At 49.1% G+C, this 115343-nt stretch carries 115 protein-coding genes, 2 tRNA genes and 1 pseudogene (2 of these 118 cut by a window edge); 57 read left to right on the top strand and 61 right to left on the bottom strand.

Translation table 11 applies throughout. From position 1 onward, the window contains the following. On the top strand, positions 1–452 hold the 3' portion of the coding sequence (locus tag AQULUS_RS01050) for an outer membrane beta-barrel protein (RefSeq protein ID WP_148337785.1). The gene continues 208 nt to the left of window position 1, outside the view; the window shows 452 of its 660 coding nt (coding positions 209–660); the start codon falls outside the window, past its left edge; the stop codon is at positions 450–452. A 62-nt stretch (positions 453–514) separates the two neighbouring features. Here AQULUS_RS01050 and AQULUS_RS01045 read toward each other — a convergent pair whose 3' ends face one another. Beyond that, complete coding sequence (locus AQULUS_RS01045; RefSeq protein WP_148337783.1) at positions 515–1144, bottom strand: BON domain-containing protein; 630 nt, start codon at positions 1142–1144, stop codon at positions 515–517. A gap of 16 nt (positions 1145–1160) precedes the next feature. Further along, positions 1161–1706: an outer membrane protein gene (locus AQULUS_RS01040; protein ID WP_148337780.1), complete on the bottom strand. Its 546-nt coding sequence runs from the start codon at positions 1704–1706 to the stop codon at positions 1161–1163. A 299-nt stretch (positions 1707–2005) separates the two neighbouring features. Here AQULUS_RS01040 and AQULUS_RS01035 point away from each other — a divergent pair, with 299 nt between their 5' ends. From AQULUS_RS01035 to AQULUS_RS13085, 5 genes are all read left to right on the top strand, one after another. Next, positions 2006–3328, top strand: a complete 1323-nt coding sequence (locus tag AQULUS_RS01035; protein ID WP_148337778.1) for a class I SAM-dependent methyltransferase — start codon at positions 2006–2008, stop codon at positions 3326–3328. A gap of 102 nt (positions 3329–3430) precedes the next feature. Then, positions 3431–5119, top strand: a complete 1689-nt coding sequence (ggt, locus tag AQULUS_RS01030) for a gamma-glutamyltransferase (protein WP_148337776.1) — start codon at positions 3431–3433, stop codon at positions 5117–5119. Between the two features lie 115 nt (positions 5120–5234). Beyond that, the gene (locus AQULUS_RS01025) at positions 5235–5621 is read left to right on the top strand and encodes a BlaI/MecI/CopY family transcriptional regulator (RefSeq protein WP_148337775.1); all 387 of its coding nucleotides are present in this window, start codon (positions 5235–5237) and stop codon (positions 5619–5621) included. Further along, positions 5618–7231: a M56 family metallopeptidase gene (locus tag AQULUS_RS01020; RefSeq protein WP_148337773.1), complete on the top strand. Its 1614-nt coding sequence runs from the start codon at positions 5618–5620 to the stop codon at positions 7229–7231. The genes AQULUS_RS01025 and AQULUS_RS01020 overlap by 4 nt, the downstream gene beginning before the upstream one ends. Before the next feature lie 490 nt (positions 7232–7721). Then, positions 7722–8204: a septal ring lytic transglycosylase RlpA family protein gene (locus AQULUS_RS13085; RefSeq protein WP_148337770.1), complete on the top strand. Its 483-nt coding sequence runs from the start codon at positions 7722–7724 to the stop codon at positions 8202–8204. 15 nt (positions 8205–8219) lie between these two features. On the opposite strand, the gene AQULUS_RS01010 is transcribed toward AQULUS_RS13085, so the two are convergent. The 3 genes from AQULUS_RS01010 to AQULUS_RS01000 form a co-directional block, all read right to left on the bottom strand. Then, positions 8220–8984, bottom strand: a complete 765-nt coding sequence (locus AQULUS_RS01010) for a hypothetical protein (protein WP_148337768.1) — start codon at positions 8982–8984, stop codon at positions 8220–8222. Positions 8985–9146: 162 nt separating this feature from the next. Then, positions 9147–9623, bottom strand: coding sequence for a DUF4442 domain-containing protein (locus AQULUS_RS01005; RefSeq protein ID WP_148337766.1), 477 nt, complete (start codon positions 9621–9623; stop codon positions 9147–9149). A gap of 182 nt (positions 9624–9805) precedes the next feature. Continuing rightward, the gene (locus tag AQULUS_RS01000; protein ID WP_148337764.1) at positions 9806–10495 is read right to left on the bottom strand and encodes a hypothetical protein; all 690 of its coding nucleotides are present in this window, start codon (positions 10493–10495) and stop codon (positions 9806–9808) included. Between the two features lie 387 nt (positions 10496–10882). On the opposite strand from AQULUS_RS01000, the gene AQULUS_RS00995 reads away from it, so the two are divergent. Further along, positions 10883–11689, top strand: a complete 807-nt coding sequence (locus tag AQULUS_RS00995; RefSeq protein ID WP_148337762.1) for a biliverdin-producing heme oxygenase — start codon at positions 10883–10885, stop codon at positions 11687–11689. A gap of 87 nt (positions 11690–11776) precedes the next feature. Here the strand turns inward: AQULUS_RS00995 and fabV are convergent, their stop codons facing one another. Next, a complete protein-coding gene (fabV, locus tag AQULUS_RS00990) occupies positions 11777–13006 on the bottom strand; it encodes an enoyl-ACP reductase FabV (RefSeq protein WP_148337760.1) in 1230 nt (409 codons plus the stop codon). 557 nt (positions 13007–13563) lie between these two features. On the opposite strand from fabV, the gene AQULUS_RS00985 reads away from it, so the two are divergent. The 3 genes from AQULUS_RS00985 to kdsB all read left to right on the top strand — a co-directional run bounded on the left by AQULUS_RS00985 (position 13564) and on the right by kdsB (position 15714). After that, a complete protein-coding gene (locus AQULUS_RS00985; RefSeq protein ID WP_197737266.1) occupies positions 13564–13743 on the top strand; it encodes a hypothetical protein in 180 nt (59 codons plus the stop codon). Positions 13744–13914: 171 nt separating this feature from the next. Beyond that, entirely contained in the window at positions 13915–14916 is a 1002-nt protein-coding gene (locus AQULUS_RS00980; RefSeq protein ID WP_148337758.1) for an SAM-dependent methyltransferase, read from the top strand. A gap of 69 nt (positions 14917–14985) precedes the next feature. Beyond that, positions 14986–15714 (top strand): 3-deoxy-manno-octulosonate cytidylyltransferase, encoded by a 729-nt coding sequence (gene kdsB, locus AQULUS_RS00975; RefSeq protein WP_148337756.1) that lies wholly within the window; start codon positions 14986–14988, stop codon positions 15712–15714. 103 nt (positions 15715–15817) lie between these two features. Here kdsB and AQULUS_RS00970 read toward each other — a convergent pair whose 3' ends face one another. Beyond that, positions 15818–16180 (bottom strand): cupin domain-containing protein, encoded by a 363-nt coding sequence (locus tag AQULUS_RS00970; protein WP_148337754.1) that lies wholly within the window; start codon positions 16178–16180, stop codon positions 15818–15820. A gap of 97 nt (positions 16181–16277) precedes the next feature. On the opposite strand from AQULUS_RS00970, the gene AQULUS_RS00965 reads away from it, so the two are divergent. After that, positions 16278–17777, top strand: a complete 1500-nt coding sequence (locus AQULUS_RS00965) for a peptide MFS transporter (RefSeq protein WP_148337752.1) — start codon at positions 16278–16280, stop codon at positions 17775–17777. A 192-nt stretch (positions 17778–17969) separates the two neighbouring features. Continuing rightward, positions 17970–19775, top strand: coding sequence for a translational GTPase TypA (typA, locus tag AQULUS_RS00960; RefSeq protein WP_148337750.1), 1806 nt, complete (start codon positions 17970–17972; stop codon positions 19773–19775). A gap of 103 nt (positions 19776–19878) precedes the next feature. On the opposite strand, the gene AQULUS_RS00955 is transcribed toward typA, so the two are convergent. Further along, positions 19879–20988, bottom strand: coding sequence for a type III polyketide synthase (locus tag AQULUS_RS00955; protein WP_148337748.1), 1110 nt, complete (start codon positions 20986–20988; stop codon positions 19879–19881). Positions 20989–21005: 17 nt separating this feature from the next. Further along, positions 21006–22661 carry a cation:proton antiporter gene (locus AQULUS_RS00950; RefSeq protein WP_148337746.1) on the bottom strand — a complete coding sequence of 552 codons (1656 nt, stop codon included), beginning with the start codon at positions 22659–22661 and terminating at the stop codon, positions 21006–21008. A 215-nt stretch (positions 22662–22876) separates the two neighbouring features. Between AQULUS_RS00950 and gloB the strand changes: the two genes are divergently transcribed. Next, positions 22877–23665, top strand: a complete 789-nt coding sequence (gloB, locus tag AQULUS_RS00945) for a hydroxyacylglutathione hydrolase (protein WP_148337743.1) — start codon at positions 22877–22879, stop codon at positions 23663–23665. Here the strand turns inward: gloB and AQULUS_RS00940 are convergent. From AQULUS_RS00940 to gcvT, 5 genes are all read right to left on the bottom strand, one after another. Next, entirely contained in the window at positions 23637–24245 is a 609-nt protein-coding gene (locus tag AQULUS_RS00940) for a hypothetical protein (protein ID WP_148337741.1), read from the bottom strand. The two genes, gloB and AQULUS_RS00940, sit on opposite strands and share 29 nt — an antisense overlap. A 160-nt stretch (positions 24246–24405) precedes the next feature. Continuing rightward, the gene (gene gcvPB, locus AQULUS_RS00935; RefSeq protein ID WP_148337739.1) at positions 24406–25860 is read right to left on the bottom strand and encodes an aminomethyl-transferring glycine dehydrogenase subunit GcvPB; all 1455 of its coding nucleotides are present in this window, start codon (positions 25858–25860) and stop codon (positions 24406–24408) included. After that, positions 25848–27230, bottom strand: a complete 1383-nt coding sequence (gene gcvPA / locus AQULUS_RS00930; protein ID WP_148337737.1) for an aminomethyl-transferring glycine dehydrogenase subunit GcvPA — start codon at positions 27228–27230, stop codon at positions 25848–25850. Before gcvPA ends, gcvPB begins: the two co-directional genes overlap by 13 nt. A gap of 31 nt (positions 27231–27261) precedes the next feature. Further along, positions 27262–27651, bottom strand: coding sequence for a glycine cleavage system protein GcvH (gcvH, locus tag AQULUS_RS00925; RefSeq protein WP_148337735.1), 390 nt, complete (start codon positions 27649–27651; stop codon positions 27262–27264). A gap of 11 nt (positions 27652–27662) precedes the next feature. Continuing rightward, a complete protein-coding gene (gene gcvT / locus AQULUS_RS00920) occupies positions 27663–28745 on the bottom strand; it encodes a glycine cleavage system aminomethyltransferase GcvT (RefSeq protein ID WP_148337733.1) in 1083 nt (360 codons plus the stop codon). Positions 28746–28977: 232 nt separating this feature from the next. On the opposite strand from gcvT, the gene AQULUS_RS00915 reads away from it, so the two are divergent. Next, positions 28978–31164 carry a hypothetical protein gene (locus tag AQULUS_RS00915; RefSeq protein WP_148337731.1) on the top strand — a complete coding sequence of 729 codons (2187 nt, stop codon included), beginning with the start codon at positions 28978–28980 and terminating at the stop codon, positions 31162–31164. 30 nt (positions 31165–31194) lie between these two features. Next, on the top strand, positions 31195–33069 hold the full coding sequence (locus AQULUS_RS00910) for a hypothetical protein (protein ID WP_148337729.1): 1875 nt from the start codon (positions 31195–31197) through the stop codon (positions 33067–33069). 129 nt (positions 33070–33198) lie between these two features. On the opposite strand, the gene AQULUS_RS00905 is transcribed toward AQULUS_RS00910, so the two are convergent. The 4 genes from AQULUS_RS00905 to coaBC are packed head-to-tail and all read right to left on the bottom strand — an operon-like array spanning position 33199 to position 37623. Then, positions 33199–34425, bottom strand: a complete 1227-nt coding sequence (locus tag AQULUS_RS00905) for a UbiH/UbiF/VisC/COQ6 family ubiquinone biosynthesis hydroxylase (protein WP_148337727.1) — start codon at positions 34423–34425, stop codon at positions 33199–33201. A 32-nt stretch (positions 34426–34457) separates the two neighbouring features. Next, positions 34458–35849, bottom strand: coding sequence for a phosphomannomutase/phosphoglucomutase (locus tag AQULUS_RS00900; protein ID WP_408608947.1), 1392 nt, complete (start codon positions 35847–35849; stop codon positions 34458–34460). A 2-nt stretch (positions 35850–35851) separates the two neighbouring features. Then, positions 35852–36370, bottom strand: coding sequence for a dUTP diphosphatase (dut, locus tag AQULUS_RS00895; protein ID WP_148337722.1), 519 nt, complete (start codon positions 36368–36370; stop codon positions 35852–35854). Between the two features lie 14 nt (positions 36371–36384). Next, positions 36385–37623, bottom strand: a complete 1239-nt coding sequence (gene coaBC, locus AQULUS_RS00890; protein ID WP_408608914.1) for a bifunctional phosphopantothenoylcysteine decarboxylase/phosphopantothenate--cysteine ligase CoaBC — start codon at positions 37621–37623, stop codon at positions 36385–36387. Between the two features lie 109 nt (positions 37624–37732). Between coaBC and radC the strand changes: the two genes are divergently transcribed. The 6 genes from radC (at position 37733) to AQULUS_RS13170 (ending at position 40836) form a co-directional block, all read left to right on the top strand. Next, positions 37733–38413, top strand: coding sequence for a RadC family protein (gene radC / locus AQULUS_RS00885; protein WP_148337720.1), 681 nt, complete (start codon positions 37733–37735; stop codon positions 38411–38413). Between the two features lie 152 nt (positions 38414–38565). Continuing rightward, positions 38566–38814 carry a 50S ribosomal protein L28 gene (gene rpmB, locus AQULUS_RS00880; RefSeq protein ID WP_148337718.1) on the top strand — a complete coding sequence of 83 codons (249 nt, stop codon included), beginning with the start codon at positions 38566–38568 and terminating at the stop codon, positions 38812–38814. Positions 38815–38824: 10 nt separating this feature from the next. Then, positions 38825–39019 (top strand): 50S ribosomal protein L33, encoded by a 195-nt coding sequence (gene rpmG / locus AQULUS_RS00875; RefSeq protein ID WP_148337716.1) that lies wholly within the window; start codon positions 38825–38827, stop codon positions 39017–39019. Between the two features lie 260 nt (positions 39020–39279). Beyond that, positions 39280–40167, top strand: a complete 888-nt coding sequence (locus tag AQULUS_RS00870) for a HipA domain-containing protein (protein WP_332066320.1) — start codon at positions 39280–39282, stop codon at positions 40165–40167. Next, positions 40151–40474 carry a HipA N-terminal domain-containing protein gene (locus tag AQULUS_RS00865; protein ID WP_148337712.1) on the top strand — a complete coding sequence of 108 codons (324 nt, stop codon included), beginning with the start codon at positions 40151–40153 and terminating at the stop codon, positions 40472–40474. Before AQULUS_RS00870 ends, AQULUS_RS00865 begins: the two co-directional genes overlap by 17 nt. Next, entirely contained in the window at positions 40462–40836 is a 375-nt protein-coding gene (locus AQULUS_RS13170; RefSeq protein ID WP_148340235.1) for a helix-turn-helix domain-containing protein, read from the top strand. The genes AQULUS_RS00865 and AQULUS_RS13170 overlap by 13 nt, the downstream gene beginning before the upstream one ends. Positions 40837–40883: 47 nt before the next feature. On the opposite strand, the gene AQULUS_RS00855 is transcribed toward AQULUS_RS13170, so the two are convergent. Continuing rightward, positions 40884–41564 carry a hypothetical protein gene (locus AQULUS_RS00855; protein ID WP_148337710.1) on the bottom strand — a complete coding sequence of 227 codons (681 nt, stop codon included), beginning with the start codon at positions 41562–41564 and terminating at the stop codon, positions 40884–40886. Between the two features lie 78 nt (positions 41565–41642). After that, complete coding sequence (locus AQULUS_RS00850; protein ID WP_148337708.1) at positions 41643–42818, bottom strand: DesA family fatty acid desaturase; 1176 nt, start codon at positions 42816–42818, stop codon at positions 41643–41645. A gap of 155 nt (positions 42819–42973) precedes the next feature. On the opposite strand from AQULUS_RS00850, the gene mutM reads away from it, so the two are divergent. Then, positions 42974–43789, top strand: coding sequence for a bifunctional DNA-formamidopyrimidine glycosylase/DNA-(apurinic or apyrimidinic site) lyase (gene mutM / locus AQULUS_RS00845; RefSeq protein ID WP_148337706.1), 816 nt, complete (start codon positions 42974–42976; stop codon positions 43787–43789). Positions 43790–43822: 33 nt separating this feature from the next. On the opposite strand, the gene AQULUS_RS00840 is transcribed toward mutM, so the two are convergent. Then, on the bottom strand, positions 43823–45574 hold the full coding sequence (locus AQULUS_RS00840) for an ABC transporter ATP-binding protein/permease (RefSeq protein ID WP_172622681.1): 1752 nt from the start codon (positions 45572–45574) through the stop codon (positions 43823–43825). Positions 45575–45795: 221 nt separating this feature from the next. On the opposite strand from AQULUS_RS00840, the gene AQULUS_RS00835 reads away from it, so the two are divergent. After that, a complete protein-coding gene (locus AQULUS_RS00835) occupies positions 45796–46596 on the top strand; it encodes an OmpA family protein (RefSeq protein WP_172622680.1) in 801 nt (266 codons plus the stop codon). 79 nt (positions 46597–46675) lie between these two features. Here the strand turns inward: AQULUS_RS00835 and waaC are convergent, their stop codons facing one another. The 6 genes from waaC to nhaA all read right to left on the bottom strand — a co-directional run bounded on the left by waaC (position 46676) and on the right by nhaA (position 51932). Then, the gene (gene waaC, locus AQULUS_RS00830) at positions 46676–47704 is read right to left on the bottom strand and encodes a lipopolysaccharide heptosyltransferase I (RefSeq protein ID WP_148337700.1); all 1029 of its coding nucleotides are present in this window, start codon (positions 47702–47704) and stop codon (positions 46676–46678) included. A 2-nt stretch (positions 47705–47706) separates the two neighbouring features. Next, positions 47707–48723: a lipopolysaccharide heptosyltransferase II gene (gene waaF / locus AQULUS_RS00825; RefSeq protein ID WP_148337698.1), complete on the bottom strand. Its 1017-nt coding sequence runs from the start codon at positions 48721–48723 to the stop codon at positions 47707–47709. Positions 48724–48788: 65 nt separating this feature from the next. Then, on the bottom strand, positions 48789–49001 hold the full coding sequence (locus tag AQULUS_RS00820) for a zinc-finger domain-containing protein (RefSeq protein WP_148337696.1): 213 nt from the start codon (positions 48999–49001) through the stop codon (positions 48789–48791). A 73-nt stretch (positions 49002–49074) separates the two neighbouring features. Continuing rightward, on the bottom strand, positions 49075–50025 hold the full coding sequence (locus tag AQULUS_RS00815) for an NAD-dependent epimerase/dehydratase family protein (protein ID WP_148337694.1): 951 nt from the start codon (positions 50023–50025) through the stop codon (positions 49075–49077). Further along, positions 50022–50774: a CDP-alcohol phosphatidyltransferase family protein gene (locus AQULUS_RS00810; protein WP_148340234.1), complete on the bottom strand. Its 753-nt coding sequence runs from the start codon at positions 50772–50774 to the stop codon at positions 50022–50024. The genes AQULUS_RS00815 and AQULUS_RS00810 overlap by 4 nt, the downstream gene beginning before the upstream one ends. 9 nt (positions 50775–50783) lie before the next feature. Next, positions 50784–51932, bottom strand: a complete 1149-nt coding sequence (nhaA, locus tag AQULUS_RS00805) for a Na+/H+ antiporter NhaA (protein WP_148337692.1) — start codon at positions 51930–51932, stop codon at positions 50784–50786. Between the two features lie 260 nt (positions 51933–52192). Here nhaA and AQULUS_RS00800 point away from each other — a divergent pair, with 260 nt between their 5' ends. The 7 genes from AQULUS_RS00800 (at position 52193) to AQULUS_RS00770 (ending at position 60921) form a co-directional block, all read left to right on the top strand. Then, positions 52193–53386, top strand: coding sequence for a phosphoglycerate kinase (locus AQULUS_RS00800; RefSeq protein WP_148337690.1), 1194 nt, complete (start codon positions 52193–52195; stop codon positions 53384–53386). Continuing rightward, positions 53383–54816 carry a pyruvate kinase gene (pyk, locus tag AQULUS_RS00795; RefSeq protein ID WP_148337688.1) on the top strand — a complete coding sequence of 478 codons (1434 nt, stop codon included), beginning with the start codon at positions 53383–53385 and terminating at the stop codon, positions 54814–54816. The genes AQULUS_RS00800 and pyk overlap by 4 nt, the downstream gene beginning before the upstream one ends. 172 nt (positions 54817–54988) lie before the next feature. After that, complete coding sequence (locus AQULUS_RS00790; RefSeq protein WP_148337686.1) at positions 54989–56848, top strand: metallophosphoesterase; 1860 nt, start codon at positions 54989–54991, stop codon at positions 56846–56848. Positions 56849–57279: 431 nt separating this feature from the next. Next, on the top strand, positions 57280–58260 hold the full coding sequence (locus AQULUS_RS00785) for an ABC transporter substrate-binding protein (RefSeq protein WP_148337684.1): 981 nt from the start codon (positions 57280–57282) through the stop codon (positions 58258–58260). A 4-nt stretch (positions 58261–58264) separates the two neighbouring features. Then, a complete protein-coding gene (locus tag AQULUS_RS00780) occupies positions 58265–59146 on the top strand; it encodes an ABC transporter permease subunit (RefSeq protein WP_148337682.1) in 882 nt (293 codons plus the stop codon). After that, positions 59143–59877 (top strand): ATP-binding cassette domain-containing protein, encoded by a 735-nt coding sequence (locus AQULUS_RS00775; protein ID WP_148337681.1) that lies wholly within the window; start codon positions 59143–59145, stop codon positions 59875–59877. The genes AQULUS_RS00780 and AQULUS_RS00775 overlap by 4 nt, the downstream gene beginning before the upstream one ends. Positions 59878–60057: 180 nt before the next feature. Beyond that, the gene (locus AQULUS_RS00770) at positions 60058–60921 is read left to right on the top strand and encodes a hypothetical protein (RefSeq protein WP_148337680.1); all 864 of its coding nucleotides are present in this window, start codon (positions 60058–60060) and stop codon (positions 60919–60921) included. 49 nt (positions 60922–60970) lie between these two features. Here the strand turns inward: AQULUS_RS00770 and AQULUS_RS00765 are convergent, their stop codons facing one another. Beyond that, positions 60971–62170 (bottom strand): ABC transporter permease, encoded by a 1200-nt coding sequence (locus AQULUS_RS00765; protein WP_148337678.1) that lies wholly within the window; start codon positions 62168–62170, stop codon positions 60971–60973. Positions 62171–62429: 259 nt separating this feature from the next. Here AQULUS_RS00765 and AQULUS_RS00760 point away from each other — a divergent pair, with 259 nt between their 5' ends. The 7 genes from AQULUS_RS00760 to AQULUS_RS00730 all read left to right on the top strand — a co-directional run bounded on the left by AQULUS_RS00760 (position 62430) and on the right by AQULUS_RS00730 (position 67761). Continuing rightward, positions 62430–63368, top strand: a complete 939-nt coding sequence (locus AQULUS_RS00760; RefSeq protein ID WP_148337676.1) for a hypothetical protein — start codon at positions 62430–62432, stop codon at positions 63366–63368. Between the two features lie 89 nt (positions 63369–63457). After that, positions 63458–64189, top strand: a complete 732-nt coding sequence (gene ccmC, locus AQULUS_RS00755) for a heme ABC transporter permease CcmC (RefSeq protein WP_148337674.1) — start codon at positions 63458–63460, stop codon at positions 64187–64189. Next, a complete protein-coding gene (gene ccmD, locus AQULUS_RS00750; RefSeq protein ID WP_148337672.1) occupies positions 64186–64338 on the top strand; it encodes a heme exporter protein CcmD in 153 nt (50 codons plus the stop codon). Before ccmC ends, ccmD begins: the two co-directional genes overlap by 4 nt. Continuing rightward, complete coding sequence (gene ccmE, locus AQULUS_RS00745) at positions 64335–64808, top strand: cytochrome c maturation protein CcmE (RefSeq protein ID WP_148337670.1); 474 nt, start codon at positions 64335–64337, stop codon at positions 64806–64808. Before ccmD ends, ccmE begins: the two co-directional genes overlap by 4 nt. Further along, positions 64805–66763, top strand: coding sequence for a heme lyase CcmF/NrfE family subunit (locus AQULUS_RS00740; protein WP_148337668.1), 1959 nt, complete (start codon positions 64805–64807; stop codon positions 66761–66763). The genes ccmE and AQULUS_RS00740 overlap by 4 nt, the downstream gene beginning before the upstream one ends. Beyond that, entirely contained in the window at positions 66760–67302 is a 543-nt protein-coding gene (locus AQULUS_RS00735) for a DsbE family thiol:disulfide interchange protein (protein WP_148337666.1), read from the top strand. Before AQULUS_RS00740 ends, AQULUS_RS00735 begins: the two co-directional genes overlap by 4 nt. Positions 67303–67305: 3 nt before the next feature. Beyond that, positions 67306–67761: a cytochrome c-type biogenesis protein gene (locus AQULUS_RS00730; RefSeq protein WP_148337664.1), complete on the top strand. Its 456-nt coding sequence runs from the start codon at positions 67306–67308 to the stop codon at positions 67759–67761. 47 nt (positions 67762–67808) lie between these two features. Here AQULUS_RS00730 and AQULUS_RS00725 read toward each other — a convergent pair whose 3' ends face one another. After that, positions 67809–68069 carry a hypothetical protein gene (locus AQULUS_RS00725; RefSeq protein ID WP_148337662.1) on the bottom strand — a complete coding sequence of 87 codons (261 nt, stop codon included), beginning with the start codon at positions 68067–68069 and terminating at the stop codon, positions 67809–67811. 119 nt (positions 68070–68188) lie between these two features. Between AQULUS_RS00725 and AQULUS_RS00720 the strand changes: the two genes are divergently transcribed. After that, a complete protein-coding gene (locus tag AQULUS_RS00720; RefSeq protein WP_148337660.1) occupies positions 68189–68665 on the top strand; it encodes an ATP-dependent zinc protease family protein in 477 nt (158 codons plus the stop codon). Next, positions 68662–69570: a 30S ribosomal protein S6--L-glutamate ligase gene (gene rimK / locus AQULUS_RS00715; RefSeq protein WP_148337658.1), complete on the top strand. Its 909-nt coding sequence runs from the start codon at positions 68662–68664 to the stop codon at positions 69568–69570. The genes AQULUS_RS00720 and rimK overlap by 4 nt, the downstream gene beginning before the upstream one ends. 18 nt (positions 69571–69588) lie before the next feature. Here the strand turns inward: rimK and AQULUS_RS00710 are convergent, their stop codons facing one another. The 4 genes from AQULUS_RS00710 to AQULUS_RS00695 all read right to left on the bottom strand — a co-directional run bounded on the left by AQULUS_RS00710 (position 69589) and on the right by AQULUS_RS00695 (position 72483). Further along, positions 69589–70887: a flavohemoglobin expression-modulating QEGLA motif protein gene (locus tag AQULUS_RS00710; RefSeq protein WP_148337656.1), complete on the bottom strand. Its 1299-nt coding sequence runs from the start codon at positions 70885–70887 to the stop codon at positions 69589–69591. Positions 70888–71014: 127 nt separating this feature from the next. After that, on the bottom strand, positions 71015–71236 hold the full coding sequence (locus AQULUS_RS00705; protein WP_148337654.1) for a TraR/DksA C4-type zinc finger protein: 222 nt from the start codon (positions 71234–71236) through the stop codon (positions 71015–71017). Between the two features lie 109 nt (positions 71237–71345). Further along, positions 71346–72116 (bottom strand): 16S rRNA (uracil(1498)-N(3))-methyltransferase, encoded by a 771-nt coding sequence (locus tag AQULUS_RS00700; protein ID WP_148337652.1) that lies wholly within the window; start codon positions 72114–72116, stop codon positions 71346–71348. After that, positions 72103–72483, bottom strand: a complete 381-nt coding sequence (locus AQULUS_RS00695) for a (2Fe-2S) ferredoxin domain-containing protein (RefSeq protein WP_148337650.1) — start codon at positions 72481–72483, stop codon at positions 72103–72105. Before AQULUS_RS00695 ends, AQULUS_RS00700 begins: the two co-directional genes overlap by 14 nt. A 177-nt stretch (positions 72484–72660) precedes the next feature. Between AQULUS_RS00695 and miaB the strand changes: the two genes are divergently transcribed. The 4 genes from miaB (at position 72661) to AQULUS_RS00675 (ending at position 76538) form a co-directional block, all read left to right on the top strand. After that, on the top strand, positions 72661–73998 hold the full coding sequence (miaB, locus tag AQULUS_RS00690) for a tRNA (N6-isopentenyl adenosine(37)-C2)-methylthiotransferase MiaB (protein WP_148337648.1): 1338 nt from the start codon (positions 72661–72663) through the stop codon (positions 73996–73998). A gap of 111 nt (positions 73999–74109) precedes the next feature. After that, positions 74110–75087, top strand: coding sequence for a PhoH family protein (locus tag AQULUS_RS00685; protein ID WP_148337646.1), 978 nt, complete (start codon positions 74110–74112; stop codon positions 75085–75087). A 114-nt stretch (positions 75088–75201) separates the two neighbouring features. Further along, complete coding sequence (gene ybeY / locus AQULUS_RS00680; RefSeq protein WP_148337644.1) at positions 75202–75675, top strand: rRNA maturation RNase YbeY; 474 nt, start codon at positions 75202–75204, stop codon at positions 75673–75675. Next, the gene (locus tag AQULUS_RS00675; RefSeq protein ID WP_148337642.1) at positions 75672–76538 is read left to right on the top strand and encodes an HlyC/CorC family transporter; all 867 of its coding nucleotides are present in this window, start codon (positions 75672–75674) and stop codon (positions 76536–76538) included. Before ybeY ends, AQULUS_RS00675 begins: the two co-directional genes overlap by 4 nt. Positions 76539–76566: 28 nt before the next feature. On the opposite strand, the gene AQULUS_RS00670 is transcribed toward AQULUS_RS00675, so the two are convergent. The 4 genes from AQULUS_RS00670 to AQULUS_RS00655 all read right to left on the bottom strand — a co-directional run bounded on the left by AQULUS_RS00670 (position 76567) and on the right by AQULUS_RS00655 (position 80347). After that, positions 76567–77577 carry an MFS transporter gene (locus tag AQULUS_RS00670; protein ID WP_232051892.1) on the bottom strand — a complete coding sequence of 337 codons (1011 nt, stop codon included), beginning with the start codon at positions 77575–77577 and terminating at the stop codon, positions 76567–76569. Beyond that, a complete protein-coding gene (locus tag AQULUS_RS00665) occupies positions 77550–77792 on the bottom strand; it encodes a hypothetical protein (protein ID WP_148337639.1) in 243 nt (80 codons plus the stop codon). Before AQULUS_RS00665 ends, AQULUS_RS00670 begins: the two co-directional genes overlap by 28 nt. A 618-nt stretch (positions 77793–78410) precedes the next feature. Beyond that, on the bottom strand, positions 78411–78896 hold the full coding sequence (locus AQULUS_RS00660; RefSeq protein ID WP_148337637.1) for a hypothetical protein: 486 nt from the start codon (positions 78894–78896) through the stop codon (positions 78411–78413). A gap of 296 nt (positions 78897–79192) precedes the next feature. Then, on the bottom strand, positions 79193–80347 hold the full coding sequence (locus tag AQULUS_RS00655) for a hypothetical protein (RefSeq protein WP_148337635.1): 1155 nt from the start codon (positions 80345–80347) through the stop codon (positions 79193–79195). A 307-nt stretch (positions 80348–80654) separates the two neighbouring features. On the opposite strand from AQULUS_RS00655, the gene AQULUS_RS00650 reads away from it, so the two are divergent. Continuing rightward, the gene (locus AQULUS_RS00650) at positions 80655–81128 is read left to right on the top strand and encodes a hypothetical protein (RefSeq protein WP_148337633.1); all 474 of its coding nucleotides are present in this window, start codon (positions 80655–80657) and stop codon (positions 81126–81128) included. A gap of 104 nt (positions 81129–81232) precedes the next feature. Here the strand turns inward: AQULUS_RS00650 and AQULUS_RS00645 are convergent, their stop codons facing one another. The 3 genes from AQULUS_RS00645 to AQULUS_RS00635 all read right to left on the bottom strand — a co-directional run bounded on the left by AQULUS_RS00645 (position 81233) and on the right by AQULUS_RS00635 (position 82979). Continuing rightward, on the bottom strand, positions 81233–81721 hold the full coding sequence (locus tag AQULUS_RS00645; RefSeq protein ID WP_148337631.1) for an ADP-ribosylation factor-like protein: 489 nt from the start codon (positions 81719–81721) through the stop codon (positions 81233–81235). Between the two features lie 144 nt (positions 81722–81865). After that, entirely contained in the window at positions 81866–82471 is a 606-nt protein-coding gene (locus AQULUS_RS00640) for a class I SAM-dependent DNA methyltransferase (protein WP_148337629.1), read from the bottom strand. A 4-nt stretch (positions 82472–82475) separates the two neighbouring features. Beyond that, complete coding sequence (locus AQULUS_RS00635) at positions 82476–82979, bottom strand: shikimate kinase (protein ID WP_148337627.1); 504 nt, start codon at positions 82977–82979, stop codon at positions 82476–82478. Between the two features lie 353 nt (positions 82980–83332). Here AQULUS_RS00635 and AQULUS_RS00630 point away from each other — a divergent pair, with 353 nt between their 5' ends. From AQULUS_RS00630 to AQULUS_RS00620, 3 genes are read left to right on the top strand one after another with little or no spacing between them, the layout of a single operon-like run. Beyond that, entirely contained in the window at positions 83333–83476 is a 144-nt protein-coding gene (locus tag AQULUS_RS00630; protein ID WP_148337625.1) for an Arm DNA-binding domain-containing protein, read from the top strand. After that, positions 83476–83691 (top strand): helix-turn-helix transcriptional regulator, encoded by a 216-nt coding sequence (locus AQULUS_RS00625; protein WP_148337622.1) that lies wholly within the window; start codon positions 83476–83478, stop codon positions 83689–83691. Before AQULUS_RS00630 ends, AQULUS_RS00625 begins: the two co-directional genes overlap by 1 nt. 10 nt (positions 83692–83701) lie before the next feature. Next, a complete protein-coding gene (locus tag AQULUS_RS00620) occupies positions 83702–84025 on the top strand; it encodes a hypothetical protein (protein ID WP_148337620.1) in 324 nt (107 codons plus the stop codon). Between the two features lie 13 nt (positions 84026–84038). Here AQULUS_RS00620 and AQULUS_RS00615 read toward each other — a convergent pair whose 3' ends face one another. The 3 genes from AQULUS_RS00615 to AQULUS_RS00605 all read right to left on the bottom strand — a co-directional run bounded on the left by AQULUS_RS00615 (position 84039) and on the right by AQULUS_RS00605 (position 85888). Continuing rightward, complete coding sequence (locus AQULUS_RS00615) at positions 84039–85163, bottom strand: M4 family metallopeptidase (protein WP_148337618.1); 1125 nt, start codon at positions 85161–85163, stop codon at positions 84039–84041. A gap of 478 nt (positions 85164–85641) precedes the next feature. Then, positions 85642–85714: transfer RNA gene (locus tag AQULUS_RS00610), tRNA-Arg, on the bottom strand. Positions 85715–85804: 90 nt separating this feature from the next. Next, a tRNA-Leu gene (locus AQULUS_RS00605) sits at positions 85805–85888 on the bottom strand. A gap of 186 nt (positions 85889–86074) precedes the next feature. On the opposite strand from AQULUS_RS00605, the gene AQULUS_RS00600 reads away from it, so the two are divergent. Together AQULUS_RS00600 and AQULUS_RS00595 are read left to right on the top strand one after the other, a co-directional pair. Beyond that, a complete protein-coding gene (locus AQULUS_RS00600; protein ID WP_148337616.1) occupies positions 86075–87391 on the top strand; it encodes an NfeD family protein in 1317 nt (438 codons plus the stop codon). Positions 87392–87524: 133 nt separating this feature from the next. Then, positions 87525–88265, top strand: a complete 741-nt coding sequence (locus AQULUS_RS00595) for a slipin family protein (RefSeq protein ID WP_148337614.1) — start codon at positions 87525–87527, stop codon at positions 88263–88265. 60 nt (positions 88266–88325) lie between these two features. On the opposite strand, the gene AQULUS_RS00590 is transcribed toward AQULUS_RS00595, so the two are convergent. Continuing rightward, positions 88326–90323, bottom strand: a complete 1998-nt coding sequence (locus AQULUS_RS00590) for a primosomal protein N' (RefSeq protein WP_148337612.1) — start codon at positions 90321–90323, stop codon at positions 88326–88328. A gap of 88 nt (positions 90324–90411) precedes the next feature. On the opposite strand from AQULUS_RS00590, the gene AQULUS_RS00585 reads away from it, so the two are divergent. The 4 genes from AQULUS_RS00585 (at position 90412) to amaB (ending at position 94449) form a co-directional block, all read left to right on the top strand. After that, entirely contained in the window at positions 90412–91152 is a 741-nt protein-coding gene (locus tag AQULUS_RS00585; protein WP_148337610.1) for a hypothetical protein, read from the top strand. Positions 91153–91155: 3 nt separating this feature from the next. Next, positions 91156–91623: a thioesterase family protein gene (locus AQULUS_RS00580; protein ID WP_148337608.1), complete on the top strand. Its 468-nt coding sequence runs from the start codon at positions 91156–91158 to the stop codon at positions 91621–91623. A 207-nt stretch (positions 91624–91830) separates the two neighbouring features. After that, positions 91831–92916, top strand: coding sequence for a saccharopine dehydrogenase family protein (locus AQULUS_RS00575; RefSeq protein ID WP_148337606.1), 1086 nt, complete (start codon positions 91831–91833; stop codon positions 92914–92916). A gap of 12 nt (positions 92917–92928) precedes the next feature. Next, positions 92929–94449 carry an L-piperidine-6-carboxylate dehydrogenase gene (amaB, locus tag AQULUS_RS00570; protein WP_148337604.1) on the top strand — a complete coding sequence of 507 codons (1521 nt, stop codon included), beginning with the start codon at positions 92929–92931 and terminating at the stop codon, positions 94447–94449. A 66-nt stretch (positions 94450–94515) separates the two neighbouring features. On the opposite strand, the gene AQULUS_RS00565 is transcribed toward amaB, so the two are convergent. After that, on the bottom strand, positions 94516–95274 hold the full coding sequence (locus AQULUS_RS00565) for a Mut7-C RNAse domain-containing protein (protein WP_148337602.1): 759 nt from the start codon (positions 95272–95274) through the stop codon (positions 94516–94518). A 74-nt stretch (positions 95275–95348) separates the two neighbouring features. On the opposite strand from AQULUS_RS00565, the gene AQULUS_RS00560 reads away from it, so the two are divergent. Then, on the top strand, positions 95349–96503 hold the full coding sequence (locus AQULUS_RS00560) for a YbdK family carboxylate-amine ligase (protein ID WP_232051808.1): 1155 nt from the start codon (positions 95349–95351) through the stop codon (positions 96501–96503). Between the two features lie 92 nt (positions 96504–96595). Further along, entirely contained in the window at positions 96596–97258 is a 663-nt protein-coding gene (locus AQULUS_RS00555) for a BUD32 family EKC/KEOPS complex subunit (protein ID WP_148337600.1), read from the top strand. Between the two features lie 81 nt (positions 97259–97339). Here AQULUS_RS00555 and AQULUS_RS00550 read toward each other — a convergent pair whose 3' ends face one another. Beyond that, a complete protein-coding gene (locus AQULUS_RS00550) occupies positions 97340–98797 on the bottom strand; it encodes an NAD-dependent succinate-semialdehyde dehydrogenase (protein WP_148337598.1) in 1458 nt (485 codons plus the stop codon). 127 nt (positions 98798–98924) lie between these two features. On the opposite strand from AQULUS_RS00550, the gene AQULUS_RS00545 reads away from it, so the two are divergent. Next, positions 98925–100718, top strand: coding sequence for a hypothetical protein (locus AQULUS_RS00545; protein WP_148337596.1), 1794 nt, complete (start codon positions 98925–98927; stop codon positions 100716–100718). Between the two features lie 11 nt (positions 100719–100729). Here the strand turns inward: AQULUS_RS00545 and AQULUS_RS00540 are convergent, their stop codons facing one another. From AQULUS_RS00540 to AQULUS_RS00530, 3 genes are read right to left on the bottom strand one after another with little or no spacing between them, the layout of a single operon-like run. Then, complete coding sequence (locus AQULUS_RS00540) at positions 100730–102223, bottom strand: lipopolysaccharide kinase InaA family protein (RefSeq protein ID WP_148337594.1); 1494 nt, start codon at positions 102221–102223, stop codon at positions 100730–100732. Next, complete coding sequence (gene rfaP, locus AQULUS_RS00535; RefSeq protein WP_197737265.1) at positions 102186–102992, bottom strand: lipopolysaccharide core heptose(I) kinase RfaP; 807 nt, start codon at positions 102990–102992, stop codon at positions 102186–102188. Before rfaP ends, AQULUS_RS00540 begins: the two co-directional genes overlap by 38 nt. Further along, a complete protein-coding gene (locus AQULUS_RS00530) occupies positions 102958–104091 on the bottom strand; it encodes a glycosyltransferase family 4 protein (RefSeq protein WP_148337590.1) in 1134 nt (377 codons plus the stop codon). The genes rfaP and AQULUS_RS00530 overlap by 35 nt, the downstream gene beginning before the upstream one ends. Before the next feature lie 301 nt (positions 104092–104392). Here AQULUS_RS00530 and AQULUS_RS00525 point away from each other — a divergent pair, with 301 nt between their 5' ends. Next, positions 104393–105295, top strand: coding sequence for an RsiV family protein (locus AQULUS_RS00525; protein ID WP_148337588.1), 903 nt, complete (start codon positions 104393–104395; stop codon positions 105293–105295). Here AQULUS_RS00525 and AQULUS_RS00520 read toward each other — a convergent pair. The 12 genes and pseudogenes from AQULUS_RS00520 to hemC all read right to left on the bottom strand — a co-directional run. Next, positions 105218–106006, bottom strand: coding sequence for a lysophospholipid acyltransferase family protein (locus AQULUS_RS00520; protein WP_148337586.1), 789 nt, complete (start codon positions 106004–106006; stop codon positions 105218–105220). The genes AQULUS_RS00525 and AQULUS_RS00520 overlap by 78 nt on opposite strands. After that, positions 105969–106526 carry a D-glycero-beta-D-manno-heptose 1,7-bisphosphate 7-phosphatase gene (gene gmhB / locus AQULUS_RS00515; RefSeq protein ID WP_148337584.1) on the bottom strand — a complete coding sequence of 186 codons (558 nt, stop codon included), beginning with the start codon at positions 106524–106526 and terminating at the stop codon, positions 105969–105971. Before gmhB ends, AQULUS_RS00520 begins: the two co-directional genes overlap by 38 nt. A 165-nt stretch (positions 106527–106691) precedes the next feature. Beyond that, positions 106692–107255, bottom strand: a complete 564-nt coding sequence (locus tag AQULUS_RS00510) for an outer membrane protein (RefSeq protein WP_148337582.1) — start codon at positions 107253–107255, stop codon at positions 106692–106694. 47 nt (positions 107256–107302) lie between these two features. Next, positions 107303–107476: a hypothetical protein gene (locus tag AQULUS_RS00505; RefSeq protein WP_172622679.1), complete on the bottom strand. Its 174-nt coding sequence runs from the start codon at positions 107474–107476 to the stop codon at positions 107303–107305. A gap of 43 nt (positions 107477–107519) precedes the next feature. Further along, positions 107520–108575: a GMP reductase gene (locus AQULUS_RS00500; protein WP_148337581.1), complete on the bottom strand. Its 1056-nt coding sequence runs from the start codon at positions 108573–108575 to the stop codon at positions 107520–107522. A 211-nt stretch (positions 108576–108786) separates the two neighbouring features. Further along, positions 108787–110097 (bottom strand): 16S rRNA (cytosine(967)-C(5))-methyltransferase RsmB, encoded by a 1311-nt coding sequence (gene rsmB, locus AQULUS_RS00495; RefSeq protein ID WP_197737264.1) that lies wholly within the window; start codon positions 110095–110097, stop codon positions 108787–108789. Continuing rightward, entirely contained in the window at positions 110094–111038 is a 945-nt protein-coding gene (gene fmt, locus AQULUS_RS00490) for a methionyl-tRNA formyltransferase (RefSeq protein ID WP_148340231.1), read from the bottom strand. The genes rsmB and fmt overlap by 4 nt, the downstream gene beginning before the upstream one ends. A gap of 9 nt (positions 111039–111047) precedes the next feature. Next, positions 111048–111551, bottom strand: a complete 504-nt coding sequence (def, locus tag AQULUS_RS00485) for a peptide deformylase (protein WP_148337579.1) — start codon at positions 111549–111551, stop codon at positions 111048–111050. A 217-nt stretch (positions 111552–111768) separates the two neighbouring features. After that, a pseudogene (locus AQULUS_RS12985) lies at positions 111769–112967 on the bottom strand (heme biosynthesis HemY N-terminal domain-containing protein). Positions 112968–112976: 9 nt separating this feature from the next. Next, on the bottom strand, positions 112977–114014 hold the full coding sequence (locus AQULUS_RS00470; RefSeq protein ID WP_148337573.1) for a uroporphyrinogen-III C-methyltransferase: 1038 nt from the start codon (positions 114012–114014) through the stop codon (positions 112977–112979). Positions 114015–114017: 3 nt separating this feature from the next. Then, a complete protein-coding gene (locus AQULUS_RS00465; protein ID WP_148337571.1) occupies positions 114018–114782 on the bottom strand; it encodes a uroporphyrinogen-III synthase in 765 nt (254 codons plus the stop codon). A gap of 7 nt (positions 114783–114789) precedes the next feature. Next, on the bottom strand, positions 114790–115343 hold the 3' portion of the coding sequence (gene hemC / locus AQULUS_RS00460) for a hydroxymethylbilane synthase (protein WP_148337569.1). Its footprint extends 370 nt past the window's final position; 554 of the gene's 924 nt are visible here — the last part of the coding sequence; its start codon lies beyond the right edge, outside the window; the stop codon is at positions 114790–114792.

Genomic DNA, 115343 nt, shown 5'->3' with positions numbered 1-115343 from the left:
AAACGCCGAACTCTGCCAACTCCGTGGATGAAAATGGCCCGGGATGGAGTGTCTACGGAGGTTACCGGTTTAACGCCCTCCTTGGTCTGGAGCTCGGCTATAACCAGTACTACAACTCCCGCGAAAGCATTGGTACGGGCGGACACGGAAGCAATATTATCGCCAAGACAACCCATTTCGCCGCTTATACCGCTCTCACCGGGCGTTATCCCTTATTCAACAAGATCAGCGTTATCGGCAAGCTGGGACCGGCTTACAGTTATGCTCTCAAGGAATTTACCGGCGGCGCATCAGCCAGCTCAGGGTCTGTCAGCGCTTTTGGCGGCATAGGATTTGCCTACAGCATGACCCGAAATGCGGATATCGTTGCTGACTGGTCAATGGTACAGGGCAATCATTATACTGGCAGCGCTGAATTGTACACGCTAGGCATGACATACGGTTTCATTTGATAACCTTTGATGCAGGATTTCGACGGCGGCGCGCCGCCGGCGAGCTGCTGCCCTGGTTTTGCTCAAGCCAGCTTCTTGCTGATCTTCATATAAGAAAATATTTTTACCACGCTCAAGACACCGTCAGTGTTACTGGCAATTTCCACCGCTGCATTCGCCTGATCTGGCGGTAAAATTCCCATTAGAAAAACAATTCCATTTTCTGTCACCACCTTGATTTGCGAGGCATCCAGGTCATTCGACGCAATCAGCTTCGTTTTGACTTTGGCAGTGATCCAGGTATCACTGATGCGGGTCAGAGTGGAAGAGGGGCTTTGAACCTCAATCAGATTATATACATTGCCTACATCCGGAATGGCTTTGACAATCTTTTCAGCCTCGTGTTTCTGCCAGGATTCCGGCACTTGCCCCGCCAGCAGCATTTCCTGATTGTAAGTAGAAATTGCGATATTGGTATTCTTGAATTTCTTGGTTTTGATGTATAAACCCTGGTACGCCTGCATGGTCAGATACTGGTCTTTCAAGTTTTTTTCGATACTGTGACGGTTATAAACAGCTTGCGCGCCGGTGGTCGCCATATTCATGCATCCTTGCAGACCAAACACCGCAGCAAGCAACACACAACAGCTTATCCATTTATTTCTCATGAGAATCGTACCGCCTTTTGCTCGCAGATTCTGATTAGAATTCATGATAAAGAATTGCCGCCTAGCCTAGCAAGGATTCGAACCGGTATATAAGAGAGGCCGTGACTTGATTCGAACGAACAGACCCTATAGAACCCACCGAAGTATAAGGGGTATAAACATATTCACCGCGTAAATACCAGCATTCCGTCAAGTTTCCTTCCAGGCCCGCGCCAATCTGGTATGCCCCTTTTGTTTCACTGACACTCTTGAATTTGGTCTGGATATAACCCAACCTGAGATAGCCAAATAACACATCATCCAGATTAATCATAGGAATGAAACTGATGCCGTAATTGTAATCTGTCTTCAGCGAGGCGTTATCTTTGTCATTCCCTATCGTGATGGATCCCGTGGTAGCAAACACTTCAGCCGCGAAATATAACCAGTCGCGCGCCCAACCGCCATAACCCGCCTGAATACCCGGATTCAGACCCACATAATGCAAGTCGTGTGATTGATAATCTGTATAGGTCAATGCGGGTCCCAGGTAAAACGAGCCCGATGCGAAAGCCGTGGACAAACTTCCTACGAAAATAGCAGTAGTGGTTAAAAATTTCTTAAACATGTCACTTCCTTATGTCCTAAGTAAAATCAATGCCTGCGGCCACAAGGCCGTCAAAATTAAAATGCGACAAGATAACAGAAGCAGCTGCAACAGCGCCATCCACTTTATATTTCTTCTCATTCCACTTCAACTGGCAATTCCGGTGTAATGATACCATGTTGCAGCCGCTGTAAGAGACCAACTGAAGTTTTACTGAAAAATCAGCCGATTGGAATTTGAGCCTCGGAAATTGTCAGCCGCCCACGGCCGGATTGTATTATAATAAAGTCATAAAATATAAAAAATAACGAGGATACAACATGCCGAATCCCTACAAAGACCTCAAAGATCATTACCTGAAACAAAAGCAAGTATTAAATGAACTGCGCGCGAGACAGATCACTATCGCTGAAAAAGCTGTTGTGAAGGCGGAAGCAAAAGCGGCGGGTCTTCAGACAAAAATTGATGTTCTCTCCCGAAACGAATCACACGATCCCGAAGAAATGCGCAAACTGGAAAAAGAATTGAAACAGGCCGCTGTTGAATTATCAGAAGCGAGGATCAATCTGGATGAAATCCGCAGCTTGGTCAATAGCGAATATACAAAGGATTTGGGTCAACTGATGGAATCCACTCGTCAACAGATGGCACATCCCGCTCCGCTAGCCAATGAAAAAGTGGAATTCATGGATTTATCCAATTACGACAACTTTGAAAAACTGGACACAGAAAATCACCATTGTATGGGTTATTACCGCATTAATGGACGGCATTTCTCTTTATGGAAATCCAATGAAGAAGACAGCATGTTTAAAGATACGACGCGCTCTCACCCTCTCTATGATGATAGAGCCTTACAAACCATGTATGGAGAACAATATTTTGGCGACAAAGCGACGCTGCAGGTCGGCATTCCGGATAGAGGCCCGCAAGAGGTGGAAAGACGCAAAAAAATCTCCAGTCTACAGGTTTCAGAATGGAAAGACTCCGGAATCGAAGTCGAAGGAAAAAAAATAGTCGAAATCGGCGGCGGCTCGGGATATCTCTCGGAAGAAGTAAAAAACCAGGGCGGCCATCCTATCAATGTCGAGCTGTGCAAGGAACGCTGTGAAAGCTGCGAGCAACGAGGGATTCCGACATATAATGGATTTTTGCAATCCGGCGTCGCCAATGAAGATGAATCGCTCTTGTTCAAATCGGCGGATATTGTCGCCTGCTACGACTTGCTGGAACATATCGTTAATCCGCATCAAGGCTTCATCCAGGCAGTGAACGCCGTTCTGAAAACCGGCGGCCACTTGTGCATACGCATTCCCGAAGGAAATGAACCGGAACTGCACCTGGTTGATCATGTGAATCACTTCAGTTTTTCCAGCCTGAAGAACTTTCTCAGTCATTTCGGTTTTGAATACGTGGAACGTCCGGAGGGCAAACGATATAGCGGAACCTTCCACGAACCTCAGTCTGAATTTCATACTGATATTCATCCCAACGATGTAACTGAAAAGGCAAAACATCCCCTGAATACACGCCGCATCGAAAACATGACTGTATATTTTCGCAAGACCAGGGACTGCGATTACAGCATTCTGGATAAATACAAGATCAGCCAGAGCGAAAAAATCAGCATGAAAAATGTTTGATGACATCTCCGTGATGCCCGTCAACAGTTTTCGCTAGTTGAATTCATTGATTGATAAAGCTATGGTGTGTCTAATTCATATCGAATTTCAACTGAGGAAGCAATGTTAGGAATAAGGAAAATTCCGCCGCTGCTACTCTTGTCTTTTCCGCTGCTGTGCATGGCAGGCGATGTCCATCAGCCTGTCTCCGCCAGTCAGGGCATGGTGGTCAGCGAACAGAAGATAGCCTCCCAAGCGGGCGTGACAATCTTGCGCGCAGGCGGAAACGCGATTGATGCCGCCGTCGCGGTCGGTTACGCCCTCGCGGTCGTGAACCCCTGCTGCGGAAATATCGGCGGAGGCGGATTCATGGTTATCCGCCTCGCGGATGGGCGCAATACTGTCATCAATTTTCGTGAAAAGGCGCCGCTGCGGGCGACGCAAAACATGTTTCTGGATAAATTCGGCAATGTCGTTCCCGGAAGCACAACGAATGGTTATCTTGCTGTCGCGGTTCCCGGCACCGTAGCGGGCCTTGAATTAGCCCTGACCCGGTACGGAACCATGACGCGCAGACAAGTCATGGAGCCTGCCATACTGCTCGCTGAAAACGGGTACCGCGTCACCGCCTTCGATGCCCGCTGGTTTCAGGCGTACGCATCAACCTTTCGCACCCAGCCTAATGTCGCCGCCATTTTTTTGAAGCAGGGCAAACCCTACCAGACCGGTGACTTGCTGATACAACAAGATCTTGCCCAGACACTCAAGCTGATTGCGGAAAATGGCGCGCATGAATTTTACAAAGGCAGTATCGCGCGTCACATTGTTGAATCCAGCAATCGTCACGGAGGAATCCTGACACTGGAAGACTTTTCAACGTACCAGGCTGAAGAACTCTCGCCCTTGACTTGCCGCTACCGCGGCTATGATGTTCTTTCTGTTCCACCGCCCAGCTCAGGCGGGGTTACATTATGTGAAATGCTGGGAATTTTGCAGCATTTTTCCCTCTCGAATGAAGGATTCCGTTCCGCGCAAAGCATGCAAAATATCATAGAAGCCATGCGTTACGGCTTCAATGACCGCAACACCTTTCTGGGAGATCCGGATTTTGTAAAAAACCCGCTTGAACAAATGCTATCACGCGCCCGCATGGAATCGCTGGCTGATAAAATCAAGGCCACTCGCCTGATACAACCCGAAAACATCATGATTGATTTTCATGAAAACACTGATACCACTCATTACTCCATTGTGGATCGGTTTGGCAACGCTGTCGCGGTAACATACACACTCAATGGTTTTTTTGGCGCGAAAGTCATCGCTGATCATACCGGTTTTTTTCTCAACGATGAAATGGATGATTTCACCGTCAAACCAGGCTTTGCGAACAAATTTGAACTGGTCCAGTCCAGCGCTAACGCTATCTCTCCGGGCAAGCGGCCGCTCAGCTCCATGACCCCTGTCATCGTCATGAAAAATGGACGGGTATTTCTGGTTTTGGGAAGTCCTGGCGGGCCGCGCATTATTACCGCTGTCCTGTTAACACTGATTAATGTGATCGATTACGGCATGAATATCAGGGCAGCGGTTGACGCACCCCGTTTTCATTACCAGGGCACCCCTGATATTGTCGATATCGAACCGCTCACCTTGTCATTTCTGACCAGCAAAGCGTTGGAATACCGCGGCTACCATATCACCACTCAATCCCCCTGGGCCGCCGTTGAAGCCGTACTCATTGATAAGGCAAACGGCATGCGCTATGGCGCCAATGATGACCGAAGACCGGACGGCGCTGCTCTGGGTTACTAGAAACAAAATGCGCTTGCACGGTAGAACAGACACGCGCTCAATCTACTAATTGTTTAGTTGACATCTACTAATGATTTAGTTAGATTCACTCTCATCTCTCTTAAAAAGGAAAACCATGATGGAAAAATATCAGCTGACGCCGGTCGAACACGAGTTAATGGAAATTATCTGGAAACTGGGACAGGGCACGGTCCGCGATGTCATTGCCTGTCTGCACCCAACCCGCCATCTCGCCTATACATCCGTTTCGACTATTTTAAGAATCTTGCAGCAGAAGAATATCTTGAAGGCCGTCAAAGCGGGAAAGCAACATATTTATCAACCGCTCCTCAGCAAGGAAACCTATGCTGCTCACTCTGTCAAAAATATGGTGAAACAGGTTTTTGCAGGCGACTCTGTCAACCTGGTCGCCTATCTTGTAAACAAGAATGATTTGTCACTTGATGACATTCAGGCCATCCAGACATTGCTGGAATCCAAGAAAAAGGAACTGGGAAAATGATGCGTGACATTTTAAGTTTACACACCTATTTTTTTATCAATTTCGCAGTCATGACGGGATACGTATTCGCGCGTTTAATAACGGCGGTTCCTGTGTTGAATGCCAGAATGCAGCAAATTCACAAATTGAAATTCGCGCGATCATGCCTGTTAGCGTCCCTGCTCATATTCCTGGTCATTTCTCCGCTGGCGCGCATGGCGCTATCGTCAGCGCCGGACAATGATTTCCAGCCAGTGTTTCATCACGCGGCCGCATTTTTCAGCAAGCCCCGGCAAGCTGTCGCCATTCAATTAGCCAACGCGGAATACATTCCATCCGCGCTGCCTGCCATGAATGCCGTATTGCTTGTCATTCTTGCGGGCATAGGCATGAGCATGATCATTTATTTCCGCAATATGCTGAGATTAATAAATATCCTGAAACACGCATATTGCCGCCACAAAATCCATCGCGTTCGGGTGTTGTTCTCAGCCTCCTGCAATACTGCATTCTGCTGGTCCATGCCGCGCCGTCATTACATTATACTACCCGAAAAAATCCTGGAACATTCCAGTGACAAATATCTGGCTGTGCGCCATGAATTGCAGCACATACGCCAGGGAGATACCGCCTGGATTCATCTCATGCAACTATTGAGATGGATATTTTTCTGTAATCCCTTTTTGTATTTATGGATACGCTGGCTTTCCGAATTACAGGAATTCGCGTGTGATGAGGAAATCATCCTGAAAAGAACAACCTCCCCTGCCGCCTACGCACAATGCCTGGTCAACGCGGCGCGGAACGCCATGGAGACGGAATTGCCCACATCTGGTGTGATCGCAATAAATGGTATTTCCAAATCGATACTTTACAGGAGAGTCAACATGTTATTCAGTTACAAAAAAAAGAGACACAAACTCGCGTTGATGACTGCGCACACAATTAGTCTGCTCGTCATTAGCACGGCCGCGCTGGCCGTAAACGGACTGTCACCGGCGGCGCCCGTATCAACGCATGAAATCGCCGCCATCGTCAAAAAATCATCCTGGTCGAAGGTGTTTCATATACAAGCGACATCCGAAGTGGTTGAAGAAATAAACCGTATTCGCACGCATGATCAGGCTAGCGCGCAAATGCGAGCCGCGCTGGATCGCATGGCGGAATACAAACCGTTTCTGCTGAAAGAATTCAGATCCAAATCAATGCCGGCAGATTTGCTCGCGCTGCCGCTGGTGGAATCAGGATACAGACCGCTGGATGAAAACGTCAATCCGGTGCGCGCGGCCGGAATCTGGCAAATCATTCCCAGCACAGGCAAAAGACTTGGACTGGTGATTGACGGTCAGCGTGACGATCGCATGAACATGAAACTTGCCACTGCTGCGGCATTATCTTACCTGAATTTATTGCATACGCAATTTCATGACTGGAAACTTGCTGTCATCGCATACGAGATCGGAGAAAATGAAACAGCAAGACTGATTCAGAAAACCGGTTCGCGCGATGCATGGGTGCTGGCCAGATCACCCGCTCTTGCCGAAAAGTATCAGACCGAATTGAAAAAATATCTGGCCATGTTTGATGCCGCAGTCATCATCATGAATCATCCTGAATTAATTCAAATGTAAATTGGCCGAACAAAGCCGTTTCGCACGATTTCATTACCGAAATGGCTTTGTTAGTTTGCTTGCGCAGTATCATTCTGTCATTGGCTGCAAAAAATCCAGGACAAAAATTAATCAGACATAAAATTTCCTTCCTGTTATATTTTGTGTTATAGTTCTTTCGAATTTAATTTACAGATAATTTCAGATTGATTATCAAGAAGTATTTAAAAAGCAAAATGCACTCACAGCGTACCTGGTAATATCATTAAGCGTGACCATCGCATCGAACTGAATACAAGCATGCTATCGATGCACTGAAATCTTGCTTTTATCGATGCTTCATGAACATCTGACAAGTGTTTTACAAGCAGAAACGGCCGGAACGCCGATTCTCTTCAGCATCAAAATTGATTATGGATGCTGGTTTGTTTTCATTCATGTTTGCAGCGATGTCTCGACTGTGGCATCACAGTGAGAGCTTTTCTTCGCGAGGTTATGAGGAGAATAAAAAATGTTAGCAATAATCAGAATGATCATGGCTGCCTGTGTATTTCTATTGTTAAGCGCGTGCGCGGACCAGAACAGTAATGGCTCCATTTCTTCATCCGGCGAACCAGGCGGTGCTTACTGTAAAAACAAAAGCTCCCTGTGCTACAAACAAGATGGAAAAAAATATCAAGTCATGAAGACGAGCAGGAATTATGAGGAAAAAGGCGTCGCGTCCTGGTATGGAAAAAAATTCAATAAAAAGCGCACCTCTAGCGGCGAACGTTACAACATGTACAAAATGACCGCCGCACACAAGACCCTGCCGTTATCCACTTACGTTCAAGTAACCAATCTGTCCAATGGGAAAAGAGTCATTGTAAAAGTCAATGACCGCGGCCCTTTCATAGGAAACCGCTTGATCGACTTGTCGTACGCCGCCGCCAAGAAACTGGGCATGGTCAATCAGGGCATAGCGCCCGTCTCTATCAAGGCGGTCAAAGTATAACTCTGCGCGCATGGCTCAACGAAAAGTCCGGAGAGTTCGCTTCTGCAGTATGTTGTCCTGCGTATAAGTCAACAAGGCGTCACATTTTAATTCCCACAGATAACCCGCCGCGCCACCCGGGAGATTCGCAAATGGCCGCACACCATCCAGGGTATATTCCCTGTAAACCTGCGATCCCAGCAAGAGACTTGCATTCTTCAGGTGATGCATGATGCCAAGCTCATTGTAAATGTTGGTCAATTCACTCACCATAAATGAAAAACCTTCGTCCGCGGCCAGCGACATGGCCCTGAAGTTTACCTGCTTTGACAAGCCATTTTTACGATAGTCCTCATCAACCGCGGTGATAAACAGATGGGCGACATGCTTTTTTTGAAATTGCTTTCCATGCAGAAAGCCGCTGGTCAATTGCTCGAGAAGGGCGAAGATATATTTGAATTTGGGACTGACATTAAAAGTCATGGGCAAGGGATCAACAATATCTTCGGTCAGCGCGCATGCAATAACCTTGCCGCCATCCAATGCCACGATGCTCAGACCATCATTCGCCGCTTTTTGCACCACAGCCCTGGCAAAGGGGGCAAACGAATCATAATCCATATTGACATAACGAGTCATGGGTTCGGAATCACAAAACGAACGTATAAACATGCTGGCCGTCCTGTCCACATGAACAGGCTGCAGGATTTCATAGGAATATCGATGATCAATATCGATTTGCTGTAAAATCTGCCGCGCTTGTAAATCGGTTATTTCCTTGCTTGAAATTACGCAATCCATATGTCTCTTCCATCAAAACCATTGTGTCAAATACCCGGGTCGCTGGCGACACAGCCAAACATTGTTACCATATTTAGACGGGTAATATTAATATCATACCACGCCTCTGAAAAACGCGTATTAACAACCCATGCGCTCGATTGGGCATTGAGGCGCCGCCATTCACGGCTTCCGTTTTAATGACAGGGTCAAACGGAATTTGCCAACCGGTTCATCGCCATATTTAGAGGGCACTGTTGCGATAACACTCAATGTGACATTCTGCCGTTCACCGGTTTGGCGCGCCAGGGCAACCGTGTCCGCAATAATCCGCCCCTCATCACAGGCAAAAAAAGTATCTCCTTCGCAGCGCTTCAAAAAATCGGCACCAAAGTCCTTGAATACGAATGTGAACTTCTCTTTTTGTCCATGGAATATATTCATCGCCAGCGTGCCGCCGGCCAGTTCTGCCCCTACACACAAAACGCCAAAATACATGGAATTAACATGATTCCGGGTACGCCTGTTGAACCGCATCATGATTACAGCCCGGTTCTCGCTTATTTCGACTATCCTCGGCTTGAGCCAGAACACCATAGGCAGCCTGATCAGGCTGAACATCCATAGTAATAGTGTTTCACGCCATAAAGTTTTATACATGCAAATTATTTCCCTAATTAGTTCATTAACAGGCCCGGTCTTATTCCGCAGCAAACCGCTTGATCACTCTATCCGCAAAATCCCGCGTGGATTGCCTAAGCAGGGCCTTGCAAAGCAAACTATACAGCTCTTCACAAAAAAAATGAAACCGGATAAGCATTAACGAGAATCTGGCACAGCTGTTACGATCGTTTGTGCATTGCGGATGTTTTTCCCGCCTCACTATCCATATTTTGGCGATAGAAGTCATTTATCATTTTCATGACCTGAATCACATCCTGCTTGGATTTAATCTCAGCCAGCCCATTGGAATCAATTCCGCATTTTATAAATGCCTGATTGATTGCATGATGCAGGGATGTCCTAGGCTGGATTTGATGGTTAGCGGGAGTAAATAAGTTGGCAAATGACAGTATTCGGCCCTGATAGGGCTGTACAAAATCTGCGATTTCCATCAATACATTTTCAATATTAATCGTCCTCGGGTGAGAAAGAACTTTGCCCGTTTGATTATCCATTTCAATATACTGATCTATCAGACTGCAGAGCGCGGGATCGCGCAACAGATATAACTCTGTTAGAAAATACTGTTTTGCAATGTATTGGACTGCCTGCTCAACGGGATGCAAGTGGGAATGAAATGCGTTCTCGGAAAATTGAAACGTGATCCATTCCGCTTGCTCTCTGTTTTCAAGCCTGACAACGCCTGTGTGCGTGTCATAGGTAATCTTCACCCCTGAGAAGGCATCGACAAACAATTCCCCTTTTTCATCCGGTCTGGTAATAAGAAAAACCTGCATGCTTTCGACGTCATTGAATACATGCCTTTCGTCCGGATTATCATCAATAATCATATAGTAGCGAACATGCATCCCCTACCCCGTTCACCGCCTTGATCACGGCGGTTCTTATTTAATTAAGTATAGCAATAAAAGAGTGACGAGGTTGCCATCCAGCCGGCGCAAATCAATTTAAACAATTATATTTCAATACGATACATGCTTGATTCCTTTCACGCGCACATCCGCGCCGTTTTCGCTCTGCGACGCCTCGCTGATGGGCAATGTTTACTTTGGTCATTCAAGCGATCCCGGACCTTCCCGTCCAATGTTTCGATTTGATCAGCCCGGGATCGCATAGAATGCCGCTTGAAAATCCACGGCAAGTCAATCAGTATATCAGTCCATTTTTGTCGGATCAGGGGTCAGAGCAATTTTGCCCCTACACTCTCAACGAATATTCAATCACAAGGAAGACATATGTCACTCATATCAAGACTCCATAGAAATCCCTTACATAACACCGCTCATTATCATCCCTACATGGCAAGATATCATGAAGAGGGATTCACCGTTCTGGACCATTACCGGCATCTTCGTCAAATCCTGTTCATCTATCAGGCATTGGAAATAAAACTCCAGGATCCGGCGTTCTCCCCCAAATTACCGGACGATTTAGATTTATCCTTCGCACTAAACCGTTCGGCCGCGATTCAAAATGACCTGGCATTCCTCAAGCCATTGATCCCTCTCGTCTATCAAAATGAAATCCTGCCCGCCACACGTGAGTATGCGGAACAAATTCGCAGCATCGATGTATCCACCAATGAAGGCCGAAACCAGCTTTTTTCACATTTCCTGATTCGAATCCTGGGCGATCTGTTCGGCGGCCAGGGACTGAAATCCTGTGCCATTACGGCATATCAAAAAGCGGGAATTTATCAGGATAAGGATCCTGTTCCGGGCACAGAGCAATATCATTTCAGACCGGGAGCGTTAAAGGATTTTTCATCCTGGCTGAACAGGCTTGAGTTAAATGACGAACAGGAAAATGACATCGTGAGACACGCGGACGATGCTTACCAAAAACACATCAATCTATTCTCGGATCTGGAATCAACACGTCCGGCCAGCGCGGTCCCGAAGCCCTTCACAGCCAAAACCAGTGTCGCGCAGAATACTTCCAGCTTTTTCAGCTGCAATACATTGACAAAAGCCGCGGCCGTCGGCGCCCTGGCTCTGTCCACGGGGCTGGTAATCACCGCCGCCATCACCCGCCTCACCTAATGATTGGCGGCAGCCCTTAAGCAAGAGAGGGCAGGCGAAATCAAATCCGTCTGCCCTGCTTTTAACTTCCCACCCTCCCTTCCGCTTTTATCCTTGCGCATCCTTTACCTGATTCATATTTTGTTCCACATCAAGCGACGGGATCCTGACAAACGGATCCGTGTCCTTTTCATAATTGATTCCCTGGACGTTGAAGCCGAACAACCGGTAAAACTCATCGCAGTACCCTTTCACGTCAGTCAATTCTTCCAGATTCTCGGTGGTGACAGCCGGCCAGACCGACATGATTTGCTGCTGCACATCCGCTTTCATTTCCAGGTCATCAATGCGGATATATCCCTCTCCATCCCGCGCGGGAGGCTGTGACGCATACAAATGATCATGGAACAATCGATATATCTGTTCGATGCAGCCTTCATGCGTGCCTTGTTCTTTCATGATCCTGAACAGGATGGAAATATAGAGCGGAACAACAGGGATTGCCGCACTGGCCTGTGTCACCACCGCCTTGTCTACCGATATCACGGCTTCACCCCGCAGTGACTGCAATTTACGATCCAGCTTGTCTGCTGTCGCCTTCAGATGTTCTTTGGCCTTGCCAATGGTTCCATCCTTATAAATGGCATGCGTCAACACAGGACCAAGGTAGGAATAGGCCACCGTCTTGATCCCCTCGGCAAGCAAGCCTTCCTCGGCAAGATAATCAATCCACATTTCCCAGTCTTCGCCGCCCATGACCGCGACAGTATTCGCTATCTCTTCTTCATTTGCGGGTTCAATGGTGACGTCCTTCACCTCGCCACGAAATGCGTCAATGGATTTGCCGCTGAAAGATTTTCCAATCGGTTTTAACACGGAAGAAAAAACCTGACCGGTCAGCGGGTGGGTACGGCGGGGCGAGGCGAGGCTGTAAATAATCAGATCGACTGTACCCAGATCATTTCGAATAAGCTGCGCTGTCTGTTCCTTTATTTCATGGGAGAATGCGTCGCCATTAATGCTTTTGGCATAATAACCTTCTTCCTGCGCAAACCTTTCAAACGCGGCGCTATTGTACCAGCCGGGCGAAGCGGTGCGCTTTTCATCCGCCTCCTTTTCAAAAAAGACCCCTATGGTTTTGGCGCCCGCCCCGAACGTTGCAGTAATGCGGCTGGCCAGCCCATATCCGGTCGACGCGCCTATCACCAGCACATTCCTGGGGCCGTTAATCGGACTTCTGGATTTCACGAATCGAATCTGTTCCTCAACGACCCGGCTGCATCCTTCGGGATGAGCGGTAGTGCAGATAAAACCTCTGATTTTTGGCTGTATGATCATGTTGGTTCCCATTTATAATGCGGTTATCAAAATGCAAGGCGCCTAGTTTACCAGCATAGGCTGTAGAGTTGTAGCATGGCCGGCTTGTCGCGGGGCTTGCCTGCCGCTGCACGATAGTAAAACTCGTCTCCGCACAGGTCCATTCGGGTTCAACGTCAAAGAACAGCATGCCATTGTTGTGCAGCGCCCGGCATTACACTCTGTTTAAAGATGAGGATTGTTTCAACTGATTGCGCATCCCAACCCCGTTTCGATCACCAAAACACACAAATGATCCTCTTCCATCCATGAGCGCGCCATTTATCTCAAGAAAATAACTATGTCTCGCGGCCAGAATGTCGCACATTCCAAATTTTAAAAAAACACCGGAAAAAATGCTGTGAAAATTTCATGATATACTCGTGTTAATCCCAATCTGTTTCATGAAAAATAAGAACACAGTGAATGACACTGATACACGATCTGATATTACTAAGTATAATCCCTAATAGTTCTATACTTTTTTGAACGCTAATGTTAAATTTATTCATTGTTAACAATTGAAAGGAAACTACGTCATGGCAAAAGCAAAAACCGCAGCAAAAAAGAAAGTAGCTAAACCACGGAAGAAAGCAGCAAGAAAAACCAAAGTTGTAAAAGCCAAAAAGGCAGTCAAAAAAACAACGGCAAAGAAACGCTCCGCCGGCCGCAAGAAAGCCCGCCCTGCTGCCAAGAAGAAGAAAGCTGCGAAGAAGTAGCTTTCAAAATTGGGCCCAGCCCGCTGGGCCCAATCTTCCACTCACGGTCATACCTTCCCACCCACCGCCTGTATACCGACATTCCAGACTTTATTGATTCTCTCAACACATTTGAATACTCATGTTAAGATATGAACAGTTATCCCGGCTTCGTAATAAAAAATATAGGTTATGATAATCAATAAACCCTTTTCAGCTGTCTACATTGCCAATCCTGAATTCATAAACGAACTTTGCCAAGAGCTTGGCAGCGTTTCAGCCATCATGGATACGCTGGTTTTTTCAGCAATCCAAAAACCGAATGTCTGTTTCGCTAGAGACGTATGGCTGGATCCGCATCTGGTAAATTTCCATTCCATTTCAGATGCCGTGAAAACGCTTCGTGCCGCCGGCAAATTCTGGCACATGCACCCGGTTACTCATATCAGACGCGCCCATCTTATTCAGGAACAATTACGCAAACTCCCAAATCTTGAGAGAGCTTTTCCTGTCGAAAATGACATTCCGGAGATTGGCTGCTACAGCCTGCTGGATAAAAACACCTTGGTTTACAGTGTAAAACGCTGGAAAAAATGGCCGATGGGGCATTGCCGATTTATTGAAGACAAGACCCATCCGCCAAACCGGGCTTACCTAAAATTGTGGGAAGCACTCACACTGCTCGATCACTACCCCTGCCCTGGAGAGATTGTTTATGATCTTGGCGCATCACCCGGTGGATGGACTTATGTGATGCAGACATTGGGCGCACATGTCACCGCTATTGATAAGGCGCCTCTGAATGACCGTATTGCGCACCTGCCTAATGTGCAGTTTGTTAGAGAAAGCGCATTCGCTCTGGATCCGGTTAAACTGCATAAAAAAATAGACTGGCTGTTATGCGATATCGCCTGCTATCCCCAACGATTATATCAGCTCGCCTCCAGCTGGCTTGCCAGCGGCCTCGCCAGACAAATGATTTTCACCATCAAACTGCAAGGCGCAACCGATTTGGATATGATAAAAAAATTTCAGGCTATCCCTGATTCCAGAACACTTCATTTATTTCATAACAAACATGAAGCCACATTCATTCATCCCGCGCCGGCTCATTTGTTTCCCCGTTTCCATGTAAACACACTGCCAACCCGGGAGTTGAGGCAAGAAAATGAAGACCCTGATCAAAACGTCTGAACCGACGCCCATTGATTATGCCTGTGTTATTTATTATCATGACCCCTTGATAAAGGTTGATAAATAATCATGAGAATACTCTGCGTCATACCAAGCCGTATCAATTCAACACGTCTTCCGCGCAAACCGCTTTTGCCTATTCAAGGCAAGCCCATGATCCAGTGGACTTATGAAAACGCATCACGCTGCAAAGTCCTCACCGACCTGATTGTCGCGACCGACAGCCATGAAATTGCCGATGTAATCACCCGAATCGGGGGTAAAACCATGATGACCGATCCGGATTTACCCACCGGTTCCGAACGGGTCGCCGCCGTGGCGGAACAACATCCGGATATGGATGTCATTATCAATCTTCAAGGCGACGAACCCTTTATCAAGCCTTCCATGCTCGAAAAGCTGATATCGCCCTATCTCGCGGGCGAAACACCCGAGATGACCACTCTCGCATTTCAACTGGACAGGAAAGTCAAATATCATGAGCCTGGCGCGGTGAAAGTAATCACTGATTTGCAGCAAAACGCCATTTATTTCTCACGCTCCCCCATTCCCTACTACCGCACACAGGAACAAGCTCCTGTTTATCATCACATGGGCTTATATGCATTCCGGCGCGACTTTCTGATGCTTTATAAAGACCTTCCACAAACCCCCCTGGAAAAAGTGGAAAGCCTGGAGCAATTACGCGTGATCGAACATGGCTACAAGATTCGTGTCTGCCTGACCGATGAAAAAACCCTGGAAATCAATACACCCGAAGAATACGAACAAGCGCAGCGATTTGAATACGCGAACTAGAATTTATCTCCCCCTTGGCGGCAAGCGCAGATTTACTCCGCGCACAGCCATCTAAATCGAGAGTGTTCATTGAACTGTGTCAGTCCTTTAACACCCGACCTCATCACTTCAGCTCAATGACTACTACCCTGACAGGATGACCGCTGATATTTTCGTCAGAGTGCAGCTCCCCTGGCACATCGCGCGGCAGATAATAGACCATATCTTTTTTCAGGCGCAATTCATGCGACTGATTTCTATCAGTGGTGACTTTCAGGATGCCTCCAGACAAGGCAACAAGAATCCGGTCGCGCTCATGACGATGCAGTTTCAGCGTTTGATTCCGCTCGGGATAAATAATGGTTTCCCAGACAGACACCTTGTCATTCGCCAGCCTAGGGATGCGGCGGGTCGCCGGTTCGGCTTGACAAGTTGTTGTTAAAAAATAACAAAACAAGGTTGACAGCGCTAGACATGTTTTACGCATAAGATTCTCCTAAGCTCATGGACATATAATTCGGATGTTAAACACGATTTTTTTTGGCATAGTACTTTGCCCCATCATAATTGGACAGGCGTAACACATGCTAGACGCACAAAGCACCACCCCTGAAATAGTCGGCGCACAAACCATTGCGCACTCCCCGGCCCATCCCCGTGGATTATATTTGCTGTTCTTTGTCGAGCTATGGGAACGCTTTGGGTTTTACACCCTCCAAGCCATTATCATCTTGTACATGACAAAAGCCTTGCTCATGCCGGATACGGAAGCCAACCTGCTCTATGCCGCTTTCAGCGCCCTGTTATACCTCACCCCCACCCTGGGCGGTTACCTGGCAGACCGCTATTTCGGATTTCAACGCGCGATTTCGATAGGCGGCGTCTTGTTCGTTATTGCTTACCTTTTATGCGCCGCGGACAACCGGCAAATATTCTTTCTGGGATTAAGCCTGCTTATTTGCGCAAATGGCTTCTTCAAACCCAATGTTTCCAGCATAGTGGGTGAATTATACAGTCAGGGGGATCCGCGGCGCGACAGCGGATTCACTCTCTTTTACATGGGCATCAATATCGGCGCGCTAATTCCGCCTCTTATCGCAGGCGCACTGGTGGTGCGTTACGGCTGGCATGCCGGATTTTTGCTGGCGGCAGCGGGGATGGCTATTGGGCAACTGATTTTCATGTGGGGCAAAAAACAGTTGGGCGCCGCCGGCGCCCGCCCCAATGGTAACCCGCAATTTAATATTTGCGGATACAAGTTATATGGCTTGCTGACGTCGGGCATCATCGTCACTGCCGGCTTGTGCCTGCTTGCCTTCCGGCACCCGCAGGCAACCACGTATATCATTTCATCCGCTGCCATCGGCATATTCCTCATTGTGACATTTTATCTGTTCAAACAGCCTGGCGAGCAGCGCGGCAAAATGCTGGCCGCCCTGATCCTGATCGCGATATCATTTGCCTTCTGGTCGCTCTACAATCAGGCATTCACTTCGCTCATGCTGTTTGCGGACCGCAACATGATACCGCGCTTTCTGGGATTGCCTTTTGATGCTGAAGCGACACAATTTTTTAATCCCTTTTTCATTCTCGCCCTAAGTCCGCTGCTGAGCCGTGTCTGGATACGCATGGACAAGGCGGGATGGAATCCCTCCACACAAATGAAATTTTTCCTGGGTGTATTCTTCATGAGCGCCGGTTTTTTTCTGCTGGCACTGGGAGCGCGCTATTTTGGGATGAACGGTTACCTCTCGCCCTGGTGGCTGGCTGCAAGTTATTTATTACAAACCATGGGTGAGTTACTGATCTCACCCATAGGCCTGGCAATGATCACGGTACTTTGTCCGCGTGAACTCACCGGCATGATGATGGGAGTCTGGTTCTTCGCCCAGTCCGCCTCATTTGCCCTGGGCGGTTATCTTGCGAACATCGCGGCGGTACCCGCCAATGCCGGCGCCGCAACCTCATTGTCTATTTATACTCATGCTTTTATCGTCTATGGATGGATTGCCCTCCTTATGGCGGTTGCCAGCTTCGCGTGTATCCCTCTGTTAAACCGCATGATCAGGGGCAAAACTGCCTGATCCGATCAGGCCGGCATAAACGCCGGCCTTTCGCCAGCCAGACGCCAGATTGTTCATCCATCGGGCAAATCCGGCGGATTTTACCTTCAAGGTCTAATTATTCCCGGGCAATTCAACCACGAAGTAGCCATTCACCCCCCGTATCATGTAAGATATGCCACCTTTTTAAACGCATCACATCAGGTGAGAACAGTGGCCGAACAATTACGTAATATTGCAATCATTGCTCATGTTGACCATGGCAAAACCACTCTAGTGGACAAGTTATTACAACAGACCTCCAGCATCAGCAAAAAACAGACAACTGAACGCGTCATGGACAGCAATGACCTTGAGCGTGAACGCGGCATCACCATTCTTGCCAAGAACACCGCGATTAAATGGCGCGATTACCGCATCAATATTGTGGACACCCCCGGGCACGCCGATTTTGGCGGCGAAGTGGAGCGCATTCTTTCAATGGTAGACTCTGTTTTATTACTGGTAGACGCGGTTGACGGCCCCATGCCGCAAACCCGCTTTGTCACCCAGAAAGCCTTTGCCCGCGGCCTGCATCCTATTGTCGTCATTAATAAAATTGACAGGCCGGGCGCGCGCCCTGACTGGGTCATGGATCAGGTGTTTGATCTTTTCGACAACCTGGGCGCCACCAATGAACAATTGGATTTTCCTGTGGTTTATACTTCCGCGCTGCTGGGCTTTGCGACGCTGGACCTGCACCAGAAAAGCGAGAATATGGATCCTCTGCTTGAGACCATCGTCAAATACGTTCCGGCGCCAAAAGTAGACCCGGACGGCCCCTTCCAGATGCAGATCAGCACCCTGGACTATTCCAGTTATGTGGGCATGATTGGCATTGGACGCATCACTCGCGGGCAGGTTAAAACAAACATGCCCGTGGCCGTCATAGACCGTGAAGGCAAGACTCGTTCCGGACGCATCCTGCAAGTGCTGGAATACCTGGGCCTGGACCGCAGTGAAGTTCCGGCCGCCTATGCCGGGGACATTATCGCCATCACAGGAATAGACGAGCTGAAGATTTCAGACACCTTATGCGACCCTTCGTGCGTGGAAGCCCTGGAGCCGCTGACCGTCGATGAACCTACGGTCAGCATGACCTTCCAGGTCAACACCTCACCTTTTGCCGGCAAGGAGGGCAAGTATGTCACCAGCCGCAAGCTGCGCGACCGTCTTTATCAGGAGTTGATGCATAATGTGGCCTTGCGCGTAGACGACACCGGCGATCCGGATAAATTCAAGGTATCCGGACGCGGTGAATTGCATTTATCCATCCTCATAGAAAACATGCGCCGTGAAGGTTATGAATTGGCCGTGTCCCGCCCTGAAGTCATCACCAAGATGGTCGACGGCGAATTACAGGAACCCTACGAAAACCTGACCATTGATGTCCCCACTGAATATCAGGGCGCCATCATGGAAAAACTGGGCAGCCGCCGCGGAGACCTGAAACACATGATGTCCGATGACAAAGGCCGAATCCGGCTCGATTATGTCATTCCCTCACGCGCTCTCATCGGCTTTCATATGGATTTTCTGACCCTGACATCGGGCACAGGCATCATGCACCATGTTTTCAGCCATTATGGTCCGGTCGCGAAAGGTGAAATCCCTCATCGCCAGAATGGTGTGCTGATTTCAAACCAGCAAGGCACCGCACTCGCTTATTCGCTTTTTAATCTTCAGGACCGCGGCCGCATGTTAATCAGTCCGCAAACGGAAGTCTATGAAGGCATGATCGTGGGAATTCATACGCGTGACAATGACCTGGTCGTCAACGTTTGCAAAGCCAAACAGTTGACCAACATTCGTGCGGCGGGCTCTGATGAAAACATCATATTAGTGCCGCCCATCCTCATGTCCCTGGAACAAGCTCTTGAATTCATCGAAGATGATGAGCTGGTTGAAGTGACCCCGGAAAATATTCGTGTGCGCAAGAAATTTCTGAAGGAACACGAACGTAAACGCGCCGCAAAATAACCGGAGCAGCGGAGAGTGTTCATTAAACTGCGTCAGCCCAATGAACACTCTCGATCAAGGCCGCTGCTCCAGCAGGAAGCGGCGGTATTATCGCATTATCTAACTATTGAGTCATTCGTATGGTCAGCAGCATGGATTCCAGGGTCAGACCGGGGCCAAACGCGCAGCTCCAGATGTTAGCTTGCGAACTCCCGGACCGGATATCTTCCCAGATTGCCTTCAAGACAAACAAAATGGTAGCCGAAGACATATTTCCATATTCGCGTAAAACCGAATACGCATAACGGTTATCGTGTTCGGAAATGGACAAGGCTTCTTCACATGCCTTAAGGATTTTTTTACCTCCGGGATGAATGGCGAAAATCTGAATATCACGCATGGACATGGCTTGCCGGCGCAGAAAGCGCTGTATGAAATCGGAAATGCCAGAGTGAATTGCCTGCGGCACATATGAAGACAGGACGATATCAAATCCGCTGTCAGCAATTTGCCAGGCCATTTCCTGGCTGTGCTGCGGCAGCAAGTCGCAGTGAAAGGCTTCCACCCGAAAGCATTTTTCCCGGGATGTCTCCGCCTCTATCCATACCGCCGCGGCACCATCCGCAAAAATGGCATTGGAAATCATGCTGTCCATGGAATCATTTCTCTGAAAATGCAGGGTGCATAGTTCCACGCTCACCACCAGCACTTTTGATTCCACATCCGCCCTGACAATGGCATCGGCGCATTTGATGGCATTAAACACGCCATAACAACCCATAAAATTAATGCAGGTGCGTTTGACATTCGCATCCAGATTCAGGGCATGCACCAGCTCAATATCCAGTCCGGGCGCATACATGCCAGTACAACTGACCGTGATAAGATGCGTCACATCCCGCGGCTGACGTCGCGCGTCGCATTCCAGACAGTTTCTCACCGCGTCCATGGCGAGCGCCAAGGCATGACGCCGGTAAGCCTGCATGCGCGCGGCGGTGGACGGAAACGGGAGACTCGTGTCATTGGGAAAAAATTCATATTCACCCGGCTGGCGGCAAAAATCACTGATGACGCTATGACGAAATTCTATCCCGGTCGCGCGATAAACTGATTTTAACAGCCGCGTCTCTGCCGGCGGCAGTTGCAGAGCTTTGGCAACAATCTCGGCAGCAGCCTGTTGTGATTGCTTGTACGCCGGCGCGGCTGTTCCTATGGCTGTAATTGCGGATTTCATCGAATTTCACTTCCATTTTAATGAGAAAAGCCGGCCGGGTTCATATCTTCAGCCAGTCGTTTGGCCGCGGACACGGCCGCGTCTTCGTAGGGAATAAACAGCAAGTCTGCTCCCAGATTTCTACTGATCTCGATTTCATTCTCATGATAAACACTCAATGCGATTTTTCCCTTATAGTGTGATTCCCGCAAGGAAGTAACCAATGTCTGGTTCGCATCTCGGTGAGGAATGGTGCTGACCACCCATTTAACCTGCTCCAGGGGGAGATGCTTGATAAATTCCACATCTTCTGCGTCGCCGTACTTCAATGAAATCGCTTGATTGTGCCAGCGAAAAATTTTTCTGGGATCGAAGTCAATCCCGAGAATCTTATAGCCATAATTTGCCAGTCTTTGCGCCATGTGTACGCCATGCCTCCCAAAGCCATATATGATGATGTCGACACTGGGAAGATGGTTGCTCGCATCCATATTTTCACGGTTGGCAGCCTGCCGCTGTAACACTCCCAGGAATGGAGACATCCAACGATAAAACGCGTTGGCATAAGTCATCATATAACTTGAAAATGCAATGGTCACAAGACCGATAAACGTCACCAGACTTTCCATGCCTGTATCAATATAGCCAAGATTTGCGCCCAGCGCGGAGAGTATCAGAGAAAATTCACTGATTTGTCCCATGGTCAATCCTGTCAAAAAGCTGGTGCGTTTCTTGAAGCGCAAGCTGCCCAGCATGATCATGACAATCAGAGGCTTCGCAAACAAGACAAATAGCGACAGAATGATGGCTGGCATGATCTCGGTTTCCAGCGCGTCAAAACGCAGGCTCGCTCCCAGGTTGAGAAAGAAAAACAAAAGCAGAAGATTGCGCACGGACTCCAGACGCGATGCCATGGCGTCACGATAATGCGAAGACGCGAGTGAAACCCCGGCCAAAAAACCGCCGACTTCCTTGCCAAATCCCAGGTATTCACCCGTCGCTGCAAGCATGACCGCCCATGAAAAGGCAAACAGAATAAGCAACTCCCTGGATTTCGCCAATTGCGCAAGCAATACTGGAAAAACCCAGCGCATGAGCACACCTAACATCAGGAGAAATCCCACACCTTTCAGCATCAAAATCAGCATGGCCAGGCCCAGTTGGCCATACGATGCCTCATGCAGGCGCAGGGCGGACAAAAAGATAATGGCCAATACCACCACCAAATCTTGCACAATCAGGATGCCAATGGAAATGCGGCCATAAAGTGAATCAATTTCTTCATTGTCTGAAAGAATCTTGATAATGATGATGGTGCTGGAAAATGTCAGTGTGAATGCTAGAAAAAAAGCAGGAACCGCATCGAACCCCAACGCCCAGCCAACCAGCCCGCCCAGGACCGTGGTCAAGACAATCTGGCTTGCGCCCGCAATCAGAGCGACACGCCCAAACGACCTGATTAAATTCAGATCGAGTTTCAGCCCGACAATAAATAGCAAGAGCGTGATTCCAAAGCTGGCCAGAACCTCAATCTCGCTTCGCGCCTTGATCCAGCTCAAAAAACTCGGCCCGGAAATGATGCCCACAATGATAAACGACAAAATGAGAGGCTGACGCAGATTCAGCGCGACAATGCCCACTACCACTGACAAAGCCATCAGGACAGCGAATTCATTAAATAACACGTTCACCATTAGACTCGTCCCTTAGCAGCGTCCTCTATCCCTGTGATCACGGCATTACACCAGAAAGATCTTGCCTGCCATTATCCACTTTCCAGGTTCACAATGGCAAATCTTCGTCTTTGGAGATATTCAAGCCGTTCGAAACAGAGAGATGTTTGACAATTTGCCGGCTCGCGCCGTAATGTCATTGAATCGGCTTATTACGAAACCACCAGGCGAACGCCATGACTGTCACCAAAAATATCGTCATCGAACCCGTGCGGACCCTCAAGGATAATTATGTATGGACCCTCATCAATCACAAACAGCTCACGGCAGTGATAGTGGATCCCGGAGAGGCACGTCCCGTGATTGATTTCCTGAATAACCGCCAGCTTTCCCTGCTCGCCATTCTGGTCACCCATCACCACTGGGATCATACAGGCGGCATTGCTGAAATATTGAATCACTTTGATGCGCCCGTTTATGGGCCCGCGGAAGAAAAAATTCCGCAAATAACCCATAGAGTGAGTGAAGGCACACAGATCAATATCACCGGCTTCCCGGTCAAGCTGCAAACACTGGAAATTCCCGGACATACTTCAGGGCATGTCGCCTATTACGGCGGTCAGATGCTGTTTTGCGGCGATACCTTGTTTGCGGCAGGCTGCGGCAGGATATTCGAAGGCACACCCGCGCAAATGTATTCCTCTCTGCAAAAGCTGGCCGCTCTTCCTGACGACACGCTGGTTTATTGCGCCCATGAATACACGCTCAATAATTTGCGTTTTGCAAAAACTGTAGAGCCCGGCAATCTCGCCATTGAGAAACGCATGGAAAAAGTCGAAAAACTGGTCAACAAAAACCTGCCTTCCCTGCCTGCTCTCCTCAACGAGGAAAAGGAAACCAACCCGTTTTTACGCTGCCATTTGCCTGAAATCAAGAGTGCGGTTGAAAGACGCCAATATCAGCACCTCAACGATCCGGTTGCTGTGTTCGCTGCGCTCAGGAAATGGAAAGATAATTTTCAGTGACATGAGTTTTCTCGCATCCAAATTGCCGGAGAAAATCTTCATCCTTGAACAGGGCGCTCAGGGAGCGGGCATCCGCCAGCCATTCCACGAATTGACGAGGAACAGAGGACGCGGCAACCGATGAAAGCTCCGCCAGGCTGATCTCGGCATACAAGCTCATTTCAGCAAACGACTCCGCCTGCCTGAGGGATTTCAATATATCTCTCTCCATACACTTGCTACGGATTTGGCCGGCCTTCAGATAGGAAAACAAGATGCCTGTCATATCGACGATCTCCGCATCCAGTCTTGCGATCAGGCCTGCTGCTATTTCCTTCAGCTCGTTCAGCGCCCTTTCTTCATCCAGGCCGCGCATCGCCTGTATTGCCTTTCTTTGTTCATGCCGTCTTGTGATGGGTTCTATTGCCCGGCGATAGCGCTCCCTCTCGTTCTGCCTACGCTGCTCCGTAGGTGTCACGACAAAACTGGAAAGATATTCGTATGCCTGAGAAACCAAGCGGTTTGCCTGTCGCAAGCGGTGATCAGCCGCATCGGCCACAGGCGCAAGCAAATATTCAAACAGAGCGCGGGTCGTACTCATAGGCTGCTCTCCTGTTTTAAAACACTATCCCGGAAACGGCCGTTTCTGGGATTATAGCCCTAAAACCAAGAACAGATGCAAGCACCCCGTAACCCTGCTGCGGCTGTGAAAGCGGTCATACGTTCCGTTCCGCCTGGAAATATATCCCGAAATTAGACCTCTATTCCTTATAAACCAGATCGAGTTCACGCGCAGCCCTCACATCATCCAGGCGTTTCACCGGAAGAGTGTGAGGCGCATTTTTCAATACGGACGGATCTTGTTTTGCTTCTTGCATGATTTGAATCATGGCGTCCGCGAAAGCGTCCAGGATTTCCCTGGTTTCGGTTTCTGTCGGCTCAATCAACAGACATTCAGGCACGAGCAGAGGGAAGTACATGGTGGGAGCGTGAAACCCGTAATCCAGCAGCCGTTTTGCCACATCCAAGGCAGTGATATGCATAGTCTTGGCTTCATTCTTCATGGTGATGATGAACTCATGGCTGGCGCGGCGGTCGGGATAAGCGGCAGTAAAACCCGCCGCGGTCAACCGGGCCATCAGGTAATTGGCATTCAAAGTTGCAAATTCGGACACTCGCTGCAACCCTTCCTTGCCTAATAATCGCGCGTAAAAATAAGCGCGCAGAAGTATGCCTGCATTTCCCATGAACGCCGACAATCGGCCGATGGTTTCAGGGCAGTCCTTTTCAGTAATCCAGCGATACTGGCTTCCTTCCCTGGCGACACGGGGAACAGGAAGATACGGCAACAGGCGTTCATTCGCCACCACCGGACCGCTGCCTGGTCCGCCTCCGCCGTGCGGAGTCGCGAAAGTCTTATGCAAATTCAGATGGACCACATCAAAACCCATGTCGCCAGGACGGGCCTTGCCCATAATCGCGTTAAAATTTGCGCCATCGTAATAAAGCAGGCCGCCTGCCTGATGGATGATTTTCGCGATTTCTTCAATTTTTTCTTCAAACACTCCCAGTGTGGAAGGATTGGTAAGCATGATTCCCGCGGTTTTGGGCCCGACCGCAGCTTTGAGAGCTTCGATATCCACGTTGCCGTCCGGCCCGGTGGGAATCTCGCGCACCTTGTAACCACACTGTACGGCGGAAGCGGGATTCGTTCCATGCGCCGCGTCTGGAACAAGAATTTCATCACGTTCCAGGTCATTGCGGGCACGGTGATAAGCATGAATCATGGCGACACCGGCGAACTCCCCCTGCGCACCCGCCATGGGCGACAACGCCGCGCCTTTCATGCCCGTCACTGCTTTCAGTATTTCCTGCAACTCATAAACGCATGCCATGAATCCCTGGCTGTTTTCTTCCAGCGACAAGGGATGATGATTTAAAAATCCATCCATAGATGCTATCCGGTGCACGCCGCGCGGATTATATTTCATGGTGCAAGAGCCAAGAGGATAAAAATGCGTGTCTATGGAAAAGTTTTTCTTGGACAAATTGGTGTAATGCCGCACTACTTGCAGTTCAGACGTTTCAGGCAAGGCCGGCGGATCCGCCCGCAGGATTGACGCGGGTATGTCATCACATGCAAGCTCTGAGTGCGTCGGCCATTGCGCCTTGGCGCCGCGGCCGCTTCGTGATTTTTCAAAAATTAGGCCGGACATGCGAGTTTTCTCCCCTCAAGGACATCGCGAAGATGTTTTGCAAATAGTTTGATATCATCAGTCGTTTTGGTTTCCGTCGCGCAAATCAGCAGACAATCGGACAGCTCGGGGTATTTCTGGCCGAGCGCATAGCCACCTTGTATTTTGCGGGCCGCCAGTTCTTTCAGCATCTGCTCGACCGGCTTGTTCAGCCTGACCACGATTTCATTGAAAAATGGCGCCCGGAACACAGCTTCCACACCGGGAATCGCTGTTAATTCCTGTTTCAATTCCCGCGTCCTCTCATGGCATAACGCTGCTGTTCGAAGCAAACCCTGAGGGCCCATGAGACTCATATAAATTGTGGAAGCGGTCACCATCAGCCCCTGATTGGTGCAAATATTAGAAGTCGCCTTGGCGCGCCGAATATGCTGTTCGCGAGCCTGCATGGTCAACACATAACCGCTTTTGCCCTCAACATCGACGGTGCGTCCCACGATTCGGCCGGGCATTTGCCGCACATGCGCTTTTTTGGCGCATAAAATTCCATAATAAGGGCCGCCGGATGCCATGGGAATACCCAGCGGCTGACCCTCGCCGCATGCGATATCCACGCCCTCCCTGCCCCATTGGCCAGGCGGTTTCAGCAAGGCCATGGCCATGGGATTGACCGCCGCGATGGAAAGAATTTCTTTTTCACGCGCCCAGTCTGTCAATTCGTCCACTTCTTCCAGCGCACCAAAAAAATTCGGTTGCGGTATCACGAAAGCCGCCACATCATCGTTCAATAATGTGTCCAGGGTGTTCATTTCTATTCTGCCGGTATCTTTGTGATAGGGAACTTCTATCAGCTTGATATTCTGCTGACCGACAATGGTCTGCGCGGCTTCACGATAATGAGGATGAATGGACCGCGGAAGCAAAATACTCGTCTTGTGTTTTTTGCTGCCCAGACGCACCGCCATCAGTATCGCTTCAGCAAGCGCCGAGGCGCCGTCATAGAGAGAAGCATTAGATACTTCCAGTGCCATCAGATTGGCCATCATGGTCTGGTATTCGTATATCAATTGCAGCGAACCCTGGCTGGCTTCCGCCTGATAAGGGGTGTATGCGGTATAAAACTCTCCCCGGGCGGCGACGTCCCATACAGCGGCAGGGATGTGATGTTCATAGGCGCCGGCGCCGATAAAGCAAGTCATTCCGCCATCCTGCTGCGCGCGTTCGCGCATGAGCCGTCCCAGTTCCATTTCAGAAATACCTGAAGGAATCCCTTCCAGTGAGGCTTTGCGCAATGAATCAGGAATTTCATCAAACAGGGTTTCCAGTTTCTGAATTCCTATCGTGTCCAGCATTTCCCTTACATCTTGCTCTGTGTGCGGTATGAACGGCATACAACTTCACCCCTCGGATCTCTTTTTGATATCAATGCGCTTCGGATGCCACGACCTTTGAATATTCATCCGCGCTCAATAATGCGGCCAAAACCTGATCATGCGGACGAACGCGGATCAGCCAGCCCTTTCCATACGGGTCTTCATTAATCAGCTGAGGGTTTTCAATCACAGCCTCGTTCACTTCCACCACTTCCCCGGAAATGGGACAATAGATATCAGCGGCGGCTTTAACGGATTCCACCACAGCGCATTCCTGCCCCCCGTCAAAACTGGACTCCACTTCGGGTAATTCCACATAAACCAGATCACCCAGCATGGTTTGCGCATGGTCAGTAATGCCTATCGTCAGATATTCTTCATCTTTTCTCACCCATTCATGGGTTTTTGTGTATTGCAGTTTTTGCGGTATGTTACTCATTATCGTTACTCCTAAAATACTTTTTTGCCATGGCGCACAAACGGCGGTTTGATGACTAGCGCCGGAACCTGCTTATTACGGATTTCAACAAAACACTGCGGGCCGGTTTCAACCGGAACCCGCGCCAGGGCAATGCTTTTTTCCAATGTGGGAGAATATCCCCCGCTGGTCACCTCACCCACACCATTTCCCGCGACTATCACTTTCTGATGATTGCGAATCACGCCCGGGCCATCCAGAACCAGTCCGACCAGCCGCTGCCTGAGTCCTTGTTCTGATTGTTTTTCCAGGGCTTGACGGCCGATAAATTCCCGGCTCTTCGGTTCCATCACCACTGTCCAGGCAAGATTGGATTCCAGGGGGGTCACCGATTCATCCATGTCCGAGCCATAAAGATTCAAGCCCGCCTCGAGGCGCAAGGTATCACGCGCACCCAAGCCGCAGGGAGCTATGCCGGCTGCGATACAAGCCTGCCACAAATCCGCAGCGGACACCGCCGGCAAAATCAATTCATAACCGTCTTCGCCGGTATAGCCCGTGCGAGCAACAAACCAGTCATTAAACACAACGAATGTAAAAGGCTTTAAGCTGCGTATCGCATCCAGCTGTTCGGGAGGAAATAACTGCGCAATCTTGTCTTTTACTTCAGGGCCCTGGATAGCAAGCATAGCAAGATCGGCGCGGTCCGTCAGGGCAACATCAAATGAGCCGGCTTGCATCCTCATCCAGGCAAGATCTTTCTCACGGGTACCGGCATTGATGACGACACGATATAAATCATGGCTGATTTTATAGACAATCAAATCATCAATCACACCGCCGCTTTCCTTCAGCATGCATGTGTACAGCGCCTTGCCTTCAACCAGTCTGTCTATATTATTTGCCAGCAGCTTGCGCAGGTAATCCTGGACGCCTGTCCCGCGCAAGTCCACCACACCCATGTGAGACACATCAAACATACCGGCATGCTGTCTGACCTGGTGGTGTTCCTGTATTTGCGAGCCATAGTGAAGAGGCATGTCCCAGCCTGCAAAATCAACCATTTTTGCATTGGCCTTGAGGTGTAAATCATAGAATGGTGTTCTTTTTGCCACAGATTTTTCCTTTATAGCTTAAGGTGTATCGACCCTGCCAGAGGGAGAGGAGTATAGCGTTTTAACATGGAAAACAGAAGAGGAAATGGGCATGCCGCCCCTGGCGCCGCTGCCGCCCTCTTCCTTTTTCTCCTGCGAACAAGAGGATATTCGCCTTGATTTCAGAATGTTAAGAATATCTTAAGTAATTATGCCTTATGATCACAGAAAGAAAGGCCAGGGAGGTGAACGAATGCCGTTAAATGATGAGCAAAAACGCACCATAGAAAAATCAATAGATCATTTACTAGATTTCCCGGCAGATCCCAGCGACTTCGTTAAGGATGAAAAATTACTCACCGATGCCTTCACCCAGCCCGAATCCCCGGATAATGAATTTTGCTGGCTAAAAAAATGCCTGGAAAATCCGGCCGTGTATTTTCAAAACATTTCCAAGATGGGCCCCGCCGTGACCCAGGGTGAAGTTCAGGAATACCTGATTGAATACATTACCCTATGCCTGAACCGCACCGGGAATCCCTGTCTTCTCTGGAATCCGGACACCCTGCTCGCCCCGCTGCGCGCAAGCCCTTCCTGGTCCAGCCACTTTGTCGCCGAAAAGTCTGTCGTGGATAATTTCGAGCACCCTTACGAGTTACAGGGACTGGATGGCAGAATTTATGACGGCATGATAGGAATGGATATTATTCTGGATTTCGAGATATCTGATGACGATAACAGTGGCGATGATGAAGATGACGATGCGGATGAAACGACAATAAGCGAATACCTGCGTTTTTATGTCACCGCCTCCATCAGGCTTGCTCCCGGCGAAACTCACACGGCGAAAATTTTTTTTGGCGATGCGATCCCTCGGCATGAATTCCAATCCGATGAAGACGAAACCCTCTATATCGAGACACTCAAACCTACCGCAAAAGCCGTCGCTGAAAACTATGCCGCGCGCTGTGCGCTGCAAAAATTAAGCGACTTGCGTCTGGTCACGAGGGATATAGCCGAACAGCAGGGCGCCGCGGAATTCAACAGGGGGTTTCAGGCGGATGACGAACAAGACAGCGATGATGCCGGCATCAACCATCACCTGGTCTTCCATGACATGGCTGTTTCTCAACCCGTCAGTGAAATCATCACGCATGTATATTATTTTGAAGAATTGTGTAAAGGTAATATTTCATTCACCGACGTGTTACAGGTATCCGGCAGCGCCGCGCATCATTTCACACAATCGCCTGTTATTGCATTGCTAAAGACCCGATTCGGAGGACTGCAATTTTCTGATTTACTGAAATTATCCAACCGCGCACTCCATAATCTTTCCCAGCCAGCCGTTTATGAATTGCTAAGCCGGAATCTTTGTTCACTGAATATTGCCTTCGGGTTGAACGATGCCGAATTAAGCATTGTCACTCATCCTGTCTATTATGCCATGCTGACGAACCAGCGAATCCACTTTCTGGATGTGTGCCGTGTCACCGATGAAAATTTCAAGCTTCTGATCTTGCCGCTGGTTGCCAATCTGATCCAGACCGGCGCGCTTCAATTTCTCGATGCGTGCAAGCTGCCCATCCACTTCAAGCCGGTCTTGATGTGCAGCATGTATGAACGATACTTCACAGCCAAATCCGTCCCCTGGCCTGCGTTTAGCCAAATCACTGAAGATCTGTCCCGCTGGATGCTAAACGGAAAAACCGCGAGAGGCGTCACTAACGGGTCACTTCCCATCACCGATATACTGAATTTTTCCAGCGAAACCATCCGGACTCTGGAAGCGCACCCCCGGTTTCTGGATTGGGTTGACTCAGGCCTGATAGAATGCCGGGAGCTGCATCCGCTGGATGGATATACATTTTATCGCCTTTATTGCAAGGCGTTCATCAAACGCCTATACCTGGCCGCCTGCGGCCACCCCGCACAAATCAACGGCCAGGCTGACAGTCTGCAAACCGTTCTCGACGATTTGTCCGGCGCAGCGGCGGATTGCTGTGTGACGGCAGAGACATTCAAGCAAAGCCTTTTGTTGCGATACGCAGTCTATATGAAATTTGAATTGAACCGGCTTCAACACGAATTGGAAGACCAGCCCTTATTGAATAAACCGCTTGATGCCTTGTTATCTCATCTGTCAGTGATAACAGATAATCCTCGCTTTGATGAAGATGACGACTGGACAGAGCACGTGGCCTGCGCCTTGAATCTGGCTGATCAAATACAGAAAACGCTTGCAACAGTCAAATTTCTTGATAACAAGGATGTTCCGGCTTCGCATTCCAACGTATTGTCTCTGTTTCACGTGAATGTTCCAGCCGATACTTCGCGCAATCACTGCCAGCTGTTAAATCAATGCTGTGAGCGGATACGGGTGATGGACATCCTGACAGTAAAAAAATCCTCACCAGTCCTGAAACAAATGAATTTTTAGCAGAAACACAAAAAGAAAGGAGCAGATAGCATGCCTCTTAACAGCGAACAAAAACGGACCCTGTCCAGCTCACTCATCCATCTCCTGGATTTCCCCGAGGATGAAACAGGATTTTTGCAAAAAGAAGCGGAAATCATTCAGGCTCTGGAAAATCCCGTTAATGCAGATCATGATTTTTACTGGATTCGCGAATGTTATTATCACCCTGCAGCACATTTTCAGGGACTTGACCGCCTGGGACCCGCTGTCAAAGTGGGGGAGATACAAGCATACATTCTTGATCTCATCACAGAACGTTTGCTGGCGTCCGGGCGGCAGCCATCGCGCTGGAACCGGGAATCCTTACGTCAGGCCATCCCCCAGGAAAATTGGACTGCGGATTTCAAGAGTGAAAGCGCTCCGGTTGACGGCGGTGACAATCCCTGGCAATTGCCGGTTCTGCGCGACAAAATCTACACCCAAGCCTTGCGGATTGCTGAAGACGTAGAAGTTCTGTCGGATGACCCGGACGATCCCTTGATCATTGTCAACCGCAGCGCCCATGTGGATGTGCAAATCAATCTGCCCGGATCCGGTACCATCACCCGCACAGCCCGCGTAGCTGACTTGCGTTCGAATTTTCTCGATGACCGCGAAGAAAATCTCTACATGCAAGACATTATCAAACGCGCCGAATCCTCCGCCCTGGATCTCGCCATGCGTTCAGCCATCCGGCATTTATCAGATAAGCTCCATCTTCATCATTATGCAAAGCGTCTTGGAACTTCCAATGGCGCGCGCAAAATTCTCACGCACCCTCATTGGCTGGCACAACTTGACAGCCGTGCCATCAACATCCAAACCGTCTTGTCCTTAAGTGAACGACAAGCGGACAACTTGCTCCATCCCACTGTCATCGCACTCGTTCAGCACGGCATCATGACGGTGGATATCGCGAAAGGAATGAATCAGGATGAAATGCTGGTTGTCACGCACCCGGTCTATTTTGAATTGTTAAAGACGCGGCAAATTGAATTGGCAGACATACAATCTCTCTCTTCAAGACGAGCGAGGTTATTGATCCATCCCGCCATAACCGCGCTCATTCAACGCGGAAAGATTTCCTGCCGTCAGATCATGACCATTCCGTATGAACTCAAGGACATACTGGTGAGCATGTTGTATGCGGACTTTTTCGCCCGCAAGAATGTTGACTGGAGTGAATTCAGCAAACTTCCCCATCCGCAATGCAGCATCCTGCTTGACAATGCGATCGCCAGCCTGATCATCAATGAAATTCTGCCCATCAATACGCTGGTCCTTTTGCTGAATCAGCATCCCGACACTCAGGAAGCCAAATTTCATTGTCAGGTCAGCGGATTTGCATCCCGTCTCTATTCGTTATGCATGAAAAATCCGCACTGGTTGAATTCCAGGGTTGACAACGTCAATGCTGTCAGCGAAGAAATAACGGGCATGGCGGCGAGCCTGCAAACCCAGCCAGAAGTCATGGCAGAATGGGTTTGCTATGAACTATGCGCCTCTCTTGAGCGAAACATGTCTAGGCGAATCAGTGAATTACTGGAGGGTGACAGCCGCATCGGGATTTATCAGCATTTTCTCGCGATCACACAAAAAACAACCCTGCCTGAATCGGCGAGCTGGATAGACGTTATGCATGAAATGATACAATATGCGCAAGCCATACAGTCCGGCTTGCGCTCGCCAAGGCTGGTCTCACTGGAAAGCGAAGATGCCGCCCCCGCGCGACATGATATGCGGCTGTTTGATCACGCCAGCAAAAAACGGCGCACGTCCACGCCGGATACAGACATTGCTGATTTCTGTACCTGCCTGCATGCATTGGATTCATTCATCAGTCCATATAAAACACCGCAAAGTAATTACTCGTTTTGCGCAATCTGAACATAGGCCCTGACAGAATAAGAATAATGTTATTTTTTGCCAGGGCTGATTCGCATGATGATACACCCTGTTAATCGGAAAGCGTTCACTGAACTGTGTCAGTGAACGCTCTCGTTAATCGTGTGTAGTCTACGATGATTTTTCCACCGCAAGATCAGGTAATCCCGCCCTGTCGCCCACCGCATGGCGTGTAAAAACATTTTTAATCCATTTTATGCGATTGGCCGCATTTAACCCGAGGGAGCGCGCACATTGTATGGATTTTCTTTCATTGGCAAACAGACGCTTCAGCATATCCACACCGGCCAGCATTACCAGGTTATCTGCCTTGCGCCAGCGCTCATAACGGCGCAAAGTTGTCAAATCGCCTATATCTCTGTGCTGGCTGACCGCATCAGCAATGATATCGGCGAGACTGGCCGCATCCAGCAGCCCCATGTTGACACCCTGGCCCGCCATGGGATGAATAGTATGCGCCGCGTCTCCCACCAGCGCGACACGCGGCTTTACATAATGCGCGGCATGTTGTCTATGCAGAGGAAAAGCATGAAGTTTGCTGGCAGCGGTCACTTCCCCCAGCCGGTAGTCGAACGCGCGCCCAAGAGCAGAGATGAAGTCGGGCTCATCCAGCGCCAGGAGGCGTTGCGCTTCGTCGTCACCCAGTGACCAGACGATGGAGGAGGATTTTTCTTCCCGCAAAGGCAAAAATGCCAGCGGCCCGCTCTCAAGAAAAACCTGCCGCGCGGTTTGCAGGTGCGGCAGCGCGGTTTCCACCGCCGCCACGATCGCCTGCTGATGATACGCCTCTTTCTCGATTTCAATGCCAGCCTGCCCACGCAGCCAGGAGTTCGCGCCATCCGCCGCAACAGCCAGTCTGGCAGAAAATTTGCGTCCGCCCCTGGAAATCAGCGTGATATGGTTTTCATGAAATGAAACCGTCTCCATATTGACAGGGGAAATGAAATCCACCCGGGGTGATTGTCTGGCCTTTTCTTCCAGTTCAGCCTGCACAAGAATATTTTCAATGATATAGCCTAACAAGGGTTCGGCGATTTCCTTGCTGTCAAAAGTGACTTCTCCCTTGCCCGCCGCATCCCAGACTTCGATCTTCCTGAACGGGCTTACGCGTTTTGAGTGGATTCCCTGCCATACATTTAATGCCTGGAAAATTCGCCGGGAAGACTGTGCGATAGCGCTGACACGGTGATGATAATGCGCCGCGCTCCAGCGCTGGCTGCGCGGCGCGGACTCCAGCACAGCCACTGACAAAGAGGTTTTTTGCGCCAACATGCAGGCCAGAGCGGATCCCACCATTCCGCCGCCCATGATGACTATGTCATGTGTTGTTTTTTGCATGCAGGATTAATCCCCGGCCAACAAAAAGACTTTTAAAAGGGCAACACCAGGTCCGGCCTGACTGACAAGATCCAGTTGCGGAAAATCTCTTGAATCTGTTTAAGTATCACTTCATTCAATGCCTCGAAACGCAGTATCAGATAAGGCGTGGTGTTTGAAGGCCTGACCAGTCCCCAGCCGTCCGCAAAACTGACGCGCAGGCCGTCTATGGTGTTCACTTCATCTGCGCCGGCAAAATCCGCACGCTCAATCAGCCGCTGCATCAGTTGAAATTTTTCTTCGTCAGCCACCTGCACTTTCAGTTCAGGCGTGATAAGACTGGTCGGAATATCAGAAAACAGCTGATCGCTGTCACTGACCTCGTCCGCGAGTATCTCAAGCAGCCGGGCACCCGCATATAACGCGTCGTCAAACCCGAACCAGCGATCTTTAAAAAAGAGATGTCCGCTCATTTCTCCGGCAAATTGTGCTTTTGTTTCCGCCATTTTTGCCTTGATCAGTGAATGCCCGGTTTTCCACATGATGGGCTCGCCGCCCAGCATGCGAATCATCGCAGCGAGGTTGTTCGTGCATTTCACGTCAAAAATGATTTTCGCACCCGGCTGTTCGGCTAACAGTGATTTTGCATATAACATCATGAGCCTGTCAGGCGAAATGATCTTGCCGCCGGCGGTCACAACACCCAGGCGATCGCCGTCCCCATCAAACGCGAGACCCAGATCCGCCTGCTGGTCGCGCACAGCCCGTATCAGATCCTGCAGGTTTTCTTCCTGGCTGGGATCAGGATGATGATGAGGAAAATCGCCGTCCACTTCGCAAAATAATTCATGCACTTCGCAGCCCAGTGCCCGAAACAGCCGCGGCGCCAGCATTCCCGTCACTCCGTTACCCGCGTCTATCACGATACGCAGCGGCCTTGCCAGATGAATATTTTTTTTCACCTCGGCAAGATAATCATCCTGTATATCCAGGTCCGATCTTGTTCCCGCTCCCTCGTACAGACGATTCTCGACTATGCGCCTGTAAAGTTCCTGTATGCCATTTTCCGCTAGCGTCGCGCCCTTGATGACCATTTTCACACCGTTATATTCGGATGGATTATGGCTTCCGGTCAGCATGACCCCGGAATGGAAATCAAAAATGTGTGTGGCGTAATAAAGAAGAGGCGTAGGCACCACACCAATGTTCACCACATCGCATCCGGCAGATTGCAGCCCTGCAGATAATGCCTCGGCCAGAACGGGACTGGAATGACGGCCGTCACGGGCCAACGTGATTTTCTGTTCATTGAGATCGTGTAACAACGAACCTATGGCTTTTCCAATCAGGAAGACACTTTCTTTCGTCAGCGCCTTGCCTACGATGCCGCGTATGTCATACGAACGAAACGCGGAAGGATGGATGCAAGAATGTTGTGTTTCCAGCATTAATTTTTTCCTGAATGGCCGAAACCGCCGATGCCGCGCTGGGTTTCTGCGAAACGATCCACGACATCGAACTGTGCGCGTATAATAGGCAGAAAAACAAGCTGGGCGATGCGGTCGCCGGGTTGAATAACATATGCGGCATTCCCGCGGTTCCAGCATGACACCATCAAGGGACCCTGATAATCTGCGTCGATCAAGCCTACCAGGTTACCCAGCACGATCCCGTGCTTGTGGCCCAGCCCTGACCGCGGAAGAATCACCGCCGCAATATGCGGATCGGCAATGTAAATAGACAGGCCTGTGGGAATCAATTGGGTTTGACCAGGTTCAAGCGTCAGCGCGACGTCAAGACACGCACGCAAATCGAGGCCTGCGGCGTCTGCCGTTTCATAGCGCGGCAGTGGAAATTCATTGCCAATGCGGGCATCCAGGATTTTCAGCTGAACCGGTGTATGCTGCGCGCGCCGCGCATCAGCGGCCGCCGTTTCATTTGTTTGGGATTGTAGCGTTTCTGTCATGGGCATCTCGATAATTACTGGTTATGATATTCCTTCGCGATCATCATGATTAACTGCCTCGCCAATGGACCTTTCGGCATGCTTGGCAAATGGATCCGGGATTTGCCTATTACTGTCACTTCATTCTCATCCGCGCCCATTCCCGCGCCACGGCCAACCTGGTTGGCAACAATCATATCCATGCCTTTACGCTCTCGCTTGGCCTGCGCCTGCTCTATGACGTGTTCGGTTTCCGCCGCGAACCCGACTATAAAAGGCCGTGGTGACAGCTGCCCGACGCTTGCGACAATATCCGGATTCCGCACGAGTTCCAGTGTCATGGCATCCTGATTTTTATGTATTTTCTGTTCATGCACTTTCTTGCAGCGATAATCGCCCACCGCAGCAACCGAAAGAAAGATATCACAATCTGGAATTTTTCTCATTACCGCATCATACATTTCCTGGGCAGTGGTGACCGACATGCAGTCCATATGCCCTGGTTTCGGAAGGCTCACGGGGCCGCTGATCAAAGTGACGGCCGCCCCCGCTTCCCGCGCCGCTTCAGCCAGCGCATAACCCATTTTTCCGGAACTGCCATTGGTCAGAAACCGCACCGGATCGATTGCTTCATGCGTAGGCCCTGCGGTGACCAGTACTTTCAGGCCGGCCAGGGCTGCAGTCGCGAAAACCGCGCTGAGCTGTTCGAGAATGATCTCTGGTTCAGCCATGCGCCCAGGCCCCACGTCTCCACAAGCCTGGCTGCCGTTACCCGGACCGATGATACAGACCTGTTTTTGCTGCAAGGCACGCAGATTTTCCTGGGTTAAGAGATGTTTCCACATGCCCTGGTTCATGGCGGGCGCCAGCGCAACCGGCGCCTGGGTAGCAAGACACAATGTGGTCAGCAGGTCATCCGCCAGGCCGTGAGCTAGCCGGGCCATAAAATCCGCCGTCGCAGGAGCAATCAACACCGCATCAGCCCAGCGTGCCAGCTCGATATGGCCCATCGCCGCCTCGGCCCGCGCGTCAAATAATGCTTCATGCAGCGGATTCCCTGATACGGCTTGCAACGTGAGGGGCGTGATAAACCGCTTGGCGTTTTCCGTCATTGCCACACGCACTTCGGCGCCCGCCTCACGCAGACGGCGGATGATTTCCGGACTCTTATAAGCAGCGATACTGCCTGTTACCCCAAGGAGTACTCTCTTGCCAACGAGAAATTGCGTCATGAGTATCTGCTCATACAAATGCTTTGCCGTAGAAGATAACATATGTTATTCATTAGTATCATCCTCTTCTTGTTTTCCCTCCGTACCTGCTTCCTTAATGTATTTTTCAGACATCCTTATAAATAACAATTTTTAACATCAAGGAGTTGCCATGCGTATCACAGACTGGCCGCAAGAAGACCGGCCCAGAGAAAAATTACTCAATAGAGGTGAAAATGCCCTGACCGATGCCGAACTGATTGCCATTTTCCTCAAATCCGGCACTCGGGGAAAAACAGCGCTGGATCTCGCAAGAGAATTACTCAATGAATTCGGCGGTATCAAGAAACTGATGCGGGCCCCGTCGCAGTCATTGATACGCAAGCCCGGCCTGGGACGCGCCAAATACTCTACATTGAAAGCAGCGATTGAACTCGGACGGCGTTATCTGGGCGAACCCATGCAAACAGGTGCCGCACTTAATAACAGCCGGATTACACAGCGGTTTCTGGCTGACCGGCTGCGTGAACACACCAGTGAAGTTTTTGCCTGTTTATTCATGGACAACCATTTCCGCCTGATCTGCTTTGAAGAACTTTTTCATGGCACTATCAATGAAACCAGCATATATCCACGCGAGATCGTGCGCCGGGCCTTAATACATAACGCCGCTAAAATCATACTGGCACATAACCACCCTTCCGGCAGCCCCGTTCCCAGTGAGGCAGACAGGCAGGTGACCGCTTTGATCAAAAAAACCCTGCATCTCGTTGATATTGATGTCGTGGATCATATTATCATCGGTAACCCGGATAATTTTTCATTCGCGGAAGCCGGAATGATATCATCCTGACCTGCCTGCCTCCCTTGGCCGAGCGCCAGCCCTCTCTCATGGAATTTCAACGCAATTTATTGCTCTCACATCAACTTTCTGGTATAAGTTGCACCCTTGCAAACTGTTTTAAAACGAATAACTTAGACTAGACGATTGATAGAGAGTAATTTATGGCCAAGAAATGTCCAATCACAGGCAAAGGCCCGATGGTAGGGAATAATGTTTCCCACGCGAATAACAAAACCAAGCGGCGCTACCTGCCAAATTTACAATACAAACGCTTCTGGCTGGAAAACGAGAAACGTTTTGTACGTATTCGTGTCAGCACCCGCGGCATGCGTATCATTGACAAACATGGTATCGAAGCCGTGTTGAATAACATGAAATTACGTGATCAAATCACCGCCCAAGACAAATAGGTAACGATATATGCGCGACAAAATCAAAATGCTCTCCACAGGCAAAACCAAAGCTGGCAAGCCAACCGGGACATTCCGCACAACCACCAAAAATAAAAAGAAGACTACTGAAAAACTTAAGATGAAGCACTACGATCCCCGTGCTTACAATGCAAAAACCGACAAAGTCGGCATGCATGTCTTATTTGAAGAAACCAAGCTTTAACTCTTGCATTATTCTTGCCTGATGATACCAAAGCCTCCTGCCCTCAGGGACAGGGGGTTTTTTGTTATCACGAGGCCAACAATCCCGCGCATTCCTGTCATTCCCGCCGCCATTCGAATACACCAACAAGACCCTGTAAATAAGGAGTTTTTTGTTTAAATCGCGGCCAATAACATCCGACTTGATCCGTCTACATCAATAAATAATAAATCCAATAATTGAATCATATATAAACCATAATTAACTTGATTTATATATAAATCAAACTAGAAATTGCCGAACCGGACTCTGCGCATTATGGCTTACACCCCAAATGTTTTACAGGGTGGTTTGGGGCACCTAGCTCAGCACAATTTTTAAGTTTACAAAGAAGATCGAGCACCTCCAGCCAAGAGCCCGATTTAGCCCCTCAAAATGCAAGCTTCTTTCACGGCAAATTTAAAAAATACTCTGCTGATCTCAATGGCGAGTCCTACATATTGAAATTGAGACAAGATGAAGCGCCCGAGCTTCCAGAGGTAGAATATTTATGCAATCAGATAGCTAAATTACTAGGTATTCCAGTAGCAGAATTTTATTTCATTAGTTTTAACAATGATCCAGCGTTTGTAACGAAAAACTTTATCAAAAAAGATACTCCTACCGATTTACAGCATATTTATCATCACCGGCCTGATGATCAGCATAGTTGCGAAGGAATTATTCGCGCGGTAGCCGAAAAAACCGGGCGTCCGCATGATATTAGCATCCTCATTAAAACCGTATTATTTGATGCATTAATTGGCAATCATGACCGGCACGGAAGAAATTTAGCGTTCATCCTAACAGCAAAAAGCATGTTACTTTCTCCAATATATGACAACGTTTCTTACTTGAGCCTTGAATCAGGAAATATGTTAAAGGCTGATTTCAATCCGACAGGCAAAATCAGTACAAGTGAAACATTTGAGCCAAGTATGCGAGACTATGCAAAAGAATTAAAACGGCTAGGTTACGCGGATGAAATCAACGAATTCTACCAAAACATCAAGTTGTCTCGTCTTTATCAGCTAATTGATGAAAGCTTCTGCAGCGATTTAATGAAAAACGCAATTAAAACCTTAATCGAAAAACGATATAAGGAGCTTCAAAATGAATCATCAAATTAAACCCGACGAAAACCGATTACAGATTTTTCATGAGGGCAGAAAAAGAAGAATATTTGTCGGAGAATTAACCTATAACAATAAAACTAACCGTTATGAGTTGGCTTACGACAAAAAATATGCTCGCTCTAAAAATGCCATACCCATTGGGCCTGAACTTAGCCTTTTTAAATTACATCATGAGTCTGAAAAAAATAAATTATTCCCATCACTGCAAGATAGAATTCCAGATAAATCTAATCCTGCCTATGAGGACTATTGCCACTCTCAAGGTATTTCCCCCAGTGAAAAAATCTCATCATCCTGTTAGGCACAATTGGAAAGCGCGGGCCATCTAGTTTTATTTTTGAACCTGTTTATCGGAGTCATTTTGATCCTAGCGAGATTACTAAATTACGTATTGAATTAGGCATATCTCAACATGATCTAGCTAAAACTTTTGAAATCAAAAAATCCACTTTACAACGAATTGAAGCGGGCGCAAGCAGGGAATTCAATACCTTAAAAAGAGTACAAATTTTATTTGAATTTCCCGAGGTAGCGCTTTGGCAGCTAAAACAAAGCGGGGGCGATATTCATAGCAAAGTGTTAAATAAATTAATTCAATATTTTGAAACTAAACGAGCACAACCTCTCTACGAACAGGTCAATTCACGTGATAAAAGACATTAATAGTTAGCTATTCTTAATTTAATTCGCAACTTGCGAATGCGAGGTGTTCACTTTTCTATGACCAGATTTTCAACCCAAATCACTTCACATGAATGATTTCCTGTATCTTTGCGAGACAAGGAGGTGTTCCACTGATAACCCTTCCCATCAGCGACATTCACCAGATATCCCTCCAGGCTGATGATATTGTTTTCCCGGACGGCTTGAAGCACTTCCTGTACCTGCTTGCTCGCCGGCAATAAATGCATGTTTCCGCTATGTTCAATAATATAAGCGTCATTAACCGGCAATTTTTCCTCATATTTCCAGAAATACCAGCGGTCATGCTGAGTGATTTTGATATGATCCAGTATGCTGGAATCTGACATCAAGCCCCATCCCAATGCCAGGTCCGCCGGAGACAGCTCAGCTTCACGATCAGAATCATAAAAATGAATGCCCAATACCCTGGCGCGGAGAGAAAATGCTGCCACGGGCTTGATCTGGTATCCATTGATTTCAAATGACGCGCCATCTTCCAGCGCGGTCTGGGTCGGTTCTTCATTAACCATTACACCAGGCGGCAGCGGGGGTGCAGGGGCATATTCATAGTGGTGATACACTGCCCACGCCGCCACCCCCAAGAAAACAATAGCAAACACCCATTTTGGATAGCGAGATGCGGGATCCGGCCGCGATGGAAGGTTAGAAAATTGAGGGCTTACAGGTCTGCGATAAAAAACCTTCATCGCCCGGCGCCTCCGGCTAAGAAAAATTGACAGGCAGCCAGCTTGATAGGGCCGCCCGTGCTCAGGATTTCAAAAAAATCAACTTGTCGTCTGGGGCACATACATTTTTAAGCGGTTGGCGAAACGAAGCAGCCGTTCAATCCCGGTTGCTTCGGCCTGCTGGCACCATTCCTGCAAAGCTTCCAGTAATTCCTTTTGACTGGCTGAACTACGGCCCCAGATTTCCTGCAGCTTGAGGCGGAATTGATAAATGACACGCAAGGACTGGAAATTTTCCAGTACCGTCGCCAAGCGCATTTTTTGCGACGCTTTCATGATAGATGCATCGCGAATCAATACCGTTTTAGCCCGCCGCAGCAACATACGACTGGTTTTGCCCGTGCGTCTTTTTTCCTCGCGCAAAACCGGCATAACCACTTCACGGCTATAACGCGACATGAGTTGGAAACGATAAGAGATAATCGCCTTCAGCGTGTCGGTGTCTATGCTGCTTTTGGACAACAGCATTCTGGGTTTGGGAACCACGCGCTTTGGCTTGGCAAGACCAAAAAGCTGCAACAGCCTGATCACATACCAGCCCACATCAACTTCCCACCATTTGGCTGAAAATTTAGCCGAAGTGGCGAAGGCATGATGGTTGTTATGCAGCTCTTCACCGCCCAGGAAAAATCCTATGGGCAAAACATTTCGGGAATTATCTTTCACTTCAAAATTTCTGTAGCCCCAATAATGGCCCACGCCATTAATGACCCCCGCCGCAAACAGAGGGATCCATGCCATTTGCAAAGCCCACATTGTCAACCCCAGAGTACCAAACATGACCAGATCTATCACCAGCATAAGGGCAACACCCATGGTACTCCACCGGCTGTAGAGATTGCGCTCAATCCAGTCATCCGGCGTGCCTTCACCATAACGCTCCAGTGTTTCCTTGTTTCTGGATTCCGCGCGATACAATTCCGCGCCTTCAAAGAAGACTTTCCTGATCCCCCGCGTGACCGGACTATGCGGATCATCACTGGTTTCCACTTTCGCATGGTGTTTGCGGTGAATGGCCGCCCACTCCTTGGTAACCATGCCTGTTGTCAACCATAACCAGAAACGGAAAAAGTGACTGACGAGAGGGTGCATTTCAAGGGCGCGATGCGCCTGGCATCGATGCAGATACAGGGTGACACCCAGAATGGTTATCTGCGTTAACACAAGTAAAACAACGACATAGCCCCACCACGGTAATTGAATCAGTCCGAACACGCCTCACCTCCCCAAAATTTGTTTTTCATATTATCACACAAGCCGCAATCCGGATTGAATTATATTTTTTTAAGCGCTGGATGGGAGGGATTGGATTTTACTGGCCGGCAGCGATAGAATCATGCCCCATTCGCAAGGATAGTCACAAAAGCCCCATGCCAGAATTACCAGAAGTCGAAACCACCCTGCGGGGAATTGGGCCCTGCGTGATCGCTCAACCCGTCACTGATGTCATCATACGACAGCACCGATTGCGCTGGCCTATACCGCGCGGCCTCAAAAACAACTTGTGCAACCAAACTTTACGCGGACTTGCGCGCCGCGGAAAATACATCCTGTTTCACTTTGATAACGGCACACTTTTGCTGCATCTAGGAATGTCAGGTCGTCTCCGTATACTTTCGGAGCCGGCCGCAGCGGGAAAACACGATCATGCGGATATCCATTTTGCCGGTCGGCATATCCTGCGCTTCACTGATCCGCGCCGGTTTGGCGCGCTTTTGTGGACTACTGAAAACCCATTTCAGCATCCTCTCCTGGCCGACATGGGGCCGGAACCACTCACTCCTGACTTTCATGGTCAATATCTGTGGGCTCAGGCCCGCGGCAGGAAAGCACCGGTCAAAGCCTATATCATGGACAGCAAAACCGTCGCCGGCGTGGGCAACATCTATGCAACCGAAGCCTTGTTTCACTCCGGCATACGCCCGCAGACCGCTGCCGGCAAGGTCAGTCTGGCGCAATATCAGAAACTTGCCGATGCTATCAAAAACGTACTGGAAAATGCAGTCAGGAAAGGCGGAACCACTTTGAAAGATTTCATGCAAAGCGATGGCTCACCCGGGTATTTCAGCATTGAATTGCAAGCTTACGGCCGCGCCGGTGAACCCTGCGTACACTGCGAAACAACCTTGAAACTGATACGCACCGGGCAGAGAAGCAGCGTATATTGCCCCGTTTGTCAAAAATAATCCTCTCAGGAATCGCAGCGCAACGGCCTGGCACTAGGCGGTCACCCGGGTCACGTGACGGTATTTAGACATATTGACAACCTGGTCATGAAACGCATCCACACTGGGATGATGCCCAACACTAACTACCGAACAATCCGGCAGACGCTCACGCAATATCTTGTAAAGATGGGCTTCATTGGCAAGGTCCAGCATAGAAGTACTTTCATCCAGAAACACCCAGTCGGGTTTATGCAGCAGGACACGGGCAAACGCCACCCGCTGCTGCTCCCCGGGCGATAACTGTTCTGACCAGTGGGCGACTTCTGACAACCTCGGAATCAGCCCATCCAGATGGCAGTCATGCAGGACAGTTTCAATGTTTTTTTCCAGTTCGGGATCTTTTTTATCCGGGAACAAGATGGCTTCTGCCAGTGTGCCGATTGGCATATAAGGTTTTTGCGGCAGATACATCACGCGTTTGTTTTCCGGAAAAGTCACTTCTCCCGATGCAAAAGGCCAGACGCCGGCTATCGCCCTGATGAATGTGCTTTTGCCGATTCCGGATTCCCCCTTGATGACATAATTTGTCCCATGCACAAAATTTTCATCAATAGCCGTCAACAATGTATTGTCATGTGTTGTCTTGATGGTTAGATCCTTGACCTTGATGGCATTTTCAGGACGCTCCCTGAAAACCACATGATCAGCCTGTTCTGCGTTCATTTCCGCTTCCTTGAGATGATTGACAAATGTGGTCAAACGTTGGGAAATGGCGCGCCATTCAGCAATCTGGGTATATGAATTCACCAGATACGAAAGCGATTCCTGCACGTTGCCGAATGCCCTGAGACTTTGCATCAAGCCACCCAGCAGGAAAACCTTGGTGAAATAATTTGGCAGTGCGACTATCAATGGCAGCAATACGGCAGCCTGGTTAAACCCGCCAGTAAACCACAGCAATAATTTTTGCCTCAGAATAATCGCATACCAATTCTCCAGAACCCTGAAGAAATGAAAATTCAAAATACTCTTCTGATGATCTTCCCCGCGATAAAGCGCAACCTGCTCCGCATGCGAACGTAAATCAATCGCGGAAAAACGAAATGTGGCTTCGCGCTGCTGCTGCTCGAAGTTCAACCCTACCAGCGGATACCCGATCTTGAAAGTCAGCAAGGTCCCGATAAGGTTGTACAGCAATCCGACCCAGACAAGATAACCGTGAATATGGATAGTGCCCAGGGATCCCAGAGGAATAGAGAGCACGCCGGACAAGGTCCAGAGAATATAGATAAATGCGGGAAAGGTCGTGACCGCCCCGACCAGACCCACTGTCAGGCTGATCGAATTGGAAATCAACCCGTTCACATCATCCTGGATACGCTGATCCGGATTGTCCGTTTTGACATCAAAAGTTTCAAGATAATAATATCCGCGCTTCTCAAGCCAGCGCCCTATCATCTGCTCGGTCAGCCAGCGCCGCCACCGCAGTGCAAATATCTGCGAGAGGTAATAACGATAAACAGCAACGACAATATTGAAAGCCGCAAGAATGAAGAAAAAAACCAACAGGCGCACCGCGGCATGCATATTATAGGCTTGCAGCGCATCGTAAAAATAATTGTACCAGTAATTGAAAACAACATCGAAGCCCACCAGAACTATGGTCAAAAAAATAATAATGGTAAAAAACAGGTAGGCGGACAGTTTATATTGCGAGTGCCAGTAGGCCTTGATCAATTCCCAGGTAGTATAATGACGCGATTCCAGCATCAAGGGCGAGCCTTTTTCCGAAAACAACTCCATGCTTTCACTCCGCAATAATCCATACTTCCATTTGACCCCCGATGATAACATATTGCAAGTTGCAAGCGCGTGAATCAGGCGCAACAAACGGTAGTATATGACTGCTGGATTACTGCCTGGCGGCACCCTGGCGGATCAATTCTTCCGGCATTCTTATCACAGACGTTTTTTTAACAAACCAATCAGGCTATAATCACGGAAATTTCTTCATGGAAAGTATTATGAAAAGGACAGCTAAGACCATTGCCGCGTTAATTTTATCCCTGCCTCTGCTAGCCAGCTGTTCTTACAACCCCTTTATTCCGGACAACCATACCACGGGAAGCCCGGTAGGCGCGGCCATAGGCGCGGGCATTGGCGCGGGCGGTGTCGCCGCTCTGGGCGGAACCAAGCCCTATATCGGCCTCGCAGGACTTGCCGGCGGCGCAATCGGCTACTATGTCACCACGCTGCGTTATGACTCCGGCGGCATTATGCAGGCAGGCGGTAAAGTATATAAAATCGGTGACTTCGTGGGCATCTATATCCCCACTGACAGGCTGTTTGAACCCAATACTGCGGAATTCCTGCCGCAGTCCAAGCCCATACTCGACAGTGTTGCCACCGTGCTCATGCGCACCCCAAAAAACAACATCATCATATCCGGTAATACCAGCGGCTTTTATCGATCCAGATGGGAGCAAAAACTGTCCGAGAAACGCGCTCAAAAAATTTCAGCCTATTTGTGGAACTCAGGCATCAATGACTTCAAAACTCCCGGATCAGACTTGCGCAAACTAAGTTATGTCGGTTATGGCGATTACTTCCCTATCGCAAACAAAATCACCAATGATGGAATTCGCGAAAATAGCCGCATCCAGATCACTTCCTACCCGTCGGATTGTGATTTGCATCTGGATAAAAGACATGTTGCCGTCTACAACGTCGGCGGTATCGCCACCGACGGTGATATTGTGAAAGCGCCCGCAAGCCGCTGCAACACCACCAACTCAACCGGCGACTGCATGGATGACTCACTTTAACGAAGCGTTATTCCGCCAGACCCCTGCACCCATCCTGACAAGCCGGAAATTCGCGGATGGACAAAAGCAGAAAAACTGGTCACGACGCCGGCGATAGCAGCGGCAATAGTACGGACCAGACACGCGCGGGATCTACCGTTTCATAACAAGCCGGCGTCACCCGGGACGGCTTTTTGTAAGTGCATTCACGACTCAGGCAGGGAGCGCAGGAAAAATTCGCCGCAAGATGAACGGAGGATTTTCCCAAAGCGCCCGTATAAGCAGGGTTCGTGGATCCATACAGGGAAACGGTGGGCACACCCAGCGCCGCGGCGAGATGCCCAAAACCGGTATCCACCGCGACTGCTGCCGCGGCATTCGCGAGCAACGCGGCCATTTCGGATATTTTCAATCTCGGAAGCACATCGACCGCAGCACCCGCCTGTCCGATTCGCTGCGCCGCCTTGATTTCATCGGGGCTGTTCCCGCTGACCTTGACGCGGTAACCCGCCTGGCCAGCCAGCTCAGCAAGACGCATCCAATAGGATTCCGGCCATTGCTTGGATGTCCAGGTCGTTCCGAATAAAAATACCAGATATTTTTCACCGCTCGTATTCGCCTGAAACATCTGACGGTTCAAATCAAACTCCGGCTGGAGGTCAGGCAAGGCATAGTCCAGTGACAGGCTGAACAAACTGCGCATGCGCACGATCGCATGCTGATAAAAATTAACGTTCAATTTACGCTGATAGACCAGGGACGCGAGCGGTTCGCGCGCCGACCGCCAATCCAGGCCTGCGCGAGGGCCGTCGGCCAAAAAAATCAATAATGCGCTTTTCACCAGACCCTGCGCATCCAGAACAAGGTCATAACGCTGTTTCTTCAACTGCTCACGCACTTGCCCCAAACCCGCGCGGGTGTCACGGGAAAACACGTTCTTGCGCCATCGTCTCAAGGCGACCGGAATGACCCGATTGACGCGCGGATGCCATAAAGGGATATCTGAAAAAACATCTTCGACCATCCAGTCAAAAGTGATTCCGGGGATGGCGCGCCCCGCATCGGTCAAAGCGGGAAAAGTATGGATAATATCGCCCATCGATGAGGTTTTGATTAATAACACACGCATATTTATTGCCTCCATTCTGCCATCGCGGCAAGAACAAGAGCGGGCTTCAAATCACGCATGCAACGGTGATGGCTCAAGGGACAATCACGTTTGAAACAAGGCTGACAGTCGAGATCCAATTTGAGAATTTTCGCCTCCGCTGACAAAGGCGGCGTAAACGCAGGGCTGGTTGATCCGTAGACGGCCACCAGCGGCTTTTTTAAAGCCGCGGCCATGTGCATCAAGCCGGAATCATTTGTCACCACCCCCGATACCAGGGACAACAAATCTATGGTTTCGAAAAGCTCGGTTCTGCCGGATACATTTTCACAGCGGTTTTGCGTCAGCTGCATGATTTTATCGGTGATAGGACGGTCTGCCTGTGAACCAAACAGCCACACATCCCAGCCCTCGGACAATTTCTGATTGGCGACATCCGCAAAATACGTTTCAGGCCAGCGCTTGGCCGGACCAAATGCCGCGCCGGCTCCCAAGGCCAGCACCGGCCGGCCGCGCCAGACCGGTTTGATCTTCGCCAGCGTTGCGGATTGAGAAGAAGGCGAAACGCTGAATTCCGGATACGGATATGCCTCGGGCAATGCCGCGCCGGCCGGCAAGCCCAACGCCATATATTGTTCTATCATTAAGGGATAACGCTTTTTATCGAGTCGCCGCGCGTCATTCAGAAGAAAGTAACGAAATTCCCCCACCCATCCGGTACGCCTGGGAATACCGGCTAACCAGGGAACCAGTGCCGACTTGAAAGAGTTTTGCAACACAATCGCCTGATCATATCGGCTTGCGCGCAGCGTTTTCGCGAGTTGATAACGTGTGCGCAATTTCACTTCCCCATGCGTAAGCGGCATTTCAACAGCCTTGGCTACTTCCGGCATGCACTTCAGCAAGGAAAACGTCCAGGCAGGCGCCAGCACATCTATCTCGGCATCCTGGTGATGCTGCCTGATCAGTTTGAAAAGGCTTTGCGCCATCACCATATCGCCAATCCAGGCCGGACCAATAATCAGAATCTTGTAGGACATATTGTTAAACTATCTGTTTTAATGAATGCGTTGCATATGGTTACTGTGGATGAGCGGCAAGAGTTTCATTCTCTGGAAGAAGAATCATTCAAGATATATTCCGCGCCGCAATAAGGACAAACTATCCTGCCCATCTCCTCTACAGGCAGATAAACACGCGGATGCGCGTCCCAGACTCTGTCCTCGCGCGGAGGACAGGAGAGAGGCAAATCCGCGTGCGAGATAACGTACTGGCGCTGGGTACAGGCTTGATTTTCAGTCCCCCGGCTTTTTTGCATGGTCGTTCTCCGGCTTTTCAGCGAGCTTGTTCACGTGGGCGTAATGATACCTTATTTCAGGCTGATATCCCAACTATCCCAGCATACGTTCCAAACCCTCCCGCAGGGCCATGGCTGGCTTGAATCCCAAGTGCGTTTCTGCCAATCGGATTGCCGCAAATGAAGACTTGATGTCGCCGGTTCGAGCGGGCGCAAAATTCAGCCTGGCCGTGCGGCCGCCAACGCTTTCCAGGAATTTTATGACTTGTAATAACGAATGCGGCTTCCCGGTCGCGATATTTAATACACCCGCGTGGCCGGTTTGCAGCGCCAGACAGTTTGCCTTGGCCACATCTGCTACATGAATGAAATCGCGAGTCTGTTCGCCGTCGCCATACACCGTCAATTCCTGGTCGTGCTGATAAGCATCCAGAAATCGGCTGATCACGCCCGAATAAGGGGATGACGGATTTTGTCTCGGCCCATAGACATTAAAATATCTTAAAGCAAGTGTTTTGACTCCAAACAGCCGGAAGTACAGATCTCCGTAATTTTCCGCGTGGATTTTTTGCAGCGCATAAGGAGACAGCGGCTGCTCCGCCAAAGGAACATCATCCCGACATGGCAAGGACGAAGCATCGCCATAGACTGACGCGCTGGATGCCAGCACCACACGCACAGGATGCCCAGCCTTGCTGGCAGCCTGCAAAACATGCAAAAAACCCTGAGTATTGACCTGGAATGATAAAATCGGATTTTCTATCGATTGCGGTACAGAAACGATAGCGGCCAGATGCATGATCGCATCGCAATCTGACGCCAGCTCCTCAACAAATGGGTACTCAAGGACATCGCCTTCAATAAATTCCAGATTGGGATGTTGCAGCGCCAGGTTTTCAAGCTTTCCGGAAGACAGATTGTCCAGCACGACCACATCGTGCCCCTGGTCCAGCAACAAATCCACCGTATGGGAACCGATAAAACCGGCACCTCCGGTCACGAGTACCCGCTGCGGCGGCATGTGCTGCGGAAGCCCGGTATTCATTCGGCTGCAAGTTCAATGCGGGTTAATGGAATCCAGGTGCGGTAAAGGCTGATCCCGAAATAAAGCAGACAATACCCTACCGACATGGCGACCAACAAGTGATTGGACTGTGGGTAAAGCCATAGCAATCCGGTTGTTGCCGCTCCCCACAGGATGGTGATCATCACCATGCCGAGACGCAGAAATTTATTGTCCGTCAGGTAATCAAGACGGGATGGATAGACATATTTGATGGGCACAAAACTCAGTATGGCGAGCGAGAGCAGGATGATCATGTTCGTCAGGGGGCTCATTTGCCAGAAAAACAGGTAAAAGACCGCGATGTTCCAATAACTGGGAAAGCCCTTGAAAAAATGATCCATCGTCTTGGCATCCACCTGGGTGAACTGATAAGCCGAAGAAAAGGTAATAACCATCACGCATACGACGCGCCAGTATTCAGGGAGCAGGTTGGTCACCAGCAGAAAAAAACAGGGCACCAGGGTGTAGGTAAAGAAATCAACAATATTATCCAATAACGCGCCATCCACCTCCGGCACGGCTTCCTTGATTTTGACCATGCGGGCAAACATGCCGTCCACCGCATCAATCAGGATGGCGGCGCCCATCAGCCAGAGCGCAAGCAGCAGATTCTGCTGGTGGATGGCTAACAAGGCAAGCAGACCCACGCAGGCTCCGCTAGCGGTAAACGCATGGATCAGCCAGCCGGTTGATCGCTGTATCAAGCTGACTTTATTGGAAGAATACACATTTCTCAATCACGCTCTCCTTAAATCACTGATATGCTTAACCTTGGAAAAAGCAAATAACAGCACCGCCACGCCCAGCAAGCCGGATAAAAGAGAGCCCGCTATCACCCCCAGACGCACTTCCATTAAATAAGCACTTTCATTTGCAAACGAAAGGGTACCAAGAAACAGGCTCATAGTAAAACCTATACCGCATAGTAAAGCCGCGCCATAAAACTGCAGCCACGTTGTATTTTCAGGCAGCCGCGCCCATTTTAGCCTGATCAGTATCCAGGAGAAAAACATGACGCCCGCCTGCTTGCCAATTAATAACCCCAATACTATCCCCAGCACCACATCATCCAGCAGGATTTTCCAGGTCAACCCATGCAGGGAAAATCCTGCGTTGGCGAGAGCAAATAATGGCATGATAATATACGCCACCCAGGGGTGTAATCCGTTTTCAAGCCTGTGCAAAACTGACTTGCGTTTATCAGCATTGTCCGGTGCCGCAAGTGCGAATAAGACACCGGCGATTGTAGGATGAATGCCCGCACAAAACAGGCTTATCCATAGCAAGACGCCCAATACGCCATACAGCGGCAGCGACCTCACAGACATGGCGTTCAATCTGAATAATAACAGCAGGATAAGCGCCGAAACCGCCAGCAAAAGCACTGACACTCCATTTGAATAAAACACAGTAATGATAAGAATAGCGCCCACGTCGTCAAAAATGGCGAGCGCCATTAAAAACAGCTTGAGGGTCACCGGTATCCGCTTGCCAAAGAGGGACAATACACCCAGTGCGAATGCGATATCCGTGGCGACCGGCGTGGCCCAGCCCCTCAGCGTCACGGGGTCAGGATAACAGATCAGGCAGTAGATCAACGCGGGAACCACCATCCCCCCCAGCGCGGCAATCAAGGGCAACGCCATTTGTGAAAACCTGGAAAACTGTCCTTCCAGATATCCTCTCTTCAACTCCAGCCCGACGACGAGAAAAAACAAAGTCATGAGCCCGTCATTAATCACGAATAAAAATTGATCGATGAATTGCTGATGGATAAACCTTAGGGGGGAGTTCGCCCAGAGCATGGCCAGCAAGGCCATTACAAACAAAATGATGCCTCCGGCTGATTCCAGCTGTAAAAAACGTTGGACGACGCGGATGGGCATAACGGCATCCTGCTCCGATTTAATTTATTTGATACATTATATACTTACCTCAGCCGGTCTGACGATTTCCGGCTGCCCTCTGCACAATGCCCGTCACGTCGCGCTTGATTAAACAGCTGTTCATCATGCAAAATCGCTCCTGCCGGCAGAGAAAGGCCGTCTGAAAACCTGATCGGGCCTAGTAGTCCACACTATTGTTTTTCCTTCAGTTATGCAATAAATTCAGCAACATCATTACGTTGTTACTTAAGGAGCTGTGAATGCCAATTCCAAAGATGTCTGACTTTGATCTAAAAGGTAAGCGTACCTTGATTCGGGTAGACTTCAATGTTCCTCTCAAAAACGGCGAAGTCACGAGCGATCATCGCATTCGGGCCGCGCTTCCAACTATCAAGCAGGCGCTTAAGGCAGGCGCCAAGGTTATGTTGATGTCTCATCTCGGCCGTCCGGTCGAAGGCGTCCATGATGAAACTTTTTCATTAGCTCCGGTGGCAAGAGAATTATCCAAATTACTGAAAACGGAAGTTCCGCTGATCCAGAACTGGATTGACGGTTTCAATATGGGAAATGCCCAGCTCGTTTTGTTGGAAAATGTACGTTTCAACCACGGCGAAACCGAGAATAATGTCGAGCTTTCAAAGAAGATCGCAGCCCTGTGTGACGTGTTCGTCATGGATGCGTTCGCTACTTCCCACCGCGCCGAGTCTTCCACCTCCGGTGTGATCAAGTACGCAAAAGAAGCCTGTGTTGGTCCGTTGATGATTTCGGAATTACAGGCGCTGGATAAAATCATGGAAAAACCCGCCCATCCAGTCTTGGCTATTGTCGGTGGCTCCAAAGTATCCACCAAGCTGGCCTTGCTGGATTCACTGGTGAAAAAAGTGGACGCCATCATTATCGGCGGCGGCATAGCCAACACCTTCCTCGCAGCCGAAGGCTACACCGTTGGCAAATCGCTTTACGAACCCGACCTGATCGATGAAGCCGAACGCCTGACACTGGATGCCAAAAAACGCAATGCGGAAATCCCCCTTCCGGTTGACGTAGTGGTGGCGGAACGGTTTGCGGAAAATGTTGAAGCCTATGTGCGCCTGGTTTCGCAAATTGATGACAATGAAAAAATATTTGATGTCGGACCTGACACTATCAAGATTTTCATCAGCCTGATTAAAAAGGCCAAGACTATCCTGTGGAACGGCCCGATAGGCGCATTCGAAGTGGAAGAGTTTTCAAAAGGCACGCAAGCCATTGCCAAGGCCATCGCTGAAAGCAAGGCATTTAAAGTCGCGGGCGGCGGTGATACACTTGCCGCCATTGAAAAATATCGAATCGGCAGCAAGATCGATTATATTTCAACAGGCGGCGGCGCGTTCCTGACTGTGCTGGAAGGCAAGAAATTACCTGTCATCGCCGCTTTAGAAGAGCGAATGATTAAAAATGAAAAGGTCGCATGAATTATCTTCGTCGTACAAAAATCGTTGTCACGCTGGGGCCGTCACTTGACAGCCCCGATATGCTTGAACGCGTCATTCTCGCTGGAGCTGTTGTTTTTCGCGCAAACTTTTCGCATGGCGATCTCAGCATGCATGAATCCCGAATCAGCAAGGTGCGTGAAATCGCGGCACGCCATGAAAAGCCGGTCGCCCTGCTAGTTGACCTCCAGGGACCCAAGATCCGCATAGGCCGGTTTAAAAATAATAAAATCCTGTTAAAAGAAGGGCAGACTTTTGTCCTTGATACCGCGCTGGATGAAAATTCCGGTGATGATCAATCCGTGTCCCTAGGTTACGAGAATCTGCCCCGCGATGTGCGCAAGGAGGACACGCTGCTGCTGGATGACGGACGCATCGTCATGAAGGTGCTGGATGTTGAAAACACAAAAATTTTCTGCCAGGTGATCGTCGGCGGAGAACTCTCGAATAACAAGGGTATAAACCGGCTGGGCGGCGGCTTGTCGGCGGCCGCGTTGACTGACAAGGACAGGGCGGATATCAAGGAAGCAGTCAGACTGGGCGCTGATTACATTGCGGTCTCCTTTCCCCGCCATGCTGACGACATCAAGGAAGCCCGTATTTTACTCAAGGCAGCTGGCGGTAACCCTGGCATCATTGCCAAAATTGAGCGCGCGGAAGCCATCACCAACCTTGACGGCATCATAGAAGCCTCCGATGCGGTCATGATTGCCCGCGGCGATCTGGGCGTGGAGATAGGCGATGCTGAATTGCCCGCGATGCAGAAAAAAATCATCAAGATTGCCAAGGTCTTCAGCAAACCTGTGATTACCGCGACTCAAATGCTGGAAACCATGACACACAACACCATTCCGACACGCGCGGAAGTATCCGATGTGGCCAATGCGGTCCTCGACGGCACCGATGCCGTCATGTTATCTGGTGAAACAGCTGTGGGCCTTTATCCCGACAAAGCCGTCGCAGCCATGGACAGGATCTGCCTCAGCGCTGAAAAACACCGCAGTGTCAAATCCATGCGCAATACCCGCGACCAGCAGCTGCGATATGTAGATGAAGCCATCGCCATGGCAACCATGTATACAGCCAATCATCTGGACATTAAAGCCATCATTGCGCTGACCGAATCCGGCACAACCCCGCTGCTCATGTCCCGGGTCAACTCCAATATTCCCATCTATGGATTAAGCAGGCATGATGAAACCCTGCGGCGCATGACTATGTTTCGCGGCGTCTACCCTGTTCCCTTTGACGCAACACATATAGACAGGCGCATTCTGAACCAGGCGGCAATAGAAGAATTGCAAAACCGCAAAATCCTGAAAAGCGGCGATCTGGTCATTATCACCAAAGGTGACCTCATAGGGGTGCACGGCAGAACCAATTCGTTAAAAATTGTCACTGTCGGCAATTAAAACCACCCGCTTGTTCTTTGCCGCGTTTCTCAAAATGTTATCGGTGGTTGCGGCGCGCGTAGGATGAAAGATGGCGGGCCCATCATTCCCCGATGCAATAAAGAGACTTAAGTATTCATTAAGCTGGCTGCTATATACTTTAAAATCAAATAATTAACTATCAGGCCGGAATATGAACTCTCGCGAAGTTGATGGCTCCCCCGCTGAAAAGCGCACCGGCAGCAGTTATGCGGCCAGTTTGCAAGCTCTTTGGTATCCTGCCGCCACGTCTACTGGCATTAGCCTGGAGGAAGTTGGCTCGTCCAGACGACCGGAAGCCCCTATCTCTGCCAGAGAGATAAGCGAAGCATTGGATGACGCGCGCAAGTCAACCGCCAGAGTTTACAATATCACTCACTTGCCGCGTTCAAACATGAATGTGTGCGTGCTGGGGTGTCAGGGCAGCACGGGAGAAGACCCCAAAAAAGTCGCGGCTAAAATAAATGAATTCGCCAAGAGCCATCCAGAATTGAAACCGGACCTGATTATTCTTCTTGGCGATAATTTTTACCCTGACGGAGTGTTCAATCCGGTCGACCCCCGCTTTGAATCGCAGTTTCACGGGATTTACGGCAATCCGGAACTAACTGAAATCTGCAGCGTGCCTTGTGTTGTCGTACTGGGCAACCACGACGGCGGGCGCGATACAGAAACCCAGCTGAAATCCTGGGTTCCGGGACATAATTATCTGTTAGGCACCAATCCGCACAGCAACGATGAGGCGGAATTACAACAGGTCGCCCATTCCATGCTGCGTCATCCCAGCGATCCTCTTCGGGAAGAAAAAAAGTCCCGGTTGTTTCAGCAGGACGTGATCGATTACCGGCATCTTCCCAAGCATTTAATGCCGCATTTTTACCATTCCTGGGTTTTCAACAAATTCCAGGTATTCGCGTTGAATTCGAATACCTATGCCAAAGACTTTCTGGAGTTGATGAGATTATTCGCGTTCGACAAGGAAATTGATCCCTCAACCAATCAGGCTGCCTGGCTGGAACAGGCGTATGCCCAGGCCGCCACGAACAAGAGAGCCACCTTGTTTACCATGCATCATCCATTGTTTTCTGTAGGCAAACGTGTGTATTCGTCCGGCTGGGATGCCAAGCATTATCTCAACCCCGGTGAAATTACCCTGTTGAACCGCATCCTGCAGATACCACCCCGCTCATCTGATTTCAAAGAGCGATTGAAACAGGCTTTTCTGGAACCGCTGGACCTCAAAAATCTCGACACAAACGCCAATTACAATGCGATGCTGGCCAAAATCATTTATGATTTCCAAGGCCTGCAGCCCTCTATGATCAGCACCGCGCATGATCATTCCATTTATGTCTACAACAACGCAGCGGACGAAACCTCTGGTCCAAAAGTTTGCCAGATTGTGGCGGGCGGCGGCGGCAGCAATGAACTCCAGCACCGCTTATATTTTGGAAAACAGAAAAATCTTGGCTGTTTCATGCGGGAACACGGATTCGCCATTCTTTCCTGCGACACCACCAAACCGGAATTATTCAACATTAATGTCGTGACGACGCGCGGCTATCATTTACAGTTTACCAGCCGTGACAGCAAGCCGGTTCGCATGGAAACCAAGGATGAGCGGGTGGCAGAGCTGCGCGGCATTGTCCTGCAAGCCTGTGGTAATTACGTCGATTTTCTCCATGAAAAGCAGACGGAAACCGACGGAGGATTCTTCAACAAGATGCCTCCGTTAACCAGCATATACAAAATGCTCAATTACAACCGCACACATACACAACATGATGTAGACTGCATGCATGAAATGATGAACTTCTTCAATCAGTTCACTCCTTCGGAATATGGAGACACCATCATATTTCTGCATAGTCTCATGGAAAACCTGCAAAACAAGGATTCCGATCATTCTCTCTATCTGGTTATCAATACAAAACTGCAAATGCGTTACGGAAAAAGCATAGATCAACTGCATGAGGAAGTACTGCGCACCGCGCTGGAAGCACACCACCATTAGAATTCATTTCAAAAACCATCCTTGAAACCAGTTCCAGACAGGCGCGCTCGTCACATATCCGGACATAAACCCCGGTCATGCAAAATGCGATGTATATTTTTTGACAGCCCGTTGGATTAAGGGTATGATGAGTAAGGCTGTTTCATCCAAACCATGAGATAGCAGTCTGAACAATCGGAAATAAATGACTATGAAAACAATATCTTCCTGCACAAAACATCGCGGACGCTGGCGCAGCTAACCAAAAGCCGCCCTTTGTTTTTTTGCGTATTAATGTGTTGGAGGATTCACCCATGTTTCACCCCGGTCTTATTATCAGTCATCTCATGACAGCTCGGCTTTGGCGCCCCTAGGCGCATTTATACCATTCCACAAGTTTTTCTACGCGCAGTTTTCTGCGCACGTCCCTGAATAAATTGAGGAGAGCTGTCATGACTGTATTTTCCAATATGATTAAAATCTTGTTTTTGACATTCTTTGCCGCCGCTCTGGCTGGCTGCAAGGCTTCTGCAAACGAGAAAAAAATCGGAATCATCGTTCCCATTGAACACAAAGCCATGGATGAAATCGTCGATGGCTTTACCAAAACCTTAAGCGCGAAATCTTCCTATCCGCTGCGGTTCAAGGTTGCCAACGCGCAGGCGGACATGAACCTGCAGCGCGCCATCATTCAGCAAATGAAAAGCGAGGGTTATGACATGATCGTACCCATTGGTTCGGATGCAACGCAAATGTCCGTGTCCTCAATACAGAAACAGCCTATAGTCAGCCTGGCATCCAGCCTGACACAACAAGACCGGAGCCGGCTAAAAACATGCAACATCGCTGTCGTGCATGATGAAATTTCTGCCGAGCGTCTGTTGCAATTTATTCATCAAGCCTATCCGGAAATGCAGCGGATTGTCCTCATTCACAGCGCCGCGGACAAAGTCTTTCCGGAAGTGGAAGCCGCTGTAACCGCAGGAAAAAACACGGGGATTACCATCAAACCGGTCATGGTGCCAACACTGAATGAATTATACGGCACGGCAAACAATCTTCCTGCTGATGCCCAAGGCATTCTGGTTCTGAAAGACAGCCTCATTGTAAGCGGCATTTCCACCCTCGAAAAAGCGGCCGCCAAACAGCAAATTCCACTCATCACATCCGATCAGGGATCGGTGCAGGACGGAGCGGGATTCGCACTCGGTGTGCATGAGCGCGATATCGGTGTGGAGGGAGCCAATCTGGCCGCGGCTATTCTATCGGGAAAAAACCCATGCAGCCTGCCGATCACAACCATGTCGAAACTGACTGTCTTTGTGAACAACTCCTCACTGGACCAGGAAAAGCAGTCATTTGCTCCAATTCAGTCGGCGGCGGAAAAACTGCATTACACGCTTGAACCTGTCAACAAGACAGACAGGAGTTGATCGCATGTCAGACTTTATTCTTTCGATACTGACGCAATCACTGACCTTTCTTCCGCTAGCGCTTGGCATTAGCATCAGTTACCACATTTTGCGCGCAACCGACATGACAATTGACGGCAGCTTCGTTGTGGGAGCGGGAGTGTTTGCCCGTCTGTTGACGCTGGGCATCTCACCCTTGCCGGCGGCAGGAGCCGCGCTTGTCTGCGGCGCATTCGCCGGGATGCTGGCCGCGGCAATCCAGCGCGGCGGGCAGGTGGATCCTCTGCTCGCGGGTGTGCTGGCCACCTTCATTCTCAGCAGCATTAATCTGAGTATCATGGGCAAACCCAATATCAGCCTGCTGTCGCAAACCACTTTAGTTTCTTCCGCCTTTGATCAAAGTGAATTACTGGGATGGCTACTGGTTGGCGTTTATGCATTTGCCATCTGTCTCACCGCCGTGGTATTGCTTAAATCACAATTCGGCCTGACCTTGCGCGCAATGGGTGATAATCCAAAGCTGCTGAAACGCCTGGGCAGGAAAATTGAATTTTATCGCATGAGCGGATTCGCATTGACAAATCTGCTTGCGGCCGCTGCCGGATGCCTGACTGCCCAGACCGTCGGTTATGCGGACACCGGCATGGGCTTTGGCATGACCCTCACGGGAATCGGCGCCATCATTCTGGGACAACAGTTATTACAGCGATTGACCAGGCGTACTTTTTTCCGTATCAGCGCTGAATTATTTTCCTGTCTGCTGGGCGTGTTATTGTATTTCTTTTCACTGAATGTGCTGTTGCGCATGGATGTCAACCCCATTTATCTTAAAATGATTTTGGGGCTTTTGCTCATCCTGTTCTTGCGCGCGGCAGTCAAACCTTATTCGGCAGGCATACCCTCATGACCCTACTTCAAATCAACAATGTTTCGATGCAATTTGCCGGATCCGGCAAACCGTCGCTGCAACATGTCAGTTATCAAGTTGCCTCCGGGGATTTTGTCATTTTGCTGGGAAGCAACGGCTCCGGTAAAAGTTCTCTCTTAAAATTATTGCACCGCGAATATATCTCGCACACCGGCAGCATCGAATTGATGGGCAAGCCGGTTACACACTATTCCGAAGCGGAATTCCGCCGGCACGTGGCGGTACTCAACCAGGATTGCGAAGAAGCGCTTTTTCCCTCCCTCACTCTCTATGAAAATTATTTGCTGATGTCGCACAGGCAATCCCTGTTCACCCGGCATCGTTCCGAGAGAGCTTTTCTCATGGAAGCGCTGCAGGAATTCAATCCCAATCTCTCTCACAAGCTTGATTTGCCTGTTTCACAATTGTCCGGCGGTGAAAAACAAACGCTGGCACTGGCATTCTGCCTATTGCAGCCGCCCAAGATATTGCTGCTTGACGAACATACCAGTGCATTAGACCCCAAGACTTCCGCGCAAATCATGCGCCTGACGCAGGCAATGATCACGCAACACCACATGACTTGCATTCTTACCACTCATGATCTGGATATCGCCATGCAATATGGAAACCGTATCCTGATGCTGAATGAAGGCAGGATACAACACATGTTTGATGAACAGGAAAAATGCCGCCTCACCAAAGAAGACCTGATCAGACATTATTATTGATGCCGAATTTCCGCCTGCATCATCCCTTATTTCTCCGGCGTCATCGCATGGCTGTCCCTGCTTAAGACACACGGGGGCGGACGCGCGGCCAAACCCAATAAAAAGTTGTAAATCATGATTCGCCGGATATACTAGAACCTGTTAATGTTTCTTGCCATGACAATTCGAGGAGTATCCAGCATGCTGAGACGACGCCGGCCATTTCGGCATCAGGAAGATATTGCTGCTTCCTCCGTCGCCGCTAACCGCCCCGTGTCAGCAGCCGTCTCATTCCCTCAGATTGAACCGCCGCCATCCAATCCCTTCGCCATATTTCCAAACGAAGTCACACAGCATATTTTTCAATTTTTCAATAATTCCGAACTCCCAGTGACAGTGAACAGGCAATTCTTGTTTAATGCAAATGAAGTCAAAAAAATGCGAGCGCACTACTTTTTCAAGCGTTATCTGGAAAATCAGCTTGATCTGGACATGGCAACCACAGGCAAAATCCTTTCCACCCTGAAAACAATTTGCGATTACAGCAAATTTTGCATCACTTCCGGAATGAGTCCGGCTGAAAAACAGGCACGTCAGGCGGTGCTGCTTTTAATGACCATGCAAATCATGGAACACAGCACGCGGAATGATATCGTCAGATATCTGCTGCCTCGAGGCGTCATGCAGCCCATTATTCTTCCTGACGGGGATGGAGATTTTAATGTAATTGAAGAGCACACGCCCATCAGTTCCCAGGAAGTAGCTGATTACAAGTGTTTGCTGCTCAAGGGCAACATACGGGTGTTACTGGGGCCCGACGCAGCCTGTCCAGTTGCATTATCCTGCGAAGATTTGCTTTCACGCCTACGACAGATGTCAGCCGCCTGCCCGGAAACCGTCTCTCCGGGTTTCAGTTCTTTTCTGATGTTTTGCGCGCCAGCCAATCCTTTTCCCAAACTGCTAAGAGAGGCGGTCGCGCACACGCTGACCGAGATCCGCAGCCACACGGACCAGACCAGCCACAGGATCGCCATGAGCGATCACGCGCACACACCTTCGGCGTAATGAGTGCGGGAGTATTGCCTGACAGGCGGCATTTCTTTTATTCAAAAAATCAATCGGATCTCAGCGCGTCAATCGGATCCAGCCGCGACGCCAGATACGCAGGATAAAATCCGAAGAAAATGCCTACCGCCACCGACACGGAAAAGCCGGCAAGAGGGGGCAGCAGAAAAAAAGTAAACTGCCAATGCCAGATCATCGCGATGACATAAGCCACCAGAATACCGATAAACACGCCCAGCGTTCCTCCCACCAGCGAAAGCATCACCGCCTCCATTAAAAACAGCATGCCTATGTCTCTGCGCCGCGCGCCCACCGCAAGACGTATACCTATCTCCCGGCGGCGCTCAACAACGGAAACCAGCATGATATTCATGACGCCAATGCCGCCGACGATCAGCGACACACTGCCTATCAATCCAAGAAATACGGTAAGGATATTGCTTTGCTTTTTCATTTTGGCAATCAATTCCTTCGCGCTGCGAAAGGTAACCTGTTTACCGGATATAAAATCAGAGATCATGCCGGACACGCCTGCTTCCACTTTGGCGATATCAGCTTGCTGTGTAAGACGCATGATAACATTGCTGATGGTGGCGTACTTGCTTACGACCGTCGATGTCAGGATGGGCACCAGAATCGAATTATCGATATTGGCATAAACAAAACTGTTTTCCGGCCAAGGCTCGGCGACACCCACAATCACAAAAATATTTTTTCCTATCTGCAGCTGTTGACCCAGCGGATCCCTGAGCGATATTTTTTTTAGCGCTTCGTAAATCTCATGTCCAATCACGCAATAAAATTCATACTTATCGAATACGGAAACAAAGCGGCCCGTCTGCATTTTGATTTGCACGATATCCGCAAAACTGCCGGTGACTCCCAATATGATTCCATTGACCGGATTGCCATTGTATAAAACCGGATGAAATAATTGTGTGTAAGGCGCAACCTGCAAAATCTCCTTGTCGGCTTTCGCGAGATCCAGGGACTGGGACAAGGTCAGATTTTCGTTTTTTCCGGCCGTCTGCTCGCTCTCTTCCGATGAAAAATTCACCGACACAGCCAATAAGTCCGTCCCCAGGGTTTTAAACTGCCGCAAGGCTTCATTCGTCGCCAGCTCCCCCCCCAGCACCATGGCCACCACCGACGCCGTTCCCACCAGCACGCCCAATAAGGCGAGAACAGACCGCAGTTTCGAATAATACAGGTTGGATAATCCTTCTTTAGCATGTTCAATGATTCTCATGATGTCTTCACTGTTTGGCGGTTTCGTTGTCAATTTACACTATCCGGAAGATTGTTCAACGATCCCTGACAGACCCGGAACAGATGCCGCTACGGATTTCTCCCGAGGGGCAAGGCCCAACCCGGAAAATATAAGGATTTTTATTGAACAGGCACAATTCAATAAAAATCCTGAAAAAGACTCTTAAATTTTTTCCGTTTATGTTGTAACATCACTCTACACAAAACGCAGACACTAAAACTTAAAATATAAAATAAGAATGAATATTCGCTTATTATTCAACACTGATGACAATGTTCAAGTCGGCCTGCCCTCAGGCAAGCTGTCGCATACTGGCGCGCGCAAATGCATTAAACAGCAGACAGGCATGACTTGCACGTTATATGCCATGCGCAGGCTCGCGTTTTTTAATACGAACAATAAAGAAGACAAACATATGCAGGCTTATCTGAGAATCAAGCACGCATTGAGTCTGTTTCCCCATGTTGTCGGCCTGGAGCTTCTGCTCGAAACCGCCCGCGAAATATGTGCCGAACTGAGCATTGATTTTACCAAGGCGCTCACCAGAAATGAAAACTTCATGAATTACTATTATCTCTGCCGGCAGAAACATCATTTTTCCCTGGAGCCGCTGGAGTATTATGCCCGTCTGAATGATTTCAACAAATGGATCATCTTCTACGATATCCTGATAGAAAATGTCTTCGCCCCCTTGATGAGCCTGCGCAAGGCCAGCTGGCATCCGCGTGATGGCGTGGAAGGATTGAAGGAATCCCTGCGTCAACAGGGAGCCCATTATTTTATGGGCAAGTTCGGAAGCTGTTTTTACAGCGAAAAACCCCGTGAATTCAAAAGCGAGTCCACAGCCGAAAGAAAAGTTTATTATTTCAATAAAAATAAATACATAGGGGATATTTCCCCCTTTACTCACGCCATCATTGTCGACCAGGTGAAAAAAGTGAACGGCGTGGAAATGGTATTTTTCCGCGACCCGGGTTATGCATCCCGGGAGTCAGCGCCTGAAAAAATCTTCATGTTAAGTTATGAAACCTTTGTTAACAGGCTGACTGACTATCAGGGACATCGATTTATGCTTAAGGCCTGCTCTGACGACGCAGCTTTTGGCCTGGTCAGCGCACGCGCGGATAAACTGTATGAGCAGACTGGCAAGCAAGCCTTCTCCCCGAGCCACATCTAGCCACTCACTCTTCAGTGCCCAACTTTATTGTCAGAATACCCCATCTTTGGTAGTATTTTGACCCACTATAAGCAAAAGGCATAAACAGGATGTGGTACCTATTTAACAGCCTCGTGTCACCAAAGAAGTTTTTTTATTTATCCAGAATGGTCACACCCTGGCTGACAGCTTTATTCCTGCTCGCATTCAGCTATGGAATCATTGGCGGGCTGATACTGGCACCCGCGGATTACCTGCAGGGTGACGGTTTTCGCATCCTCTATATCCACGCACCTTGTGCGTTTCTTTCCCTGTTCATTTATGCCGTCATGGCGGCCGCCGCTGTTGCCGCTATTGTCTGGCGGCTGAAGCTCGCATTCCTGGTCATCCGTCACAGCGCCCCGATAGGCGCCGGTTTTACATTTCTATCACTGGTGACCGGAAGCCTCTGGGGCAAGCCTATGTGGGGCACCTGGTGGATCTGGGATGCGCGTCTGACGTCTGAACTCATTCTGTTGTTTCTCTATCTGGGCATCATGCTGCTCCAGTCCGCGCTTGCGCAAAAACGCAGCCGCGAGCGCTCCGTCGCCATACTGGTTCTGGCCGGGTTCGTGGATATCCCCATCATTCATTATTCAGTTTACTGGTGGAACACTTTGCATCAGGGCGCAACAATCAAGGTTTTTTCGCCTTCCTCAATTGATTCCTCCATGTTGTCTCCTCTGCTTGCCATGATTGCAGCGTTTCTGATCTATTACGCGATCGTACTGTTTCTGCGTATGGGATATGAATTGACAGCATTGGAGTCAAACCACCACTGGCTAAAGGAACAGCGGTCATGAATACTCTCCTCAGCTTCCTGAACATGGGCGGTTATGGATTTTATGTCTGGAGCGCGTATGGGTGCGTATTCGCGTTCCTGCTGGCGCAATGGTTTTTCCCTTGGCGGCGCTGGCAGCATTATCTGCGTGAGCAAAATAAAAAATCATGAATTATCTGCATAAAAGACGTCTATATTATGTCGGGCTGTTTGTTCTCGGTCTCGCGGCTGCGGCAGGCCTGATCCTGTATGCGCTCAAACAGAATATCAATGTCTTTCTTACTCCGGGCCAGATTGCCGCGGCTCACCTGCAGCCCGCTTATCATTTCCGGCTGGGCGGCATGGTAAAAAATGGCTCGGTCAAACGCGATCCGGCCGGCCTGGGCGTTGAATTTATCGTCACGGATTTCAAGCGCGACTTACCCGTCCGCTACACCGGCATTCTTCCGGACTTGTTCCGTGAAGGCAAAGGCGTCATTGCGGAAGGCAGTCTGGACACGGAAGGCCGATTCATCGCCACGCAGGTGCTGGCAAAACATGATGAGAATTACATGCCCAAAAATGTCTACAAAGCCATGTACGAAAAAACCGGCGTCACAACAGTCAACACATCCCCGCGAACGGACAGGAATATTTCATGATCAGGCTATTCGGTGAAATTGCTTTGTTTCTCGCCCTGCTTTTTGCCCTCGTCCAAAGCCTGCTGCCCTTGTGGGGTTACTGGCGCAAAAACCCTCATGCGCTGGCATGCGCCCGTCCCGCCGCGCTGGGACAATTGATTTGCATTCTTGCCGCTTACCTCCTCATGACCATTGCTTTTGCCATCAGTGATTTTTCCATCGCCTATGTCGCTGCCAATTCTCATCCCTGGCTGCCGCTGATGTACCGCTTAACGGCGGTGTGGGGAGCGCACGAAGGTTCCATTTTATTATGGATCCTGATTCTCAACATCTGGACACTGGCTTTTTCCGTGTTTTACCGCTCTTCATCGTTTCAAAAAGTCAAACAAGAATATCCGCCGGCCGGAGCGGAACGGAGGCTTCTGATGACGGGGGAAGAAGAACTGGTTTTGGCCGTGTTGGGCCTGATCAGTTTCAGCTTCCTTTGTTTTCTGCTGCTCACCTCCAATCCCTTCACGCCCGCGCTGATCCCGCAGGCGGGACGGGATCTGAATCCTTTGCTGCAGGATCCCGGCTTCGTCATCCATCCGCCTATGTTATACACCGGATACGTTGGTTTTTCCGTCGCGTTCGCCATCACCCAGGCTGCGCTGATACGTGGAAAGCTGGATCCTGTCTGGGCTCATATGACGCGCAGATTCGCGCTTGCCGCATGGTGTTTTCTCACGTTTGGCATCACGTTGGGCAGCTGGTGGGCTTATCGGGTTTTAGGCTGGGGCGGCTTCTGGTTTTGGGATCCGGTTGAAAATGCCTCACTGCTTCCCTGGCTCTCGGGCACAGCCCTCATCCATGTGCTGGTTCTCTGTGAAAAACGCCAGACCGCCAAAGGCTGGGCGGCACTGCTCGCCATTATTTCATTCGCGCTCAGCTTGCTAGGCACGTTCCTCGTGCGGTCAGGTGTGCTGATTTCGGCACACACTTTCGCGAATGACCCCGCCCGCGGGGCGTTTCTTTTATTGCTGCTCGCGATATTGTTGACCGCCGCTCTCGCCGTTTATGTCGCGCGCATTCCGCAGCTCACTCGGCAAAACGCCGCGCCTTTCACCTGGGCTTCGCGCGAAATGATGCTGCTGTTAAACAGCGCCCTGCTATTCGTGGCAATGACAACCATCTTGCTAGGCACTTTATATCCGCTCATTCTAGACGCCTTGAAGCTGGGAACGATATCCGTGGGAGCGCCTTATTTTAACAAGGTCATGCTGCCGCTGGTGATGATCGTCATGATGCTGATGGGTTTAGGCGTCCTGACTCACTGGCAGCAATCGTCCATCAAGAGTCTGCTGGAACAGGCCTGGAAACGCATCCTATTGAGCATCCTGTGCGCGGCCGCATTACTCTATGGCGTTACCAGCACACTGAACCCGGTCGCGATGATCAGCCTGAGCCTGAGCCTCTGGATCATAGCGAGTGTCAGGGGATCCGTGAAAAACGCACCCGGCATGTCTCTTGCGCACGCCGGTTTCGCCATCCTGGTAATCGGCATCCTGTTATCCAGCCTGTTAAATCAGGAGCGTGAAGTACGCATCAGGCCCGGCAATGAAACCACTCTCGGCCCCTATCAATTTCACTTCCTGGATACGAAAGGGATACAGGGATCCAACTTCCGCGGCATTCAGGCCGCGTTCGCCGTTGAAAAAAACCGCCGCCGCGTCACCACGCTCTACCCCGAAAAACGGATTTATACCGTGCGCGAAATGGTCATGACCAAAGTGGATATTCATCCCAGCCTGTTTCGCGATCTCTACATCGCTCTGGGAGAGCCTCTGGATGATGACTACTGGTCTGTACGGTTATACTACAAACCATTCATTCGCTGGATCTGGTTTGGAGGGTTGATCATGATATTGGGCGGTATCCTCGCCATATTGCAGCGCAAGGATTACCTGAAAGCCAAATCCTATGGACATTCGCCATGAATCTGAACAATTTTTTCAGAAAGTTTGTTCCGTTTATCATTCTGTCCTGTCTTCTGATCTTGCTGGGGTGGGAATTGTTTTATGCCAAACCCAATGAATTGCCGTCGGCCCTGATTGGCGAGGAAGTACCCCGTTTCAGGCTGCCCAACCTGTTCCCGTCACAGCCGGATTTTACCCAGCAGTCGTTGACCGGCCGCGTATCCCTTGTGAATGTCTGGGCAACCTGGTGTTACGCCTGCGGATTGGAACAAGACATGTTGATGAAAATAAAAAATGAATATCACGTCCCCATCTATGGCATAGATTACAAGGACAATACGCCGGAAGCGTTGACGTGGCTGGATAGAAACGGCAATCCGTATGTGTTGATAGGGCGGGACACCAAGGGTGATGTCGCGATTGATTTTGGCGTGTACGGCACCCCTGAAACCTTCGTCATAGACAAACGCGGAAAAATCATTTACCGGCACATCGGCATAATTGATCAAAAAGTCTGGGATGAAACACTGTATCCCCTGATCAAAAAGAACGGCGGCTGAAATATGTATAAAAACCCCAGTTTTTCTTATTCGAGCGGAACAAAACGACAGCAAAAAAAGCTGCGTTGGCTCTTGAAATGGCTTCTCTTCGTTCTTGTCCTGGCAGTCACGCCAGCGTTCGCCGCGGAACAGGACGCTTATCCTTTTTCATCTGCGCAGGATGCCCAACGTTTTCAATTACTGACCCGGGAAATTCGCTGCGTGGTTTGCCAAAATCAGAATATCGCCGATTCGAACGCGCCGCTTGCCAATGATTTGCGCGACAAGGTTTATAAAATGGTAACAGAACAAAAAACCAACGATGAAATCAAGAATTATCTGGTCAGACGTTATGGCGAGTTTATTCTGCTGTCTCCGCCGTTAAACAAATCCACACTGATCTTATGGACTTTTCCATTTATAGGCATGGCGTTTATTTTCTTCATGCTGACACGCGTTATGAAGCGCCAAAAAACTTGACGCTTCTCTGCCGATCAATGTTCATCAACTCACGGTTCTCGGGAATTTCAATATCTGGGAGAGATTGATTCACTCTGTTGATGTTGATGCCCTGCTTCGAACTCTCTCTGGCGCTGCACAAATAACCTGAATTTGGCCTCACCCTCCGGACTTCCGATATAAAATGAAGAGCACGGCGTCTGGCGTGTCTCCTCTCTTTCATTCGGAACAGGAATTTTGATAGGTGCACTGTGCGGGATATTGATTGGAAGCGAAGTCTGGGTTCTGGGAGAGGATTCAGTTTTATCATTCTTCTGACGAGATTTCATGCCTATCTCCTTTTATGTCAGTATAAACAGTCATTTTTGACTATAGGCTGGCAAGCTTAAGATAATATTAAATGAATATGCTACGATGAAGATGCGTGTACCGGGTCTGGAAGATTACCATGGACATTGAAAAAAATATCAAATTAATTAAAACCATACGAAAGTATCCCGTAATCGGCTGGCGGGAATGGGTCAGTCTGCCCGAGCTTGGGATCAGCCGGATAAAAGCCAAGATTGACACAGGGGCGCGCACGTCCGCGCTGCATGCTTTCTCATTAAACCCGTTTACAGAAAACGGTAAAAACAGGATCAGTTTTGAAATCCACCCCCTGCAGCATGACACGGAAAATATCGTGACCTGTGTTGCGGATGTGGTGGACAAACGCATGGTTACCGACTCGGGCGGTCACGGAGAGGAACGTTATGTGATTCAGACGCCGATTACAATCGCTGGACAAACATGGCAGATTGAGATTACTCTCACCGAGCGGGAAAACATGCTGTTTAGAATGTTATTGGGAAGAAGCGCCCTGCGCAAACATTTCATCGTCAATCCAGCTCGCTCGTTTGTTACAACAAAGGCACACAAGAAATGAAAATCGCGATTCTATCGAGGAAGCATAATCTTTACTCCACACAGCGGCTGGTTGAAGCGGCGCTCGCAAGAGGACACAGGGCTGACGTCATTGACACGCTGCGCTGTTACATGAACATCACTTCCGCGCGTCCAACCATTCATTACAAGGGCAATGAACTGGAACATTACGATGCGGTCATCCCGCGCATCGGTGCTTCCGTCACGTTTTACGGTGCCGCTGTAGTCAGACAGCTGGAAATGATGGGCGTATTTTGCGTAAATGATTCCGTCGCCATCACCCGCGGCCGTGACAAGCTGCGCTCTCTTCAACTGTTATCCAAAAAAGGCATTGGCTTGCCTATTACCGGTTTCGCGCATTCACTCGATGAAATTCAAGACCTGATCAAAATGGTGGGCGGGCCGCCGCTGGTCATTAAATTTCTTGAAGGAACCCAGGGAATCGGCGTCATCCTGGTGGAAACGACCAAAGCCGCGCGCAGTGTGCTGGAAGCGTTTCTTGGACTCAAAGTCAACATCATGGTGCAGGAATACATCAAGGAAGCCGGCGGCGCGGATATACGCTGTTTCGTGGTGGGTGGAAAAGTCGTCGCGGCAATGAAACGCCAGTCCAAATCACCCGAGGAATTTCGTTCCAATCTGCATAGGGGCGGCATTGCGACGCCTGTCGAGATCACCGACGAAGAAAGAAACATGGCTATACGCGCCGCGCACATCATCGGACTAAATGTGGCGGGCATTGATATCGTGCGTTCCAACCGCGGACCGCTGATTATGGAAGTCAACGCGTCTCCCGGACTTGAAGGCATAGAAAAAACCACTGGCATCGATGTGGCGGGAGAAATCATCCAGTTCATTGAAACCGGCATCATCCATAATGACAAGGATAGACAGGAAAAAAGCTGACCGCCGGCGGTTTGGCGATTATTGCAAAATCCCCTTGAAATCAAGCGCCAGTCGGCGCAAATCCAGTCTGTTTAAAAACAGTGAATAAACCATCCATGCGCTTACGGCGGCGAGATCGCTGAATTGCGGAGGAATATACTTGGGCGGCGTAATGATACCTTCTTCCATCAGGTCGGAAAGAATATGCAAATCTTCCAGGGTAGTTTTACCCACGAACAGCAAGGGTATGCGTTTTACCAGCCCGCGCTGCACAGCCAGGCGCATGAAGTTATAAATCAGTATGAATCCCTTGCTGTAAGACAAGTCTTTTGTGTAAGGACCGCCTTCCGGTGTGCTTCCTCGGAACACGCGCATGGTTGACTGATAACTGTCTTCCTCATCCAGGCCTTGTTCACGATAAAACTGAAAGACATCGTAAAAATTCGCGCCTTCTTCCGCCATGTTCACCGCGCTGATGCGGTTGGTCAAACGCCGTACCCGGCCGGGATAGGAAGAAAATGTGAAAATTTCAGTAATGATTGCCAGGCCTTCCTGGGTCACGGTGGATGACGGCGGTCCTTTGCTCAAAAAGGTGCAGATGGGCTGCGCCATGCCGTTAAGTGTCGTGCCGAGATGCACCCAGCCTTCATGGATTTCAAAAGTGCGGATTTCACGCAGGCTGAATTTCAGACCGTCATGGATTTTGATTCGGTCTGCCCCCGCTGCGGCATCAGCGATAATACCGTCGCTCAACTCAACACGGATATTTTCCTTGTCGGAAAAATAATTCGACAGCCGCTCACTGAGCATATTCACGGCATCCTGGCTTGTATACCGCGGTATGTCCGCATCGGTATTGACCTTGTCCTTGATTTTGGAAAGCGTATTGGTGATGAGTGTGGCCAGGTCATTTAATGTCGGCGCGCCGACGTGAAACGCGTCCTGGGAACTGCCGTATAATTCCTGGGATATTTCAGTAAATTTAGGCGTGCCGCGCGCCCTCAGCATATCAACGACACGGCAATATTCATAACACATGCGCTGCATGATACTGCCCACGCCACTATACTGGCCCAGCATTCTGCGAATACTGCGGTCGATATCGTGAAACTCTTCTATCTTTTTATCCGGATCAAAGGAAAGCGGGTTTTTTTGCGAATAGTATTCACTGTCAATGGGAGGAAGTTTTTTATATTTGTTCTGGATGAAATATTTTTCGACGCCGGCGTCCCATTTCAACGCGTCAAGAATGCGGATAGGCTTTTGCGCGCTGACAATGCGCTCGGACAATTCATGCACTACCTGTTGGTATTCCCCAACAATCTCGCCGTTTGCCATTGATAAACAGGCCTTTTTTTGCGTATCTATCCTTATTATACATTAATTGATATAGAGATTCGTTGCTCTTGCGACGAAAAGAACGGCGCCGCGCCCTTCTCCGGGCGGGAGAAGGGCGTCCGCGATATCAATAATCCGCGAACATGGCTTTTCTGCGTTCAGATTCCGATGCGCAGGGAACACATAACTTGAAACCCAATTTCTGCCTTTCTTTTGGCATGTCTTCGCCGCACTCAACACAGAATTCAGAACCTACTGTGTCCAGAGAAGCATTTTGGCGGATTTTGCTCAACGCACGAGACACTTCGCTGTCGATCAAATCATTTGCGATATCAATTTCATCAGCCATATCACTACCTCAGGATTGTAAAAAAGGCGGCCATTTTACTCGAATTTGGTGATGTGTCAATAATTCTTTACGTGATGATGCGGGGAAAATGACAGGTTACAAGCGTCGGTTAACTCATGTCGCCGTACACAAGCTGTAATGCTGTCAGAGCTGAGATAGCGGCGGTTTCGGTACGGAGAATTCTTGGGCCAAGACTCAAGGGCTTTAATCCATGCTGCACAGCCATGTCCACTTCCTGATCACTCAACCCTCCTTCCGGGCCTATTAATAGAGTGATCACGGTCTCAGGCGGAACACTGCGCGCCGGCAATCCGCCCCGGACATGCGGTGACAAGACATAGCCAAAATCCGTTTTCAAATTGGCCAGCCACGACTTGAATATGACAGGCTGCGCCACCAACGGCAGGCGGTTGCGTCCGGATTGCTCGCATGCGCTCACAGCAACTGACTGCCAGTGTTGCCAGCGCCTGGCTTCCCGGTCATTCCCCAATCTGACGTTACAGCGTTCTGTGACCAGGGGTATGATTTGCACCGCTCCCAGCTCAACAGCTTTTTGCACAATAAAATCCATTTTTTCTCCCCGCGCGATCCCCTGAGCCAGATGGAGACGCAAGGGGGACTCTATATCTTTTTCTGTATAGCCAATGACTTCAACTGACACATTTTTTTTGCTGATACCAGTGATGACAGCGGTAAATTCCCCGCCGCTGCCGTTGAATAACACGATTTTCTCGCCTGTTTTCGCTCTAAGCACACGCGCAAGGTGGTGGCTCGCCCTCTCATCCAGGTACAGACTTGCGCCGATTTCAAGGGCTGCCGGCTGATAAATACGGGACAGTGTTACATGCTCTCTTCCACTGCGTTCTTTACTTTCCGTCATCTGTCGCCGCTGCCGCCATATGATTAGCCAGAACAAATTCTTCCACCGGCCGTCCGCCTATCAAATGCTCCTGAATAATGCGCTCTAGGACATCAGGTGTACAAGAGTGATACCATACACCATCCGGATAAACGACCGCGATGGGGCCCTGCAGGCATACTCGCAGACAGTTCACCTTGGATCGGTAAACACCGCCCTGATCTGTCAAATGCAGTTCCTTGAGGCGGTTTTTCAGGTACTCCCAGGATTGGTGGCCGGTTTCATGGTCACAGCATTTGGGTACCGCCTGGTCACAACATAAAAAAATATGCCGCCGGATGTCTGCCAGGTGCAGTTTCTCGACTTTTGCTTTCAATGATTCATTCATGACTAACTAGCCTTTCGCTTGATTTTTGCATTATGATACGCCGTCTGAAATAGATGATCTCGGGAATCAAAGTCCGTATATCTTTGTCCGTATATCTTTCCCGTAGATGCTCATTTTGCCCTTATGGGCCGTTTTTAATTATTATACGCGCTCGAGAAATAGACAGGTAATCTAACCGTGCATAAGCTTTACATCCAAACTCATGGCTGTCAAATGAATGAATACGATTCCGGTAAAATGGCGGAAGTACTCATGGCATCTCATCAGCTGGTAAAAACCGAAAATCCCGAAGAAGCGGATGTATTACTGCTCAATACCTGTTCAGTTCGCGAAAAAGCCCAGGAAAAAGTTTTTTCCGAACTGGGCCGCTGGCGCGCGCTAAAGCATAAAAAACCCAATCTAATCATAGGAGTTGGAGGGTGTGTCGCCAGCCAGGAAGGTCAGGCCATTCTGCAGCGGGCGCCGTTTGTGGACCTGGTTTTTGGCCCGCAAACCATACACCGCCTGGGTGAAATGCTCGCGGAACGCAAATCCCGCAATAAGGCGGTAGTGGATATCAGCTTCCCCGAAATTGAAAAGTTTGACCGCCTGCCCGAACCGCGCGCAGAAGGCCCCACTGCTTATGTCACTATCATGGAAGGATGCAGCAAATATTGCAGTTTCTGTGTGGTCCCCTATACTCGCGGGGAAGAAATCAGCCGCCCCCTGGATGATGTGCTGGCGGAAGTTGTCAGCCTCACGTCGCAAGGCGTCAGGGAAATCACCTTGTTAGGCCAAAATGTGAACGATTATCGCGGGCCAACCCATGAAGGGGGAACCGCGGATCTCGCCGCCCTGATTGAATATATCGCTTCAATAGACGGGCTTTCGCGCATACGCTTTACCACTTCCCATCCGGTCGCATTTTCAAATCGCCTGATACAGGCTTATGCCGATGTGCCCCAGCTTGCCAGCCATCTGCATTTGCCGGTTCAAAGCGGATCTGACCGCATCCTGGCCGCCATGAAACGCGGCTACACCGCTCTGGAATACAAAGCCAAAATCCGCAAATTGCGGAAAGTGCGTCCGGATATCAGCATCTCTTCGGATTTCATTATTGGTTTTCCCGGTGAGACCCAGGAAGATTTCGAAGCTACCATGAATCTGATTCACGAAGTCGGTTTTGACAATTCTTTCAGCTTTATCTACAGCCCAAGACCCGGCACTCCTGCCGCCCAACTGCCGGATGATGTCCCCATGGAGACTAAAAAGCAGCGGCTGGCCATTCTTCAGGACAGGATCGTTCTGAATGCGCGGCGAATTAGCGAAAACATGATCGGGACTACCCAGAAAATCCTGGTTTCCGGCCGCGCGGCCAAACACCAGGAACAAATGTCCGGCCGGACTGAAAATAACCGGGTTGTCAATTTTCTCGGTCACCCGGACCTGATTGGACAAATGGTGGACGTCAGGATCAACGAAGCCCTGCCAAATTCCCTGCGCGGGGAGTTGGTTCCACCCGTTTCCTCCTCTTAAGATTTCCCCTATCGGGAAGTTTTGAATATAAATAAAATTTTTCTGGTAAAAGACCGGGTAATATGGACTATAATTAAAGTAACAGCATAACCATGAGGATATGAATTAACGTTGAATACTCTCCTCTATTCCGAAATCTTGAAGCTGGCACCTGAAGATAATCACCGCTTGTTCAACCTCTGTGGAAAATTAAACGAACATTTAAAGCTTATTGAGAATCGGCTGGGCGTTTTCATCAAACAGCGCGGCCATACTTTTTCTGTAAGCGGTGATCGTTACGCGGTCAAACAAGCTTGTGACGCCTTGAATAACCTCTATCAGGAGACCGAAAACGTGCGCACACTCGAACCCAAAGAAGTTCATCTTTATTTACAGACAGTGGGTAAAAAGGCTCCCAATGTGTCTCAGGAAGAGCAAATGGAAATTCGTATCAGAAAGGGCGTGATCACGGCACGGGGAGACAATCAGATCCACTACCTGAAAAGCATTCTGAAAAATGACATCAACTTTGGAATCGGTCCCGCCGGAACGGGCAAGACCTATCTTGCGGTCGCCTGCGCGGTCCAGGCCCTGGAATCCGAGCGCGTCAGCCGCATCATTCTGGTCAGGCCCATTGTTGAAGCCGGTGAAAAACTGGGTTTTCTGCCAGGTGATATCGCGCAAAAAGTCCATCCCTACCTGCGGCCTCTTTATGACGCGCTATATGAAATGATGGGCTTTGACAAGGTCAACCAGATGATAGAGCGCGATGTGATTGAACTGTTGCCATTAGCCTACATGCGCGGGCGTTCACTGAATGACTCCTTCATTATTCTTGATGAAGGCCAGAACACCACGATAGAACAAATGAAAATGTTCCTCACCCGTATAGGCTTTAACTCCAAGGCGGTTGTGACTGGCGACATCACTCAGATTGATCTCGCAAACCGCCGCGACTCCGGGTTGATTCATGCCAGTGAAGTCTTGCAAAATATACCCGGCATTAGTTTCACCCGTTTCGAAGTGTCGGATGTCGTGCGTCATCCGCTAGTCCAGACCATTGTGGAAGCGTATGAAAAACATGAGAAAAACAATGAGAACAAGCGCTGAGTGACACATCGGGGCCCGCCCTGGCTGTGATCAGGAATGCGCCTGATAATTAACCCGGTTTCATTCCCGCACACAAGTGGGAATGAAACCTAATTTATATTAAACTATGCCGCTATGTATTCCATAACCATTCAGCTTGCCGCCGACAAAACACTTGCGCCAAAGAAATCCTTGATCCGCAAATGGGCCAGAGCGGCGTTAAGCAAACAAATTGAATCCGCGGAAGTAACAATCCGCATCGTGGACAGCGTTGAAATGACTTGCCTCAATTCCACCTATCGCCATAAGAATGGCCCGACCAATGTGTTATCGTTTCCCTTTCACTTGCCCGAAGATATCGCCGTAGACACCCCTATTCTTGGAGATATAGTTATTTGCGCTGAAGTAGTCAACCGCGAGGCGGCAGAACAACACAAGACGGAAACCGCGCATTGGGCCCACATGATCATTCACGGGATGTTTCATCTGCTGGGTTATGACCACGAAACAGACATTGAAGCGCAAGCCATGGAATCGCTGGAGATAGATACCCTGCGAGCCCTGGGGTTTGCAAACCCTTACGAAACGGGAGAAGACCCAATATCATGAATGAAAACCCTGATGAGGATAAATATCCGGCGAAATCGCGTTCCTGGCTGGAACGGCTGACCGCCCTGCTGGCCCATGAGCCGCAAAACCGTGAACAACTGATGGAAGTGCTGCGGGACGCCGAAGAACGCGATGTATTAAGCTCAGAAATGCTGGGAATGATAGAACGAATCCTGCAGGTTTCTGAAATGCAGGTACGCGAAGTCATGGTTCCAAAAGCGCAAATGGTCATGATAGAAAAGGACAGCAAACTCGATGAATTGCTCCCCATCGTCATTGAATCCGGACATTCCCGCTTTCCCGTGTTTGATCCCGCGGGTGGCGATATCATAGGCATTCTGCTTGCGAAAGATATCTTGAAATACGTATACAAGAAGGAAGGCGTGCAATTCAACATCTCGGATATCCTGCGTCCGCCGGTGTTCACACCGCAAAGCAAGCGACTGGATATTCTGCTGCGCGAGTTCCGCGTCAATCGCAATCATATCGCGATTGTGCTGGACGAATATGGTCATGTGGCCGGCCTTGTCACCATTGAAGATGTACTGGAACAAATCGTGGGCGAAATTGAAGACGAATATGACATTGACGAAGAAGATGTTTATATCAAAAAACACGCTGACGACAGTTATATCGTCAAGGCCCAGACTCCTATCGATGAATTCAATGAATATTTTCACGCCTCATTCAGCGATGATGAATTTGATACCATAGGCGGCATTGTGCTCAAACAACTGGGCCATCTGCCCAAACGCGGAGAAACCATCAAGCTTCAGCATTATCGATTTAAAGTCTTGCATAGCGACAACCGCCGTATTTATCTGCTGGAAGTCCGCCACACCAGGAAAAAAAAGGAAGATTGATGCCGCAACGCGCCGCCCGACACTCTGTTCACTTTTCCTGGACGTAAAACGCCAGCATAAATGCCGTCAACAGACAAACCGGTATGACAAGAAACGCATGCTGGTAAGCGTATATCGTCAGCGGATCATGCCGGTGCAGGATATAACCCATGAGAGGCTGCAGCAGCGGAGATCCGATCAGGATACACATCATATTAATATATCCCATGGCTGTTCCCCGCATATGATGAGGCGTGATATCCCGAATAACAGCAAACGGTATCACATAAACCGCCGAAAAAAATCCCAGCATGAAAATCAGTGGAAATATCCAGGCAAATGATGACAGCGGCAAATATAGAATAGCCAGAAACACCAGGCACGCCAGGCCGGAACAAACATGCATTAACACCTTGCGCGCATCAAGCCGGTCGGCCAGCCATCCTGTGAGCGGCGTGCCCACCGCCGCGCCGATAAAAATCATGGAACTTGCGTCCGCCGCATGACCCAGCGGAACACCGTATTTTTGCATCAAAAAGGGAATACACCAGAAAGCGCCAAACGCCGCGATCACACCAAACAACAATCCGCAGAACAACCCGTTCACCCAGGCCTGTGGAAGCATTAACATGGCCGTCAGATCACGCAAGACATGCCGCCTGCTCGCGGCGTCATCCGCAGGCGGCGCCATGTTTTTGCTTTCGTCTCTTATCAACACCCATCCCAGAAACGACATGGTCAAGGCTACGCCGGCGAGTATCATGACAGTATGCTGCCAGCCGTACAAAACCACGCTACGGGCAAGCAGCGCCTCACCCGCCACGCCTCCCAGCATGGCCAGCATTTCAGTAAAGCCGGCCACCACTGCGAAATATTTTTCCGGCAAGGTGTGGGCAATTAGATAAAAGGCCGCGATAAAAGTCGGGGCACAAACTATCCCCATCAATACACGGCTGATCACTGCCATCCAAAGGTGGGTGGAATTGGCGAATACATAGCAAAATATCCCCAGTAAAAGCTGGCAAATGAATATCATGCGTCTGGGCTTGAAATAATCGATGAGAATGCCTGCGGGGATCTGGCAGACAAGATAGGTATAAAAAAACTGGATGACAGCAGACTGACTCCGAGGGAGTTCAACGAAAATGTTTGTTCAAGGCCTGAAATCATGACGCTGGTGGAAGTCTGCAGCAAGAACTGATAAAGCCCGGCAATACAAACGACCAGCCAGCCCAGCCAGGGCATCAGGCGGCGCATGGAGTAATCGGTTGACATAAATACCCGCAATAAGAACTGACACCAGAAAAAGATCATGCCGGTTCACAACTGGATTAGAGTTGTGAACCGGCTTATAATAAAATTCGGCGATCAAGCCGCAGCATGATGGAATAACAGCCACACTGAAACTTTATATCTTCCTGGATCTCTCAACTTTGCAAGACTCAATTTCTTTATAATCGATGGGCTGCGTGTTCGTTGATTTATCGAAAAACAGGAAGTTATATGCCATTGCGCCTCTAAGGGCTTTTTCACAATCCGGTTCCCTTATTATTCTTTCCTTCGTTAACACGCCGCTTCTTACGCTTTCCAAGCTTTCTTTAAATTCAGGTGTAAATTCAATTCGGCTTGTTGGATTTGATATTCTCGGATTCGACATAAACCCTCCAGCGATTCTATTAAGAAATGATGAAACGAATTAAAACAATACGTAATATTGACAACAATATCAATATCATTATCACAAATTCATCATTCAAACCGCGAAACCCGGCAGGATTGACATAGGCCAAGAGATCATTAATAAATACAGGAAAACCTGTTATGAAATGTTAACGGTGATGTTAAAAAAATGCCCCTTTCGGGGCATAGATTATTCGAAGCAATGCAAAAACCTTAGCTCAGGTTATTCTTCCTGCTTGTTTCAGCACCTTCTTGAGGTTTCTTTACCTTGACGTCAAGCTCGCATTGTGTGGTGAAGACGCTGAACTTGGAATTGATATTTTTCGTGCCATCGGCAGATTTCTTCTTGGAAAAATCAACTTCCTGATCAAGGTTGATTGTTTTAACACCGCCTGCGTCAATTGTACTCTTCATATGAGCCTTGTTAGGCGCCGTCTGAAGCAAGTGAGCATAGCCCGTGAACAAGGAAATATAGCACAAAGAACTATTATTCGGATCCGGTTTGTCCAGCTTAAAATTCACGTCAGCCGCTTTTTTGCCATCCTTTGTATATTGATTAACTTCGCCTTGACCTGATATCCCGCAATCAAAGAAAGTGAAACCCAGATTAGTTCTTGTCTTCAGATTGATATCAGCTTGCCTCTTTTTAACGGGCTTGTCAGTCTGACTGGAGTTTTCATTCAAGTTATTACGCTGCATTGTCTCACCCTCGTTTTATATTGGTACTACACATTTTAATCATTAAACATTGATACTTGAGAATTGCTATTCTAATACATAAGTCTTAATATTTTATTAGCTTGCAGAGGATTATGTTAATTTCTTTTCGCAATAAAATGCCTGCGTTTTTTATGCTCGCGAGGAGTTGGGATTTCTCATCGCACCCCGGTCAGGCATGCATGTAGCTGGTATTTTATTAAATGAAATGGTTTAGTTAATCACCTTGCCCCATGATCGCTCATGGGGCACGTGACTTTAACATGAATTAAAGCAGATTAGAAATAACTTGGACCGGTGATACGACAAACATGATCCTGATCCTGTCCCAAATGCTGTCTTATCAATTTAATGGAATGATCACAATCAAATTCCGATGCTATTTCCAAGGCTTTATTTACTTGAGCAATAACAGCCTTATTATTCAGCACGCCTTGTCCGAAATTATGCTTGATCACGTCCAGCATCAACAAGCACAAATCCCTTATTTGAGAATACATCCGTTTACTTGCACCAGGGTGTATATCAATGTCATAACGTCCATTCATTTGCCCAAGGTGGTGATGATATCTGTCATGAAGCTGGTCGATTGCCACAGCCAGAATGCATACGGATGCTGAATAACAATTGGAATTGATCATATCACAAAGCTGTCCTTTGCCATTACAAATTATCTTGTCCACTTGTTTTATGACAGCTTTGATTTCCTTACCTGAAAACAAGACTTCCGACATCATGGGCTCGAAAGGAGCACCCGGAAAGAATGAATAATGCCCTTCGTTATCGATTTGCGTCCTGACTCTTTCCTGATGTGATGCGCCCCAAAATCCCACCGTGCTCGATCTGCGGAAAACCGTGCTTTGTCTGCCAAATATAATGATTCCCTGTTCCTTGGTCAGATACGCATCATGCTCATGAACAGACAGCCGCTCAAGATCATACATAATGTGCATGGGAACCAGGACGACTGATGAATGCTTTAAAGGAGATTTTTCAACGAATTTTCCTTCCAGCCATTCAGCAAATCCTCTTTTAATGCAGAAGCCCAGATAAAATTGATCTTCATCCCTTATCTGGTCTGGATTAATCCCAGACATATATTCTTCCTTAATGCTAGAAAGTTTATTTTTTCTCTTTGGAGATGTGTCTTGAGAGCCGGAAACCGATTCACCCTTTTTACTGATTTCATCATTCAATGATGAGATAGACTGAATCGATGATTTTCTCGAATACAAATAACTTGCACCAAATGACACAATACCCACCATGGCGCTTACGGCCACGCTGAACAACCAGCCCCCTTGGCTCCTGGCAATCGCCATTGCAGCCGAGCTTAAGAGAAAACTGAAGCCGATATCTGAACCAGTGGAATGATGTTTTACTTCTTTCTTTACTGGTTTTTTACCCTGTGTGTTGGTTTGTCGCAAAAACATTGTCTTACCCTCGCATGTGTTTTGTAATATTTATTTTTTTATATAGTTCATTGAATAATAATAATTAATCTATCTATGCATTGAATGCATTTGAGAATTATACAGCAGGAATATTAGTACAATCTTAACGCAAAACGAGGCTGCCAGAGCTGGCGCAAGACAGTGTTTGAGACGGACAATTTTCATACAATTTTAAGTTTCAAATAGTAGAATGGCCGCACTTGAAGACAGTTTATATTTTATTTACAGTCTCAATACAAAACCATTTTTTCAAAAAAAATATCACACAAAACGAGGGGAAATTGACATGCAACGAACAGATATAGTCACACAAAAAGCGAAAGTTGAACTTACCACCACCATGCCTGGCGGCTTTGTCGGTAAAGCTTCTGGCACGGCAACAATATTGAAGACACTAGAACATGGAAAAACATCAAAAGTTGAAATTCAGAATATTGATTTGGTGCAGATTGAAGGCGGCGTCATGTTTGCCTATTTAAAAGTCCTGGGTAATGCTGTCATTGACAATATCGATGATGCCAGCCATCTTGCTCATCTCGCAGCGACCATCAAATTGTGCGGCCCCAAATACTATCTTATGGCAGCCGAAATGGTGCAGCCCATTGATCAGAATTCCATTCCTTATCGTGCTAATTCAGACGAATCGCATGTGGAAGCAGAGTTCACCACGTATATCAGCAGCATTGGCGGACAAATCAGCCAGAAGATCGTAGCTGACGTTATACCAGAAGACAAACAAGGCTCATCCTTCTCAATGTAACAATAGTCGGCCGGCCGCGTCATTTGGGTCATTGCGATCCATATGCGCGCGACCGGCTTTCTATTTTTATATGATCAGCGAACAATTCATAACACGCGATAAAGCTACAAGCCCTTATGAAATTCGACAGCACTCTCGACAAGATCTTGTCGTTCCTGTTTGACGACGAATTTCCTTTCCTGTTTATTTGAGACTTCAACGCCAAGATCTTCAAGTACGGCATCAAGACACGAAGCCGGCGTCATTCCTTGTTCAGAGTGGAAATCCACGATAGTCAACGGCTTGCTTGTGAATTGATTGCTAAGCACTGCCTTTTTCTGCTCCTCGCGTGCCTGTATAAAAATAACCGCATCAGCATCCTTCAAATACACTTTCGTGGCAGCAAAGAAACGTTCTTGACCTGCCGTATCCCAAACCTGAAATTGACGACCCTTGTAATTTAATGCGATAAAATCAACACCAATCGTTCCTTTATATTGGTATGCACCATTATTTTTATTATTTTGATTGTCATCACTGGCGCGCAATTCTCTGACAAAGGATTGCTTCCCATCCATGCCGCCAATCAAGACCACTTTAATTCGGTTTTGCATATTTTATCCTCGCCAGCTATTAAGTTATCGCCGCGGAGTATACAGTTAAATTATTTAGCCTGGCAAGCACATGAAAATTGAAGAGGATTATGCTTAAAGTGAAACCTGCAATCATTGTAGCCAGTGCATCAGCGCGTTGTTATCTCAAGTCTTCTGCGCCACCCAAACAGTTGCTTCACCGCATTTTGGATCGCATACTTTGTGAACCAATACTTTAAATGACATTGCTTTTAGGAGACTTTGGTATTCATTTGCCGATAAAGAAGCGTGATAGAGCTGTTGTCCGCCATTATCACTCCATACTTCCCCTTCTTCTTCACCGGAAGTGAACGCCAGGATACCGCCCGGCTTAATATGTGTTTCAAATATCTTAAACATCTTGCGCTGACTATCTTGGTCAAGATGAAAAAAGCTATGCCATGCCAGAATCACATCGAATCGCTTCTGTATATTTATTTCACGCATATCAGAAACTATCCACTGTTCGGCTGGAAAACGTTTCTTGCATAGCTCAATCATTTTCTTGCTGCCGTCTACACCCGTTATTTTAAAACCTTTATCAATGAAAAATTGCGCTATGGGCTCTCCGGTTCCGCAACCCAAATCCAAAACCGAACCATTTGCTGGAACAGATTTTACGATTAAATCAAGATACTCAGACTCCATGAGGGTCTTAGTGCGAGCACCGTCAAACCAATCAACAATTTCTTCATATGCTTCATAAACTTTTTCTTTATTGCGTTTATTCATACACTTATTCTTCAAGAGCTTTTATTATTTTATTTACATCATCCTCAACAGAAACAGAGTCTATGGTTAAGGTAGCCACTTCTTCAAATAGATGATCGCGCTCAGCGTGCTGTTTGTCTAAAAACGCTTTCATGTCCGCGATTGGCAGCAACGGAATCCTGCCGCCCTTCATCCGTTCAAGCTGCACTGGCGTTGAAACTTTCAAATAAATAACGAATTCTGAAGATAACAATTTTCTATTTTCTTTTGTGGCAATCACCGCTTCTTCAAGCAACACCACAACATGCTCTTTGCCGATATAATGAGATATGATTTCAGCTTCACAGCTATGAAACGCCTCCTCACCTTGTTCCCCAAAAATTTCTCTTAAACTTCGCCCAATGTAACGCTCCAAACCAGGATTGGCATCAATAAGCTCCCAACCAAGTCTTTTAGCTAATGCTTCGCTCAACAAGAATTTGCCTGCACCCGTATGTCCAACAATGAAAATACGTTTAGGTTTGGTCATGTTTTAATACCCCTTAGATTAATGGATCATAAGTCGGAGGTTCGAATCTATACGGCACCTATAAAAATAAAAAGACCCTGCGGGTCCTTTTATTTTTATACGTCCCGGAGAGGATGGTGGCAAAACCGCTAATGCGGTTTTGTCGAACCATGAATTCCTGTGCCGGAGAGGATTCGAACCTCCGACCTGCCCTTAGGAGTCCAGTTTAGCAAATTCCGAGGAATTCCGGTAACGTCTAAATTATATTAAAATTCATATAGTTGTTTCTTTCCATAGTCCAGTATATTTCCCTATGTTCCGCTTAATGCCAGCAATTTGGTTATACCCATGATTATACCCGAATAGGAAAATAGATGAGTAAATTGACCTCCAAACAAATCGAGCATGCCACCTCAAAAGCAGTCGAGCAGCGACTGGCTGATGGCAGCGGTCTCTTTTTACGCGTCAGGGCATCTGATTTTTATTATGTTCTTCTCAAATCCTGGAAAAGAACATAATGACCAATACAATCCCGAAAAATTATACCATCCTTCGTCGCAAACAAGTCGAAGCCCGCACAGGGCTTTCACGTTCCACCATCTATTCACGCATTGCAGAAGGTTCATTCCCACGCCCTATTAATTTAGGCGGAGGCCGAGCTGTTGGCTGGATTGAATCCGAAATCAATGAATGGCTGCAAGCGCGCATCGAACAAAGTCGCAAATGTATCTAGGAGCTTCTCTATGAATCTAAAATTAGTTAATACACAAAATAATTCTGACCATTCAACGCATGATACGGATTTGATTAACAAGCTTAAGCAGTTAACACCGATTGCATATGATCATGTAAGAAATATATTCGCAAAAGAGATGGGGATTCGTCCTGCAACACTGGATTCCATCGTTAAGCAAGAAAAAGCGGTCCGCCAAGAAGGAGAAAAATCACCTTTTCCAGAGGTGATGCCGTGGCATGAGCCTGTTAATCCGGAGAACTTGTTGAGTGATATTTCAAATACGATCAAACGCTTTATTTGCATGCGTGTTTTTGAAATTAAATCTAGTTAATCTTTTTTCTATTTTAACAAAGTCTTACATCATCAATACCAACATAAGAAAAAGCATTCATTACACTTGCAGTTTCATAACCTAATTCTCTTGCAGATATCACAACCTCGCATGCCCCTTTTTGGAAATCCATTCTACGATCTCTCCAATGAAATCGATTAGCTTGTACGAACACATTATATGCCTTGTGTGTGTCCCAGCCATTGCTAGTCGCTAATAAGTAAAAAGCGCGATTAAATAAACCACAGCTCTCAAAAGCTTGCATACCCTCGTGGTATTGAGAAAGCGTATCTATATCCTTACCATTTTTACTGGGCCTATCCAAATAATGTAGGGCCACGCCATTTCTTGAAATATCTGCACCAACCTGCCACGTGTTTTTTCCTGTCGCATAATATTCTGCAGCCATTGCAGTCATAGAATAAAATGCGTGGGCAATACCGCTTGATTGTGCATATTCTCCATCGTACAAATTAGAATTTTGTTCTGTGAATATCATCCCAGTCAGAAAAGAAATCACGCCTAAGGAAGTTAATGGATAACCAATTTCACTTCCAATTCCATCTCCTACCCAGATTCCATCTTTTACATCTGCTGTGGCATTATTCCAATTTTTAAGTATGCTGACATTAATACGCTTTTTTAAAGTACCATCAACTACTGGAGGGATATTGTACCAATCTTTAAACATATTCGTGACAGTATCAACCGCATACAACATATCATTCGCAGGAGAATAACCGCCATTCATTGCACCAAAATTGTCATTCCAATAAAGATTAAAATGGGAAGGATCAGTAGAGATACAAGAAAAATTTAATGTTTTGTAATCTCTATCTGTTACATTAGCATTTTCATTCATCATATAACATATACCAGTTGCTGCATCTCGTGAAACAGTCAATTCTGGTAAATTTGGCGAAATGCCAGCATAAATGAGCTTACCTATTTGCTCATTACCACCATATCCGCCCGCTTTTACCAAGTATGCGATGGTGGTAATATTTTCTTTAAACTTTGAATGTCGTGATGTCAATTCAGCTTGGCTTTTAATTGGAAATAAACTAGGTTGTGATTGAGCTGCCCATGCTGATGTTAAAAAAGTGAAAGACAGTCCAAGTGTTATGACTTTATGCATATTCGATTCCTTTTTTTAATTGCGCCCCAATCTAGCTTCTTACTTTACAAAAAGCAATCTGGATGGCTGGAAGAACCAGTGAAAATCATCCTTGATTTAAAAAGCCATAATTAATGTAGTAATCCATTTGGCTGCCCCCATGGATGCCCCAGAATGAAAAAGATTTTTGCTTCGGAAAAAATGTTTTTTATAACATACTGATTATTAAATACTAGTTAAGCGTCCCGGAGAGGATGGTGGCAAAACCGCTAATGCGGTTTTGTCGAACCATGAATTCCTGTGCCGGAGGTTCGAATCTATACGGCACCTATAAAAATAAAAAGACCCTGCGGGTCCTTTTATTTTTATACGTCCCGGAGAGGATGGTGGCAAAACCGCTAATGCGGTTTTGTCGAACCATGAATTCCTGTGCCGGAGGTTCGAATCTATACGGCACCTATAAAAATAAAAAGACCCTGCGGGTCCTTTTATTTTTATACGTCCCGGAGAGGATTCGAACCTCCGACCTGCCCCTTAGGAGGGGGCCGCGCTATCCACTGTGCCACCGGGACATCAAAAATGTGCAATCTGTAATAGTGTACTACAAGGAAAAGAACTTTCGGTATTCGCAGATTCTCTTGGCGGGATGCCGCCGATTAAAATGCCGAGGGCCGGAATCGAACCGGCATGAGGTCACCCTCACCGGTTTTTGAGACCGGCGCGTCTACCAGTTCCGCCACCCCGGCATAGACGGCGCAAGTATATCAGGCTGATTCCGAAGGTCAATGCAGTCGTCGCAGATGCCGCGGCGGCAGCGCGGTGCTTGTGTTAATAATTTTTTATTTTCAATACTTTACAATCATACCCCCTTCACGGGCCCGCACCCTGTTATAATGTAAATGAATCATTAAAAAGTGATTTCACAGGATTATATGGCACGCAAATGGATAGCGCTTATCAGTTTTCTGCTTTTGCTGCTCTCGTCAGCGGTTTACGCTGAAGGGAAAGCGGTGGTTTTGGATCTCTCGGGCCCGATAGGGCCTGCTACTCAAGATTATGTCACCCGCGGCATCGCCCATGCTGAAAAAGAACAGGCAGCCGCCGTCATTATTCAATTAAATACCCCTGGCGGCCTGGATAGCTCCATGCGCGGAATAAACGAAGCTATCATTCAATCGCCCGTGCCGGTCATTGCTTACGTCTTTCCTTCGGGTTCGCGCGCAGCCAGCGCCGGCTTGTTCATTCTGTATGCCAGTCATGTCGCCGTCATGGCACCCGGTACGAATGTGGGCGCCGCATCGCCGGTCAATCTGCTGGGTTCTTACAAACCCACTGACAGCAAGGATACGACGGTGGAAGAAAGAAAAGTCATGAATGACGCCTCCGCTTATATCCGCAGCCTCGCGCAACTGCGTGGCCGCAACGCAGACTGGGCGGAACAGGCGGTACGAGAGGCTGCGAGCATTTCTGCCAATGAAGCCAAACAGCTAGGTGTAATCGATGAAATCGCGGACGGATACCCTCAAATGATGCAGCAGCTGGACGGCCGCACCGTCAAAATCCAGGGTGTTTCACAAAAGCTCTCCACCCACGATCTGAAACTCGAGCTCATGCATCAGGATTGGCGTTACCAGTTTCTCGCCTTCATCACCAATCCCAACATTGCCTATATCCTGATTTTGATCGCCATCTATGGCATTTTCTTTGAGTTGTCCAATCCCGGACTGGTCTTGCCGGGCGTCGCCGGAGCGATTTCATTACTCCTGGTTCTTTACGCGTTTCAGCTAATGCCTATCAATTATGCAGGGCTGCTGCTGGTCCTGCTAGGAATCAGCTTTATGGTATTCGAGGTATTTGTATCCAGTTTTGGTGTCATCGGCATTGGCGGGGTCATTGCGTTTATCATAGGATCCATTATGTTATTCGATTTTCACGATCCCTACTATCGCTTATCCTGGTCGCTTATCATGACCATGAGCATCCTGACTATTGCATTCTTTTTCATGATCATCAGCCTGATCGTCAAGTCGCATAAAAACAAGGTCGTGACAGGAGAAGAAGGCATCATAGGCAGCCAGGGTGTGGTGCTGAGCGTATCGGATGACAAGACCGCCGTGCGGGTAGCCGGTGAAATATGGGATGCGCGCTCTGAGCACGCTCTCCAGACCGGAGACAGGATACGCGTCCGGCATATCCATGGATTAACATTAATAGTTGAGCCGCTTGCGAAAAACAAGCGAGCTGAGTAAATTTCTATTGACCACAGTGCGCATATGCCCCGTGGTCAACTTAAAGAGAGAGCTGGCGTCTCTCCCCTTAAGCAACCCCATCGCCATGGTTCCCGCGGAGAAGCGCGGGATTATGCACACTAGGAGGCTAGCCATGTACATTCCCTATATCGTGATAGCGGCCATCGTATTGATTCTGCTTTTCAATTTCTTCCACGTCCTGCGTGAATACGAACGCGCCGTCGTTTTCACCCTGGGAAGGTTCTGGAAGGTGAAAGGTCCCGGTCTCATCATCATCGTGCCGCTTATCCAGCAAATTGTGCGCGTGCAATTACGCACCGTGGTCATGGATATACCGCCCCAGGATGTGATTTCACGTGACAATGTATCCGTCCGCGTCAACGCGGTCGTGTATTTCCGCGTCATTGACGCCGAACGCGCGGTGATACAAGTGGAAGATTACTTTGCCGCTGTCAACCAGCTGGCGCAAACGACCCTGCGCTCTGTCCTGGGTCAGCATGAGCTGGATGAAATGCTGGCGGAACGCACCAAACTCAATACCGACATTCAAAAAATCCTGGATGAACACACCGAAGCCTGGGGCATAAAGATAGGCATGGTGGAAATCAAACAAATCGATTTAAATGAAAGCATGATACGCGCAATCGCGCAGCAGGCTGAAGCGGAACGCGGCCGCCGCGCCAAGGTAATACATGCCGACGGTGAGTTGCAAGCATCCCAAAAACTGGCGGAAGCGGCGAAAATTCTTGCCCAGGAACCACAAGCCCTGCAACTACGCTACTTGCAGACACTTTCGAATATTGGCGAGGAAAAAAACACAACGATTGTGTTTCCCATTCCCATAGACTTTATCTCCACCTTCATCAAGAAATAAGCCCGGTGCCGGGTTTCGCCGGCTCTCCTCGCGTGCCGCGCGAGGAGAGCCGATACTTCATCATACTTCCACAGGATCCACATCCAGCATCCACTTCACTGAATAATTCGCCGCGGCAGATTCCAGCTTGCACAAAATACCGCTCAACGCGCTCTGTAAAACACTGCGTTTCAGTGTTTTCACCAACAAATGCTGGCAGTGCAGTCCCTTGCGTTTTGAGAGCAGCGCCGGCACGGGCCCCAGCACCGTCACGGTTTCCATGGATGCTGGCAGCATATCCTTGATGCAGGCCAGAAAATCCGCCGCATCTTGCTCCTTATAAGCTTCCGCTCGAAAGACGGCGAAATAAGAAAACGGCGGCAGCACTGCCGCTTCGCGTTCATCCAGCAACTTTCTTGCAAACGTCTGATATCCTTCCCGCAACAACGTTTGCAGCAGCGGATGGTCAGGATGACGCGTCTGAATCACGACAGTTCCTGTTTTTTCAGCACGGCCAGCGCGTCCCGCCACCTGCACCAACAATTGTCCCATTTGTTCCGCGGCGCGAAAATCCGCGCTGAATAATCCATTGTCCGCGTCAATGATTCCAACCAGCGTTACCCGGGGGAAATGATGCCCTTTCGCAAGCATTTGCGTGCCGAGTAAGATTGCCTTTTCTCGTGAATGAATTTCGCCTAGCAATGATTCCATCGCTCCCTTGCGTTGAGTGCTGTCACGGTCGACGCGTATGACCGGCACCTCAGGAAAATGCTTTTCCAGTGTCTGCTCGACACGCTGCGTGCCCTGGCCAACCGGCTGCAGTGCATCCTCCTTGCACTGCGGACACTGCCTGGGAATATGACTGCGCGAATCACAATGGTGGCATTGCAGGCGCGGCGGCGATTGATGATACACCATGCGCGCGTCGCAGCGTTTGCAGCCGGAAATCCAGGCGCATTGCGTACAATATAAAACCGGCGCGAAACCGCGCCGGTTTAAAAACAGCATGACTTGATTGCCCTGATCAAGATGGTGCCGCATGCAATTCAACATTTCAGGAGACAATCCTTCTTCTGCAGGCGCGCTGCGGAGATCCAGCAAACGATATTGAGGCAGGCGCGCCGCGCCTGCGCGCTGCGGCAAGGTCAATAATTCATAACGATCACGCCTGACATTGAGCAATGATTCCAGCGAAGGCGTCGCAGATCCGAGAACAATGGGAATCTGATTATAACTGGCGCGCATGATGGCAAGATCCCGTGCGTGGTAACGGAAACGGTCTTGCTGTTTGAAAGAGGGATCGTGCTCCTCATCCACAATAATCAGACCCAGATTCGAAAACGGGGTAAATACCGCGGACCGCGTACCTATTACAATCGCCGCCTCGCCCGATTTCGCCGCAAGCCACACCCTCAGGCGTTCCTGCTCCGAAAGACTGGAATGCAGTGCTGCGACAGGCACAGAAAAACGGGCGCGAAACCGCTCTATGGTTTGCGGCGTCAAGCTGATCTCCGGCACCAGTACCAGAATTTGCCGGCCCTGACGCACATTCTCCGCCATGACCTGCAGATAGACTTCCGTTTTTCCGCTGCCCGTCACACCATCCAGCAAAAAAACCTTGAAGGTATTCAGCGCGGAAGCGACCGCGCTGACAGCAAGCCGCTGCTCAGCGTTTAACGGCAGCGGCTGATCCGCTTCACCTGCCCGGGCGGCTGCCCTGACCTTTCTTGCCGCCGGCGGTTTGCCTTTGCGCAACAACACGGGAAGCGCGCTGGCCAGCACCTCACCCAGGGCGTAATGATAATAATCAGCCGCCCAGCAGCATAATTTGTAAACATCGGCTGTGAACTGGGACTGGGTATCCAGAACTTCCAGGGCAGGCTTAAGCTTTTCATAAGGCACGGACGATTCAATTTCAACGCTGATTAAAATACCAACCAGGGTACGGGATTGAAAGGGAACTTTAACTCGCACCCCAGGTATTAATGAATTATAATCAATACCTTGTGGCGGAAGGTAATCGAAGAGACGCCGCAAGGGCGTGGGAAGGGCGATGCGGATTATGGGCGTATTCGTCATGGCATAATCATTCAGAAGTGCATTTTGGCATTATAGGCGTTATATAATAATAAAATAGTACAAACATGTTAAAAAAGAGGTAAACGACATGCCATATCTCAATTCAAATCAGCTGGAAGTGGCTCTGGACAAGATTTTTGAATACATGGAAACCAAGGGCGTAAAATTTGATCCGGAAAAAAAAGAAGAATTCAAAAAGAGGATTGCCCAGGATCTGCATAATCAGTTGTCACATGATGACATCAAGGATGTCAATGTCCAGAAAAAACTGATCTCTTGCATCTCGTCGCTAGCCATGGGAAAGCAGAAAGAATATGACAACATGGTCGACAGGCTTAAATCAGATGAAAAAAATACGCCCGATCCAAAGCTGGAAAAGAAACTGACTCTGGAAATGATTCTCCTCGCGACACTGACTAAATTGATGGATCCGGAACAAAAGAAAAAAATGGAATTGAAGCCGGACGAATTCAAGAAAAAAATGGTTGAATCGGCAAAAGAAAATGACAAAAGCCCTGACAAGGAAAAAAATGCAGAGGCACTGGGCAAACAACTGGATGATACCTTGCGCAATCTCTACGGCGGAGACAATCCTACCATTAATGGTGAAATCCAGTTTCCCATCCTGGGCCCGACTTTTGGCAATCTGACGGGTCTCACCAACCAGGCCAGTGCCGACCCTAACGCCGTATCAAAAATGGTTGATGACATTACGGCCAACCCAGGCAAAGCTGACTATCAGGGACTGGAAAACACAGCACTGATCAGGGATCTGGGCGAAGGAGTTGATTTAAGCGCCGCATTGTCGCCAACACTCAGGGCGCACTAAACAATGGGCAATGAATCCAGCGAAAATAATCCGTTATTACAGCTTTTATCCACAACCTTCACGACCATCCCGTTCAACCAGATGCTGGGATTGCAGCTGGATCGCATTGAAGCTGAACACGTCGTCATGAATTTCAGCATGAAAAATGAACTGATAGGCAACTATCTATATGGCATTCTGCATGGCGGAGTGATTTCATCTGTTTTAGATATGGCAGGCGGCATGGTTGTCATGGCAAATTCCATATTAAAAAATCAGGAAAAGCCCGTTGCTGAATTAGTCGGAATTGTCGGCAAGACCAGCACTATCGATTTACATATCAATTACGTCAATCCAGGACGTGGAAATCTCTTTATTGCCAAAGCCTGGCTGACCAAAAGCGGCAAGAAAATTTCATTCGCGCGCATGGAGCTCTTCAATGAAGATGAGCTACTGATCGCGACCGGCAGCGCCACCTACCTGCTGAAATAATCCCCACGGCGTTCACGCCATTTCGGGTTTTCTTTTGCATTCACATCCTCCGTTCCCGGATTGAACGGCTTGATGCGAAATTTATATTCATTCGGTAAACTCATATTTTACCCATTCCGCCTTCCCTCCTGACGATTTCATCATTATGATATGCCTGCAATCAGTCTCAGATAAAGAAAGAACGAATAATATAAAAGGAGTTACACAATGCATAACGTCTTGGTGATTGGCGCAGGAAAAATTGGCTCACTGATTTCATTTTTATTGGCCCATTCAAATACTTATTTTGTTCATCTCGCTGATATTCAAAAAGAAAACCCTCATGTTCGCCGGCTGGGGGAACTTCCCAATTTCAAATATTCCCAACTGGACGCCAACGATATCAACAGTATTTCCGAGTTCCTCAAGCAGAATAAAATCGACGCAGTGATTTCATCACTTCCCTATTATTGCAATATCCCTATCGCGAAAGCCGCCGCGGCCCATCACTTGCATTACTTCGACCTGACTGAAGACGTGGAAACCACCAAGGCTGTTGAAGAACTGGCCAGGCATGCAAAAGGCGCGTTTGTACCGCAATGCGGACTCGCGCCGGGTTTCATCAGTATCGTCGCCAATGACCTGATGAAGAACTTTCCCAAACTGGACACCGTCAAAATGCGTGTCGGCGCGCTTCCCACCAATATCAGCAATGCCTTGCAATACTCCCTGACATGGTCAACCGACGGCCTCATCAATGAATATGGAAATCCCTGCCAGGCGGTTGAAGACGGCGAACAAGTTGACTTGCTGCCCCTGGAAGGACTGGAAGAAATCAAGATAGACGGTTTGACCTATGAGGCTTTCAACACGTCCGGCGGCATAGGCAGTCTGGTGCATACCTATTTTGGCAAGGTCAAACACCTGAGTTATAAGACCATACGCTATCCCGGCCACTGCGCGAAAATCCGCTTCCTCATGAACGACCTCAAACTGAATGACGATAGAGACACCCTGAAGCGTATCTTTGAGCACGCCATTCCCAAAACCTATCAGGATGTGGTGCTCGTTTATGTTTCCGTGACCGGGACACAGGATGAGCAATTTGTGGAAGAAAATTATGTGAAGAAGTTTTATCCAAAACGCATAGGCGGCCACCGCTGGTCAGCCATTCAGTTAACCACCGCATCGGGAATCTGCGGCGTGGTGGATCTGGTCTTGCATAACACCGAAAAATATCACGGCTTTGTGCGCCAGGAGCAATTCGCATTCAATGACCTGATTTCAAATCGCTTCGGCGAATATTACGCGTAATAAGGGGACGTCATGGATTTATTACAATCACTGCATCTGAACAATCAACATAACAGCGGCGCAAGCACCGGGAAACACTGGTGGTCTCGTCACAAGGATGACGGCGAAATCATTTCTTATAATCCCGCGAATGGTGAAACCATCGGTTCCGTCTATCGCGCATCAGAAGACGACTATGAACATATAGTCAAAGAAGCGCATCAGGCGTTTCTTTCCTGGCGCGAGGTGCCCGCTCCAAAGCGCGGCGAAGTCGTGCGCGCCATTGGCGATGAATTGCGCAAGTGCAAAGACTTTCTTGGCAGCCTGGTCTCGCTGGAGATGGGTAAGTCCAAGCAGGAAGGCGATGGTGAAGTGCAGGAAATGATAGACATGGCTGACCTCGCCGTGGGTCAGGCGCGCATGTTGTACGGCAAAACCATGCATTCCGAGCGTTCCGAACACCGCATGTATGAACAATGGCATCCGCTAGGCGTGATCGGCGTCATCAGCGCTTTTAATTTCCCTGTTGCCGTCTGGTCCTGGAACGCATTTATCGCGGCAGTATGCGGAAACACCGTAGTCTGGAAACCCTCCCCGAAAACACCTTTGTGCGCTCTGGCGGTGCAGCATATCTGCAATCGGGTGCTGGAAAAATTTGGTTACCGCGGAATATTTTCCGTCTTCATCACGGATAATAATGAAATTGCAAAAAAGATGGCGAATGACACGCGGATCCCGCTGGTTTCTTTCACCGGATCCACGGCTGTGGGCCGGGAAATCAACAAGATGGTGGCCGGACGTCTGGGAAGAGCACTGCTGGAATTAAGCGGGAACAATGCCATCATCGTGGATGAAAGGGCTGATCTTGCGCTCGCCGTGCCATCCGTTGTGTTTGGTGCGGTTGGAACCGCAGGCCAGCGCTGCACCACCACCCGCAGGCTGTTCATACACGAATCTCTTTACGACAAAATGGTTTCCACCCTGGTCAAAGCGTATCAGAAAATCACTATCGGGGATCCGCTGGACCAGAAAAACCTGATGGGGCCGCTGATTGATCAACAGGCTGTATCTCAATTTGAAAAAGCCGTGGCGGACGCAAAAACACAGGGTGGAAAGGTGTTGTTTGGCGGCCATGCCATCAAGAGCAGCGGCTGTTTTGTCGAACCCACCATCATTGAAGCACAAAACGACTGGGAAATCGTCCAGCGCGAAACTTTTGCGCCAATTTTATATGTAATGAAGTTCAAAACCCTGGATGACGCGCTCGCCATGCAAAATCATTCACGGTTTGGACTGTCTTCTTCCATGTTCACGCATAACCTGCTGCACGCGGAAACATTTCTGTCCGCGCGCGGGAGTGATTGCGGTATCGCCAATATCAATATTGGAACGTCAGGCGCGGAAATTGGCGGCGCGTTTGGCGGTGAAAAAGACACTGGCGGCGGCCGTGAAGCCGGCTCGGACGCATGGAAAGCCTATATGCGGCGGCAGACCAGCACCATCAACTGGGGCAAGGGACTGACTCTCGCGCAAGGCATCAAATTTGAAATTTAAACATAGGGCTTGCGCGCTGTTTTCATGGCAGCGCGCGAAAGACCGCGTCTGCAGAAAATGCTTAATTCAGAAATTCAGGTCCAGCATTTTCGCGATGAATTTTTTCAGCTTTTCATAATGTGTTCCCTGCCAATAAACGCGCTTGCATTGATCACACCGGAAATAATGGTCTTGCATTTCCCTTACCCGCGCGGGCACTGTCATATTGACTTCTTCCTGGCTCAATTCGGCCGGAACAATGCTTCCATTACACTCCAGGCATCGGGTGAACGGCTGGCATGATGGCCGCAAATCAAACCGTCTCAGCACTTCCATGACCTGGTTTTCCGGTCTGGTTTCCCGCACCCAGTAGCCATGCGTGACAGTCTTATTTTTCAACAAGCCTACATCCCGGGTAAGTATGATGCGGTTTTCCCTTAAAGCCAGCTCAATGATGGCAGCATCGTCATACTGTGTGTCATACCGCGTGTCAAATCCCAGCAGCCGCAAATACCTGGCGAGCTTGCCCAGATGCACGTCCAGAACAAAACGTGTCTGCCGCAATGGGCGCGGACGCAAGTGCGTAACAGATGAAATGTCTATTGATTCAAATACAGGATAAACGGAAATCCGGTCGCCAGGCTGCACCAGATAGGAAAAATCAACCGAAACACCGTTCACTAAAATCAGGTCGATTTCAGAGTGCGGGACACCTAATGACTCAATCACATCCTTGATCGAGACGGGAATCCTGACATGATGCGAAAATTCGGATTTTTTCCTTTCCAAAGGCAAAAAATCATTCAATTCCTCATAAAATCGAAAAAATACCGTGGCTTTCCGCATGATTTTGCCGCCATCTCCTGATCGGGCCTGGTTCATTCATGATAATATATTATTACGCTTTCCATTTATCGTACATGCGCAGAACTGTACTGACCGGACACGCGACCATGAGGATATTGCCATTCAAGGAATCACGGACTGCAACCATCGGCATTGAGCTGGAGCTCCAAATCATAAACCCCAAAACCTGCGCGCTCGTTTCACGCTCTAAGGATCTGATCCGGAATATCAAACAAAGCGATTTTAAAACCTGGATCAAACCTGAAATCACGCAAAGCATGATTGAAATCAATTCCTCGATTCATCACTCGCCCAAAGAAATGCTGGAAGAATTATCCGAAATACAGAAATTCTTAATCGCTCAGGCAAATGCCATTCATGTCGCATTTTGCGGCGGCGGCACACATCCATTTCAGAAATGGACGATGCAAAAAATCTTTCCCACCTGGCGATACAAAAAACTTTCAAAGAAATACCGGTATCTCTCCAAGCGCGCTACTGTTTTCGGACAGCATATTCACGTTGGATGCAGCAACGCAGATGACGCGCTTTATCTTACACACGCGCTCACCCGGTATGTTTCCCAGTTTATTGCGCTCAGTGCCTCGTCTCCGTTTTATCAGGGAATCGATACGGGATTTTTTTCATCCCGGTCTACCATTTTTAACGCGTTTCCCCTAAGCGGCGTCATGCCTTATCTGACTGCCTGGAGTGAATTTTCCGATTATTTCTATAAAATGAAAAATCTGAAAATTATTGGCAGCATGAAAGACTTTTATTGGGACATCCGCCCCAAACCCGAATTTGGCACCGTGGAAATCAGAGTCTGCGACACGCCGCTCACCATCAAAAAAGCCGTTATTATCACGGCTTACATACAGGCTTTATCACTTTACCTGTTAACGGAAAAACCACTCGCCATCTCACCGGATTTATATTTTCTATACAGCTACAACCGCTTCCAGGCGAGCCGTTATGGATTGGACGGCGAATTTATCAATCCTTATACCTTGCAGGAATGTTCCATCCTGGAAGATATTCTGGATACCATCAAAAAAATTCAGCGCTACGCCAATCAGTTAAATAATATGGGCTATATTTCACTGCTTATGGAAGATGTGATTAATAAAACGAGTGACGCCGGATTGGAAAGACAATTATACAAACAATTCAATTCCCTGCCTCAAGTCGTGGCCGAGCAATGCAAGATATGGGCGAAACCAGGGTGAAAAGACTCTGACCCGCCGGGCTTGCGATTACAAATTGCATGTTGATGGATAATACTGGACAATGATCACATCCCAGTGGAGCAAACCGTTGTATGGATATCATCACTAGCAGCGAATTTAATGATATTTGTAATAATATCAATACGATAATAGTCAAATTCGGGCGCATAAACCAACCCAAGGTTTTTGAAAAAGATGGCAAGACCATCATCAAGCTTTTTTATCCCAAACAGAAATGGCTCTCGTCTGACAGACTGAATCCCCGCGCTCTTCGCTTCTACAAGAACATTCAGTCCTTGCACCAACAGGGATACGATGTTCCCAGGATCATTAAAATCCAGTATTGCTCGGATTTGAAAATCTACCTGGTTTACTACGATAAAATAGAAGGCGATGATGTAAGAAAACTGGTCAATCAGGGCGCCCTGGATTTGCTCCACTCTGTCGCCGAATTGGTCGCCGGCTTGCATCAAAACGGAATTTTCTTTCGCTCAATTCACCTGGAAAATCTGCTCTATAAACCCGATGGTACCTTCGCCTTGCTGGACATTACCGATGTCCGGTTCAAATCCCGCCCACTGACACTCCATTTGCGATACCGCAACCTGAAACACCTTCTGCTGGAACGCAACGACAAGGAAATCTGGCAAAAATTCGGCGTGGATAATTTTCTCGCAGCATATTTCCGGCATGTGACGCTGCCTCCGGCTTCTCGTGAACGGTTATCGCGAATGATATACCGCGCCATCAAGTAAGGCTATTGATCAAGAACGTTCATTTAATCAAGCCCTGGATATCGAAGAGACTCGCTTCATTCCCTTTGAACATGTGTGCAATCACTCTTGTGCTCCCATGCACAGATATTTGATTTCCACATAGGAATCGATGCCGTATTTTGAACCTTCCCGCCCTATGCCGGATTGTTTAATCCCGCCAAAAGGCGCCACTTCCGTGGAAATGATGCCGGCGTTGACGCCCACCATGCCATACTCCAGCGCTTCGCAAACGCGCCATATGCGATGAATATTGCTGCTATAAAAATATGACGCGAGACCGAATTCTGTCGCATTCGCCGTGCGTATGGCTTCCTCTTCGTCACGAAAACGGAATAATGGCGCCACGGGACCAAATGTTTCTTCTTTTGCAATCCGCATGGAAGTATCCACATTCATTAAAACCGTCGGTTCGAAGAATAAGCCGCCCAGGCTATGGGATTTTCCTCCGCAGACAATGCGGGCGCCTTTTGCGACCGCATCGTCGATATGGGATTTTACCTTGGCAACAGCCGCCTCATTGATTAATGGGCCTTGGTGCACACCCTCTTCCAGTCCATTTCCTACTTTAAGCCGCGAAACTTCTGCGGCCAGCTTTTGCGAGAATTCCTCATAAACCGAATCCTGAACAAACAACCGATTGGCGCATACGCAGGTTTGACCGGAATTCCGATATTTGGAGGCAATAACACCCCTGACTGCCGCATCCAGATTGGCGTCATCAAAAACAATAAACGGCGCGTTGCCGCCCAATTCCAGAGAAATTTTCTTGATACTGTGCGCACACTCCTGCATCAGCATGCGGCCTACCGCGGTTGAACCAGTGAAAGACAGTTTGCGAACCAGATCATTCGAGGTCATTTCCCCGCCGATTTCTTCCGGAATACCCGTGACAATATTAAATACGCCTGGAGGAATTCCGGCTTGTTCCGCAAGAACCGCCAACGCCAGCGCGCTAAAAGGTGTTTCTTCATCAGGTTTGACCACCACCGTGCATCCCACAGCCAGCGCGGGTGCAATTTTTCGGGTAATCATGGCAGATGGAAAATTCCACGGCGTAATCGCCGCCACTACACCCACCGGCTGTTTAATCACAACCAAATGCTGTCCCGGAAGATTGGAAGGAATCACATCGCCGTATACGCGTCGCCCTTCTTCCGCGAACCACTTGATAAACCCGTTGGCATAATCAATTTCACCCCGGGCTTCTGAAAGAGGCTTGCCCTGTTCCAGCGTCATCAACAAGGCCAGGTCTTCCCGGTTTTCATCAATCAGCCGGGCCCAAGCCCATAAGAAGTCGGAACGCTGTTTGGCTGAAAGGCGCTTCCAGGACGGCCAGGCGGCGTTTGCAGCTGCAATGGCGCGTTGTGTTTCCGCACGCCCGCATTGAGGCACACGACCCAAGACGCTGTTGTCGAATGGATTAGTCACCGCAAAAGTCTTGCCTGAGTCCGCCCCTGTCCATGCCCCATTGATAAAACAGGATTCGCGGAACAAGCGATGATCGTGTAATCCCTGCATGGACGAGCTCCTTTACTTTCAGAAATAAAACAAGCAGTTAACAAAGCGGCAAGCATTCTGCAATGCGCGGATTATACTGAATATATGGTTAATCATAGCATATCGTATGCAACGGGGAGAACGGCAGATGAAAACTCGAAAGGCAAATCCGGTGCTGAATCTTGAACAACCCCCCAAGAGCAGCTATCTGGCGGAGGCAACACGAAGCGGGTTGCCTAACGGTGTGGGAATGTTATCCAGGGTGCTCAATGAAGCCGGGGTAAAAGCCGCCGCAGGCGCGGAAATAGCCGAGTTGGGAAATGGTTTTATTCAGGAACTGGAAGCCTTGCCACAAAACGATCTTGATGACTTGTGTATGTTTATCAATGAACACGTCAGCCCTGGAAAATCTTCCCGACCCATCTGCCGCATCAATGAAAATGGAAAACTGGAACTGGCTGACTGGCTGACAGCCAGACTCCCTGAGCAAAGCAGCGCACCTTTGCAAAAATTATTAGACCGATTATGCACCCTGGCTTATGCCGGGATTTGCACACCCACCGGAGAATTGCGCGATGATATCAGAGAATACATAGGAGAAAAGGATATCAGGGAAGCAGCACCAGTATTTAAAATGAAACAATTGATAGAGAAATTCGCCAATTCCGCGATGCTGTATTTGATAGTTCCATGCCTGAATTCCTTGGATGATGAAAACCCCAAACAGCAGTCCATCAAATACATTGTTTCCACCCTGGTGAATAATGTGAATTTGCGCACACTGCCAGACTATATCCAGAGCCGGAACAACGCCGCCGCCATCCTCAAGTCAGAAACCATCAAATTGAATGATATGCGCAGGACATTAAAAGCCACCATCAAATCATTTCGCGATGAAATGAATGCTCTTGAGCAGGAGTTGAAAAAATCAAAGATTTCCGCATCCGACAGAAATGCGCTGGTGACGCGCATAAATGAAAGACGGCACGCTTATCTCGCGCAAATTGCCGAAACAAAACAGGATTTGCGTTTGCAGATGGAATTATGCGAACAACTGCTTTATGCGGCTTACACCGCTCCGGATACCCAACCCCTGTCTCCCGGTGAATTTGAAGAACGCTGCAGACAGATGCAAAAAGACATACCTGAAGTCGCAAATATAGACCAGGCTTTGCAAAAAGCTAGGCGTCTCAGCGCGTCTGTCGAGGCAAAACATATCGTCACCCCGCAGGGAGCGAAGCGGGAAATACTGGGCATGTTTGGCGTTGACACTGTTCGCAAACATTCGGTGAATACGCTGAAGACAGCAGAAAACAAATTCTTATTAGATTATTATTCACAAAAACAGGCCGTCTTGCATTTGTTCGCTGTCGACCCTGACTTAAGCGCCATGCGGACCGCCGCTTCCGCGAATGAGATTGCGGCATGCGCGGGGCGTTTTTTACAGAGCGAGCACGCAAATGACAGAACAGCGCAGCTTTTCAAAGCCATGCGTATTTTGAGTGAAATACAGCGTTCGCAAGCCCTGCCGGAACAAGAAAAAACATTCCTGCAAAACCTGGTCCCCTTGATCAATATGCTCAGGCTGATGCACGGGAGTAAAAGTTACACATCATTGCCGAGTTATATCAATTCCGGCGAATTAAAACAAAAGCTGCTGCAGGGAGCCAAATTCGTGGCCGAAGCCGGGTATAAACTCCAAAACCGTCTTCCTGACAGGGAAAATACCGCCTATCTTCATGATCGGGTACAACAAGGCATCCCCAGGCTGAGCAGCCAAACCACGCTAAGGTCTTCATTGAAAAACATGAAAAAACAAATGGCAAAAAGCCTGCGCAACACTTATGAAGGCTTGTTTTCAGATCAGCAAAAACAAAAACCGAAAGCGACAGCCTCTGATGAAACGCGCACGCATAAAATCAAGCATGGCAATTCAGCATGAGCCGCCTTGCGTTACCATTTTCCCAGTTCAGCTTCAAATTTCTTGCGCATGGCCGGATTGGAAGAAAAATTCTCCAGAAAACGCTCAATTTCCTTATACCAGGCCTTGCGTAAACCAGACATCGACAAGTGTTCACTGGCGCCGTCCAGATCAATCAGCACCGGCTGATCTTCCGGATTCACCAAGATATTGGTTATCTTCAAATCTCCATGCGTGATCTCAACTTTGGCGATGCCTTTCAGTAACAGGCTGATTTGCCTGATCATGTTCATGCATTTGTCCTGGCGGGAAAAATTGCGAATGAAATAATCACCCGCATGTTCGCTGGAAACATACTCCGTCACATAATACGATTTACCGCGGAACCCGAGAATACGGCGTTCAATAAACGCGGCGGGTTTGGCGGTCAGGATATCGAATAAGCCCAGTTTTTGGGCGAAACGCCAGGATGACGAGGCGCGTGTAGGCCGCAGACAACGGCACACTCTATGCCAAAAATTCTTCATGTTATAGCGTTTGACGACATAATGGCGGTTATCCAGCCTGATTTTCACCACCGTCGCCGACCGGCCCGCTTTCAAAAGCTTGGCCGCCGGATGTTGAAATACTGTTTCGGGATCAGCAAGAAATTGATCGAATTCCGGGCCGGAATAACTCCGGTTATACATTCCAAATGTTTTCCAGTTTCGAACACAGGCAAAATTGGAACTGTTGCGGAAGATTTTCCTGGCAAATTTTTTCCAGCGCAAATCATTCCATTTTTTTATCAACAGGAACAGCTCGATGAAGTCATCCTGTTTTAACGACCATCCGCGCGCTTCCGCATAATGCCTGAAGAGAATTTCCTGATATCCTTCGGAATCTATGCCCAGCTGTGAAAGAAATAACGCGAGATTATTCATGCTGGTTTTTTTAGCCAACAGATTGGGAAAAACTTCTATCTGCGCGCCATCCAGGGTATACACGGTTTTTTCAGTCAGCAAAAAATTCTTGAGATGAAGATCGTATTGCAGTAATCCCAGAACATGCTGGGTGGCGATTTCTATGATGACTGATTTCAGCAAATGCAAGACATCATCCACATTTTTCTTGTCACGCCAGATTTCTTCCAGATTGCGGGCGTCGTTAATCCGTTCAAAGATCAGCACATAAATACGCTGGTCGGGCGTCACGCCTTCATAATACATTTCCGGAGTGGGAATTTTGTTTTTTTGCAGCGCTTTGATGCCCGCAATGTCTTTTTCCATATGCCGCTTGGCATGCTTGGAATCAAAAAACAGTTTCGCAACGACTTGCTTGCCCTGCCAGACGCCAAACGCCACCATCCGTCTCCTGGGAATGACGCGGATCACCTGGTCGCCGAAAAAAAGCTGATTATCTCTCAGACGCAGACAAAAAGGCTGATTGAACGCAAAATTAGCTGCGTATAATTCATTCCATGATAATGTGTCCAGACCATGCGTGTCATTATCGCTGGGTGTGGTCACTATATAGTTGTTCTCCACGCGTTCTCACCTTTTGCCAAAATAATTTTTTTGAACCCCATGCTTCATGCAGCGCCTGCCCCGTATAAGCCTTAATAAAACGGTATAAATCCCGCTGTGTCAACCCAATGTCCCGGCTGGAAAAATACAATCCGGACAAATCCTTTATAATCCAGCGTTCCGGCGTCTGCCGGCGAATCTGGGCACGGTGCAGGTCAATCAGGAAAAGCCTGGAATGATCCCGTTCGTGCGCTGTATCCAGTAAAAAATGACAAATATAAAAATCGCGGTGATTGATCCCGTTTCTATGCAGTTCGCGCGCAATACGGGCGACTTTTTCTATCAACTCGCGCTTTAAACGGACATCAGGCGGTGAGCGCAGCCAATCCTTGCAGAAGGACTCAAGACTCTCTACCGGAGCCAGCTCTTCCATCAGGATGAAAGACTGTCTGCGTGCCGGATTCAGCCCTCGCTGTCCATAAGCGGCGACCACGGGAACTTTCACCCCCAAAGTCTGCAACTTCCGGATAGCAAGCCATTCATTTTTCGCACCCAGCACCGGCCAGCGGAATTGCAAGAGGTTTTTGAAAATTTCTTTCCACCCCACCCCGAAATGCTGTTTGATAAAATAACTTTTTCCGCCCAGAAGTACCCGCTGCGTAACCCTGCCATCCTGGGCGCGAAATGGCTCGCCGCGCAATGCCATCAATTGATCGAAAGCCGGCCGGGAAGCAGACAATTGCCGCTTGATTGTGTTATCCAGATACACGTTTTCGCCCAATTTTTTCAATAAGATCAACCGCCTTCTCAGGCAGGCTGTAAATATCCGCGCATTGCGCGAATGCCAGACCGTTTTGCTGCCACTCATTACGCTGTGGAGATAACAACATTTTCCGCAAGAGTGTATTTAATTCTACTTGTTCAAACGGCGAGCGCAATACCATTCCTGCATTGGCTTCGGTGATGTAATGCGCATAACCGCAAGTATCAGTCGTCAAAACCGGCAGTCCGGCAAGCAAGGCTTCCAGCAGCACGGTTCCCGTGTTTTCGTGATATGCCGGATGCAATAACAAATCCGCCGCCAGCATAAAATCAGTGACATCCTGGCGGCCGCCCAGAAAATGCACCTGGCTTGCCACCTGGAGACGGCGGGCCAGCCTTTGAAAGGGAACAGGATTATCCTGCCCTATCACAAACAGACTTGAGCGGGATTTCAATACGCCGGGTAAAAATGCCAGCGCCCTGATCGCGCGATCCAGACCTTTGGTCTTGAACCCCGATCCCACCATCAGCAGCAACACATCATCTTTTGCGAGGCGATGCGTCATTCGCACTCTTTCGCGTATTTCCACCGCGTTGGGCGGGGCTGTGCGGTCTCTGGCGATGCCGGGCGGCAGCAAATGAAACCGCTCAGCTTCGGTTTGATAATAACGTATGAATTCCTGCTGCTGGAGATGTGAAATCAGCAGAATTTCAGTCGGCATGCCGCGTGCGAAAACCGCTTTTTCAAGGGTAACCAGCCGCTGATAGCGGGGGAGCAGACGGTACAACCATCCATGGCGCGCGCGCGCGCGGGATTGATAACAGACATCCGCGGCAAAATAGATATCCAAATAAGGCATTTTATTGAAGCCAAACACCACATCCGGCCTGTCTGCCTCGAACCGGGATTTGACCGCGTCTGCGAAAGCCTGATTGCGTGTATGGTTTTGCCATCCGCCTGCCTCAATCAACCGGATTTGCAGGCCAGACTCGGGCTCGCCTTCCCACCGCATGGTATAAACCAGAACTTCATGGCCCCGCTCAAGACAAAGGCGCGCTATTCGCAAAAAATCGCGCTGCAGCCCTCCATAGGGAAAATACTTAAACAGGCAAAAGGCAATTTTCATAAATTCCGGATGCTGATGATTCATTAATAAAAATTTTCTATACTGGGCTATCGCAGCGCAAGCATGACCAGGCAGTCTCATGATACGTTTGCGCCGTGTTTCCGTTATGGCTCGACATTATACACAAACCATTCAAAACTGGCTCGATGAAAGCGACAATACGCTTATCCATATGTAAAAATGTAAAACAGAAAATGGTCAAAATGCGGTCATGCCCAGCCGCATCTTGTTGGGCAGGCGAACCAGACAAGAGATGGTTTCGATGGTAAAGTAAGCTAGGCAGGGGTTAACAGGGGTCAACATGATTAAATCGATACATTGGAGCGTTCTCATCAGTTTTTTCATCAGCCTGGCTGCATTCTCACCCTCCCAGGCCAATCCCGCCGATGAAGACAGCGGACTGGAAGACAGCATGACATTTCACGTTTATGACGATGTTGACCTGGTCTCCACTCTCAAATTCGAATACGGCCGCCCAAGAATCATCATCAAGTCCGTGTACCCTCAGCTGGTCAGTGAAACAGACCATGCCGGGGTGGATACCTTTAATGAAATGGCGCTGCAATATGTAAAAGACGAAATCGCCCTGTTCCGGGAGCGGGTAAAAGACCACGCCGAAGCCCAGAAGAAAATCCCCAAAGACAAGATCACCAATAATTTATATATTGATTACAATACATCTTATATCAAGTCCAAACGCGACCACATCATCAGCATCCGTTTCAGCATACAGGGATATGTGGGAGGAACGGCCGAGCCGTATCATACTCACCGCGTCCTCAATTATAACCTCGATAAAAACCAGGCCATCGAACTCAGCGACCTGTTTATTCCCGGCTCGAATTATCTGGAAATCCTGTCCCGGTACACCCGTTTTGACCTGGCCAGGCGATTGAAAAACAGCAGCAGGATTGCCGATGGCACGCTGCCTGTTCCCGAGAGTTTTGCCAACTGGAACATCAAGCCCACCGGGATTGTGATTACATTTGATGAAAACCGGGTGGCGCCCGATGTGTACGGAGCGCAAACCGTACTGGTTCCCTATTCCGCATTGAGTGAAGTCATCGCACCGGATTCACCCGTCGCGGATTGCATCGCGCACAGGTCGCGCTGCCTGAGCAATAATTTATTGACGGGCGGATTCATCGACGAGGCCGCTAATACGAACCATGGTCGATTCAATCCAATCCTTGGCAAGCTTTAAAATTTCTTCGGGCCTGCGGTCTTTGCTTTCAATCAGCGGACCGATGACAACGGTAATCGTGCCGGGTTGTTTGATGAATTTTCTGCGCGGCCAGAATTTTCCGGCATTGTGCGCGACAGGAATCACCGGATAACCGGAAACGGCGGCAAGCCGCGCGCCGCCCAGTTTGTATTGACCAACCTTGCCGTAAGGCACGCGGGTGCCTTCGGGAAACACCATGATCCAACGCCCCTGTTCCAGGCATTTTGTTCCCTTTTCAATGATTTGCTGCATGGAAGATTTTTTATTGCTTCGGTTGATGAAAATCGGATCCGAGACAGCCAGTCCCCAGCCAAAAAATGGCACCCACGCCAGTTCCCTTTTTGCGATCGCGGCAGGCGTGTGAAAATAAATCGGCAGAAAAAATGTTTCCCAGGTGGATTGATGCTTGCACAAGATGATGCCATTGCGGTCTTTCGGAATATTTTCCAGACCTTCAATCCTGTAATCAATATGACAGACTTTTTTCAGCACGACAAAATAGACCTGCATGTATGCGCGGATCAGACCATGCCGGTAACGCAAGGGAAAAGGCAGGGACGCAAGGCATATGAAACTGTAAAGTATGATGGTGACCGCGGAATAGATGGAAAAAATCAATGACCGCACGAACAAGTTGAATTGAGAATAGGATTCAGCCTTCATGCCGGTTTCCCGGTCGAGATAAAACATATTCCACTGCCCTCGCTAAATCAGAAAAATGGGGGATAGCCGCCAACTCCGGATATTGTTCCAATGTCCGCTCGCCTTTACCTGTGCGCACCAGCAGCGGAATAGCGCCCGCGGTTCTCGCCGCTTTCACATCGACGTATGAATCCCCGATAAAAAAAGTCTGGCTGAGATCCACATGATATTTCTCGGACAGCCGGTAAAGCAGGCCTGGCTGGGGTTTGCGGCATAAACAGGCTTCATCCGGATGATGCGGACAGAAAAAAATCTCTTCTATATATCCCCCGACGGATGCCAGTTCACGCATCAGTTTTTCATGAATCAGATCAAGCATATCAAGATCATAATAGCCTCTCGCAATGCCTGACTGGTTTGTCACGATCAGCACACGGTAACCATGGCGGTTCAATTGCGCAATGGCTTCCAGACTGCCGGGAATAGGCAGCCACTCTTCAGGTGACTTGATGTACTCGTCCGAATCGAAATTGATAACGCCATCCCGATCCAGAATGATATATGACATGGTATGCGGCTCGAATTCTTGGTCTTGGTTAGTTGAAATGAAGTATAGAGTAAATTCAGGGGAAAAATCACCCTTTCAGATACGTAAAACAGCCATCTTCCCGCCTTCATGGCCGTGAAAGAGGCGCGGCCTGTGCCGCGCCTTTCTGCGGCAAGCACAGTCGGATTACATGAACTTGTACACCAGGCTGGCTGTCGCGACATCGGAACGCGGGTGCGCAGAATAACCGCCAGAGCTGATTGATTTATAAGCGATAAAATCATACTCGCCGCGCAAATCGACATTTTGTGTCAAAGCGGTTTGAATGCCCAGGCCAAATTGTCCGCCGGTCTGATTTGTGGTCGTGCTTGCAGTCGGCACACGCACCTGCGAGAAATGGGTTCTGACGATACCCAGACGGGCAAAAGTAATCGTATGGTCACAAAGGACAAACCCCGGCACGACACTGGCCCCGTAGCCATAACTGGTTCTGACAGCACCCTGATTGGATAATTCCCCGGTTGCGAGTATTCCGGTCAATTCACCCGCGAGATAAAAGTTCTGGTAAACGATACCGCCGTATCCTGCGAACACGCTTAAAGGCACGCCGCGGAAACTTCCGAAAGTCTGAGTGGTTGCGGTATTCGAGGTGATACCCAGGCCGGCGCCCACATACGGGCCGGAATTCGCCAATGCTGTATTTGCGGTTAACACCAGAATGGCGCTTGCAACAGACAGTTTCTTCAACATGATTCACACTCCTTTTTATTTGTTATGACATCCATAGCGGCCTTGTTTCACTCAAAATAAGGAAAACCGGGACGCTGCCAACCGGAGGGCCTGGCGTGTTCATCTATCTGCGCTTCCATGAATACCGCGGTCATGCGGTTCAGATACGAAGTGGGGAAAATGGTAGCCCAGATTCCGCCGGCCATCAATGCTTGCGGCGGTTTATCCCTGTTGCCGCACATGGCTGGCAAGAACCATGATTTACGGGATCAGGCAGGCTTCCGTTTAGCGATTCTTGTCCACGTCATATGGGACAAAGACTTCATTCAATTGCCGGGTCACACGGATGAATGTCGTGCGTTTGGACAATTCCTTGAGGCGGTGCGCCCCCACATAAGTGCAGGTTGAACGTATGCCGCCCAGTATATCCAATACCGTATTCTTGACCGGACCGCGGTAGGGTACGTTGACTGAACGGCCTTCACTGGCCCGATAATCCGCCACTGTGCCATGGTGTCGTTCCATGGCTTCGGCAGAACTCATGCCATAAAAACGCTTGAATTTTTTACCATGCTCTTCAATCACTTCACCCAGGCATTCATCGTGACCGGCAAACATGCCGCCCAGCATGACGAAGTCTGCGCCGGCAGCGAAAGCCTTGGCGACATCGCCCGGCGTTGTGCAGCCGCCGTCTGCGCATACCTGGCCGCCCAACCCGTGCGCCGCGTCCGCGCATTCAATGATAGCGGACAATTGCGGATAACCAACGCCGGTTTTTTCCCGGGTCGTGCAGACAGAACCCGGACCTATGCCTATCTTCACAATGTCGGCGCCGGAGAGTATCAATTCTTCGACCATTTCACCCGTCACCACATTGCCCGCCATGATAACAGTGGAAGGGTATTTTTCACGTAAATGCTCAAGACAGGAAACAAACCGCTCGGTGTAGCCATTTGCCACATCCAGACAAAGAAACGGGATATGGGCAAACCGCATGATCTCTTCAAGTTTTTTGAAATCCGATTCAGCGATGCCCACAGATACAAATGCGGACAAAAGCACTTTTGGCTGTTCATCCGAAAAATTCTTCCAGTCTTCCAGCGGAATGAATTTATCCAAAGCGGTCAACAGCCTATGCTCCGACAAAGCCTTGGCCATGTTGAATGTGCCGGTATGGTCCATGTTAGAAGCAATGATAGGCACGCCGTGCCATATCGTCTGGGTATGCCTGAACTTGAATTCCCTTTCCAGTGAAACATCAGCGCGGGTTTTCAGCACGCTGCGTTTGGGTCGAATGAGCACATCACGGAAATCAAGTTTCACATCATATTCAATACGCATGGCATTCCTCACTGATTATCTATCTTACTCACCTTACGCTCATTCAAGCAATGAAAGAGTACCCGGTTTCCGCTTTCTTTGCCTGCTCCAGGCACGGCCTGTCTGTCGCCAGTGAGCATCTTAGATTCTAGTCTTTCTCACAGTTGCCGTCATCCTGCAATTCATTTTTCCCGGGAACATTGAACAGGAACAAGATGACTAAAATAGCGGCTTAACAGCCGGACGGCAGCTTGCGTAGCCGTGCGTAATAAAATCCGTCCATGTCATGCATGCCAGGAATAATCTGACGCCCGATCTCGCAAGGCAACCCCCAATCCACAATGAGCTTGTCTTCCGCGGCATCCTGATGTGAGCGCATGAAATCGCGCAGCACAAATACATTTTCCTGAAGAAAAACCGAGCAGGTGGCATACACCAGAAAACCGCCCGGCTTCAGCACTTGCCATAGCGACGCGAGCAGCCGCCGCTGTTCCGCCGCGAGCATTCCCACGTCAGACTGTCGTCTTAATAACTTGATATCCGGATGACGACGCACCACCCCGCTGGCGGAACAGGGCGCGTCCACCAGTACGCGGTCGAACAACCTGCCATCCCACCATCCAGAGACATCATTCGCATCATGACAGAACAAATCTGCACGCATGTTTAATCGATTAAGATTCTCTGTAATCTGCGGCAGGCGCGACGGTTCTTTTTCTATCGCGCTGAGCCCGGCAAGATCGGGCATGATTTCCAGTATATGCGTCAGTTTACCGCCGGGCGCGGCGCACGCATCCAGGACGCGCAGATGCGGAGCGAGATCGAGCAGGCCTGCCGCTAATTGCGCGGCACCGTCCTGGACGGATATTTCTCCCGCTGAAAATCCTGGCAACTCATCCGCCGCAACCGGTGTTTCGAGAATGATGCCGCTATCCGTTTCAGGAATGGCCTTTGCGGGATGGCCGGCGTCTGCCAGTTTTTCCAGGTATTTGTCCCTGGAAATCAAGCGCCGGTTAACGCGCAAGGCAAAAGGCGGGTGCTGATTGTTCGCATGCAGAATTGACTGCCAGTGATACGGCCAATCCTGCCTGACCGCATCTATCCACCACTGAGGATGGGCGAAACTGGCTTCCGGATCCGCCTCTAGAGTTTTTTCAATCCTATCCCTGCTGCGCAGATATTCTCGCAATACTGCATTCACCAAACCGCGCGCCCAGGTTTTTTTGAGCTGCGCGGTCGCATTTACTGTCTCCGTGACGGCCGCGTAATCCGGAACCCGCATGTACATCAGCTGATACAAACCCGTCAGCAACAATGCGTGAACATCACTGTCCTTGGCTTTCATGGGTTTTTGCAGCAGATGCCCCAGAACCGCATCCAGCCTTGTGTAATACCGGCAGACTCCATAACACAGCGCATGCACCCATGCGCGGTCACGGGCATCTTTGACTGCCGATAATGGAGCGTCTAGACAATCGGATAATGAGCGGCCATCAGTTACTTGATCGATGATGCGCGCGGCGGCCAGTCGGAGATTCATCATATGAGCCGCTGTCCCGCGCGCAGTTTCTCATGATGAGCGTTATAAAAATCCGCGGCAGACATGGCTTTTCCACCGGGCAGTTGTAATTCCAGCAGCCTGAGCACGCCGTTTCCTGCCGCGACATCTATACCTTCACGAGAAGCGCGCACTATTGTGCGCGCGGGCAGATTGTGCACTTCCTGCAGCGCTTTCGCCATCCAGATCCGCAGACTTTGTCCCTCCCAGGAAGTATAGGCAACCGGCCAGGGATTAAACGCGCGGATAATATGCTCCAGTACAAGGGCGGGCTGCTCCCAATCAAGCAAGGCTTCTTCCTTGGTGATTTTTTGCGCGTAAGTGGCAGACTGATTATCCTGGGGTTTGGGTTGCAGCCTGTCTTGCGCCATTAAATCCAGAGCCTCGATCAAGGCATCCGCTCCTGCTTTGGCAAGCCTGTCGAGCAGTGTCTGTGACGTTTCATCCGCAGTCATTTGATACTCACGCTGAAGCAGCATGGGACCCGTGTCCAGGCCCTGATCCATCTGCATGATGGTCACACCGGTATGCGTATCGCCGGCGAATATCGCCCGCTGTATCGGCGCGGCCCCGCGCCAGCGCGGCAGCAGCGAAGGGTGAATGTTAACGCAACCCAGTCGCGGAATGGATAACACAGCGGAAGGCAATAATAATCCATAAGCCGCAACCACCATGACATCCGGGTGAAACGCAGCGAGTATCTCCTGCTCCCGCTCATCTTTGAGCGACACGGGCTGATGAACAGGCAGCTGATATGACAGCGCCAACTCCTTGACCGGACTAGGCGTTAGTTTTAATCCCCTGCCTGACGGCCGGTCTGGCTGTGTATAGACAGCCAGAACTTGGTGATGCGAATGCATTAATGCTTCCAGCGCCACGGCAGCGAAAGAAGGGGTTCCCGCGAAAATGATATTCAGATGGGGTATGGACACTGACTATTCCCGGCGTTCGGATTTTACAATCTTTTTACGGATACGATCTTGTTTCAGGCGGGACAGATGATCGATAAATAAAATCCCGTTCAAATGGTCGATTTCGTGCTGAATGCAGACTGCCATCAAACCTTCAGCCTCAATTTCAAATGTTTTGCCATCCAGATCCATGCCGCGCAAACGGACTTTTAACGCGCGCTCGACTTTGTCATAAGCGCCGCCGCCAACAGACAAACAGCCCTCGGCTTCATATTGAATTCCTTCCTTGTGCAGAATTTCAGGATTCAGGACACAAATGCGCTGGTCCCGCGCTTCAGACACATCCATGGTAAATATACGCTGGTGTATATTGACTTGGGTTCCCGCCAGGCCAACGCCGCAGCTATCATACATGGTTTCATACATGTCTTCTGCGATACGGCGCAATTCATCGTCAATGGAAACAACCGGCTGCGCCTTGATGCGCAATCGCGGATCCGGATATTTCAATATTTCCAGTAAAGCCATAGCTCAAACCCATCAAAAAAACGGAAAGCATGATAGCATATTTTACCGCATCCAGCGCAAAATCGTCTTAAGCCTTGCATGCATAGCAGCCCATACCCGCAATTTTATTCAACTAATTGATAATTAATGATATTGTTCCGGTTAATAACCAGGACATTCATTGGCCTGCCCGGTTAACCGGTCAACAAGCCTCTTTCGAAAAACGAGCCCCGGCTTGCTAGCGCTCTGTCAGCCGCGCGAGTCCATCCCGGTATTTTTGCATTGCCGCGTTGGGTTCATCCAGCTGTTCCAGCAGCTTGCCGTATTCCAGCGAAGCTTCCGCATCAGGACCAAGCGCAAGGCACTTTTCAAAATAATCCCTGGCTTTTCCCCACAGTTGTACCCGCATGCATAATCTGCCCAGTGTTAACAGCAGTTCAGGCTGCTGCCCATACATCTTGAGCCAGGCACCCGCGATGACCAGCTGACGGTTAAGATTGTTAAATGGCAAATCGCCATACATTCTCGCCAGATCGGGCTGCCATTGTGTCTTGAGGGTCTTGCGAATCAATTCTTCCATTTCCTTGGTCGTGTCAGTCCCGGTGACAGGCGCGTGACGGGAAATCTGTTTGACATAAGCGCACACGATTTCAGGATTTTTTTTCAGATAACGGGGAACCTGGCTCCAGGTTTGCCTGATATCACTCAATCGCTTTCCATTGGAAGCGCGGAAAATTTCGCAATAAATGTTTTTTTCAAATAATTCATATTCATCCGGCGTCAGGATTTTTGCTTTTCGCATTGCCGGCAGCAAAGACTGCAAATTTTTCCAGTCCGCAAGCCGGACATATATTTTCTCCAGCATTTTGAGAACACGCGGATGCCGGGGGAGTCCTGGCGTAAGTGATTCAGGGTCGCGGTCGCCTGCTCAAACTTGTTCTGTCTTACTTCCAGTTCCGCCTGGGTCAACCCGATTGCGAGCCTGGCGTCCGGCGCAATTTCATAAGCTTTCTGTATGTAATCATCCCGTCTTTCGTACGCGGATTGTTCGTGTGCGGCGCGCGCGGCGGACAAATAATTAATCAGCGGCTCAAACGACTGATTCACTCCCGCGAGCAGCAGCCGCTCCGCCTTCTTCCAACGGCCCTCTATCAAAGCCGATAGTCCCTGGGTCGTCTTGCTGTACGACCGGTGTTCCCTGCGTATGGAAACCCAGTTTTTCATCCTGAACCACAAAAAACCTATTCTATCGATAGATCCGATGACTAGCCAAAAAAGGCCGAGAAAAACAAGCAAGGAGAGCAGCGCAAACCAGACGGGCATTTGCACCATCCAGGGCTGATACACCAGCAGCAGATAGCCGGGATGCCGCACCACTTCCACCCCGAACCAGACAGAGGCCAGAAGAAATATCAAGAATATGAATAAACGCCACATGCGCGCCTCCTATTGCCCCGCTTGCGCCTGATCTGTCTTTGCAAAATTCTGCTCAAAGAGTTGTAAGGTATTGGATAGATTCGTCACTGGCGGCTGAATATTGATTTTTCGCAATTCATCCAGGGATTGCAGCATGTTTTTCGTTGCCTGGGAGTCCTGGTCAAAGTATTGCTGTATCCAGGCCGTGACACGCACAAGGCTTGCCTGATAAACGGCGATATTGCCGTGCAGAATACTCCAGATGACATTTTCCATTTGCGCATGCAGGTTCTGATAAAGGAAAATCTTTTCTTCCGGCAGTACGAGCGGAAGCGCATTCCCGCCGTTCTTGCGAATAATGACTATCCGGTTAAGACCTTGCCAGGCGTATTCCAGTCCGGCTTTCCACCAAGGCAAATCAGGAGATACTGCGGCGGCCGGAGCCGGCTGACTGTCATTTTTCAACGGACTGGCCGGCAGGGGAAGTTGATTGACTTGCGCATCCAGCGCGATTGCCCGCAAATACAAGGAAGTGACGTCTGTTTGCGGCAGCGCTTGCAAATTGGCTATATCCGCGGCGACAGACTTGCGAATTTCCAACAATCCGGGATCCTGCAGGTTTTGCAATACTGAATCCGCCTGTTGCAGCAAAATCAGTGCCATATTGATATCGTGCGAAAACTGCAAATGATCATTGGCCAGTTTCACCAGGTACCGGGCTTCGGCGACATGCCACTTGTTCATATCTCCCTGCTGCGCCGCACGCCACTCCGACAGGACTTTTTCCTGCTGCGCTGAAAGCTCGAGTGATTTTTGTCCAGCCTGCTCCAGCTCATCAACGTTTTTTTGCAAGACCGCAACCTGCTTCTGGCTGTTTTCCCACCGTGACTGCAAATCGCTCACGGAACGGGCCAGTCCAACATTAATTTGTGAAAGCTGGAAAAAACCATATCCAAACGCACCAATCATCACAACGACCGCCAGAACAGAAAAGGAAATTCCGATGCCGACCCAGTGCGAACGGCGGTTTTCCGGCTGATTTTCCAGGGTTTCGTTTTGATCTGTCATTGTTTAATCCTTCTTTCTGCACCTTTCCAGAATGGCGGCCTGGCTGGCATTGCGAGTTACCCATATTGTCTGAAAACCCAAATCCTGCGCAAGCGATTTTATCCTCTCACTCATGACTATCAGGGGGATTTTCCTGATAAAAGGCCATCCGGCTTCGCCCAGCAGCGTCTTCAGATTTCTTGCCCCTTCAAAAGAAGTGCAAACGGTCACATCAATCCGGTTCTCTCTGAGTAACGCCAGAACAGGATTCACATCTGTTCGGGGAAGCACACGTTCATAAGCGATGATGGTCATTATTCTGGCACCGCGAGCAGCCAACGCCTGATCGATGAGTTCACGCCCTCCCTGCCCGCGCAAAACGGCAATTTTTTGGCCTCCAACAGACTGGAATTCCGGCATCGCCAAAATTCCCTCGCTGCTCCAGTCCGCATGCGGACAGGCCGTGACTTTCAATCCCGCGTCCCGCAGCGCTTTCGCTGTACCCGCGCCCGTCGCGGCAATTCTGACCCGATCCGGCAGCCGCGGCCAGACCCTGGTGATTTCAGCCGTTGAAGCATGGACAGACTGCGGGCTGATGAATATCAGCCAATCCTGATCGCCCAACGCGGCAATGCCGCTTGTGAATGCGCACAAATCGGGCGGCGGGGAAAACGCGATGACAGGAAAGTTGATTGCCTGTCCGCCGCGCGCTGTTATCTGTCTGCATAATTCCTGCCCTTGCGGCTCAGGCCGCGTCACCAGAATATGCAAGTCTTGCAAATCATTCATGTCTTGCTCATTGGAATTCTTTTAAAATTTTTTCTGCGCCTTGCTGCAGCAATTCTTCCGCCGCCCGTGTGCCCATTACGTCGGCATGCGACGGATCCCCTTCCAGCCTGGACTTGAGCATGCGGGTGCCGCTGGAATCCGCCACCAGACCGCGCAGCTTCAACACACCATGATGTATTTCGGCATAGGCCGCGACCGGTACCTTGCAGCCTCCGCCCAGGCGCCGGCACAACGCCCTTTCCGCCGTGACGCAGGCGTGCGTCACGCTGTCATCAAGCGGTGCGATCAGTTCAAGTATTTGCTCGTCCCCTTCCCTGCATTCAATGCCCAGCGCCCCCTGTCCGGCTGACGGCAGCAATACCTCTGTTGAAAGATAGGCGCGAATACGCGCACCCAGATTCATACGCTTCAGTCCGGCCGCTGCCAGGATAATCGCATCGTAATCTCCCGCATCCAACCGGCTAAGACGGGTATGGATATTGCCTCTTAGTGTTCGCAGTGTAAGGTCAGAGCGCAACGCCCGTATCTGGGTTTGCCTGCGCAAGCTGGATGTTCCCACCG

It is taken from the genome of Aquicella siphonis, assembly GCF_902459485.1.
GTDB lineage: Bacteria > Pseudomonadota > Gammaproteobacteria > DSM-16500 > DSM-16500 > Aquicella > Aquicella siphonis.
The sequence above is the reverse complement of the archived record's forward strand: the minus strand, read 5'-3'. Positions and strand labels throughout refer to the sequence as shown.

Coding starts and splice junctions, on each gene's coding strand:
- AQULUS_RS01045 (WP_148337783.1), bottom strand. CDS start 1,144: ATGAATTCTAATCAGAATCTGCGAGCAAAAGGCGGTACGATTCTCATG.
- AQULUS_RS01040 (WP_148337780.1), bottom strand. CDS start 1,706: ATGTTTAAGAAATTTTTAACCACTACTGCTATTTTCGTAGGAAGTTTG.
- AQULUS_RS01035 (WP_148337778.1), top strand. CDS start 2,006: ATGCCGAATCCCTACAAAGACCTCAAAGATCATTACCTGAAACAAAAG.
- ggt (WP_148337776.1), top strand. CDS start 3,431: ATGTTAGGAATAAGGAAAATTCCGCCGCTGCTACTCTTGTCTTTTCCG.
- AQULUS_RS01025 (WP_148337775.1), top strand. CDS start 5,235: ATGATGGAAAAATATCAGCTGACGCCGGTCGAACACGAGTTAATGGAA.
- AQULUS_RS01020 (WP_148337773.1), top strand. CDS start 5,618: ATGATGCGTGACATTTTAAGTTTACACACCTATTTTTTTATCAATTTC.
- AQULUS_RS13085 (WP_148337770.1), top strand. CDS start 7,722: ATGTTAGCAATAATCAGAATGATCATGGCTGCCTGTGTATTTCTATTG.
- AQULUS_RS01010 (WP_148337768.1), bottom strand. CDS start 8,984: ATGGATTGCGTAATTTCAAGCAAGGAAATAACCGATTTACAAGCGCGG.
- AQULUS_RS01005 (WP_148337766.1), bottom strand. CDS start 9,623: ATGTATAAAACTTTATGGCGTGAAACACTATTACTATGGATGTTCAGC.
- AQULUS_RS01000 (WP_148337764.1), bottom strand. CDS start 10,495: ATGCATGTTCGCTACTATATGATTATTGATGATAATCCGGACGAAAGG.
- AQULUS_RS00995 (WP_148337762.1), top strand. CDS start 10,883: ATGTCACTCATATCAAGACTCCATAGAAATCCCTTACATAACACCGCT.
- fabV (WP_148337760.1), bottom strand. CDS start 13,006: ATGATCATACAGCCAAAAATCAGAGGTTTTATCTGCACTACCGCTCAT.
- AQULUS_RS00985 (WP_197737266.1), top strand. CDS start 13,564: ATGGCAAAAGCAAAAACCGCAGCAAAAAAGAAAGTAGCTAAACCACGG.
- AQULUS_RS00980 (WP_148337758.1), top strand. CDS start 13,915: ATGATAATCAATAAACCCTTTTCAGCTGTCTACATTGCCAATCCTGAA.
- kdsB (WP_148337756.1), top strand. CDS start 14,986: ATGAGAATACTCTGCGTCATACCAAGCCGTATCAATTCAACACGTCTT.
- AQULUS_RS00970 (WP_148337754.1), bottom strand. CDS start 16,180: ATGCGTAAAACATGTCTAGCGCTGTCAACCTTGTTTTGTTATTTTTTA.
- AQULUS_RS00965 (WP_148337752.1), top strand. CDS start 16,278: ATGCTAGACGCACAAAGCACCACCCCTGAAATAGTCGGCGCACAAACC.
- AQULUS_RS00955 (WP_148337748.1), bottom strand. CDS start 20,988: ATGAAATCCGCAATTACAGCCATAGGAACAGCCGCGCCGGCGTACAAG.
- AQULUS_RS00950 (WP_148337746.1), bottom strand. CDS start 22,661: ATGGTGAACGTGTTATTTAATGAATTCGCTGTCCTGATGGCTTTGTCA.
- gloB (WP_148337743.1), top strand. CDS start 22,877: ATGACTGTCACCAAAAATATCGTCATCGAACCCGTGCGGACCCTCAAG.
- AQULUS_RS00940 (WP_148337741.1), bottom strand. CDS start 24,245: ATGAGTACGACCCGCGCTCTGTTTGAATATTTGCTTGCGCCTGTGGCC.
- gcvPB (WP_148337739.1), bottom strand. CDS start 25,860: ATGTCCGGCCTAATTTTTGAAAAATCACGAAGCGGCCGCGGCGCCAAG.
- gcvPA (WP_148337737.1), bottom strand. CDS start 27,230: ATGCCGTTCATACCGCACACAGAGCAAGATGTAAGGGAAATGCTGGAC.
- gcvH (WP_148337735.1), bottom strand. CDS start 27,651: ATGAGTAACATACCGCAAAAACTGCAATACACAAAAACCCATGAATGG.
- AQULUS_RS00915 (WP_148337731.1), top strand. CDS start 28,978: ATGCCGTTAAATGATGAGCAAAAACGCACCATAGAAAAATCAATAGAT.
- AQULUS_RS00910 (WP_148337729.1), top strand. CDS start 31,195: ATGCCTCTTAACAGCGAACAAAAACGGACCCTGTCCAGCTCACTCATC.
- AQULUS_RS00905 (WP_148337727.1), bottom strand. CDS start 34,425: ATGCAAAAAACAACACATGACATAGTCATCATGGGCGGCGGAATGGTG.
- dut (WP_148337722.1), bottom strand. CDS start 36,370: ATGACAGAAACGCTACAATCCCAAACAAATGAAACGGCGGCCGCTGAT.
- coaBC (WP_408608914.1), bottom strand. CDS start 37,623: ATGTTATCTTCTACGGCAAAGCATTTGTATGAGCAGATACTCATGACG.
- radC (WP_148337720.1), top strand. CDS start 37,733: ATGCGTATCACAGACTGGCCGCAAGAAGACCGGCCCAGAGAAAAATTA.
- rpmB (WP_148337718.1), top strand. CDS start 38,566: ATGGCCAAGAAATGTCCAATCACAGGCAAAGGCCCGATGGTAGGGAAT.
- rpmG (WP_148337716.1), top strand. CDS start 38,825: ATGCGCGACAAAATCAAAATGCTCTCCACAGGCAAAACCAAAGCTGGC.
- AQULUS_RS00865 (WP_148337712.1), top strand. CDS start 40,151: ATGAATCATCAAATTAAACCCGACGAAAACCGATTACAGATTTTTCAT.
- AQULUS_RS00855 (WP_148337710.1), bottom strand. CDS start 41,564: ATGAAGGTTTTTTATCGCAGACCTGTAAGCCCTCAATTTTCTAACCTT.
- mutM (WP_148337706.1), top strand. CDS start 42,974: ATGCCAGAATTACCAGAAGTCGAAACCACCCTGCGGGGAATTGGGCCC.
- AQULUS_RS00840 (WP_172622681.1), bottom strand. CDS start 45,574: ATGGAGTTGTTTTCGGAAAAAGGCTCGCCCTTGATGCTGGAATCGCGT.
- AQULUS_RS00835 (WP_172622680.1), top strand. CDS start 45,796: ATGAAAAGGACAGCTAAGACCATTGCCGCGTTAATTTTATCCCTGCCT.
- waaC (WP_148337700.1), bottom strand. CDS start 47,704: ATGCGTGTGTTATTAATCAAAACCTCATCGATGGGCGATATTATCCAT.
- waaF (WP_148337698.1), bottom strand. CDS start 48,723: ATGTCCTACAAGATTCTGATTATTGGTCCGGCCTGGATTGGCGATATG.
- AQULUS_RS00820 (WP_148337696.1), bottom strand. CDS start 49,001: ATGCAAAAAAGCCGGGGGACTGAAAATCAAGCCTGTACCCAGCGCCAG.
- AQULUS_RS00815 (WP_148337694.1), bottom strand. CDS start 50,025: ATGAATACCGGGCTTCCGCAGCACATGCCGCCGCAGCGGGTACTCGTG.
- nhaA (WP_148337692.1), bottom strand. CDS start 51,932: ATGCCCATCCGCGTCGTCCAACGTTTTTTACAGCTGGAATCAGCCGGA.
- AQULUS_RS00800 (WP_148337690.1), top strand. CDS start 52,193: ATGCCAATTCCAAAGATGTCTGACTTTGATCTAAAAGGTAAGCGTACC.
- pyk (WP_148337688.1), top strand. CDS start 53,383: ATGAATTATCTTCGTCGTACAAAAATCGTTGTCACGCTGGGGCCGTCA.
- AQULUS_RS00790 (WP_148337686.1), top strand. CDS start 54,989: ATGAACTCTCGCGAAGTTGATGGCTCCCCCGCTGAAAAGCGCACCGGC.
- AQULUS_RS00785 (WP_148337684.1), top strand. CDS start 57,280: ATGACTGTATTTTCCAATATGATTAAAATCTTGTTTTTGACATTCTTT.
- AQULUS_RS00780 (WP_148337682.1), top strand. CDS start 58,265: ATGTCAGACTTTATTCTTTCGATACTGACGCAATCACTGACCTTTCTT.
- AQULUS_RS00775 (WP_148337681.1), top strand. CDS start 59,143: ATGACCCTACTTCAAATCAACAATGTTTCGATGCAATTTGCCGGATCC.
- AQULUS_RS00770 (WP_148337680.1), top strand. CDS start 60,058: ATGCTGAGACGACGCCGGCCATTTCGGCATCAGGAAGATATTGCTGCT.
- AQULUS_RS00765 (WP_148337678.1), bottom strand. CDS start 62,170: ATGAGAATCATTGAACATGCTAAAGAAGGATTATCCAACCTGTATTAT.
- AQULUS_RS00760 (WP_148337676.1), top strand. CDS start 62,430: ATGAATATTCGCTTATTATTCAACACTGATGACAATGTTCAAGTCGGC.
- ccmC (WP_148337674.1), top strand. CDS start 63,458: ATGTGGTACCTATTTAACAGCCTCGTGTCACCAAAGAAGTTTTTTTAT.
- ccmD (WP_148337672.1), top strand. CDS start 64,186: ATGAATACTCTCCTCAGCTTCCTGAACATGGGCGGTTATGGATTTTAT.
- ccmE (WP_148337670.1), top strand. CDS start 64,335: ATGAATTATCTGCATAAAAGACGTCTATATTATGTCGGGCTGTTTGTT.
- AQULUS_RS00740 (WP_148337668.1), top strand. CDS start 64,805: ATGATCAGGCTATTCGGTGAAATTGCTTTGTTTCTCGCCCTGCTTTTT.
- AQULUS_RS00735 (WP_148337666.1), top strand. CDS start 66,760: ATGAATCTGAACAATTTTTTCAGAAAGTTTGTTCCGTTTATCATTCTG.
- AQULUS_RS00730 (WP_148337664.1), top strand. CDS start 67,306: ATGTATAAAAACCCCAGTTTTTCTTATTCGAGCGGAACAAAACGACAG.
- AQULUS_RS00725 (WP_148337662.1), bottom strand. CDS start 68,069: ATGAAATCTCGTCAGAAGAATGATAAAACTGAATCCTCTCCCAGAACC.
- AQULUS_RS00720 (WP_148337660.1), top strand. CDS start 68,189: ATGGACATTGAAAAAAATATCAAATTAATTAAAACCATACGAAAGTAT.
- rimK (WP_148337658.1), top strand. CDS start 68,662: ATGAAAATCGCGATTCTATCGAGGAAGCATAATCTTTACTCCACACAG.
- AQULUS_RS00710 (WP_148337656.1), bottom strand. CDS start 70,887: ATGGCAAACGGCGAGATTGTTGGGGAATACCAACAGGTAGTGCATGAA.
- AQULUS_RS00705 (WP_148337654.1), bottom strand. CDS start 71,236: ATGGCTGATGAAATTGATATCGCAAATGATTTGATCGACAGCGAAGTG.
- AQULUS_RS00700 (WP_148337652.1), bottom strand. CDS start 72,116: ATGACGGAAAGTAAAGAACGCAGTGGAAGAGAGCATGTAACACTGTCC.
- AQULUS_RS00695 (WP_148337650.1), bottom strand. CDS start 72,483: ATGAATGAATCATTGAAAGCAAAAGTCGAGAAACTGCACCTGGCAGAC.
- ybeY (WP_148337644.1), top strand. CDS start 75,202: ATGTATTCCATAACCATTCAGCTTGCCGCCGACAAAACACTTGCGCCA.
- AQULUS_RS00675 (WP_148337642.1), top strand. CDS start 75,672: ATGAATGAAAACCCTGATGAGGATAAATATCCGGCGAAATCGCGTTCC.
- AQULUS_RS00665 (WP_148337639.1), bottom strand. CDS start 77,792: ATGTCAACCGATTACTCCATGCGCCGCCTGATGCCCTGGCTGGGCTGG.
- AQULUS_RS00660 (WP_148337637.1), bottom strand. CDS start 78,896: ATGCAGCGTAATAACTTGAATGAAAACTCCAGTCAGACTGACAAGCCC.
- AQULUS_RS00655 (WP_148337635.1), bottom strand. CDS start 80,347: ATGTTTTTGCGACAAACCAACACACAGGGTAAAAAACCAGTAAAGAAA.
- AQULUS_RS00650 (WP_148337633.1), top strand. CDS start 80,655: ATGCAACGAACAGATATAGTCACACAAAAAGCGAAAGTTGAACTTACC.
- AQULUS_RS00645 (WP_148337631.1), bottom strand. CDS start 81,721: ATGCAAAACCGAATTAAAGTGGTCTTGATTGGCGGCATGGATGGGAAG.
- AQULUS_RS00640 (WP_148337629.1), bottom strand. CDS start 82,471: ATGAATAAACGCAATAAAGAAAAAGTTTATGAAGCATATGAAGAAATT.
- AQULUS_RS00635 (WP_148337627.1), bottom strand. CDS start 82,979: ATGACCAAACCTAAACGTATTTTCATTGTTGGACATACGGGTGCAGGC.
- AQULUS_RS00630 (WP_148337625.1), top strand. CDS start 83,333: ATGAGTAAATTGACCTCCAAACAAATCGAGCATGCCACCTCAAAAGCA.
- AQULUS_RS00625 (WP_148337622.1), top strand. CDS start 83,476: ATGACCAATACAATCCCGAAAAATTATACCATCCTTCGTCGCAAACAA.
- AQULUS_RS00620 (WP_148337620.1), top strand. CDS start 83,702: ATGAATCTAAAATTAGTTAATACACAAAATAATTCTGACCATTCAACG.
- AQULUS_RS00615 (WP_148337618.1), bottom strand. CDS start 85,163: ATGCATAAAGTCATAACACTTGGACTGTCTTTCACTTTTTTAACATCA.
- AQULUS_RS00600 (WP_148337616.1), top strand. CDS start 86,075: ATGGCACGCAAATGGATAGCGCTTATCAGTTTTCTGCTTTTGCTGCTC.
- AQULUS_RS00595 (WP_148337614.1), top strand. CDS start 87,525: ATGTACATTCCCTATATCGTGATAGCGGCCATCGTATTGATTCTGCTT.
- AQULUS_RS00590 (WP_148337612.1), bottom strand. CDS start 90,323: ATGACGAATACGCCCATAATCCGCATCGCCCTTCCCACGCCCTTGCGG.
- AQULUS_RS00585 (WP_148337610.1), top strand. CDS start 90,412: ATGCCATATCTCAATTCAAATCAGCTGGAAGTGGCTCTGGACAAGATT.
- AQULUS_RS00580 (WP_148337608.1), top strand. CDS start 91,156: ATGGGCAATGAATCCAGCGAAAATAATCCGTTATTACAGCTTTTATCC.
- AQULUS_RS00575 (WP_148337606.1), top strand. CDS start 91,831: ATGCATAACGTCTTGGTGATTGGCGCAGGAAAAATTGGCTCACTGATT.
- amaB (WP_148337604.1), top strand. CDS start 92,929: ATGGATTTATTACAATCACTGCATCTGAACAATCAACATAACAGCGGC.
- AQULUS_RS00565 (WP_148337602.1), bottom strand. CDS start 95,274: ATGCGGAAAGCCACGGTATTTTTTCGATTTTATGAGGAATTGAATGAT.
- AQULUS_RS00560 (WP_232051808.1), top strand. CDS start 95,349: ATGCGCAGAACTGTACTGACCGGACACGCGACCATGAGGATATTGCCA.
- AQULUS_RS00555 (WP_148337600.1), top strand. CDS start 96,596: ATGGATATCATCACTAGCAGCGAATTTAATGATATTTGTAATAATATC.
- AQULUS_RS00550 (WP_148337598.1), bottom strand. CDS start 98,797: ATGCAGGGATTACACGATCATCGCTTGTTCCGCGAATCCTGTTTTATC.
- AQULUS_RS00545 (WP_148337596.1), top strand. CDS start 98,925: ATGAAAACTCGAAAGGCAAATCCGGTGCTGAATCTTGAACAACCCCCC.
- AQULUS_RS00530 (WP_148337590.1), bottom strand. CDS start 104,091: ATGAAAATTGCCTTTTGCCTGTTTAAGTATTTTCCCTATGGAGGGCTG.
- AQULUS_RS00525 (WP_148337588.1), top strand. CDS start 104,393: ATGATTAAATCGATACATTGGAGCGTTCTCATCAGTTTTTTCATCAGC.
- AQULUS_RS00520 (WP_148337586.1), bottom strand. CDS start 106,006: ATGTTTTATCTCGACCGGGAAACCGGCATGAAGGCTGAATCCTATTCT.
- gmhB (WP_148337584.1), bottom strand. CDS start 106,526: ATGTCATATATCATTCTGGATCGGGATGGCGTTATCAATTTCGATTCG.
- AQULUS_RS00510 (WP_148337582.1), bottom strand. CDS start 107,255: ATGTTGAAGAAACTGTCTGTTGCAAGCGCCATTCTGGTGTTAACCGCA.
- AQULUS_RS00505 (WP_172622679.1), bottom strand. CDS start 107,476: ATGTGCGGCAACAGGGATAAACCGCCGCAAGCATTGATGGCCGGCGGA.
- AQULUS_RS00500 (WP_148337581.1), bottom strand. CDS start 108,575: ATGCGTATTGAATATGATGTGAAACTTGATTTCCGTGATGTGCTCATT.
- rsmB (WP_197737264.1), bottom strand. CDS start 110,097: ATGATGAATCTCCGACTGGCCGCCGCGCGCATCATCGATCAAGTAACT.
- def (WP_148337579.1), bottom strand. CDS start 111,551: ATGGCTTTACTGGAAATATTGAAATATCCGGATCCGCGATTGCGCATC.
- AQULUS_RS00470 (WP_148337573.1), bottom strand. CDS start 114,014: ATGACAGATCAAAACGAAACCCTGGAAAATCAGCCGGAAAACCGCCGT.
- AQULUS_RS00465 (WP_148337571.1), bottom strand. CDS start 114,782: ATGAATGATTTGCAAGACTTGCATATTCTGGTGACGCGGCCTGAGCCG.